The sequence below is a fragment of the Rathayibacter sp. PhB152 genome, from assembly GCF_003751395.1.
GTDB lineage: Bacteria > Actinomycetota > Actinomycetes > Actinomycetales > Microbacteriaceae > Rathayibacter > Rathayibacter festucae.
On record NZ_RJUT01000007.1, the window covers coordinates 111,465 to 224,400 of the forward strand.

Sequence of the window (112,936 nt, forward strand, 5' to 3'; positions counted from 1 at the left end):
CCAGCGCACGTGTCCGCAACATTTTAGAGGTGTGGATGGTCCGGGTGGGGTACTCCGCTCGCCTGGCCGGAAATGAGGTTTCTTACGCCACGTCGGTTGGGCGGTACTGTCGCCGGCCGGCCGCCTAACGTCCGCGGATGTATACGCGCCGACCATCCGTGCGGGTAGATGCCGTCTCCATCACAAAGCGGTCAGCGGAAACGGCGCGAGCCGAAAGCCTGTCAGCTCCCGGACTCTCTTTTCGTGCGAGACGGAAAGTCTTTTCTCCGCTCCTTGACCTGACCTACCCCAGCCAGATGTGTAACTCGCGAATACCAGCGTTCGTACCCCAAGATTGCTGAGGTGGAAGATTGAATGTAAGCCCCGAGAACCGTCCTGTCCTTCGAGTGCAAAGCGTAGGCAAGGAGAGGGAAGGCTTAACCGAAGTGTTCTGCCCGGCACCTCCACTTTCTAGCGAAGGTGCACCCCAGACTATCGCCAAATACGTCGCGGAAACTGACTCTGTCACGTCGACGATGCAGTCCGCAAACGTCCTCAGCGTCTGTTTTGAGCCCACAAATGCATGTCCCGGAAAATGCCCGTACTGCCTAATAGAGTCCCATGTCGACGAAGCCTCCCCTGACGATCTCGACCACGTTCTCGGACATCTATTGCGTGCGGGCGTTCGACGAATAGGTTTCGGGGGTGGAGAGCCTCTGCTTCGACCTGACCTGTTCGAGATGGGACGAAATCTTCGGAATCGCGATGTTGGTAGTCTCCTTCGAACTAGCGGTATGTTCCCGATTGACCCGAAGAATGCGGCGGATGCATTTGATTGGATCGACCTTTCCATGGACAGCTCAAATGCGGAGATCTTCAAGCGATGCCGCCCAGGAGTGCCCTTGGAGGTACTCCAGGCGAACATCCGGGACCTGATCACGTCTGGTGCGCGCGTTCGCGTCAGTATCCTTTTGACGAGCAGAAATGTCTCAAGTCTTTCCGAAACCGTTCGATGGCTTGCCGAGGAAGGCGTTTCGCAAGTTAGGGTGCAGCGACTAGTCCAGAGAGGTAAGGCCGTTCGGACCTGGTCCAAACTGAAACTAAGTACCCTCGACGAAGACGCGGCCGTGAACTTTGTCCTCAGCGAGGCAACCAATCGCGGAATTTATGCACGCGAGCTGATGAGTGTTGGGTCAACTACGCTCTGTATCGTCAAGGCAAATGGTGAGGTCTTCCGAGGTACGCCAACCGGAATAGAGAAAATGGCGAGTGTCTGTAACGGGGACTGGTTTACCGAGAGTTCCAATTCTATCGGAGAGGCGCAGCGAGCGACCTACATGGTCCAGCATGATGCGCACACCTACTGAGATGGACCGACTTCGCGAAGCGGCATCCGCAATACTCGGAACAGATCACCTCACGGTTGTATCGAAGCGATTTGCGGAACTGTATCTGTCCGATACCCATGTTCTGAAATTCGCAAAACTGGAGGGTTTGGTAGGACAAGGGCTGACCGGAGAGTTCAAGTACCTTCGAGCATTTGCCCCAGAGGTCGACGCGAAGTTCTATCCCGGATCGAGTGCTCAGGGACTCTGCTTACGAATGCGGCGCCTCTTACCGGAGTCCCAGCTCTCCCAACATCTGTACAGCTGCGAATGTCAAAGGGCCGACCTTCATCTTCGAGAAACGATGTGTGATCTAGTTGCTCTGCGAACACCAGTCGCTGAGCATCCAGCGCGGGAAGTACTCGATGCTCTCCAAAATAACGTCAAACGGCAGTCCAATCTCGACGAGTATTTGCCCGAATATCAGATCATTGTTCACGATTTGATCAAGGATGCAGAAGAAAATATCCGATTTCTCGCGAATGAACCTATTTTCGCCACCGGAGCTTCAATTGAGGTAGATCTCCATGGCAACTTGTTCAGCACTAATGTCTGGCGGGTTGATGACAAGTTTATCGCGCTAGATCCAACCTCTCGCAGCCTTCTCCCGAGCAGCTTGCGCTTAGTTGGCATCATCGTGGATTTCATACTGTTGCACCCTGTTCGGCTAAAAGTTGCCGCACTTCGTTCGGCGCTTGAGTTGCTGGCTCCAGAGGATGAACTGCTCTTCTTGATCAGTAAGCTTGCGTTGGTTGTCAAACTCCTGGTACGTATTCGGTTTGCAACCGCCGAAATTCTGTTAGCTGATACAGAAGGATGGAATCGAAGACTCGATACGAGGATCATCGCAACCGGTCGCGCCGGGATCTTATCCGTTCAGCGGTTGCTGGAAGAAAGTTGAAATGATTCGCTCCGATTGGCTGCGCCGGAGAGCAGCTGTCGCGCCTCTCCCCCTAAGCGAAGAACCGGCATTCGTCATGGGGCAGCTCCTGTTAGAAACTCTTGAGCAACGCCGATCGCAGCTCATTGGTCGTGCTACAGTCCTCACCGCGGCAGACAGCGCTTTAATCTTAGCTGTTTTTCAGTTCGTCCTCGGTCAATCTGCGACGACCCCGTGGATTTCAGTCGTCATCGGTATTACTAGTCTTCTCCTCAGCGCGATGGCGCTCATCCTAGGGCTTCGTCTTATCGGCGGTGTCACTCGTAGGACCAGAAAGAGTCCGAAATTCCGGCGTGATCAGTTGCTGTTTTTTGGCACCGTTACCAAACTTGATCAAGCTTCGCTCTCGCTTCGCCTAAAGGCGATGACTGCCGAAGGCGCAGTAGACGAGTTAAGTGCGCAGGCAATTTCTCTGACTCAGGTGTTACGCAATCGCTACGATGCGCTGAAGCGCTCTTTTTCTATGACGCTCTGGGCTGTTGTGCTATTGATTTTGGCGTACTTAGCATCGTATTATGAAGTTGTGAACGAAACAATAGCGCCTCTATTTGAGGTCTTAGTTAAAGGAGGCATCAAATGATCGTAACTACTTTGGGAACGGGTTCGATACTTACCGACCGCCTTAGCTCGTGTTTTATCGTCAATCGGGATCTAATGATTGATGTTCCTAACGGTAGCGTGAAGGCCGCGAGACGAGCCGGATTTGTCCCGATGGAAATTACGGCGTTGCTCGTTTCGCATTTTCACGCGGATCATTTTTTTGATATCGTGTTCCTGTTGCTCGAGCTTGGCTTGAGGAACGTCCGTGAAAATGATTTTATCATCGTAGGCCCTCCCGGAATTGAAGCGCGCACGGTGGAGTTGTTCGATCTCGCTTACCCTGAATCAAGAGAACGAGTTATGCAGAACTCGCGTGCGGTTTTTATCGAAGTGCTAGAAGGCGGCGAATCGATTTCGATCGGTGATTACGTGATCACACCCAGAATCGTGAAGCACACTGTTGAAACTGCGCTTGGATTCGAAGTATCGGACTCCACGACCAGTGTGGGATTTTCGGGAGACAGTGAACTCTGTCAGTCGATCAGAGATATTTGCAGCAACGTATCGACGGCTTTCTTCGATACTTCTTTTCTGACGGGGCGAAAGGGCCACATGGGCCTAAGTGATATCAAGGTGCTCATCGAACAACATCCGGGCCTTCGAGTCATTGCGACACACATGAGCGACGAGGTCTCGACGCTAACGGGGATGGTCATGCCGCAAATACCTTATGATGGGCAGGAGTTTACGATTAGCGCAGCGAATGGCTGAGTCGGACCGGGTCTTCGCATGGCTCGGGCTCGGCTCGGAGTTCAGATCTGTGCGTGTTGTTGGCGCCAAGAGTGATGTCCTTTTGAATTTTGACGAACTCGTTAGGCCATTCTGGACTGAGATTCGCAGTAACTCGTCCCTCATTCATCTAGCTCAAATTGAAGTTAGGCAGAGCGCTACAGTAACAAGTAGCATCGCTCGAACTGTGATTCGTGGACACGCTACCCTGTGGGTGCCAATTACTGCGGATCGAACCAGTGTTGCGCTCGCATTATTGTCATTTATACGGGCACTCGCGAAGGCCGACGCCGAGTCAAGAGTGGGTGGAGTCAATGTTCACGCCGGATGCGTCGCTCGGGGAGGAAGTGGACTCCTGTTGTCAGGGGAACGCGGTGCTGGAAAGACTACACTGATATTGCGGGCCATGAAAAGAGGACTGTCGTTCGTTTCCAATGATCAGACGATGCTGGTCAGAGACTCGTCAGGTTTGCGTGGATTTGGCTATCCTGCACTTGTCGCCGTAAGGGATAAGTCCGCACTCAAGGATTTTTCGAAGTTTAGCCCGGTCAGAAGTTTCATGTCAGTCGATGGGGATGCGGATGGTGTCCGTAGAGAGTTTTCGATAAGCGACATCTGCCGAAGATATAACGTCAATTGTGAAGTGTCGGCTACAATTTCGACTCTCGTGTTGTACGCGCAGGATGCCAATCTGGCACTCCCGCGTGTCGAGCAAGCCGATCCGCATCATTGGGTCAGCACATCCCGGCTTCCTCTTATTGAGACGTACGCGCCGTCTCTCGTGGAAGACGTGCGTCAAGTTTTGGGTCTTAAGGTGATAGAAGAACAAAGGTTTAGCTTGCCGCCCCACCTTAAGGTATTCAATGTGACGGCACCTATCGGTCAGATTGATGAAGTCGTGCAAATTCTCAAAGAATTGGTGTGAATACACCCTATCCTGCGCGTCTGGCGCTGAGAATTTCAGCCATATGAGAGTTTTGCCTTCACAAATAGGCTTTGATGCTTCATGATTACTCAATATATGGTCCAAAAACTTCTGATACGTATCTACCAGCTAAAGGTCGTGCTTTCTGCCATAGGCGTCACCTCGGCAGGAATTGGCCTCCTCCTGATTGTGAATTGGTTCGAAGGCAGTGACTCTGTTCCACGGGTGGTGAGCGTAATCTTGAGTGGTTTAGCGGATGCCTTCCTCGTTGCCGGGCTGATTGGCGTCGCTGTCGACTTCCTCACAAAGCGTGATAGAGATGCTCGCGACGATTCCCGGGTACGCCGCCTTCTTTCCGACTCTGCGCCGGCCTTTACCGACGCGGTCGTCCGCGGGTTCGCCTCGAGTCCTGACGATCTCCGTCGGGTGGCCACCCCTGCGCTCCTGGATGAGCTCGCTACGAACGCCCTCGGCCTCCGCCTTGGTGATTCGGCGTTTGCTCGTGAGATCTACGCTGACCTCCGTGACACCGTGGTTCGCGCTCGCGAGCGTTGGCACGACGTCGACGTGCGCATCAGGCTCTCCTCTTTTGAAGACGAGGGTGCCGGCGGTGTTCCTCGGTTCGCCGTTACCGTGACCTGGGAGTACTCGGTCATCCCCAGTAGCCCGGTTCAGCGCTTCGCTTGCACCTCGGATCGTGACGAGTTCCACGAGCTGGTCTCGGACATCCCCTCGACCTCGACTTGGTTCATGACACCGCGCCCCGGCTTCAATGCCAGCAGCCGCGACGCATTCGAGCTCCTGCAGTTCAGCGTCGACGGCGAGGAGAAAAAGATTCGCCGCAGCGCCCGTAAAACCGGCCAGACCTACTCTGTCGGGATCGGCGACGACGCGGTCCGTGATGGTCGCATGGTCAGGATCCGCCACGTCTACCGCACCATCACACCGCGAAGCGGTCACCGCCTCTACGTCGCGATCGCGCAACCGACCAAGGGCCTATCGCTCACCATGGACTACACCGACACGGACATCGCGCACTTGAGCGTCACAGACCTCGTCTCTGCAGCGCAGCGCCCGCACATCTCGCGGCTCCCTGAACAGACTGCAGCCCGGGAGATCTCGTTGGATGTCCCGGGCTGGCTGCTTCCGAAGGCGGAGGTCACTTTCGTGTGGGCCCTCGCCAGCGAAGTGTCTTCAGTAGACGCTGGAAGCGCATCCGCCGCCAGAGCCGCGTAGTCGGGTTCATCGCCCCAACGAAGTCGCCACCGCTCATTTCATCACCTCGCCTCGCGCTTCGAGGTCTGCCGTCTGGCCCGCCGTGGTCGTGATGCTACTCATAAGTATGTAGACCTTCAAGTAGCACCACACGAGGCTCGATGACATGGGAGGTGAGCTGCAGAAGGTCTTCGGACGCAACCTGCGCCGCCACCGCGAGTCCCTCGGTCTCAGCCAGGAAGCCTTCGCCGACGAGCTCGGCGTCCACCGCACCTACATGGGCGGCGTCGAACGAGGGGAGCGTAACCTCACGCTTCGCTCGATCGAGAAGATCGCCGGCTCGATCGGGCGTAACCGCGTTGAGATGCTCTCCGAGGTTCGCTAATCGCCAGCTTCGTACTGCACGCCGCCGGAGTGGGATCAGGACTGCGCAAAACTGATCAGCCGCGACGGCCCCTTTCTGTCCGGTGCAGCTAGAGATGCCGCAACACCGCGCCAAGCACCCAATGGAGCCGGGTGGCACTCTCGACGCTCTGATCTGAATAATTTGGTGACGCTCAGTACCTGGCCCGATGCTCACCCACATGTCGTCCTCACCCGCGTGCCGAGGACCACCTCAAGCTCAAGAGACTCACCGAACAGTGCGCCGTTCCAGCGGTGTCGAACGTCCGCACCAGCCGCGCGGCTGGCACACACTCAGCCGTGCTGAAGTGCCAGCGATCATCAAGACCCGTCGCTTCGTCGTGCGTGGCAGTGCACCAGCTGGCGCAGCACCTCGCATTCCAGATTGGCTGCTATGTCTGATCCTGCATGGCCCGGTCTCCCTATCATCGGTAGCTGTGGGACACGGACGTACCTGGAGACGGCGTAGCGGGGGAACCGAGCCAGGTGAAGCCACGGCGAACACACCGCCTGGGTACCTCGACGGCGGCGACCAGTCGGCGGGTGACCGTGTCCCTCTTCTGCGCCGGCTCCGAGTGCATCCTGAAGGCTTCCCGTCGTGCATCGATATGACCTTTGACATGGCCGTTCTGCGGTCGCCCTTCCGCGACGGATCTGCCAGCGTGCTGCGTTCTGTCGCGGAGTCGTCGAACCGCCCCGCGATCGACGGAGTTCCGCATGCTGGACCACGCCCATAGGGCCGCGACGAGGAGCCATGAACCTCGAGGGACAACAGGCACTCAGAACACCACGGGGCGAGGAAGTCCCACATGGTGACCGGCCTCTCAGCGCCAGGTCAAACTTGTACATCCTGGCGCGAATTGCGCTGGCCGGGTGCAGACCCGGGCGTGTCGGGAAGGGCAACTCCATATCTATGTAGTCGATGGCGCCTTCAGAGCCCGACGCTGGCGGCAATGCCTTCGTATCGCCACACAACGGGATGATGCGATGCGCCGTGGCTCCAGAACGGCCGCTCGATGATGTGTTCTATAACCCCTTTACCCTCAGGCAGACGTTGCGCTGCACGCGCAAGGACCAACACGATGTCATTGCTCAGTCGAACATCAATCACCCGGCGAACGCGGTCGAGCATGAGTCGATGGTGATCATGGATGGGGGCGCTCAGGAGAACCAGCTCGTCGACAATGGCGCCGCTGTTGACGGCACGAGCCACGACCTCGGCGCCGTAGCTATGGGCGAAGACGGTGCCCAACCCGGCTGCTCCTCCGATAGAGTCCGCCCACCGTTTGAACCGCTTGCCGCCCTTCTCACGCTGCTGGTCGCTATACGCCCCGGACCAGGCGAACTCCGTACCGCCGCCGTAAAGTGTGGGGCGAGAGCTGCCTTTGATGAAGGCGTGGAAGTCACCCTCGGGGTACCACCAGTCTCCCTTCCAGCCCCAGGTCCCATGGATCATGGTTGACGTGCGTTCCGCTGTCACGACGCCAGGCGGCCGAGGACCGACCGTCTCGAAACTGGCGTCGATGGAGGCCGACGGACGAAGGAAGGCTGCCGCGGCCAGCTCGCGGACGATCGGATCCGAAGATCGCCGGGCGAGCTCGACGCGCCATGCAGCAAAGGTGATGATTGCATATCGGAGATCATCAGTGCGCCCGAAACGTGCTGCGTCGGACAGCGAATCCCGGCCGGACTCCGCCCAGGACGAGCCCTCCCATTCGATTGTCTCCCCCTCAATGTCATCTTCTACTGGTGTGGGTCGCAGAAAGGCTAGATGGGCATCTCGCCAGGGAAAGTCGATGGACGGTCCGCGACGCATCATCCTGTTCCACGGCCGGTCGGACCGCACCCCGAGACCGCCGCGTGTACCGACGTGTGAGTTGAGGGTCGCTACCGACGCGGTCACGGACTCACGTTCGAGGGTGCTCACCACGCCATTCACAAGAAAACCCAGCCGAGCTCGCCCATCCGCGTACTCGTTCAAATCACGCCACGTACGCCGACGGTCCTCGTCCGGAGACGCCCCCTCCCTCAGCATCGCCGCCGCGTAATCGAGTTCGGACACCTGACGATCTTCTGCGTCAATTCGCAGGGCACGAAGCGGGAGGTCGGGGTCGAACCCAAAGCGTGCCATGATCTTTAAGGGAACAATTGGTCTGCTGACGTCCAGACCGACACCTGCGTCAAGCGTGCCGGCGATGGCGAATCTCGACGCGTTGGAGCCTTCGTACTCAGCGATTTCCTCCAGCGATTCCGTTCCGGAGTATGCAGTGAACGCTTCCAGTTCTTCGTCGGCCATGCGATGCCTGCCTTCTTCCGGGAGCGCGGGTGGCCCTGACCGTAGCAGGGTCAAAGACAGTGGGGTAGCGACCTACACGAAGAGCCACCACCGGTGCACAGGGCTCGTCAGGTCGTCGAGTGGTGACCCGCGCTGGTCGTCGAGTGTGGGACGCTGGAGCTCAGACGACGGGGCTGACGTGATGTTTACCCTGAGGAAGAGGTCCGCTGTCGACGCGGGGGCTTTCTGTCCGTGATCGGTACACGCGGGCACATATTGGGAAAAGACGTCGGGATGAGCGAGACTGGCCACATGGTCGACACAAAGCTCACGAAGTCCGCAGGGGAACATTGGGTCTGCTCGATGCTCAGCCGAATGAACTGGGCGGTAGCCCTCACGCGGGACGGCCTGGAGCGGACCGACATCCTTGCCGTTCAGACCTCCGGGGAACGCCGGGTGGCTGAGATTCAGGTCAAAACTGCCAACGACACTGGGTCGAAGACGAGCTGGCCTATCACGACCAAGTCGCAGTCGATCGCCCTAACGGACCGCGAGTGGTTCGTCTTCGTATGGCTGTCGGGGACGCGCATCGTGTCGCCGCGCGCCTTCATCGTTCCGCGAAATGTCGTTTCGGCTGCAGCCTGGATTCAGCACCAGGCGTGGCTCACCGACCCTTCGGCTTCAGCAGGCAAGCGCAACGCTCCGGTCGACCGGGCACGTATCACGATGCCCACCTGGGCCGGGTACGAAGATCGCTGGGATCTGCTGGACTCTTCCGCCGATGACGCACCCGTTCTCCTTCCTCCCGGCATGCGCGCCCAGGCGCTGCTCGACCGTGTTGGGCTTCCAGCCGGGCACCCCTGGGAAGTCGAGCTCCCGGACTGGTGAACGCGGTCGCTCGTCACTGATGAGCCGATCGTGATGCTGGCTGTGCTCGCTGAACTGCCTGCGCCGCGGCCAATTGTGTCCGGGCCCGTGGTTGGCGCACACTAGGGGAGTGGCAATCAAAGTGACCCTTGTTGACGACCTCGATGGACTGCTGGCACCAGATGGTTCGACCGTACGGTTCTCGATCGACGACGATGTCTATGAAATTGACCTGTCGCCGAAGAACCGCCAGAAGCTCCGAGCGGCGTTCCGTCCCTACATCGATGCCTCTCGGCGGGCGCGCTACAGAACCACTGGTTTACCGACCGTCGGGCCGAAGAAGTAGAGTCTGTCCGGTGTCGTAGTCAGTTGCACATTAGGTGCGGTAGGTTATGCCTGGCCTGAGATGATCGTTGAGCGCCTCTAGCATCGGCTTTAGGCAATAACGCAACACTCACCTCAGAGGATTTGATGGCCCAGAAAGTAACCCGTCGTCGACGACATCGATGGCACCCCGCTCGACGGTGATTGAGGGACTATCGAGCCGCAGCTCGAGCGCCTTATCGTACTGCTCCGCACGTCGAAGTACCTGGATCTCGTCGACGCGCGTCGAAAAGTACTTTTCCCGAACCCGGGAGAACCGGACATTCTTCCCCCGCTGGCGCTCAGCAGCAGCGATCTCCCGCCTGAACTCGTCGATTGAGAAGAGTGGCTCCTCAGGTGCGGCCGACAGATCGACCTCGACTGTCGTCTCGCGCCAGGTGGTCGACGTCGTCGACTCGCAGATGGTTTGGGGAGGTGGACGGGGGACGCGGCGCAGTGGAGTCGGGCTCGGAAGAAGTCGCCCCCTCAACGTCTGGCCTGTAGCCGCCGCCGAAAAGTGAGCGAAACGAGCCCATGCCAGCGTCTTCCCTGAGCTGCCGCGGGGCTACACGCGGGGCAGCACCAGCTGCCCGCTTGAGGTGGCCGCTGGCCCAACGCAAAACGACGCTGCCCGCCCCGGCCGAAGCCGGGGTGGGCAGCGCGCGGTTCAGTGATCCGGCCGCGGAAGCGGCGGGCCGCTCCGACGCGCCCGCGGGCGTGTGCAGACCGTTGCTTGAGTACCTCATCTTCATCGCGCCGGTCGCAGGAGGGACTCGAAGATGAAAGTTGGACGTATACGTTGCCTGCCGCTGCATCGAAGGAACCTACGGCGGGGAGAGTGGTCTACGGTGACGGCATGCACGAATCCCCTGATCCGCCGTCAACAGGGGAGTGGGCGCTGCTACTGCGCAAGCCTGCACGTCCGGTGGCTTCGCTTGATCGGATGTCTATTCCCGACCAGCCAGGTGTGTATCTGTGGCGCCACGACGACACCGCAGTGTATGTCGGTACTGCATCCAGCCTCCGCGCGAGGCTATGGGGCAAGCACCTCGGAGCAGGCCGCAGCCTGGCCGGATCGTCGCTGCGCCGGAACGTGGGCGAGCTGCTACTCGGCGTCCCGCCTGCGGTGACCAGTAGCCCAAACCGCGTGAAGGTGACCAGGCCGCAAGCTGAGGCGATTCGCTCCTGGCTTCTGAGCTGTGACTTGGCGTGGCAAGCCTGCGACACCGCGGCGCAGGCCAGGCTGCTCGAAACGCGGCTGAGAGACGCGTACCTACCGCTACTCAACCGTATATGACAGGGACCTCAAGATTGACTAAGACGCCTAGGAACAAAGATTACCAAATTCCCGAACCGACGCAGGAGGATCTTGAGCGCATCACGCTGCTTCTTCGTAAGATTGGCGGCGCCCATGTGGTCTGGGGAGCGCAACAGACGTTCGAAGTATGGGCCATCGAACAGCGCGCGCGGCTCGATCAGAAAATGTCTGCGCGGCTCACCGCTGCGTCCTGGGCGCTCGTGGGCGCGACGATTGGCCTTGTAATCTGCACCGCCGGACTGATCTGGGCCACACTGGCAGTACAACTGTAGGTCGTTGCGCTCATTCACTGTGTTTAGACGTCTCAAAATCAGGGCGAGCGCTTGCCCAATCTGGCAAGTGCCGACCGCGCGCTGCCAATCAATCTTACGCAGCTCGCTATCCGCCGCCGACACTTGAGTTTCTCGGCGGCGGAAAATTTCTCGAGCGCTGTGTATAAAGTGACTGTTGGCGCTAGATACCGGAATCTACCTTGATCGCCGGGTTGGAAAACGAACTTGCGGCGAGTCGCCACATGAGCCACCACGCATACATAGCCGCTGCCGAGAACTCGGTACTCGCTAAGAAGAGCCCGTGAGCGAACTCATTCCGCAAGTTCAGCCCAGCGGGCGAGCAGAAGAGTGCGCGGATGACGAAGGCGACGTCTTCCCCGAAGATCTCCGTCGACTCCGGCTTTTCCATAAGAGCGGACAACCCAACTTCTGTCTCGATACCGCCCTTCAGCACAATTGTAGCTACTCCTGCGTCTCTTAGATGGACGCGAACTAGGTGCTCAAGTTGCGGAGTGAGCAGCTGCGCCGCGGTCATGAAGTCGCCGTCGAAGCCGTAGAAGAGTGCTCGCCCGTACATTTGTGCGCGTTCGCCCGGGACAAGTCCTTTGGAGCGAGCCGTCTCAACGAAGTACGAACGACTCAAGCGATGCTCCGTGCTGAGGACCTGCCAGGCGGGCATCAGAAAGCGGCGCACGGTGCCGACGACCTGGCCGGTGAGATCGTCGACCATCCTTTGCCAGACTCCGCCAGGGATGCCAAACTGGTCGCCATCGGTATTCGCCACCTGTCTTCCGTCGTTAGTCAGACGTTCTCGTCTCACCCTTCCGAACGGGAACGCGTGGACCGCGGTCTCGGCCCGATCTCGTGCGAGGGTGAACGATGGCAGCGTTGCAACCTCTAGGAAGCGCTCAGCGGCTTCAGCATCGCTTCTACCCGTCATGGAGCGCATCGTGCGCTCATAGGCCTCAGAGACATCCACCTGGGTGACCCGGGACGTCATGAAGGACACCGTGGTTTGACGTGCCACTCGGATGCTGGCAGCGAGCTCGGCGCCGAGATTCTGCACGCCGCGAGACTCACGATACGCGCGCGAGAGTTGGCGAACGACGTCGTGAGCGAGCTGGAGCTCCGAAGCCGCCTTAATCGACGAATCCGCCCGTCCTTGCTGCAGCAGCGCCGCAGCGAGCCTCTGGCGACATAGCACTACCGACAATAGGTCGTCTGACGCCGCCTCTTCGTCGCCCGCCTGGTGGTGCCACTCCGCGGCCGCCTGGAAGAAGAACGAAGCACTGGCGTCGTCAGTTGCCTCGCCGGCGAGACTCCGAAGGTGTACTGCGATCGCGGCGGCCCAATGCTTCGCGAGCTTCTGCGCGCGCAGGAGATCTGCAAGCCACACCGTTCGAAGCTCGGGCTGCGGGGCGAGCAGTTTCTCGACGAGTCCAGCTTCGAGCAAGACGAGCTGGTCGTGGGTCGCTTTGCCGTGCATGCGCGCGAGTTTCAGCGCGCGCGACCAGACCTCAATCACGTCTGGCTCGACAGCGGTGTTTTCGAGCGCGTCCACAGCAAAATCGAGCGTTGCGCGGACGAGCGCCGATCTGTTGCTCCCGCCGGCGCGCTCGGCGAGGATGTCTCGCCCGATGAACTGTTTGACAAACGATGTGATAGCGCCGACGTTCTCCTGCAGCAGCCGCGCGTCCTCGTCGGTAAGCGAACCAGGAGTCAACATGACGCCGTCAGGACCGCGTCGGAGCGATCCGTAAGGTTCCGCTGAGCTAGCCGGCCGAAGGAAAAAGTCGTCGAGTAGCTCAATCACGTACGCGTTGGTGTTTGTCTCGCTGGGACACATGGCATTGACGCTACGGCTTTTTTCGTGTCTCGGTTCGACCGGCCTTGCATCGTTTCGGCGTGCACCGCGAACCTCTCTCGCTCGCTGGACTACCCATTCATGCGTGCGTCCGCTGCTCTATCCGGCGCGGCAGCTCTCCGGCGCCTTGATCCCTCGACGTGGGAGAGAGCGGATGATGTGAGTGTGGAAGCGTTCGCGATGCTCGTGCGCTCCGTCGTGGAGGTCGGGTCGATTCTCGAGGGACCGGTACGGGATCGGATGGCGTGATCTGGCGGCCCTGTCAGCCAGCGGACAGTGCGGTTCACGCGACGTCGTCTCGCGCCTTGCGGCGTCCTGAATTGAGGTCCTCGAACGTCCCGTCGAGTGATCTGTCCCCGTGGGCACGAGGGTCGCCCGCGCGCACCAGAGCCCGGCGAACCTTAGTCTTTCGTGGGCCCTGCCTGGAATTGCAGGTTGAACGCGTAAATCTGCAGGATCCCGGCGTCAGGAATTTCGAAGGGGTCTGATTGAAATGACCCTCCGCACAGTCATTATCGGCGGGTGCCGTCTTGATTCTCGCCTGCGTCGGTAGCCGGGTCGCCGGCTGTTCGATCTTGCAAGCATCCGTGCCAGAGTGTGCCTTGGCCCGCCTCGGGTTGCGCGGACCACATGAGGCGTTCAGGTCGGACAGCTTTCTAACCGGGGAGGAAAGTTGTTCAGACCTCCAAGCTCGGCGCCACGACGTCCACGGCTGCACACACACTTCTCGCCACGAACGGACGAAACCCACGCCACAGGAAGCGAGACGACAGCTCGTGTCACGGCGTCAACCCTGCAATATTTCGACGAGGTCGGAGGTGCTGCTGAGCAAGATCGTATTGAACCGCTTGTCGATTTTTCCTTGGCGAAGGCGGTGAATCCACTGTTTCTCCGTCACGAGCACGTCACAGTAGACGGCGGCGACTGGGAGAGCAAGAAGGTCATTGAAATCGTTCGGCTCCCATTTTTGTTCGTCTTGCCGGAGCTTGGAGGAGCGCATTACGTTCGTGACGTACCTCGTTGGAAGGTCGTCCATAAAGGACACAAGTTCGCTTGGCAGATGGGTCGCTGGGAGGTCTTTCCAGGTTAAGTCAATTCGAGCCAGTGCTTCGATAACCGCAGGACGAATATCTCCGAGATCGGAGGCACGAACGGCTAGCTCCAGTAAGTCTCCGGTAAGACCTTGATGCCGAAGGTCGGCTCGAATCGAATTCTCGTGGTCGACATAGCGTTGCCCAAGCTCCCGCTCCGCTGCTTCGGCCTCGCTGTCGTCGTCGAGCTTTGTGCGAAGCAGCCCTTCCTCGAACAGTCGCTCGTAGGTTCGCTTCGCGAACGCAACGGCGCCGGGTCGTTCGGATGCGCTGTCCTCGAGAAGCCGACTCAGGTCAAACTCGGGTGGCGAAAATGCACCTGCGGTGATGTGGGACAGACCGCGCCCAAAGACCGCCAGCTGCCTCGGAGGGGTCGGGTGGTCGAAACGACGGCGTAGCGCCGCGTCGATCTCGGCTGGGAGCACCTCATGGGCGCGGGCGATGGTGTCCTGCTGCGAGAGCTCAGCCATTACGCCGGCAACGTCGTTGCGCGAGCGATCATCGCGGCGTCTTCCGGTCTCCACGTAGCGGTACATGTCGAGCGGGAACGTCGCCCTGCCGGACGTGACCGCCGCGCGGGCCTCGGACAGTGCGTCTACGAACTGCACTCCGAGCCGGTGGCCCGTCGCCGCGCGAGCAAGATCGACCCACTTGTTCTGGTCAAGATAGATGCGCAACATAGGAGCTATTCTCGCGCGGCTTGAGTTTTTGTGACCTATGAGCTGTCGTTCGTTCTCAGAAAAGCATGCTCGATCTGCAGATCCGCGACGGCCCGCCCGCCTGCACGTGCCACGCCTGCCGCGCATCTTCGGAACGACGTCGAGCACAGAGCCGCAGCTCAGGAATGCCGAGGGAGGATGCGCGTTCAGTGCTTCGTCGCGGAGATTCCCCGCCTTGGCGAGACGGTCCATCAGCTTCGGGTGGCTCGCTCTCGCAGAGTTCCTAAGTCCGGTGAAAAACCTAGGAATATCGCAACCCTCTCCCCTAGCGCTTCTGCTTCCGCAAGGTCATGGCAGCCCACTCGGTGTACGCAGACGCCCGACCGTTTGGTTCGATCTCATCAGCTCGCTCCGTTGCGGCGATGCATTCGAGGAGCAGCTCGAACGCTGCGCCGTATCTGTTCCGCACGACTGAGTGCCTGGATCTCGTCGAAGGGCTCCGTGAATTGCTTTCCCCGAAATTCCGAAACCCGACAATGCTCAGCCGCTTGCGCTCCGCCGCCGCAACCTCCAGCTCTACTTCCACGATAGAGAGGAGCGGGTCCTCGGACGCGCCCGACAGATTGACTTCGAAAGTCGTCTCTCTCGCCCCGTGGTCGAGGTCGTCGTAACGCGGATGATGTGAGGCAACGGGGGAAGGGGCGACGGCAGCACGGAGTCGGGCTTGGAGGAAGCCTCGTTCGTGCCCTGTGGCTTGTCCCCGCCGCCGAAGAGTAGGCGAAACGAGCCCGTGCATGCGTCTCCCTTCAAAAGCCCCCATTGCCTAGCCCGCGTGTTGCAGACCTCCTCGTCTTTACGGCTGGGGCTACGCGGACTTCTAGAAAGAGAATTCACTCTTTGAGTAGTGTTACTACACTTTCTCGTAAAAACGTGGACCTTGTCTTACGGCGTGCAGGATAGCGAGCCACTTGAATATCTTCAACTTGGAATCCGACCAAACGAGAGAGATGTGCGATGAGCAAATCGGAAGCGATCACATATGCTTGATCGGGCTTCCCGTGTAGCGAGTTGCCTACAACGATCGAAGCGCGACCGCCCGGCTTCAGTGCGCACGCAACTTTGGTCAACACCTTTAGCATGTCGTCGACGTAGCCTTTTACAACTTGCACTCTCCCGGACGTGTAGCGATCGTTCGGAACCGCATTGATGATCGGAGAAATCAGATAAGCGATATCGTCCGCGAACTCGAGTCCCTCGAAGTGATAGGCCTCTTCCCACTTCAAGCTACTGTGGCTCCTGAGTGAGCTGTGTCGCTGGTTTGTAAAACCGCGGGAATCCTCGTATAGCCCGAGAAGCCACGCCTCCATCTTATAGACTTCCGTATAATCAATGTTATTAGGATAAGGCGGTGAAAAGACCGACAAGTCGTAATACTCAGTTCTGGGTATCGCCGCCTCGCGCGAGTCTGCAAGAGTCGTGGACGAGATAAAGGCTTCAGCAGCGCTGCGAAGGTCCTCGGTCATCATCTGCGAGGTTTGCAAGAAAGTCGTGGTTGGTCGAACAGGCCTCTTTGCGGGGACGTGACGTAGTGCGCGGCCGTCTCTGCGTAAAGTACTCGCCGGCTCGACGCTTGAAGCAAGAGCAAGATCAAGGAGTAATCTGGCGGATGTCGAAGACGCGCCTTCCTTCACCTGGTTTACTGACGCTTGTAATGCTTGCAGTTCTCGTAGCATCGTTGTGGGAAAGTATTGAGCGTTTTGGAAAGTAGAGAGCCTCGGGATGGGCGCAAGCCCATCCTTCTCGGAGAGCGCTCGTTCCGCGACAGTTTCCGCCAAGCGGGCGGTTCCCTGAGGAGGGTCAATGAGCGCTGCAGTTTTCGCTGTTGTAACTAGATGCAGAAAAGGATTTACTTCGGCAGCGTAAACTTCCACGTGAGGGAGGGCGCCGCTTTGCGCCATCATGCCTGCCGAGACGGCAGTCGTGCCGCTGCCCGCGAACGGATCAAGTAGCCGCAAGCCGTCTCCCATAGGATAATCCGACTGATCTAGTAGTGTCTCGAGCAAGTCTCCCGAGTATGCCTCCTTCATCCTGAACCAGCGATGAATCCGTGTATTTGAGTTGTTGTCAGCGGTAACTAAGCGAGCCAGATGCGGTGCGGGCTTGACCTCAAACGCAAGTTCCAATTCACCATAAAAAGCATCGAGCTGGTCTAAAGAATCGGTGTTAATGGTGTTCCAATCGAAAATTCATGAGCAACAAGAAGACTTGCGGTCTCCGCAGGCCCTACCCGCGTGCGCTGTGTGGTACCCAGCTGAGCTAGCATACGCTAGCAACCGAAGCCTTTATATGAACTTTGCGCGCAAACCTAACTAGCAATACGGGAATGTCGATATTCTGTCGACGTAGCGTATATTTGCCAGCGATCCAGCATTACGCGTTGCTCGTCGGCCAAGTCGTTCGCTGCGCTCATGCAAGCGTCACTCGCATCAGCTTCAATGCGCATGTCAAAACACGCGAGCTGAGCCCATACCGCGCCCTCGTCCTCGCGGTACGTCGCGGCTTGAATAACCCCTTCTCGTACGTAACTGTCGTGCGCGGAGTACGCGTGACCCGTCGATCCGAACGAGCGTAGTACTTTGAGTTCGATGATCCCATATTGGGTGAGCGTTGAAGCCACGTTATCGAAGTAGCCGATTGCTACATCGTATCTGCCGGATGGCACTGGTTTCTCGTTGCCGACTCGATAGTTGAGGAACGCGCCAAGCAGAGCAACGCGTACTTGCGCATGGATGCGAGCCTCCGCGTCTCTGACAACACGATGGCGATCAGCATCTGCCCATAATCTCACGCCGGCCGATTGAACGGCGGGTGACATAAGTGCACTTTCGTGGAGTGCATCTATGACCTCCCTGACTGCTTCATAGGTGATTGGCTCGATAGATCGGATGGAGTATACGTCAACAGTGCCAGGCTGTTCAAGTCCGCTCATATAAAGGCGAAGTTGTCCGCCATCAGTCACCGGATCGTAGATGATTGCGGGATAAGCTCCGAGCCCAAGTTCACTAACCCATGAGAACAACTCGTCACCGTCGCGATTATGACTTTCAAAGTCTCCGAATGCTGCTGTCTCATTCGTTATCCAAAGCCGTCCGGTTAGAGGATCGTTGGCCTGGTCAAGCATGTGGACCCTGGTCGAAATGGGTAAAACCTGAAGAGGTGCTTCTGGAGCAAGTACCAAGACCCCGAGTGCATTTGGGTCCTGATGAGAATCTGGTCGAAGACGCCGTTTTGCCACTAACCGGGCGATGGATCTCGCAAACCGTAGCTCTCGGGGAACGTCTGCATCAGACCCAACGCCTTGATACTCAAGAACAGTCTGTTCGAGGGCGCCAATTGACCAGGGGTCGCCATCGCTGCTAGGCACTTCGCGTCGCCAGTCGGTGTAGGTGGCGCACGTACAGATGCGCCCGCTCAGACGCCTCGAGGCTGATTCCTCGGGCTGGGCTTGGAAATAGGCCCGCAGACCTAGACGACTTGTTGCCCCGGTCCTCATCGTAAAGATCTAGAACATTATTTGGACCAATTGCGGGGTTGGCGTAAGCGGCGTCGAAACCAAGAGCTCGATCGACGTCTTGCGGAGGAAGTGCAGAAATTGCTTGACAAACCTCGTGCACGACTAAAAACGCATTCCGCTCGTCGGGGAAATGCTCGACCATAGCTAGTATCGATCTAGCCCGTTCCTCGATTATTGAGTAACGGGCAAATACCTTCCAGTTGCCGGCATCGTCCAGATTGTAGGCTAGCGAGCTCGCTCGAACTAGACCTTCCGCCACGAGTAGATCGACGTCGCGTTGCAGGCGCGCGTCGTAGGGTGATCCGTAGAGCTTCAACAGTTCGGCGGTCAGCGGCTCCAGTCCCCAAACGGGAGACAGGGCATTTGTGAGGTACGCCACTTGATGAAGACGATTGGCATCGATCGGAGCGAGCCCCGACTTGTGGGCAGCTGTCAGAAGATACAACACGCGAGCCTGCCGAAGTCGAGAATCGCTCAGAGAGTTCTCATTCCGCGGTTTCATTTTGGCTCATTTCGTCGGTTAGCCTCTTATATGCTTCTGCATATTCAGTTCCTAGTTCTCGGACCGCAGGGGTTGGGCGGGCTACCTCAAGCATGTTGAGTGTTTTGTAGGTCCCTGCGCGGGTGTGTACACCCTTGACAATCTCCGGAACGAGCTTCCCGTCAGTTAAATTTGAAGCGATAATTACAGAGCTTTTGGAGCGAGTGGCAAAGTCGGCCAATACATCTGCTGCGCGCAAAGAGAATACCGAATCTAGTGAGGATTCTGGAGTATCGATGAGAATAGTTGCGCCGCTCGCGCTGCCTGCAACTTCAATCAGAGCCATTCTGAAGGCAAGGTCGATAAATTCTTTTTGGCTCTCGGAAACATCCCCTGTTCCTGAGCGTGTCGAGACCGATGGTGTGTCGTTACGACCAAGCTGAAGTTCGTAAGCCGGAAACTTGACTCGATAAGACGATTGCCCGATCTGCTCTTCACGAGGAGACCATGTTAGCTCACCTCGTCCTAATAGAAATAGCTTCGAGTAGTGGTCGAATCGGACTTTGATCTCTTCCGCCCGAGACAAAATCTGAACCGTCTTCATGGCGACAAAAGCTTCAAATTTGCTCGCGTCGTGCTGAAGTGCTGCGCGATTGGCCTCAAGCGCATTCCGCATCGAGTGCAGTTCGCTGCGTTGCTCGATGAATGCCTCGTGGTCGGATGGGAGCCGATTGCGAACGGTCGTGATCTGCTGTGCTCTTCGCGTTCGTCGCACCTCTAACTGCACAAGTTGGGAGCGGGCCTCGCCGATCTCGTCCGACAATTTGTTGACGCGGTCATCCAGATCGGCGATCGCATCGCGCTGACCCTGCAGGCTTTGCCAAGCGCGGGCAGATCTCTCGTGCCAGATTTCTACTGGGATTTCGGGGGCCTGAGGTTGCTGCACTCGGGTGGAATCACAAACGACGCATCGACCTGCTGCAAGCCGCGCATCAAGTTCTGTCTTGAAGGCGGGAACGTGCGATTCGCAGACTAAGCATGTCTCGTCGGCGAGTAGTTGGTCCCATATAAATAGAGCGCTGCTAGACGTGCTTGGGAACTGGGAAGAGAGTGCCGCAAGCTTCGCATGTTCATACCCGCGGCTCAAATGATCCAGTTCCTGCACGGCGGTTAGGCGTTCAAGATTTGCGCTCGCGCGCAGTTCGCTCAGGTCCGCGATTTGGTTGACTAGGTTCTCTTGGGCCGACGCATCACTCGCGTCCTCGTCAGTTAGGTCGGCTAGCGTTGAGCCTAAGTTGTTATACTCAGGACTGTCGGGAGGTATCAGGTTAGACAGCCGCTTCTCCTCCGAGTTAATTACGTTGCGCAAGTTCCTGAAGCGGCTATCGGATTCAAGGACTTCCCTCTCGAGTTCGGACCAGTCTTTGGCGTCCTCGGGAGATAAGAAGAGCGAGCGAAGCAGCTGTCGTTGTGCTGAACGGTCCCAAAATAGCACTTGCCGATCGTCCAGATAGAAAGATACGTATCTAAGGATTAGTATCCAGTCCGCGAACGTCGAGACGCCGCTCTCTCTTGTCAGCGATAGTTGCAAGAGAGATTCGTCGTTCGCGGGGGTAGTTTCTCCGGTCCATTCGATGATCGACAGATCGGATAGTTTGCGAGTCACACGAAAGATCTTCGTTCCGAGTGAGAAGTTCAAGGTTGCGGTCGCGGTTTTTGCGCCATCCGTCACGCGGGACGCGAACGACCTCAGCTCGGAGGGTCGCAATCGCTTGATCTCGAGGCGGGCGTTGCCCAGCTCACCTTCGGTCGTCGCCCCAGGGATGTCGACTGGGCCTGTCAGAAGCCTGAAGGCGATCGAGAGTAGGGTACTTTTTCCCAGGCCGTTGGTCCCAATAATGACGCTAAGGTCGACCTCGAAGTCAGCCTGAAGGCCTGGGGTCTCGGGCGTGCCTGGATACAAGCTGTAATTCGCTATGACGAGAGACCGCAGGACCGGAAAGTTGACCACGAGGATTGGCTCCTTTGCTGTGTGCTTGATGCGTGTAGCCGGTCGGTGTGCTTGCCTGCGTGTTGGGGGTTGGATGGCGTCGTGATCGTATCGCAGTGTCAGGGTCGTGGTGCCCCTCCATGATCGGCGCCGTGAGCAGACCGGCGGTGGTCGCGACGTGCTGCTCCGCGTCGCGGTAGCGAGCCAATACGCACCGCCGATCTCGGCCACGAGGCGGGCGAACCGAGACCACGGCAGGGAACGGTTCCTCCAGCACCGCAAGGAGCTCGATACAACCCACCCCTCGATGCGCGACGGAGTAGGGGCGTCAAGCTCATCGAGGATGCCTTCATCACAGCCTCCCGTGCTCACGGCGTCACGGACGAGCAGCGCGAGGAGATCGTTCGCCGACATCGCAGCCCAGCGCCGGCCTGCGCCTCGGTCTCGGAAGTGAAGCACCACTCGAAGCGCGGAGGGGGAGCATCCAGCAACGTGACGATCGTGCCCATCGCCCACCGCATCGATAAGGAGAAGTTTGTCCGTGCGGTGCTCGCCTACGTTCGCTGGAAGATGGAGCAGCCCGACGACGTGCGGGACGACAGCAAGGCCGCGGTCGCCTCTACTCCGATTCTCGAGTCCGCGCCAGGAGCCTCGCCTTCATCGTCTTCGGATCGACGCCGTACAGCGCACCAAGCTGGTTCAATGACCAGCCCTGCGTCTTCAGCTCTGCAGCGTCCGCCAGCTGCCGAGGTGTCAGCGTCACCTGACGCACCGGGACGCGCTGCTGCTTGAGTGCTGAACGGACCGCTTCGCGGCTGACGCCCCACGACGCGGCAAGCTGGCGGATGTTTCCGCCGGCCGCGTACTCAGCGGCCAGCTTGGTCTTCTGCTCGTCGGACAGCCGCACCTGGCGCTGACGCAGGGCCTGCATGCCCAGCGGGGGAGCGGCCTGGTCCGGCTCGTCACCCCTGTTGATCCCGGTCCTGGCAGCCACCAGCGCGCGCTCCCATCTTTTTTGATTAGTTGCAGATAGGTGCACCACTGCTCTTCTCTCCGCGAGTCGCGTCCGGTCGTCCGCCGGACCCCGTCCAGCGGCACGTCGGCTGCGTCCGCGGCGCTCCAGTGGCCACGCTCGACCCGGCACTGTGTGGCGGCATCAGGCGCCAGTGCGGCTTTGCTGAGGGAAGCTCGCCTACTGTCGTCTGCAGAGACAGCGGGTTCCTCGGTCAGTGGTGCGCCGTCCGCCGTCGGCGGAGGTGCGGATGCGCTGGAGGGGGCGCGGCGGGAGTCGGCCGGTCTGCGGTGGGCGTCTCGCGTGGCTGCGCTCGCCGATCGTCCCGCTCGCGCTCCTCGCGTTCGGGGTCTACTCGGTCTACTCGATCTCCCGGGCCGACCAGCTGCTCACGGCGGGGTACGACCTCGGCATCTTCGACCAGGCGGTGCGGGCGTACTCGCAGTTCCGTCCGCCGCTCGCGCCGCTGAAAGGCGATGGCTTCAACCTGCTCGGTGACCACTTCCATCCGATCCTCGTCGTCCTCGCTCCGCTGTACTGGATCTGGGACGATTCGCGGGTGCTGCTCGTGGCGCAGGCCGCGCTGATCGCCAGTTCCTCCGTCTTCGTCTGGCGGGTTGCGCGCCGGCGCGTGGGAGTGGGGGCGAGCTGCCTGCTGGCCGTCGGGTATCTCCTCGGCCGGCCGCTGCAGTCGTTGGCCGACTTCGACTTCCACGAGGTCGCGTTCGCGGTGCCGATCCTCGCCTGGGCGGTCGACGCCTTCGACATCAGGAGTGATCGACAGCTCGTCGGGGCGTCGGCGGTCCTCCTCCTGATCCGGGAGGACATGGGGGCGGTGGTGCTGATCCTCGGCCTGCTGCGAGTGGCGAGGAGACCCAGGATCGTCGGGGTGCTGCTGGCGTGTTCGGGGGCAGCGGCGTTCGCGGTCGTCGTCGGGGTGGTGATCCCCTCGATCGGCGGACGCGGGTACGCCTACTGGGACTACGGAGCGCTCGGAGCCGACGGGGGCGAGGTGGTCCGGACGATGCTCGGGCGGCCGTGGATCGCGATCGGGCTCTTCTTCACGCCGATCGTGAAGACGATGACGCTTCTGGGGCTGCTCTCACCCCTCCTCCTGCTTCCGCTGCTCTCGCCGGTGTCGCTGCTCGCGCTGCCGCTCCTCGCCGAGCGGTTCCTGTCCGACCGGCCCGCGCTCTGGACGAGCGGGTTCCACTACGACTCGCCCGTCTGGGTCGTGCTGGTCCTGGGCGCGATTGACGGGGGAGGACGGCTCCTGCGGCGTCTTCCGTCCTCGACGGGGAGAGCTCTAGTGGCTCTGCTCGTCGGCGCTGTCGTCTGCGCCGTGCCGGTGATCGCGACGATCGTGTGCCACGACGAGGAGGCCTTCCCGCTGGCGCGGATGGTCACCGGCGAGGCGTGGACGCGGACGCCGCATCGGGGAGATCAGGTCGCTGCGGTCGAGAGGGTGCCGGCGAGCACGTGCGTCGCGGCCGACGACCGGCTCGTGCCGCTGCTGACGCGGAGCAACCGGGTGTCGCTGCCCGGTGTTCTCCGGCGGGCTCCGGACTTCCTTCTCCTGGACCTGACTCAGGAGGATGCGGGGTCGGTGGGCGGACTGGACCTGCGGACGACCACGATCCGCGACGACGCGCTGGCGGACGGGTATCGCGTCGTCGCGAGGTTCGGAGAGGTCGAAGTCCTCGAGTCGCCCGAGTACCGGGGGCCGTCCGTCGAGTGCGCACGGTGACCGGGTCGGCTCGGCGAGCGGCCACCGCCGACATGTCACCAACACCGTGCAGAAGTGGAAGCGCGGCGACTGAATCATATTCCTTAGAAAGACTTCGCGCAGCCTTTGACGGTCGCGATCGAGACTCTCGGCCCAATGCGGGTTGGCGGGCTAAGCGCGATTCTTGGTGCACGGCAATAGAGACTTGCTTGCCTGTGTGGTACCCGCGCGGAGACACTCGATTATGCGAGCGTATCCACTGTTCGCCGGAAAGTCCCGCGGTAACTTGGCTCATCACCTTCACCCCCCAAACGCGGTCCAACGCCGGGTTGGACATTTCTTGAATCCAAGCGCCATGGTGAGAGCCTTCACACAAAAGGGGGAAACACCTTGAAATCTTTGAGAATCAAGTTCGCGGCGGTGGGGGCGGCCGTCGCTCTCTTCGCGGGGCTGATGGTGGTCGGTGCGCCGGCCGCCCAAGCCGCGAACTACTCCGCGACGCTTCCGTCGGGCGGTGTCATGCTGGGAGGGGACACGATCACGTCATCGACGGGGCGGTTCGTCTTCTCGATGCAGTCCGACGGCAACGCCGTCCTCCGCACCCGCGGCAACCTGCAGCAGCTGTGGACGTCCAACACCGGAGGCAACCCCGGCGCGAAGCTGACGGTTCAGACTGACGGGCACGTCGTGATCCAGTCGACATCGAACGCGGTGCTGTGGAAGAGCGGCAACTACGGGACGGCCAGCCGCGGTCTGACCCTGCAGGATGACGGCAACCTGGTGGAATACGTCGCCGGCGGCAATGAGGTCATCTGGGCGACGATGACGTCCCTGCAGAAGCTCGCACGCGGTGAAGAACTGCGCTCCGGTGAGCTGATCCGCTCCGAGAACGGTGCATATACCCTTCAGATGCAGGCCGACGGCAACCTCGTCCTCCGCAACGGCAACGACATCCGCTTCAACAGCGGTACCCAGGGCAACCCTGGTGCTTTCGCGACCTTCCAGGCGGACGGGAATTTCGTCATCCAGCCCAGCCGAGGAGCTCCGGCCATCTGGAACACCGGCCTCCACGACACCGTGTGGACCGGAGTGACCAACGACGGCTACCTGAAGAAGACGAACGCCGCGGGCGCCAGTCTCTGGCAGCGCCCGAATGCGACCATCCCGACGCCGGTCGACCAATGGCAGTACCCGGTCACACCGTTGACCTGCATGACGTCCTACTTCGGTCAGACGAACGACACCACCGCCCACGCGAGCGGGCACAAGGGCATCGACCTTTCCACCGGAGGATCGAGCGCGCAGCGGCAGTACGCGGTCAGCGGGGGAACCGTCATCGAGAGCCGTCAAACCCTCGGCGACACCTACGGCTACTTCGTCAGGATCAACCACGGCAACGGTGTCGTGTCGCTTCTCGGACATCTCCGCTCCCCGTCGGCCCTCACGGTCGGCCAGGTCGTGCAGAAGGGTGACTTCGTCGGGATCTCTGGCAGGACCGGCACGGCCACTGGAGACCACGTCCACCTCGGCATCTACATCAACGGCGCCCCGAACGACCCGGTCGCCTTCCTCAGCGCGAAGGGACTGCCGGCCCCGTCACGCTGCTGACCTCGCGTAGCGAGCGAAGAGCCCCGACCCAGCCTGGTCGGGCTCTTCGTGTTTCAAGCAATCGCCTGAGGTCACGCTTCTCAGCGCATCACTGGGCGTGGCGGCGCCGGCAGCAACGAGAGAGTTCGAGTGCCTCCAGGGGCGCCTCAGCTCTGCAGCCCACGGCCGGCGTCCGATCGTCCTCGTGATCATCGACGACTCCAGGGTTCGGTGACTTTTGCGTCGAAGACGGCTGGAGAGGTGATCCCGGTGATGAGGGTCGAGTGCCAGCGACGTGGTCGCAGCTGCGGCCTGGCAGAGCTCAGCGCAGTGCCTCGCCGTGGAACTCGGCGCGGTACTCCGAGGGGCTGGTGCCGTTGATGGCGCGGAACTGGCGGGAGAAGTAGAAGGCGTCGGAGTAGCCGACGGTGCGGGCGATGTCGGCGATCGAGGCGTCGGTGGTGATCAGGAGCTCGCGGGCGCGGGCGCTGCGCAGGCGCTTGACGTACTCGACGGCGCTCATGCCGGCGGCCTTCTTGAAGAGGGCGGAGAAGTGCGAGGTGCTCATGCCGGCGAGGGTGGCGAGCTCGGTGATGCTGGTGGGGGAGTCGAGGTGCTCGCGGAGGTGGTCCTGGGCCATGCGGATCCGGTCGCCCGACTCGAGGGTGCCGCGGGTGCGGTCGGAGGCGAGCTGGGCGAGGAGGTTCCAGGCGGCGCCGCTCGCGGCGTAGAGGCTCGAATCGGTCTCGTCGCGCTCGAGGGCGGCGACGGCGTGCTCGATCAGTGTCTTCGCCGAGAAGGCGTCGCGCGCGGTGACGACGGGGGACGTCCGCTCGTGGACGACGGCGGAGATCAGGGCGGCGGCATCGGCGCCGGCGACGTGCAGCCACCAGATCGTCCACGGGTCGGCGAAGTCGGCCCAGTAGCGGTGCGGGGTGCCCGCGGCGATGACGGCGACCTCGCCGGGGTCCACCCGAGCGGTCGAGTCGGCGATCGAGACCCAGCCCCGGCCGGCGGTGCAGAGGATCACGACGGCCTCCCGCGTGCCCTCGGGGCGGCTGCGGCCGTGAGCGGCGGCATGCGGGAAGTGTCCAGCATCGGTCACGAGCAGGCGCTCGGTGATCGGGGCCGCGAGCGCCTCGGCCACCCGCGGTTTCGGGAGGACATGCAGGCGCTGGCCGAGGAAGCCGTCGGGGATCAGCATGCCGACGAGTGTAGGTCAGGGCAGAGGATCGTCCAGCTTTTGGCGTGCAACGTTTCATTGGTCGGCGCTCCGCGCGTGCCTAGGCTTTCGGCATGCTCACTGCGGAGTACCCCTCGTCCCCCTACCAGCCGGTACCGCTCGCGGATCACCTCCCCGAGCGCCTCACCATCACCCTCTGGGACTTCTCCTGGTACGTGCGCACCGGACCGGGCGAGCCCTTCGAGGACCTCGACGCGGCCTTCGCCGGTGCCGTCGAACGGGGGTACAACACCATCCGGATCTGCGCGATGCCGTTCCTCCTGTTCGGGTCCGGGCTCGACACCCGGGAGCTCCGGCTCGGGCCGCTCGGCGGCTCCTACGCGCAACGGGTGCGCTGGTACGACGTCGCCGAGCCGACCGTGATCGACGCCCGCGCCCACCTCCTCGCGCTGTTCGCGGCGGCGAAGCGGCACGGGGTGTTCGTCATCGTCTCGTCCTGGGAGTACCAGCAGTCGTCCTCCTTCGCGCTCGAGCGCGACTGGTTCGACGCGCTGATGGCGGTGCCGCCGGAGGACCGCGCCGAGCGGCTCGCGGAGGCGCACGCGGCGCTCGTCGGCTTCCTCGCGGAGCACGACCTCGACGACCGGATCGCCTTCGTCGAGCTGCACAACGAGGTGCAGGCGGGGCACCTCACCGAGGGGCTCGACTACGACCGCGCGGACCTCGACGCGGCGACGCTCGCCCTCACCCCGCGCCTCACCCGTGGCATCGACCGCTTCCACGAGCTGACCGACGGCGTCCCGTGCTCCGTCAACTACGCGCATGTACCGGTCGGCGGGATGCGCGGGATCCCGTGGAACTCGGACGTGCTCGTCCTGCACCCCTACATCTACGGCGTGCTGAACGAGTTCATCGCCGCCTTCGCGCTGCGCAGCCCGATCGAGGAGTTCGAGCAGGAGCTCGCCGCCGAGGCCTTCCTGCTCGAGGGCGCCCCGCCCATCGCCGAGTGGACGCTCCCCGTCGGGGACCAGTGGAAGCTGACCGCGACGATCGTCGGCAAGGGCGAGATCTACGCGCACGACTGGGGCGACGCCGAGCGGATCGATCGCTGGCTGTACGAGCGCTACGGCGCGCACCACCTCGAGATGCGCTCGACGCTGAGGATCTGGATCGCCGTCGCCGCCGACCACGCCGCCCTTCGCGGGGTGCCGCTCGTCTTCGGCGAGGGCTGGGTCGGCTACACACCGCTCGAGGGCCGCTTCGAGGAGGGGCCGATCGGCGCCGAGTACTGCCGGCTCGCGATGCGCGAGTCGCGGCGGGTCGGCGCCCGGGGATCGATCGTCTGCTCGAACGGCGCTCCCCAGCACCCGATGTGGGACGACGTCGCCCTGCAGCGCGAGTGCAACGAGATCTTCGCCGCGCCCGCGTAGGCGGACCGGCGACGGCACGACCAGCACGACAAGCACGACGGCACGACAGAAGGACCGGCACCACAGCACAGCACGGCCCCCGGCATCACGGAGTCAAGGAGGACACCATGACCAACGAACAGCGATTCCCGAACCTCACCCGACGAGGCTTCCTCTACGGCGCGACCGCGCTCGGCAGCACCGCGCTCCTCACCGGCTGCATGGGCGGCGGTGGGGGCGGCGGCGGCGCGGGCGGCGGCGGGATCGTCCTGCAGTCCTCCCTCTCCGACCCGGCCCCGAAGGCGGCCCTCGAGGCGCTCGTGAAGAGCTACTCGAGCGGCTCCGTCACCCTCAACACGGTGGCGATCGAGCAGTTCCGTGCGCAGCTCTCCACCTATCTCACCTCGGGCAATCCGCCGGACGTGCTCACCTGGTACGCCGGCTCCGTCGCCCGCGACTACGCCGCGCAGGACCTGTTGCTCGACCTCTCCGACCTCTGGACCGGCGACGGCGCCGCGGCCGGCTACTCCGCCGCGCTCAAGGACCTCTCGACCGACGCGAGCGGCAAGCAGATCTTCCTGCCGACGAACTACTACTGGTGGGGCGTCTTCTACCGCAAGTCGGCCTTCGAGGAGTGGGGCGTGGAGGTGCCCACCACCTGGGACGAGTTCATGGCCCTCTGCGAGACGTTGCAGGGCCAGGGGATCGTGCCGCTCTCCAACGGCATCGGCTCCACGCCGTGGATGGCGTCCGGCTGGTTCGACATCCTCAACCTCCGCGTGAACGGCGCGGATTACCACAAGGAGCTCCTGGCCGGGAAGTCGTCGTTTGACTCGACCGAGGTGAAGAACGTCATGAAGTACTACGCCGACATCGTGCCGTTCATGGATCCGAACGCCCCCTCCTACGCCTGGCAGGACGCGGTCACGCCGCTGGTGCAGAAGAAGAACGCGATGTACCTCGTCGGCGCGTTCATCAGCCAGAACATGCCGGAGGGCGAGGGCGACGACCTCGATTTCTTCTCCGTCCCGGTGATCGACGCGAGCATCCCGACCGCGGAGGAGGCGCCGACCGACGGCTACTTCGCCAGCGCGAAGACCAAGGACGCGGACGCCACCAAGGCGTTCCTCTCCTACCTCGCCGGGGCCGAGAGCCAGTCCGCCTACATCGAGGCCTCGCAGTCGTCGAACCTGCCGACCTCGCCCGACGTCGACACCTCGGTGTTCTCGCCGCTGGTGCAGAAGGGCGTCGCGCTGCTGGCCGGCACCGAGCAGATCACCCAGTTCTTCAACCGCGACTCCTCCGACGACCTGCAGACCACGGCCGATGCGGCGCTCACCAAGTTCATCGCCCAGCCCGGTGAGGTCGACAGCATTCTGAAGGAGTGGCAGACGGCGGCCGACAAGGTCTTCAACCCGTGACCGGGACGACCAGGGCGGCCGCCGTGGAGCGGCCGCCCGCCCCTTCGCCGGAGACGCAGCCGGAGCCGCCGGCCCGCCCGCTGGTCCGCTCGGGGAAGGGGCGCCGGATCACCCGGGTGCCCGCGGTGGTCTGGCTCTTCCTGCTCGTCCCGCTCGCGGTCGAGCTGGCCTGGGTCTTCTGGCCGGCGATCAACTCCTTCTACCTCTCGCTCACCCGGTGGAACGGGATCGGCGAGCCGGAGTTCATCGGCCTGGAGAACTTCACCGACCTCGGCTCCGACCCGATCTTCGCGACCGCGCTGGTCAACAACGTCATCTGGGTGGTCGGCTTCGGCGGGCTCTCCGTGGCGATCGGGCTGGCGCTCGCCGTCGCGCTGAACAAGCCGCGGCGCGGGGTCGGGATCTACCGCAGCGCGATCTACCTGCCGATGGTCTTCTCGCTCGCGGTGACCGGCCTGTTCTGGCGGGTGATCTACCAGCCGGACGGCGTGGTCAACAGCTTCCTCGGCGGGATCGGCCTGGGCGACCTCGAGCGGCAGTGGCTCGCGGACCCGACGCTCGCGCTCTACGCCGTGCTGGTCGCCGCGGTCTGGCGGCAGTGCGGCTACATCATGGTGCTCTACCTGGCCGGGCTGAAGGGTGTGGACCCGAGCCTCGAGGAGGCCGCCCAGGTCGACGGCGCCTCGCGGGCGCAGCGCTTCTGGCGGATCGTGATGCCGCAGCTGAAGGGCGTGAACGGCGTCGTCTTCGCGGTCACCGTGATCGACTCGCTGCGCACCTTCGACATCGTCTGGGCGATGACCCGCGGCGGTCCGTACAACTCGACGCAGCTGCTCTCGACCTACATGTTCCAGGAGAGCTTCACCGTCCTGAATCTCGGCTACGGCTCGGCGATCGCGGTCGTCATCTTCCTGCTCGCGATCGTCTTCATCATCAGCTATCTCGTGCGCGCCACGAAGGAGGAGGACTGAGATGGCCGTCATCGCTCCGGTCGCGCCCGGTCTCGCCGCGCCGACCCTCCCGCGCCGCCGGGTGAAGGGCTCGTGGATCTTCCACGCGATCATGGCGCCGGTCGCGCTGCTCTGGGTGCTGCCGATGCTGTTCGTGCTCTTCGTGGCCGTCCGCAGCTTCGACGACATCACCGGCAACGGGCTCGGCGCCCTGCCGGCGAGCTTCAGCTTCGACGGCTTCGTCACGGTGTTCACGGCCGGGCTGGTCGGCGAGGCGCTGGTGAACAGCCTGATCGTCACGGTGTTCACCGTGTTCCTGTCGCTGCTGCTCGCCTCCTGGGCGGCGTTCGCACTCAGCCGCTTCCACATCCCGTTCCGCCGGGGGATCCTGCTGCTGATGCTGGCCGGCAACCTGCTGCCCCCGCAGATCCTGCTGATCCCGGTCTCGCGGATCACCGAGAGCCTGGGCATCTACGACACGCTCTTCGCGCTGATCGTGGTGCAGGTCGGTTTCGGGCTCGGCTTCTACACCTTCGTGCTGCACGGCTTCATGCGGTCGATTCCGGCCGAGATCTTCGAGGCGGCGCAGGTCGACGGCGCGGGGGTGCTCCGCACCTACTGGCGGATCCTGCTGCCGCTGTGCCGGCCGTCGCTCGCGGCGCTCGGCGCTCTGGCGACGACCTGGATCTGGAACGACCTGATCTGGGCGGTCACCGTGCTGCGGACCGAGACGAACTTCCCGATCACGGCGGCGCTGCTGAACATCCAGGGCGGCTACGTGAGCCAGTGGAACGTGGTCGCCTCGGGCGCCGTGGTCGCGGCGATCCCGACCGCGATCGTGTTCTTCGCGTTCCAGAAGCAGTTCGTCTCGGGGCTGATGGTGGGCTCGAGCAAGTAGGGGATCCACGAGGAGAGGGCCGGCTGTTCGCAGCCGGCCCTCCTTCGTGCGCGTGGCCCGCCCTCAGCCGCGGTGGAAGAGCAGCAGCGCGGGCAGGCTCGTGGCGAAGTAGTCGGTGGAGCCGTCCTCGAGCGTCGCCTGCGGGGCGTCGAAGCGGGGACGTGCCTCGCCGAGCGTCGACGGCGGCGTCGCCGGCTCGAGGCCGAGCGCGGCGCGGGCGGCGTCCCAGGCCGCGAGGGTGCGACCCTCGCCGCCCTCCCACGGCTGGAAGCGGCGCGACTCGAGGAGCGACAGCGCCTCCTGCGCGCGGCCCGCCGCGATCAGCAGACCTGCGTACTCGACGGTCAGGTCGTCGCGGGAGAGCGTGAGCTCGTGCTCGTCCTCGAGGCGCTCCAGGCGGTCGGCGGCGGAGTGGCCGAGGCGGTCGGCGAGCTGATCGAGCTCGTAGAGCAGGCGGGCGTCGCGCGGGGCGAGCTCGCGGGCGCGGAGGTAGTGCGCCCAGGCGGCGTCGTCGTCGGCCTCGTCGTTGTAGGCGGTGAGGCCCGCGTTGCGGTGGGTCACGGCGTCGGCGCCGCCGTCCGCGATCGCGCGGCGCCAGTGCTCGGCGGCCTCGGCGCGCCGGCCGGCGTCGTAGAGGAGCATGCCGAGCAGCGACCGCGCGGTGCTGTCGGCGGGGTCCGCCGCGACTGCGGCGGTCAGCGCGTCGTGCGCGTCGAGGCCGGCGGGGAAGGCGCGGATGAGATCGAGCGCGCGGGTGTCGACGGTCTCGCCGAGCCGGGCCAGGAGGTACGCGGCGATCGGCGCGGCGTTGCCCGCTCCCGAGGTGCCGGCGTTCCCGTCGGCGACGGCGCGGAGCAGTCGGCGGGCCTCGCCGGTCTCGCCGAACGAGGCGAAGTCGAGCGCGACGTCGATGCTCTCGTGCGCGTCGGCGGGGTCGATGCCGGTGAGGGTGCGGGCGAGCTGGTCGAGCGGATCCAGGCGCAGGGTCTCGTGGAGGGACCGCTCGGCCTCGTCGACGCGGCCGAGCGCGCGGAGGCAGACCGCGCGCAGGGCACGGGCGCGGAGGTCGTCGGTGTCGAGGCGCAGCGAGGTGGCGAGGTCCTCCAGGGCCGCGGCGTGGTCGCCGGCGGCAGCGGAGAGTCTCGCGCTCTCGAACAGGGCGGCGTGCGCCCACTTCCCGTCCCAGGCGGCCTTGCCGAACGCGGCGGCGGCCTCGGTCGTGCGGCCGAGGCGGCGCAGGATCAGCCCGCGCAGGTAGAAGGCCTCGGTGTCGGCGGGGTTGCCGTTGCGGGCGGTGAAGCGGCGGACCGCGGCGTCGGCGTTGGCGAGGGCATCGGCGTACTCGCCGCGGCGGTAGGCGTGGTCGGCGAGGGCGAGGTGCACGCGGGCGTCGCTGGGATCGCGGCGCAGCGCCTCCTCCCAGTAGGGCAGCGGCGAGCGGGTGGGGTGCCGGTACTGCGCGAGGTGGACGCCGACGAGGTACAGCTCGTCGACCGACGCGGTCTCGGCGGGCGGCAGCGGCTCCGTCGCGATCTCGGGCTCGGTGTCGTCGAACTCGGCGGGCACCTCGTAGTCGAGAAGGGTCGAGCCGTGCGAGACGACCGTGATGCGCAGACCCTCCGGGCCGGTGCGGGTGGTCGGCAGATCGGCTAGCAACGGCTGCCCGGGCTCGAGGTCGACGGTCCACTCATGCAGGACGGTGCCGTCGACGTGCAGCATCACAGTCGCGGCGGGGAACCGGCGGGTCGTCGCGACGCCGACGCGGAGGCTCCCGGCCTCGACGTCGAGGTGCACGGCCGCGTCGCGGGTCGCCTGGTGCGCCACTCCGATGCCGCTGATCGGGTACCAGTACTGCGAGAAAGTCTTGGTCTCGCCGGGCATCAGCCAGGAGAAGTCGGGCTGGTTGTCGGTGTAGACGCCCGCCATCAGCTCGACGTAGGGGCCGTCGGCGTCGGTGAGCTGCGCGTCCCAGGCGTGCCCGAACGGGGCGTCACCCCAGGTCCACTGCTTCTTGCCGGGGGCGAAGCGGCGGTCGGCCCAGTGCACGAAGCCCGCTCCGGCGCGGTGGTCGTAGCCGCCGAAGAAGGAGTCGTCGGTGCGGACGACCATGTAGGAGGTGGGGACCGGGATGTTGCGGTACCAGTCGATCCGGTCGGCGGGCGGGCCGTCCTGCGTCGATCCGGCGCCGTGCTCGGCCGCGAGGGCCGGGTAGTCGACGCCGTAGTAGGGGCGGTCGGCCGCCGGGAAGGCGGTGATCGCGCGGCGCGCGTGGTCGGCGACGTAGCGGACGTCGCGCGGGAAGAACGACTGGTAGTCGTCGTGCACCCGCGCCGCGACGTTCGCCCACCAGAGGAAGGTGTGCCGCTCGCTGGTGCGGTTGTGCAGGCGCACGTCGAGCTCGACGAGGCTCGAGCCGGGGCGCAGGCGCACGCCGTGCAGGCCCTTCATCCGGCTGAACGGGTCGTGGTCGCTGCACCAGACGACGACCGAGCCGTCCTCGGCGCGCTCGAGGCTCCAGGCGGTGGGCAGGTAGGTGCCGGGGCGGTGGTGCTGCGGCCAGTTGAACTCGACGCCGCCGCTGATCCACGGACCCGCGAGGCCGACCAGCGCCGGCTTGATGACGGTGTTGCGGTAGAAGAAGTCGTAGCCGGTGGTCTTGTCGTAGCCGGAGTAGATCCGGCCGCCGAGCTCGGGCAGGACGACGACCTGGACGAACTCGTTCTCGAGGACGACGACGCGCCACTCCTGGTCGACGGCCTCGGAGGCGATCCGATCGATGAACGGCAGCGGGTACACCCGCCCGCTCGAGCCCTGGTAGACGCGGCGGTCGAGGAACATCGGCAGCTGCACCGGCTCCTCGGGGGTGTACGTCGGGAGGGTGATCGTCGTCTCCCAGACGGCCGCCGCGCCCTGCGCGAGGAGGTCGGCCGCCGCCGGCGGGGGCGCGATGAGCTGCGAGGCTTCTGCGATGACTGCCATGGGACGAGGGTAGAGAGCGCGGCGAGGGCGGAGGAATGGGCGATCGGCCGGGTCCCCTGGACGATTCGCGGGCGACGCCTCTTCTCGGTGGCTGCTCCACCGCGTGTTGTGCGCGCGGGCCTGAACGAACCTGCTCAGTCGGAGTCGATGCCCCAGCGGAAATCGGCGCGCTCGCCCGGCTCCAGCCAGCGGAGCCCCTCGCCCGAGTTCAGGGCGTCGGGCGGGGCGGTCATCGGCTCGATCGCGATCGCGGGCGGGCGCCGGTCGCGATCGATGTAGAGCTGTAGGACGGTGAAGGACGCGTCGGCCCAGAGCGCGGTGCGGCCGTGGCCCGGGGCGCTGAGCTCGGCGCGGACCGTGCCGTCGGGGTCGCGATCGAGAGCGGTGAAGCTCGCGTGCCAGGGTGCGTCGCGCTCCGGGACGCCGGCGCGGAGATCGAAGGGCGTGCCCGCGACCGGGCGGCGCTCGCCGGTGGGCAGGTGGCGCTCGTCGAGGACGAGGCGCTCGCGGGCGGGGAGGCGGATCGTCGGCTCCGGCGCCTCGCCGGCGCGGAGATAGGGGTGGACGCCGAGCGCGACCGGGGCGCTCCTGCTCGACTCGTTGACGAGGACGTGCCGGGCGTCGATCCCGGCAGGGCGCAGCCGGTAGCGGACGCTGGTGGCGAGGGTGAAGGGGTAGCCGGGCGGGGAGTCGAGGCGGGCGTGCAGGACGACGCTGTCGGAGGTGCGCTCGCCGACGCGGTAGAGGGTCGTCGCGAGGAGGCCGTGGTTGGCCGAGTGCGTCGCCGGGTCGGTGATCGCGAGCTGCTGGACGGCGCCGTCGAGGAGCCAGCGGCCGTCGCGGACCCTGTTCGGCCAGGGGGCGAGCACCGCGCCCGCGGCGCCGGGCGGCTGGTCGCCCGCGTAGGGCTCGACGAGGGCGCGGCCGCGGACCTCGAGGGTCCGGATGCTCGCGGCGACGGGGTTGATCGAGGCGCGGACGGAGCCGTCGGAGCTGACGAGCTCGATGTCGGGCATTCAGACGGCTCCGATCGGGTGCTCGAGAGAGCTCGCGGAGGGCATGCTCGCGAGTGTACGGGCGGCTCGCTCGGCGGGGTGGATCCCGGTGCGCCGAGCGCCTGCGTCTTTCGAAGGTCTGGGACGGGCCTTCCGGTCGGCTCGGTGCGGAGAACCTCCGTCACGCGCACGATCTCGCGCCAGAACAGTGGGATCGCTTGTCCGCATCACCCGCCTTCGACTTCAATACGTGTATGGCGTTCACGACGGAGATGGACCCTTCACAGACGGAGTCACCGACATGAAGAGATCGACGAAAGCACTGGCGACCGGCGGTCTCGTGGCCGCGCTGATTTTCGGAGCGACCGGTACCGCGTATGCCGGAACGAAGAACATCGCCTTCAACGAGACTCTTCCCCGCTTCCAGATCGCCGGGTGGACGAACAGCCAGACCAAAGAGGTGTCGAATCTCGCCGGCCATGTGAACGTCGGAACCGTCGGTGACGACTACTCCGTCGACGTCGAACTGTGTCAGAGCCTTCTTCTCGTCTGCACTGACAAGGTGCGGGGTCTCCGCGATCGAGACGACGCGAACCTGCCCAACGGTTTTCCCGCGGGCGCCGAGGTCAGGCTGCAACTGCATGTCGGAAGCTACAACTTCGTGCAGGTCCAGGTTCAGGGAGCCTGGCGCAGCAACTAGCACCCGGCATGCGAGAGCTGCCGACTCGTCTCAACAGGATTCGGCGCGGCGCGGAGCGGAAGGAATCATCAGTGACGTCTCGGGGAGGGCGATCCGCTCGCAGTCTGCTCGGGCAGGTACAGCGAGAGCTCGTCAGACGGCGATGGCACGTCACGCTGTGCGTCGCAGGAAGCGTGGTGCTGGCGGTGATCGTCCAGAGGATCTTCGCCGACGCGCGCTCCGTCTTCCGTGACGACGGTGATGTTCTGAGTTCACTTCTCGGCTCGCCGATGACGGTCGTCTTTCCGTTGCTCGTCACCCTTGTGGGTTCGCTGCCGTTGGCGAGAGACGTCGCGAGGAGAGGTGTCGTCAACGAACGGCAGCGACTGTCCTACGCCACCCTCATCTCGAGCAAATTCGTCGCTGCGGGGCTTCTGTCCTCGGTCGTCTTCTTCCTCTACGGTCTCGCAGCGACCCTCATCGCCTCAGTCGCCTGGCCCCTCCTCGGACACCCAGGGGTCGATGCTTCGGTGTATTCGAACGTCACTCCGTTCGAGCAGCGCACGACTTTCGCCGATCTCAGCGGGGGGAGCGTTCTGGTCTTCGGGCTGCTGATGTCGCTCTGGTTCGCTTTCGCGGCGGCGGTCTACTCGGTGCTCACGTCGGCGAGTCTGGTCCTCGTCCCGAACAGGGCCGTCGCCCTGCTCCTGCCCTTCGCGCTGTATCTCGGGATGACCGTCGTCCTCTCCGTTCTCCATCGGCCGGCCCTGACGCCGATGTTCTCCGTCTTCCCCGCGGGTCTCCAGCAGTCCCCGTGGCCGATCGCAGCGTCGCCGACGATCCTCACCGCACTCGGGGCGGCCGCGCTCTGGGTGTTCATCCTGCGGCGGCCGAGCGAGAGCAGGCACCTCCTGTGACGGCGCAGAGACTCACCGCACTGGTCTTCCTCGGTCTCACAGGGTCGTACGCCCTCTACGCGCGCTTCTTCGAGGAGACGGCGACCGGCCGGTCGCCGGGTGTCTGGGACCTGCTCCTGACGGTGGCCGCCGATCCCTACTACCTCGGATTCGTCGTCGTTCCGCTGTGGCTGGTCCTGGCGGCGCTGCGGGCGACACGGACCGCCTCGCCCGGAGCGCTGCTCCGCCACGGTTCGCTCCTCCGAGCCTGGGGCGGGACTCTCACGGGCCTGGCGGCGCTGTACGCGAAGGCGGCGGCGGCTGCCCTCGCCGTCTGCCTCGTCTGCGGTGCGGGTCTGCAGCCGACGTCGTTCGCGCCTCCGGAGAGCGTCGCCGCCGTCTTCCGAGCGCACGGCCTCGCTCCGGTCGCGGCCCTGATCGTGCAGGTCGGCCTCCTCGGAGCGTCGCTCTGCGCGACGGCCGCTGTCGTGGTGTCCGTCCGCCTGCTCTCCGGCAGGGCCGCCGCTGCCTGGGCGTCGGTCGGCGGGCTCTTCCTCTGGGTCGTCCTCTCGGTGCTCGCTGTCGTTCCGCCGAGTGTGCCCCTCAGCGCGGCCGCCTTCTTCGACGTGGCGGTCGGACTGGAGAGGACGTCCCTTCTCGGGACGACATTGAGGCCGATGATCGTCCTCCTCGGCGTCGGACTGGTGGTGCGGCTCGCCGCGCGGGCCTCGAGCCGCGCTGACCGGGTCGCCGTCTCCGCTCTCCTGGCCGTCTCGGCGCTGCTCGTCCTCTTCTCCTTCCTTCAGGCGTCCGCCGGCCGGGACCTCCTCGAGGTCGCCGGTCTCCTGGTGCCGAGTCCGCTCGGATCGATCGCGGAGTCGATGCAGTACCTGCTCGTCTTCCTCCCGTTCCTCCTGGCCGGCATGATCGGCCGGGGGTCGCCGACACCTCAGCGCGAGCTTCACGAGCTCATCAGAGTCGGGAGCCGGGCGGCCCGGTTGCGGCGCGAGGTCGTCCGGAGCTCGGCCGGTTCGTTCGGGGCGTGGACGGTCGCGGCTCTGCTCGTGCTCGCCGGCGTCCTCTGCGCGGCCCGGGGACTCGTCCCGCCCTCGCAGGAGTGGATCGCGGTGGCGGGTGCCGTCGCCGCGGGTGGAGTGTGCGCGGCCCTGTACGGCAGCGTCGGGGTCGTCCTGCGCTGCTCGCTCTCGAGTGTTCAGCCGAGGTTCGTCGCCGTGTGCCTCTTCGCCGTCGCCGTCGTCCTGTCCCGCTCGATCTCCCCTCACAACCCGTTCCTCCTCGGCGGACTCGCCGACGACGGCCTGGGCGATGACCGGATCCCTCTGCGGATCGCCGTCCTCGTGGCGTCCCTGCTCGCCCTGTTGCCGCTGGGAAGCGTCGGCTTCCTCGCCCGCACTGCACGAAGAAAGGTCGTGGTCCGGTGGATGTGATCACCCTCGCCGAGGTCGGCAAGAGCTTCGGCCGCAAGGAGATCCTCCGGGACGTTTCCCTCCGGATCGAGGAGGGGCGGACCTACGGCCTCGTCGGACCGAACGGCGCCGGCAAATCGGTGCTGCTGCTCCTGATGTGCGGACTGCTGCGACCCTCGAGCGGCACCGTGGCGATCGATCCGGCCTACCTCTCCCGGGGTCGGGACTACCCCGATCGATTCGGCGTCTCGATCAACGGCCCGGGCTACCTGGCCGGCAGGAGCGCTCGCCAGAACCTCGCCGACCTCGCCGCCATCCGCAAGCAGGTGGGCGAGGACCGCATCGACGAGGTCCTCGAGCAGGTCGGTCTCTCGCCGACCTCGCCGCTGAAGGCGCGGAACTTCTCGCTGGGCATGCTGCAGAAGCTCTCGCTCGCGCAGGCGCTGCTCGAGCACCCCGCGGTCCTCCTGCTCGACGAGCCGTTCAACGCGCTCGACGCGGAATCGGTCGAGCGCCTGCGGGAGATCCTCGTCGCCGAGAAGGCGAAGGGCACGACCATCGTGTTCACCAGTCATCGCGACAGCGACATCGAGATGCTCAGCGATGAGGTGCTGAGGGTCGAGGGCGGCCGCGTGACGGACGGGTGACGACCGTCTGATCGTCACGCAGCTCGGTCGGCGCGTCCTTCCGGCGCGGGCCTCCGGATCCGGCCGGCTAGGACCGCAGAATCGCCTCGAGCTCGGCGACGACGAGGTCGGGCCGGGAGAGGAAGGGATGGTGGCCGGTCGGCAGGTCGATCGAGCGGGTGGCGCGCTCGGCGTGGACGCGCTGGAGGCCGACCGAGGTGCTGCGGTCCTCGGTGCAGACCAGGTACGTGGAGTCGACGCCCTGCCAGCCGGCCGCGGTGGTCGGGGTGGTGAAGGCGGCGATCGACTGGGTGGTGACCCGCTCCCAGGCGGCGCGCCGGGTGCTCTCGTCGGCGTCCTGGAGGAAGCGGCGGCCGAACGAGCCGGCGTCGTAGCCGGCCACGCCCAGCGTGCCGTCGTCGCCGGGGGCGATCGAGACGGGGTCCGTCTCTCCGGCCATGATGTCGCCCTGCGCCGAGCCGATGTCGGGGAGGTAGGAGGAGACGTACAGGAGGTGGGCGACGGCGGCGTGCGCGCCGGCCTCGGCGATGACGGTGCCGCCGTAGGAGTGGCCGACGACGATCGCCTCGTCGTCCTCGATGTCGTCGAGTGCCGTGCGCAGGGCGGCGGCGTCCTCGACCAGGCCGGCGCCGGCGCGGTCCGCCGCCGACTCGCCGCAGGAGGGCAGGGCGACGGCGCTGCTCGCGACACCGGTGCGCTCGAGGAGCAGCTCGGCGGTGCGGTGCCACCACCAGTCGCCGTCGCGGACCAGGGCGCCGTGCACGAAGAGCAGTTCCATGGCAGGAGTCTGCCCGCGATCCTCCGGCGGCGCCTCCCCGGAGGACCCGAGTCCGCTGACAGCGGAGCGCGCGGGCGATCCCCGGGTCGGAGCGGCCGTTCTCGGCTTCCGGAGGGCGTTCCACCGGGCTTCGCTCAGGAGGGCCCGCCACTATCGAACCTGTTACCCGACGGAAGGTCCCCTGTGAGCACTCTCAAGCGCATCCTCAGCATGGCGTCGAAGGCGCTCGACTCGAAGAGCTCGTCGAGCTCCTCCTCGCGCCCCTCGTCCTCGACCGGTGGCGGCACGGACTGGCGCGACATGGTCCGCTCGGCGGCGAACGCGGTGACGGGCGACTCCCGCGCCGCATCCTCGAGCACGGCCGCACCGAACCCCTCGGCGCCCCGCACGCCCACCCCCGCCTACGGCTCGCCGCACCCCTCGGCCCGCCCGCAGGACGCCCGGCCCGCCGCCGTCGCGCCGGAGGACCGCGCGGCGATCGCGCGCTACGACTACCTCCTCCGCACCGCCGACCCCGAGCAGCTGGAGCAGGTGCACCGCGACGCGTTCGCCAAGCTGACCCCGGCGCAGCGCGCCCAGGTCGAGGGGCGCCTGCGCGACGAGCTGCCCGCGAACGAGCAGCCGCGCTCCTCCGCCCCGGACGACCTCGCCCGGGCGGCGACCCGCGGCGAGGCGCACAACCCCGGGTTCCTGAAGAAGATGTTCTCCAAGCCGGGCACGAAGGGCGCCCTGGCCGGTGCCGGAGTGGGCGCGGTCGCCGGCGTCGGCCTGGGAGCCGCGGGCGGACTGCTCGCGGCGGTCGCGGGCGGCGCGGTGCTCAGCAGCGTCGCCGGTCCGCTGCTCGCGCAGGCGGCCGGCATGGGCGTGGACTTCGAGAACCTGGCCGGCGGGCTCGGCGAGTTCGGTGATCTGGGCGAGTTCGGCGACATCACCGGCGGCGCGGGCGAGTTCGTCTCCGGCGCCGGCGAGCACGTGTCGGGGCTCGGCGAGCAGGTCTCGGACTTCGGCTCGAACTTCGAGATGCCCGATCTCGGCGGGCTCGGGAACCTCTTCGACCGCTGAGTCAGCGGGTGCGGCGCCGCACGAGGAGTGCGAGCGCCGTGCCCACCACTCCCAGCAGCGCGAGCGCGGCGCCGGTGATCGCGACGGCGGTGGTCGACCAGTCCGGCGCGGAGTCGACGTCGGTGCCGTCGAGCAGCTCCCAGCGGCAGGTGCCGCCGAGCGGCCACCAGGACCAGGAGCCGGCGACGAGCGAGCCCTCCTCGGCGGGGACGCGGCCGACGCCGTTGAGGCAGACGTCGTCGAAGCCCTGCGCGGCGAGGGTCGAGTACTGCAGGGCGACGAGGCCGAGGAGGGCGAGGCCGACGACGAGGGCGCTGAGTGCGGCCAGCAGAGCGACGCGGCGCGGGGTGAGGAAGCGGCGTCTCGCGGGGGCGGGGGTCGGCGCGCTCATCCGTCGATGGTGTCACGCGGCGGCTGGGAGGTGCCGGCCGCGCGTTCTGCAGGTGATCCCGGGGCGGGAGCGCGTCCCGCCGCGTGGCGGGCTCCGGAGCGCTCCGATCGCCTGCAGATCGGGCCGGCGGTCACCGGGCGGAGGTGGTGGCGGCGGGTGGCAAGGGAGGAGGGGGCTCAGAACCGGTGGCCCGCGAGCCGGAGGGTGAGGGCGAGCAGCAGCGCCGCCGCCGCCAGGCCGACCGCGAGGAGGAAGATCCGCGGGTCGTAGCCGGTGACCGCGAGGGGCAGCAGGGCGCCGAGGACGGTGCCGATCTGCACCACTGCCATGTAGGCGCTCGCGCCCGCGCCGGGTCCACCGCCGCTGGTCCGCTCGAGCAGGAGCAGGCCGATGGACTGGTAGCCGGCAGCGGTGACCGCGTAGACCGCCTGCGAGACGAGCAGCGCGGGGTAGGACTGGTCGCCCGCCAGGATCGAGAACGCCAGAACCCCGGCCAGTGCGACGACGGCGAGCGTGAGCACGCTGCCGCGGGACGAGCTGAGCCGGGTCAGCGCGGGCAGCGCGGCGAGCTCGAGGACCGCGGAGGCGAGCAGCACCGGCGGGACGTGGGCGGCGGGGACGCCGGAGGAGACGGCGAAGAGCGGCAGGTAGATCGCGCGGAGCGTGTCGACCGACTTCAGCAGCGCGACCAGCGCGAGGGCCGCGACGAAGACGAGGACGAGGCGCGGGCGGGCCGAGGCGGAGGCGACGCGGGCGTCCGGCTCCGCCGCGGGTGTCGACGGGCAGCCGGTCGCGCAGAGGGCCGTCAGCACGGCCGCGGCGACCGCGGCGAGCAGGGGATCGAGACCCGCCTGCGCGAGCAGGGCGTAGAGGATCAGGCCGAGGATGTACCCGGAGATGAGCACCGCGCGCAGCCGGGCGATCGACGACTCCTGAGCCGCACCGCCGCCCCGAGCGGCGACGCGGCCGAAGAGCTGGGGCACGAGGGTGCTGACGAACAGCATCAGCGCGCCGCCCAGATAGAGCACGACGACGTGGCCGCCGCTGGCGCGCACGAGCAGGAGTCCGGCCGGGACCGCGAGCGAGGTCGCGAGCAGGGCGGACCGCGGGTAGCCGGCCCGGCGGATCCGGGGCACGAGGAGGGTGTTGTAGCTGATCGCGATCGCGGCGTTCACGACGAAGAAGACCGCGATCTGCACCTTGCTGAGTCCGGCGGCGTTCAGGGCGACGGGCACGCCCACGGCGGTGATGCCGCCGAAGACCGCGTTGCCGAGCAGTGCGCCGGCGAGGGGCCGGGGGAGCCGGGGCGCTGCGGCCGCCGTCGTCGGGAGGGCGTCGCTCGTCACTCGCACTCCTCCGGGCGCGCCCGGATCCACTCGACGCGGCGGAACCGGGGTCCGCAGCCGTGATCGGGGATCCTCCGGTCGGCGGATGCCGACCCTCGGCTCGGGAGGAGACGCTAGCCGCGACCGCACCTTGCTCGGAGTCCGCTGGCGCGGGGTACGCGGTCACCGCGTGTCTCGGGGCGCACCGCCGCGGCGCCGGGCACGTCGGAACGGCGACTGCGAGGATCCTCAGGGGTTCGGCGACGTACCCTCGGACGCATGGGGTTTCTGTTCTCGCTGCTGACCGTCGTGCTGATGGTGCTGGCGCTCGTGGATGTCGTGCGTCAGCCGGACAACGTGGTCCGCAATCTGCCCAAGATCGTGTGGATCCTGCTGATCGTCTTCATCCCGCTGATCGGCGTGACGATCTGGTTCCTGCTCGGGCACGACTGGAAGAAGGGCGAGGGCGCGTCCTTCGTGCCGGGTGGGCGCACCCGCCGGCCCCGTCGCTCGAAGACGCCGCCGCCGCCGACCATGGTGGTGCGGCCGCCGACGAAGAGCACCGAGGAGCAGCTCGCCGACCTCGAGCGCGAGGAGGCGCACTACGCGCGGCTCGCCGAGGAGCAGCGCCGGCTCCGCGAGGGCGAGCGGCCGCAGGACGCCTGAGGCGTCGAGCGGCCGCGTCCCGCGCTAGCCCGCGGCTCCGAAGTTCGACGCCGACCACTGCACCGAGGCGATCTTCGCCTGGCCCGCGATGCTGGGGTGGAAGTAGTCGGTGGTGCCGATCAGCGCCTTGGTGACGGGAGTCGCGGTGAGCGCGCCCCCGTCGTAGTCGCAGAGGGTCCCGGCGGCGGTGCACGCCTGCTGCAGGGCGGTGTTGTACTGCGTCGTCCGGGTCTTCGCGGCGGTGGCGGAGGCCGAGGCGGCGGTGGTGCTGAGGCGACCGCCGGTCGCGCTGACGCCGCGGGTGGTGCGGCAGAGGTTGCCGGAGGACCAGATCACCGAGCCGAAGCCGCCCTTGACGACGGCCCACTCGGCGGCCACGTTCGGCATCGAGGAGAGGACGATCTTCGCGGCGGGCCAGGTGCTGCGGATCTTCGTGATCGCGGCGCTCGCTCCGGTGCTGAAGGCGGCGGCCGTGGTCATCGTGTAGCCGTCGGCGGCGACCGGGTTCTTCGCGGAGCAGAGGTCGTTGCCGCCGATGAGGAGGGTGACGACGTCGGGGCGGACGCCGGCGGCGACGGCGGCGTCGATCCGGGCGGGGACGCCGGCGATCAGGTCGCCGGTCTGCGCGAAGTTCGCGGTGGTGACCGTGGTGCCCGGGTTGGCGGTGCGCAGGCGGCTGGCGAAGGAGTTGACGGTCGCGTTCGTGCCGGTGGACCAGTTGTTGCGCGGGCAGTCCGCGAACTGGCCGCAGGTGCCGTAGGCCTGGGTGATCGAGTCGCCGAGGCTGAGCACGGACAGGGTCGGGGTCGCGGCGGAGGCGGCGCCCGCGGGCACCACCGCCGCGGCCAGGGCGAGCACGGCGCCGACGGCGAGCGCGCGCACGCGGCGGCTCCCGGTGCGGCGCGGGCGGAGGGAGGTGGGGAGGCGCATGAGGGGAACCGCTCTCGGTCGGGGGACGGCGGTGGGGGCCGCCGATCCTGACGTTAGGCCTGCGCGGTCACCGGCGGTCGTGCGCGCGTGGCCCCAGAACGGGGCCCGCCGAGCCCTGACCTGTCAGGCGGGCCGATCGCCGATCAGCCGCACCCGGCTGAGCGCCCAGACGAGCGCACCGGAGAGGACGAACGCGACCGCGACGATCAGCACCGCGATCGCGACCGCGCCGTAGCCGTTCGCGGGGTCGAGGAACGGGTACGGGACCCAGCCGTCGGTCGCGCCGCGGACGAGGACGACCACCAGCCAGACGATCGGATAGACGGTGACGACCCAGAGGCGGCGCCAGGGCAGGGCCGGCCGGTCGGCGACGAGCAGCCAGTCGAGCAGTCCGTAGATCGGGAAGACCACGTGCAGCACCGTGTTGGCCCAGGGCAGCGTGACGCCGCCGGCCGTGCCGATGAGCAGGGTGTTGTAGACGATGCCGACGACGAGGATCCAGCTCGTCGCCGCTCCTCGAACGAGCGTCAGCAGCGGTCCCTGCGGTCGGCCGGCGAGGGTCACCGCCGCGGTGATCAGGAGCACGATCGCCAGGAGGATGTTGCCCTGGATCGTGAAGTAGCCGAAGAAGTTGACGGGCACGATCGGCGTCCGCGAGGCGGTGTCGAGGGCGGTGCCGACGACGGCCGCGAGGACCAGCAGGGCGACGGCGAGGCGCAGGAGGGCGACCGGGATCCGGATCGCGCGCGTCCCGAGGGCGGGGGAGGGCGGCGTCATCGCACGAGCGTAGCGAGCGCGGGGCCGGGGCGCGCCCGGCGGGTAGCCTGATCCGATGCTCACGATCGGTGTCGACCTGGCCGCGGAGCCGGTGCGGACGGCGGTCGCCGCGCTGGAGTGGGGCGGCGGCCGGGCGGTCGTCCGCTCGCTGGTGCTCGGTGCCTCCGACGACGACATCGTCGAGGCCTCGCGGGAGGCGACGACGATCGGCATCGACTGCGCGTTCGGCTGGCCTCTGGAGTTCGCCGCGTTCGTCTCGGCGCACACCCGCCGGGAGGTTTCGCCGCGGACACTCGCCGGGCGGGACTGGCGACGGCGGCTCGCGTACCGGGAGACCGACCGCGCCGCGCGCGAGGTGACGGGGCGCTGGCCGCTGAGCGTGTCGACCGATCGGCTCGGCATGACGGCGATGCGCTGCGCGGAGCTGCTGGACGCCTTCGCGGCGGCGGGCGAGGACGTCGACCGCTCCGGGGGCGGTCGGCTGGTCGAGGCGTACCCCGCGGCGGCGCTCCGGCTCTGGGGAGTCGACACCACCGGCTACAAGACGCGACCCGAGGCGGTGGCGCTCGCCGTCGAGGCGCTGCGCCGGGCGGCGCCGTGGCTCGTGCTGCCGGCCGACGCGGCGGCGCTGATGGCGCGCTCGGACGACGCCTTCGACGCGGTGATCGCGGCACTGAACGCCCGCGCCCACGCTGTCGGGCGGACGGTGCCGGTGCCGGACGAGCTCCAGGGGGCCGCGCAGGCCGAGGGCTGGATCGCCCTGCCGACGTGCCGGTTGGACGAGCTCGCCGGCTGAGGCGTCAGGCGGACAGCTTGTGGTCGGCGGCCGAGGCGAGCGCCTCGGCGGCGCGCTCGGCCTCCTCGACGGTGGCGAAGGGGCCGGTGAAGGCCCCGGTCAGGACGGCTCGTCCGGGTTCGATCTCGAGTCGGAAGCGGGGCAGCTCCGCCCCGGGAACGACGACGATCCGGACTCCGTTGCGACTCCATCGTGCGGGCTGAAGAATGGGGATCTGGGTCATTGGTGCTCTTTCGCGTGCATCGTGCTCGGAAGGCTTCCGCCTCGACCGTGCGTCCTCACGCTAGGTCCGCGGGTGTCCTTCCCGAACGGGGTTGACCTCCCAGGTGCGCGGGGGTAGTCATCGACGGGACACCGTGTCCTGCCTCTCGGCGGCGAGGGCGGACTCGAGCTCGGCGTCGAGGGAGGAGTCCTCCTCCGGCCCGCCGCGACGGGGGAGCGGGGCGGTGAGACCGCGCCGCACGCGGAATCGGTGGCCGAGCACGATCCCCAGGAACGCGACCAGGAAGACGGCGAGTCCGGTCCCGGCGATCGGGATCGCGACCGTGCCGAGTGCGCCCGGGACGGCGTCGCCCTCGTCGGTGACGGTGAGGGTGACGCGGATCGACTCCGGAACGCCCTGCGCGTCCTGCTCCCGCACGATCCGGTCGAGGAGCGCCGTCGTCGCGGCGCGGGAGAGCTCGACGGCGCGGGCGGGATCGAACGAGGTGCCGATCACCGAGAGGAAGGGCAGGGTGAAGCGGCCGCCGTTCGACTCGTCGCCGCGCGGCTGGGTGGTGCGGCGGACAGCGCCGACGCCGTCGCCCTCCTCGAGCGGACCGGCCTGCTCGGCGACGGCGGCGCGCACCTCCTCGCCGCTGGCGAGGTAGGCGTAGATCACCGCGGTGTTGCTGAGGTCGCTGAACTGGTCGTCCTCGACGCCCGGGATGCGCTCGACCCCGGGGATCTGCGCCGCGTAGGGGTTCTTCGGGCCGCCGCCGAGCAGCACGGTCACGGCGGCGCTGTGCTCGCGGTCGCCGCGGAGGGTGAGCCCCTCGTCGGTGACGGTGAAGTGCACGGCGGTCGCGACGATCACCGCGAGGACGGCGCTCGCGATGACGAGGAGCTTGCAGCGCCAGAGGACGAGGAGGTAGGTCGGCATTTCCACTGCTTCAGGGTGACCGGCGGGACCTTTCGCCAGCCTGAACAGCCTCGGTGTCCTGCGCTCAGCGGGGAGCCGGCAGGCGGATCTCGAGCCGTGCGCCGCCGAGCGGGGAGTCGAGCAGGCGCGCGGTGCCGCCGCCCGCGCGCGCCGCCTCGGCGACGATCGCGAGGCCGAGACCTGAGCCGCCGGTGTCGCGGGCGCGGGCGTCGTCGCGGCGCTCGAAGCGGAGGAAGACCCGCTCGCGGTCCTCGGCCGGCACGCCCGGGCCGTCGTCGTCGACGCGCAGGACCGCGGTGCCGTCCTCCTCGCGCACAGTGAAGGCGACGACGCCCGCCGCGTGCCGCCGGGCGTTCTCGGCGGCGTTGCGCACGGCGCTGTGCAGCAGCGGCTCGTGCCCGTGCACCTGAGCGGGTCCGACGTCCTCGGTGCGCACGTCGACGCCCAGCGCGCGGAGCCGCGCGGCCTCGGCGAGCACGAGGTCGTCGAGGTCGACGTCCTGCTCGGCTCCCTCGTCGCGCTCGTCCACGCGGGCCAGCAGCAGGAGGCTCGCGACGAGGTGCTGCATCCGCTCGCCCTCGACCTCGACGACGCGGGCGAGGTCGGCGAGCGGGACCGCCTCCGGATGCCGCAGGGCGACCTGGGCGTGCTGCCGGACGGCGGCGACCGGGGAGCGCAGCTCGTGCGAGGCGTTCGAGACGAACCGGCGCTGGGCGGCCTGCGAGCGCTCGAGGCGGTCGAGCAGGCCGTTCATCGTGCGGGCCAGGCGGGCGAGCTCGTCGCGACCGGGCGGCTCCTGCACGCGGCGCTGGAGATCGGCGGCCTCGATCGCCTCGACGTCGGCGCGGATCCGCTCGACCGGCCGGAGCGAGCGGCCGACGACGAACCAGACCAGCGCTCCGACCACCGCCGTGACGAGTGGGACGGCGACCGCGAGAAGCCGGACGGCCGAGCCCGCGGCGTCGTCGGCCCCGGCCAGGGTGCGCGCGACGACGACGGTCTCACCCGGGTCGCCGCCGAGCTGGAGACTCTCGGAGCCGACGACGAAGCGGGTGCCGTCGATCGAGGTGATCTGCGGCTCGTCGGAGACCGGCAGCGGCACGGCGTAGACGAAGTCGTCGTCCGCGACCGCGACGACCGATCCCTCCCGCTGCAGCTGGATGACGACCTCGTCGGTGTTGAACGGCGGCAGCCGCCCGGCGCTCTCGGTGTCGGTGGCGATCTGGCGGGCCTGCTGGTTCGCGGTGAACGCCTCGGCGTCGACGAGCGACTGCTCCAGCAGGGCGGTGAAGGCGACGGAGCCGGCGACCAGCACCGCGAGGATCGCGGCGGAGACCAGGGCGGTCAGCCGCACGCGGATGCTCCAGGGCGGGCGCCGGGACATCGGTCCTCAGCCCTCGACGAGCCGGTAGCCGGCGCCGCGCAGCGTGGTGATCGACTCCGTGCCGAACGGGCGGTCGAGCTTGGCGCGCAGCCGCGCCACGTAGACCTCGACGATGTTGAGGTCGCCGTCGAACGCGTCGTCCCAGACGCCCTCGAGGATCTCGCGCTTGGCGACCACCCGGTCGCGGTGGCGGGCGAGGAAGTCGACGACGGCGAACTCGCGCGAGGTCAGCCGGATCGCGACGTCTCCCCGGTGCACCTCGCGCAGCGCCGGGTCGATCAGCAGGTCCCCGAAGCGGTGGACCACCGGCCGCTCCGGCCGTCCGCGGCGCACCAGCGCCCGCAGCCGCGCCACCAGGACGGAGTACTCCAGCGGCTTCACCACGTAGTCGTCGGCGCCGGCGTCGAGGCCCTCGATCTGATCGCGGTCGCCGTCCTTCGCGGTCAGCATCAGCACCGGGGTCCAGTCGCCCTCGTCGCGGAGGGTGCGGCAGAGAGCGGAGCCGCTGAGCCCGGGCATCATCAGGTCGAGGACGATCGCGTCGTAGACGGTCTCGCGGGCCCGCCACAGCCCGTCCACGCCGTCGTGCGCGACGTCGACCGAGAAGCCCTCGGCCTCGAGACCGCGGCGGACGCCGTCGGCGAAGACCGCCTCGTCGTCGACCACCAGAATCCGCATCCCGTCGAGTATCGCCGGTGCGACGCGACCGGCGCACGACGAGCGGGCGGTCAGTCCAGGCGGTCGAGGGTCGCGCTGATGGTGCGCAGGCACTCGATCAGGACGCCGATCTGCCGGGAGTCGAGGTCGGCGAGCACCTCGCCCTCGGCCGCGACGAGATGCCGCATCGCGTCGTCGACCCGCTTCGTGCCGCGCGGGGTGAGCGAGACGATCTTGCTGCGCGAGTCGGCGGCGTTCTGCTCGCGGACGACGAGCCCGCGCGCGCCGAGCCGGTCGACGCGGCTGGCGAGGTTGCCGCTCGAGATGCCCAGGCGGGTGGAGAGGACGGACGGCGTCATCGTCCCGGCCGGGTTCTGGCGCAGCAGCGAGAGCAGCTCGAACTCCCACGGGGCGAGCTCGCCGGCCGCGAAGGAGAGGCGCCGCACCTCCTGCACCCGGGGGCTGAGCCGGCGCAGGCGGGAGAGGACGTCGAGCGGGGCGAAGTCGAGATCGGGCAGGGCGTCGGCCCACGCGTCGATCACCAGATCGACATCGTCGTCTTCACGCATCCCCCGATTATCGTCGGCCCCGGCGGTGCCGGGCGACGGCTGGCCGCGGCGGCGCGGGAGGCCTACCCTGCCCGCCGCGGCGCACGGGCCGCTAGCCTGGTCGGGTCGGAAGGACTCCCGTGCGCGCGCACCTCGAGCAGCTCCTCGCTCTGCTGAGCGGGACGTTCCTGCTGCTCGCGCTCGTGTCGAGTCCCGACGCCGCCGTCGTGCTGGTCGTCACCACCACCGCGGTCGCCGCTCTCGTCCTCGGGGCGCGTTACCTGGCCGTCGGCGCTCGCCGGCCCGTGCTGTCGATCGGGCGCCGCGCCCGGGAGCACCGGCTCGGCCTCGCCGCGCAGCCCTCGCCGCAGCACCCGCGCACCGCGGGTCGCGTGCGCTCGCGGGCGCCGGGCCTGCCGGGACTGGTCGCGTAGCCCGGAGCTCTGCCTCGGGGGGCGCGACCGTTCGCGATCGCGCTCACCTCCCGACGACAGGACTCCTGTGAACCTCTACGACTTCCCGCCCATCGCGGCGGCGCTCGACGCCGCCTCCCACTTCGTCACCGGCCTCGCCTCGGCCCTCGAGCCCCTCGCGGGCGGCGCCTCGGCCGCCGCCGCGATCGTGCTGGTGACCCTCCTCGTCCGCACGCTGCTGATCCCGGTCGGGATCTCGCAGGGCCGGGCAGAGATCACCCGCCGCCGCCTCGCCCCAATGCTGCGCGAGCTGCAGCGCAAGCACGCGAAGAATCCGGAGGCGCTGCAGCGCGCCACCATGAAGCTCTACGCCGACGAGAAGGCCTCGCCGCTCGCCGGCTGCCTCCCGGTGCTGCTGCAGGCGCCCGTGGTCTCGCTGCTCTACGGGCTGTTCGTGCACCCGGACATCGCCGGGCACGGCAACGCGCTGCTCGACGCGCGACTGCTGGACGTGCCGCTCGGGCGCTCGTTCGTCACGGCACTCGGCGGCGGCGAGCCCGCGCAGCTCGGTGTCTTCGCGGTGCTCCTCGGCGTGATCGCGCTCGTCTCGTGGCTGGCGCGCCGGGTCGCGCTGCGCCAGGCGGCGCTCACCCCGGTGCCGGACGGGACACCCGCGGCCGTCGCGCAGCTGACCGGGGTGCTCAGCTGGATGCCGTTCCTGACGGTGGTGTTCGCGGCGTTCGTGCCGCTCGCGGCGACGCTCTACCTCACGGTCACGACGACGTGGACGCTCTGCGAGCGCGTGATCGTGCGGCGGGTGCTGGCGGGCGGGGCGCGGGCGTGAGGCGGCGCCCCGCCCGCCGGCGCGCTCACCAGCCCGTCGTCAGCACCTCGTCGAGCTGGTCGGCGAAGAAGTCGGCGCTCTCGACGGTGAAGCAGAGCGGCGGCTTGATCTTGAGCACGCACTGGCGGTCGGAGGTGGGCTGCACGATGACGCCGCGCTCACGGAGGCGCTCGCAGATCGCGCGCGTCTCCGCGGTCGCCGGCTCGAGCGTCTCCCGATCGCGGACCAGCTCGAGGCCCAGGTACAGCCCGCCGCCGTGCACGGCGCCGATCAGCGGGTGGCGCTCGGCGAGCTCCTCGAGCCGGCGGCGGAGGTGCGCGCCGCTGGTCCGCGCGTTCTCCTGCAGCCGCTCATCCGCGAGCACGTCCAGCACCGTCGTCCCGACGACGGAGCTGACCGGGCTGCCGCCCGCCGAGGAGAAGAACGAGCCCTGCGAGCGGTAGCGGTCGGCGATCTCGCGGGTCGTCACGACCGCGCCCAGCGGGTGGCCGTTGCCCATCGCCTTCGCGACGGCGACGACGTCGGGCACCACGTCCTGCTGCTCGAAGCCCCAGAACCAGTCGCCGAGGCGGCCGTAGCCGACCTGCACCTCGTCGGCGATGCACAGCCCGCCGTGGGCGCGGACGGCCGGGTAGACGGCGGCGAGGTAGCCGTCGGGCAGCGGGATGCCGCCGGCGTTGCCGTAGAAGGTCTCGGCGATGAAGCCGCCCGGGGGAGTGCCGGCCGCGACCAGCTCCTCGATCCGGGCGACCGCCTCCGGCGCGTAGCGGTGCGCCTCGGCACCGCGGTGCGTGCCGCGGTAGCTGTTCGGGGCGTCGAGGGTGTGCACCCAGGGCGGCCGGGTCGCGAGCGCGTCGGGGTTGTCGGCGACGGAGGTGGAGACCGCATCGGACAGGCCCGACCAGCCGTGATACGCCTCCCGCACCGCCAGCACGTCGTCGCGGCCCGACCAGGCGCGGGCGATCCGCAGCGCCAGGTCGGCCGCCTCCGTGCCGCTGTTGACGAGCAGCACGGTGTCGAGCCCGTCCGGCAGCAGTGCCGCCAGCCGCTCGCAGAACTCGCCGATCGCGGGGTAGGAGAAGCGCGAGTTGGTGTTGAGCAGCCGCCACTGCCGCGCGACCCGCTCGACGAGCAGCGGGTGGGCGTGGCCGATCGAGGTGACGTTGTTGAGCACGTCGAGGTGCACGCGGCCGGAGTCGTCGACGAGGTGCTCGCGCCAGCCGCGCAGCATCGTGGGCGGGGACTCGAAGTAGTGCTCCTGCGCCTCGGCCAGGTGCGCGAGCCGCCGGTCGAGCACCTCGGGGTCCGGCTGCGGCGCCGGCAGGGCGCGTCCCAGGAGCAGCGGGGTCGGGTCGAGGAGGACGTCGAGCCAGGCGTCGGCCCAGTGCGCGTTCGCGAAGGGCGGGAGGTCGACGGTGTCGAGCGCGCGCGGTGCGGCGTGGGCGCGCAGGAGTCCGCGGGCCGTGCCGACCGGATCACCCGCCTCCACCCGGGTGCCGGGGGCGGGAGCGTCGTCGACCCCGTCGAGCCGCAGACGGACCCCGTCGGCGAGCAGGGTGACTCCGCCGGGGACGCCGCCGCCCACCTCCGCGTCGAACGGCGCGGCCAGGGGTGTCTCCGCGGCGAGGTGGACCTCGGTGACTAGAGCGGTCGTCTCGGGCTCCTGCGCGGTGTGCGGGCGGCCGCGGGTCAGACGGCGCTCGCCGTAGCGCAGCACCGCGGCCCCGGCGCCGCCGGCGAGCGCGGCGCGGGCGAGGGCGGGCTCGGCGTCGTCGTCCAGCCAGCGGCCGGCGTCGAGCGCCGGGCTCTCGGGCGAGAGGTCGACGACGACGGCGTCGACGGCGTCGAGAACGGGGACCGCGGGGGAGAGTGCGGCCGGTGCGCTCGGCCGGCGAAGGGCCCGCCGGACCAGCGCCTGCAGCACCGGCAGCGGCGCGGCGGTCGCCCGGTCGAGGATCAGCCGCTCGTGCTCGAGGTTCTCGCGGGCGTAGTCGTTGCCGGGGTCGCCGGCCAGGACGTCGTGGGCGCTGACGACGAGGACCGCCGCCCGGAGCACGACGAGCGGCCACAGCGCCTCGACCTCGGCGCCGGCGAGCGGGCGCACGGCGTCGTACGCGGTGGCGGCGCGGAGCACGGTGGCCGCGTCGGCGTCCGCGTGGTGCAGGAGCGAGGACAGCGTGATCGCGAGTTCGCCGACCGCCCAGCCCGCGCCGAGGTCGCCGAAGTCGATGACGCCGTCGGGGAGGACGCCCGCGTCGACCACGACGTTGTCGTCGGTGAGGTCGCCGTGCACGAGCTGCACCGGGAGCGCGGCGGCGAGCGGATCGACGACCGCCAGCGCCGCGTCGACGGCCGCCCGGATCGCCCGCGCGGAGCGCCGCGGCACCCGGCCGATCAGCGCGTCGACGACCTCGCCCGCCCGCCGCAGGTCCCACTGGTCGGTCTCCGCGAGGCCGTCGAGCGGCTGCTCGGCGAGCGCGACGTCGACCCGGGCGGCGAGGTCGCCCATCGCCCGGACGACGGCGGAGGAGAGGTAGCCGGAGCCGGAGAGGGTCCGGCCGGGGACGAAATCGAGGACCCGGGCCGCGGCGGTCGTGCCGCCGAGGTCGATCTCGTGGAGGGTGCGGCCCTCGCGGTCGGGGCGCACGCGCGGGAGCCGGACGCCCTCGAGGTTCTCGGCGAGCCGCGCGACGGCCGCCGTCTGCGCCTCGATCCGCCCTCTCGGCGTCGCGGGATTCGCGATCTTGAGCAGCAGCCGCTCGTCGCCGGTGTCGACGAGGACGTTGCGGTCCTGATTGCTGCCCAGCTCCCGCAGCGCGCCGTGCAGCCCGTAGCGCTCCCGCAGCAGGGCGGCCGCGACCTCGTGGTCGAGCGCGGGCGGGGGCGGCGGAGCGGCGTCGGACGGCATGGCGGGGGTCCTGTCGAGCGGGGATCGGGTGGCTCCATGATCGCGCGTCGGAGAGCGCGGCGGGCGCACCCTCGATGGTCCGTCACTGAGGGGGCGTTACGCGTCCCGGAACGTCGATCGATCGTTTTCGGGATACCCTCGGGACAGAGCAGGAGGAGACGGCGATGACCAGCATCATCGGCTATGCGAGGACCGTGCGATCCGACGACGACGGTTCGAAGCAGGTCTCGGAATTGCAGGCGGCAGGCGCCGAGCAGGTCTTCATCGACCGCTCAGCCAGGAGCGGCCTCGCCGAGCGACTGCAGTGGCTGATCTGCGTCGAGAGCCTCCGCGCGGGCGACACCCTTCTCGTCCGCGGGCTCGACTGCCTCGGCGGCACGGAGCGACTCGTCCTCGAGATCGTCCAGGACCTGGAGGTGCGCGGTGCCGAGCTCAGAACGCTCTCCGAGCCGGTGATCGACACAGCGGCGCCGGGGGGCCGCGCGTCCTTCGCGATGGTCCGGGCGCTTGCTCGGGTCGGCACGAGCACGAGGAGCGAGGAGACGCGCCGCGGCCTCGATCGAGCCAGGGCAGCGGGCCGAGTCGGCGGGCGTCCCTCGGTCATGACGCCGCCGCGGCTCCGCGAAGCCAGGCGGATGAGGGCGTCGGGGAGCAGCGTGGTGCAGATCGCCGAGGCCCTCGGCGTCGGCAAGTCCTCGGTGGCCCGGGCGCTCGCGAAGGAGGCCCCCGCTCAGGAGCGGGTCTTCTACCGCGACGTGAAGCCGTACGAGCTGCCGCTGGCGCTCGATGATCTGGTCGGGCCATCAGCCGGAGTGATCGAGCTCCCTCACCACGTGCACTGGGGACCGGAGGTGACCGTCGATCTGCGCACGCCCGGAGGAGTTGCGAAGGCATACCAGGCTCTGCTCACCGAGGGCACCTCCGAGGATCAGGAGGCTCTTCTCGACCGGGGGCTTCTGGCGTCGCTGTGGAAGGAGCTGGACCTGCCCGACCGAGTGCGCCTGCTTTGGGAGACGCGATTCCCCGAACTGGCGGGTGCTTGAGGTGGAGAAGGCGAATCGGGAGCTTCAGCGTCTGGTCACCCGGCTGCTCCTCACGATGCTCGACGGCGCCTCCTTCGCGCTCGCCGGGTCGGGTGCTATCCGGGAGCACGGCATCACAGACCGCCCGACGGAGGACATCGACCTCTTCACGTCCAACACCGACACGCGCGCCTTCGGACAGGCCGTCGATCGAGTGCTCGACGGGCTTCGGGCAGCGAGCTTCATCGTCGCGGAGAGCCGCCGGTCCGCGCAGTTCGCCAGGCTGCACGTCGAGACCCCGAGCGGCGAGCGGATCGATGTCGACCTGGGGATGGATTGGCGTGAGGACGACCCCGTGCTGCTGCAGATCGGGCCGGTCCTCAGCGTCGACGACGCCGTCGGGAACAAGGTGAGTGCGCTCTACAGCCGCGCGGAGGCCCGCGACTTCCTGGACGTCGACGCGATCCGCTCCTCCGGCAGATCGACTGATGAACAGCTTCTGAGCGCCGCGCGCGAACGCGATCCCGGCTTCGAGCCGCTGATGTTCGCCCAGCAGCTCGACCGCGCAGAGAGACTCACTCCCGACCGGGTCCGCGAGTACGGAGTGAGCCCGGACGCTCTGAGCGCGCTGCAGTCGCGTTTCGCGATCTGGGCATTGCGGATAAGAGAGAACACCTCGTGAGGCCGGACCGCGCTCTCATCAGGGCAGGTCTGCAGGCTCGGCTTCTGGTGCTGGTGGATCTACTTGGAAGAGACACCCGCAGACATGCTGGTCGAGTAGCCCCGCAGGGGCGTATCGAGACCCACCACCGCATGCACGTCGGCCTCTTCCCCGCCCTGCGATGGCGCCGGAGGCGCCACCTCCGCTCGATGCGCCCGCTGCGCGGGCTACCCGATCAGCATGATGTCCGCACCGCATCCACCGCGTGTCAGCGTGGTCAGTGCGCGTAGGCCGACGGGTCGAAGCGGCCGAGCTCCTCGCGGAAGGCGAAGGCGAAGTCGGGCCAGAGCAGGGTGAGGCGGCGGGAGGCGGAGTCGACGTACCAGCTCTCGCAGCCGCCGTTCGTCCAGACGGTGTCGGCGCTGAGCGCGTCGAGGCGGGCGAGGGCGGCGGCCTCGGCCTCGGCGGTGACCTCCAGGAGGTCGACACCCGCGACGGTGCGGTGCTCCAGTGCGGCGAGGACGTAGTCGATCTGCGACTCGATCATGTGCACCGCGGAGTTGTGGCCGAGGCTCGCGTTCGGGCCGTTGATCACGAAGAGGTTCGGGAAGCCGTGCACGGCGGTCGACTCGTACGCCGACATCCCGTCGCCCCAGCGGTCGGCCAGCAGCTCGCCGCCGCGGCCGCGGATCCGGCGGGCGAACGGCGGGCGAGTCGCGTGGAAGCCGGTCGCGAAGACCAGCGCATCGACCTCGTGGGCGGCACCGTCGTCGCCGATCGCCGCCGAGCCCTCGATCCGGCGCAGGGGCGAGGGCACCACGCGCACGTGCGGCTGCGCGAGCGCGGGGTAGTAGTCGTCCGAGAGCAGCACCCGCTTGCAGCCGATCTCGTAGTCCGGCGTGAGGACCGCGCGCAGCTCCGGGTCGGCGACCTGCGCGGCGAGATGGCCGAGCGCCTCCGCCCGCAGCCGGTCGATGGCGTCGGGCACGCCGACGCGGCCGGCGAAGCCGAGCTCCGCGCGCCAGAACAGCTCGGAGCGCAGGCGCTCGACGGCGCCCGGCACGCGCGCGAGCGTGCGGCGCTCCTCCGGCGGGTACGCGCGGTTCCGACGCGGCACGACGTAGGGCGCCGAGCGCTGGAACAGCACGACCTCGGCCGCGCGCTCCGCGAGGTGCGGCACGATCTGCACGGCGGAGGCGCCGGAGCCGACGATCCCGACGCGAGCCCCGTCCAGGATGACGTCGTCGCGCCAGCGGGCGGAGTGGAAGGCCGGCCCCGCGAAGCGGTCCAGCCCCGGGACGTCGGGCAGGCGCGGTTCCGACAGCCGCCCGGCGCAGACCACGAGCACGGCCGCATCGAAGTCGCCGCGCGAGGTGCGCACCCGCCAGCGCTCGATGTCCTCGTCGAAGGTCATCTCGAGCACCTCGGTCCCGAGCTGCAGCTGCGGCGCGAGCCGCTCGCGCTCGACGACCCGCTCGAGGTAGGCCTGGATCTCCGCACCCGGCGCGTAGAACGCCGACCAGTCCGCCTCGGGCGCGAACGAGTACGAGTACAGGTGCGAGGGGATGTCGCAGGAGACGTTCGGATAGCGGTTGTCGCGCCAGGTGCCGCCGACGCGCTCGGCCCGCTCGAGCACCGCGAAGGAGACGCCGCCGCGGCGGGCGAGGCGCGCCGCCGCTCCGATGCCCGCGAATCCCGCGCCGACCACGACGACGTCGACCGAGGTCGCCATCAGACGATCGTCCGGGGGAGTGTCGACCCGGCCGGGTCCCGGTGCGGGTCGGCGACGAAGCGCTCGACGAGCGCGAGCAGTTCGGCCGGCCGCTCGGCCAGCACGCAGTGGCCGGCGTCGATCACGGCGTAGCGGGCGTCGTCGATCGCCCCGAGCAGCGCCTCCGCCCCCCCGACGCCGACGACGGCGTCCGCGGCGCAGCCGACGACCAGCGCGGGGACGCGCAGGCGGGCCGCGGCCTCGGTCGCGTCGGCGCGGGCGGCCGCGGCGAGGAGCGCGGCGGTCGCGGCGTCGGCGGCCAGGGGAGCAGCGCGCCCGGGTCCGAGGTCGGCGAGCGTGCGGACGCCGATCACGCGCGCCAGGTCCGCGAGGGCGTCGGGCAGCTCCGCCAGCGACTCCCACAGCCGGGCGACCGCGAGGAGGCGCTCGGTGGGCCGCAGCCAGCCGGCGGCCAGCACCAGGGCGCCCACGCGCGGGTCGGCTTCGGCGGCGGTGATCGCGGCCCAGGCGCCGAGGGAGACGCCGACGACCACCGCCCGCTCGGCGCCGAGCCGGTCGAGCGCGGCGGTGACGGCACGAGGCGCGTCGCGCAGCGGATCCCGCAGGTCGGCGAGCTCGACCGCCGCCACCCGGTGCCGGCGAGCGAGCATGGGCAGCAGCAGCGCCCCGTCGGCCCGGGCACCGCGCCCCGGCCCGGTCACGAGCAGGACGACGTCCGTCGCCGGCTCACCACCGCAGTGGAGGCGGACCGTGTCGTCGCCGACCGTCAGCGAAGATTCCCGGATCAGCGCCGCCTGCCGCTCGAGGTACGCCGACGACCGCGTCACGAGACGCGGCCGGCCTCGCGCACCGGGAGGCGCAGCCGGCGTGTCGCCGTGCTGCCGGGTGTCGGCACCACCATCGCGCGCTCGGGAGCGACGTGTCCGTAGTCGGTGGTGCGCTGGCGCCAGGGCCGGCCGATCTCGCCGGTGAGGCGCGCGACGGTCGCGATGTCGAGGGAGCGGTGCGCCTCGGCGCCCGCCTCCGGGCTCATCGCGCCGTCGAGCAGCAGGCCGCCGAGGTCGTCCGCGCCGCCGCGCAGCAGCTCCTGCGACAGCTGCAGCCCGAGCTTCGTCCAGGCCGTCTGCACGTGGTCGATCCGCCCGTGCAGCAGCAGCCGCGCCACGGCGTGCACCGCGCGCGTCTCGCGCCGGGTCGGCCCGCCGCGGGTCTGCGCGACGACCGCCGCCGGCGCCTCGGCGGGCACGAACGGCATCGCGATGAACTCGGTGAAGCCGCCCGTCTCGTCCTGGATCGCGGCCAGCGCACGGAGGTGGTCGATCTGCTGCTGCGGGGTCTCGACGTGCCCGTAGACCATGGTCGCGGTCGACTTGAGGCCGCCTCGGTGCGCGGTCGTCACCGACTCCCGCCACTCGGCGACGCTGGGGTCCGCGCCCTCGCTCAGGATCGCGCGCACCCGATCGTCGAGGATCCGCGCCGCGGTCCCCGGAACGGAGTCGACGCCCGCCTCGCGCAGCACGGCCAGCATCTCGGCGGAGGTCCGACCGGTGCTCGTCGCGGCGTCGAGGATCTCGCCCGGCCGGAACGCGTGCAGGTGCAGCGAGGGGTGCCGCGCGTGCAGGGTGCGCACGATCAGCAGGTGGTCCTCGCCCGGGGTCGCGAGCGGTCCCTGGAGGCACAGCTCGGTGGCGCCGAGCCCGACGGCCTCGTCGGCGAGCTGCTCCAGGGTCTCGACGGTGAGCCCGCCGGCGCCCCAGAGCGCGGTGTCGATGTTGCGGTTGGCCACCACGGTGACGGTGTCGCCCACGGCGGAGCGCCGGACGTCGTCGGCGAGGGCGGCCAGCGCGTCGAGGTCGTCGCCGTCGGCGGCGAGCAGGGCCCGGTAGTCGGCGTCGTCGAGGCCGGCCGGGTCGGCGCTCGCGCGCTCGAGCACGGCGGCGAGGGTCGGCGCGGCCGGACGCGGTGCGGGCGGCAGCTCCTCCTCGTACGCGCGGGGGACGATCGGCGCGGCCTCGTCGGCCAGCCACGACTCCCGGTCGGCGAGCGCGAGGACGTACGGCGCGACCCGCGGGTCGATCCAGGTCTCCGCGTCGCTCAGGTACCGCGGATGCGCGGTGAGGCGCTCGTGCAGCCGGTAGCCGGAGTCGGCGGTCAGCCGCGCGAGGTCGTCGATGTTCGGCCAGGGACGCTCCGGATTCACGTGGTCCGCGGTCAGCGGGCTGACCCCGCCCCAGTCGTCGATCCCGGCGCGGAGGAGGAGCCCGAGCTCCTGCTCGTCGGTGAGGTTCGGCGGCACCTGGATCGTCATGTCCGCGCCGAGGACGAGGCGCGCGACGGCGACGTTCGCGACGTACTCCTGCAGCTCGAGGTCGACCTCGTTCTGCATCGCGGTCCGCGGCTTGGCGCGGAAGTTCTGCACGATGCACTCCTGCACGTGGCCCCAGAGCGCATGCGAGTCGCGGATCGCGAACAGCGCGTCCGCCCGCTCCGCCGTGTTCTCGCCGATGCCCAGCAGCACACCCGTGGTGAACGGGATCCGGCTGCGCCCGGCGTCGTCGAGCACGCGGAGCCGCAGCGCCGGGTCCTTGTCGGGCGAGCCGTAGTGCACGCCGCCCTTCTCGGACCAGAGTCGCTCGGCCGTCGTCTCGAGCATCATCCCCATCGAGGGCGCGACCGGCCGCAGGCGCTGCAGCTCGGCCCAGGACATCACGCCGGGGTTCAGGTGCGTGACCATGCCGGTCTCGGTCATCACCAGCACCGCCATCGCGCGCACGTACTCGAGCGTCGAGGCGTAGCCGTGCTCGGCGAGCCACGCGCGGGCGACGGGCCAGCGGTCCTCCGGGCGGTCGCCGAGGGTGAACAGCGCCTCCTTGCAGCCGAGCGCGGCGCCGGCGCGGGCGACCTCGAGGATCTCCTCCGGCTCCATGAAGGTCGACTCGCGCTTCAGCGCCAGGCCGCCCGGCGTCTCGACGAACACGCAGTAGTGGCAGCGGTCGCGGCAGAGCTTGGTCAGCGGCACGAAGACCTTGCGGGAGTAGGTGATCACTCCCGGCCGGCCGCGACGGGCGAGCCCCTCGTCGCGCAGCCGCCCGGCCGCCAGCAGCACCGCGTCGAGGTCGTCGCCGCGCGCCTCCAGGAGCACCTCGGCGCTCTCGCGCGTGATCGGCTCGCCCTCGGCGAGGCGGGCGAGGAGGGTGGGCACGGTCATGCGGAGGCGGCTCTTCCGGAGGGGTCGGTCGGCGGGCGCCGACGGGTCGGGGCGCGGGAGGGTCGGACGGCCGGCGGCACGGCGCCGGCCGGTCGCGACGGAATCAGAGGGCGCGCAGGCGCGGCGCGAGGTCGCGCTCGAACGCGTCGAAGAAGCGCTGCTGGTCGTCGCCCGGCGCGTGGAACACGAGGTGGTTGAAGCCCGCATCGACGTAGGGCTTGATCTGGGCGACCGTCTCGTCCGGGTCCGAGCCGACGATCCAGCGCTTGGCGACCTGCTCGATCGGCAGCTCGTCGGCGGCGCGCTCCATGTCGACCGGGTCGGTCAGCGAGTGCTTCTGCTCGGGAGTGAGCGAGAGCGGTGCCCAGAAGCGGGTGTTCTCGAGCGCGAGCGCCGGGTCGGGGTCGTAGGAGAGCTTGATCTCGATCATCCGGTCGAGCGCGGCGGAGTCGCGTCCGCCCGCCGCGATGCCCTCCTCCACAGCGGGGAGCAGCTTCTCGGTGTAGAGCTCCATGCCCTTGCCCGAGGTGCAGATGAAGCCGTCGCCCGCGCGGCCGGCGTACTTGGCGACGACGGGTCCGCCCGCGGCGATGTAGACCGGGACGCCGTTCTCGGGCTTGTCGTAGATGGACGCCTCGTGGGTGGAGTAGTACTCGCCGTCGAAGGAGACGCGGTCCCCGGCCCAGAGGGCGCGCATGAGGCGCACGGCCTCGCGCAGCCGGGCGAAGCGCTCCTTGAAGTCGGGCCAGCTCTGCTCGCCCGCGCCCTGGTAGCCGGTGGCGACCTCGTTCAGCGCCTCGCCGGTACCCACGCCGAGCATGATGCGGTCTTGGTAGAGCACGCCGAGCGTGCCGAACGCCTGCGCGATGACGGCGGGGTTGTAGCGGTAGTGCGGCGTCATCACCGACGTGCCGAGCCGGATGGTCGAGGTGCGCTCGCCGGCCGCGGCGAGCCAGGCGAGCGAGAACGGCGCGTGGCCGCCGGTGTGGCGCCAGGGCTGGAAGTGGTCGGAGACCACCGCACTCTCGAAGCCGTGCCGCTCGGCGCCGACGGCCAGCTCCACGAGCTCGCGCGCCCCGAACTGCTCCGCCGATGCCTTGTACCCGAGCGTGATCGTCATAGTGCCGCCTTCGTCAGAGGGAGGGGACCGCTCCGGACACCGGGCGGTCCCTCCATTCTGCGCCCGCGCGGGCGGCGATCGGGACGCTCAGGCGGACGCGGCGGAGATGTTGACCATCCAGTGCACGCCGAACCGGTCCGTCAGCATCCCGAAGCGGTCGCCCCAGGGCGACGTGGTCAGCGGCTCCTGGACCGAGCCGCCGGCGGCGAGACCCTCCCAGTAGCCGCCGAGCTCGGCGTCGTCGTCGCCGAAGAGCGCGACGGTGATGCGCGCGCCCTCCTCGAACGTCATCGAGCCCGGAGTGTCGGACGCCATCAGGATCAGCCCGTTCGGCGTGACCAGCTGCGAGTGCATGATCAGGTCCTGCTCGGCCGGATCCTCGCTCGCGTGGAAGTCCGCGAAGGTGCTGGACTGCAGCTCCCCGCCGAAGACCGAGTGGTAGAACTCCATCGCCTCGCGAGCGTTGTCGCGGAAGCCGATGTAGGGGCTGAGACTCGTGGACATGACGGCGCCTTCCTGTCGAGGAGGGCCCAGTATCGACCCGCCGGCGACCCCGCTGCAACGGCCGCCCTCCTGCTGATCGCCCAGTCCGCGCAGCGGGCGTCCCCCTGCTGATCGAGTAGTCCGCGGAGCGGGCGTCCCCCTGCTGATCGAGTAGTCCGCGGAGCGGGCGTCCCCCTGCTGATCGAGTAGCCCGCGCAGCGGGCGACCACATGCTGATCGAGTAGCCCGCGCAGCGGGCGTATCGAGATCCACGCGTCCGGCAGGGGTGGATCTCGATACGCCGCCTGCGGCGGCTACTCGACCAGCATGAATGCCGCCACCTTCTGCTGATCGTCCCCACATGCTGACCGAGCAGCCCGCGGAGCGGGCGTATCGAGATCCACCGGCGTCAGAACCCGAGTCTGCAGACCCGCCCTGCTGAGGACGGCGGGTCTCGATACGCCCCCGCGGGCCACTCGACCAGCATGGAGGGCCGCCGCCGCGTCCTCTGCCTCATCACCGAGACGCGAAGCGGTTCAGCCGCCTCAACGACCGCCGCGGCGGCGCCGACACGACCGCACGCGGGAGGCATCGACGTAGAGAGCCAGTTCCGCTGCATCGACCTGACCGAAACCCGCGTCGTTCGCGACCAATCCGTTCGCGCCGACGTAGGCGGCAGTGGCGGCATGAGCGGCGTCGTAGGACGCCAAGCCGTAGGCGGTCATGGTCGTCAGGACGAGGTCGGCGACCTCGTCGAGCTCGACCCGAAGATGGGGCACCGTCGTCAGCAGGTCACCCCAGGCGTCGAAGAGCTCCTTGCAGAGCCGACCGGCACGACGGCGGACTCGGCCGTCGGCGCGAAGTCGAGGCCACGCCTTCGCTCCGTGCTGCTCCTTGACGGCGATCTTGAACGCGATCTCGGCCAGCTCCAGCTCCAGCAGCCGGTTGTAGAAGACCGTGGAGTTGTTCTCCACCAGATCCAGCATGAAGCCGAGACTCGCGGCATGAAGGGGCTCGGTGGTGACCAGGACGTTCACCACGAAGGACGTGTCCAGTGCGACTTCAGCGGGAAGAACGAGCGCGGGATCCTCGTACGAGTACACGTTGCGAGGGAGCGCCGGTCGACCCGCGGGCACCTACTCGGCCCTGCGGCCGCGAGCCGCTTCCGTCGCCGCGTTCCTGCCCTCGGAAACAGCGAGTCGCCCCGACGCCGCCGCTCGAGCGACGATGCGCCCGCTCGCAGCGGATGCGGCGGCGCGACGCTGGGACGACGTCCCAGACGGTCTCACGATGCGCGACGCCTTGGCGCTCTCGCTCAACCGGTGGGGGGACATGGCGAAATCGTACGCCAATGGCCTCGTCCGGCACCGAAGTGTTCAAGGACGCAGGGAGCGGTGTCGTGGGACGACGTGAGCCCGGGCCCGGCGGCCCCGCGCGTCCCCTACAACTCCGCGCGGGTCGGGGGGTTCGCGCCCGAGCGGGAGGTGGTGATGCCGGCGACGCGGGCGGCCCAGTGGCCGATCGCGCGCAGGGAGGGCTCGTCGAGGAGCAGGCCGTTCGGGGCGCCGAGACCCTGGCGGAACGCCTCGTCGAGGATCGCGCCCATCGCCGAGTCGCCCGCGCCGATGGTGTCGGCGACGACGATGCGGGCGGCCGGGACGGTGGCCCGGGCGACGGCGGAGGCGAGCAGCAGGCCCTCGCCGCCGCGGGTCACGACGGCGAGCCGGGCGCCCAGCTCCAGCAGGCGGGTCAGCACCTCGTCGAGCTGCATCGTCGGGTAGAGCCACTCCGCGTCCTCGTCGCTGAGCTTGACGATCTCGCAGGCCGCGGCGACGCGCTCGAAGCGGGACAGTGCGTCGTTGTGCTCGCCGACGAGGGCGGGGCGGATGTTCGCGTCGACGCTCGCGGTGACGCCGGCCGGCAGTGCCTCGAGCAGCTCGACGATCGCGGAGCCTCCCGGCTCGAGGTAGACCGCGATCGAGCCGGTGTGCACGTGGGTCGCGCTCGAGGGATCGGCGGCCGGCGGGTTCCAGGACAGATCGAAGTCGTACTCGGCGGAGCCGTCCTCCTGCAGGCGGGCCCGGGCGGTCGAGGTGCGCGCGGCGTCGCCGTGCAGCACGGTGACGCCGGAGGCACCCAGGTGCTCGGCGATGCGGCGGCCGCGCGCGTCGTCGGCGATGTCGGTGACGAGGGTCGCCTCGCGGCCGAGGCGGGCGAGGGTGAGCGCGACGTTCGCGGGCGAGCCGCCCACGTGCTCGGTGCTCTCGCCGTCGCGCTCGACGATGTCGATCAGGGCTTCGCCGATGACGAGGATGCGGGGCGCCGCGTTGTCGCGGACGTCGGTGGAGGACATCCCGCCATCATGCCGGTCCGCAGGCCGTCGTCGCGAGACCTCCCGCGCGCTCACACTCCGGCACGGACGTCGGCCAGCACCTCGTCGACGGTCGTCAGGGTGATCAGCGGCCCGAACAGCGCCATCGCGTCGAGCGCGCGGGCGTGGTCGGCCTCGGAGGCGCCCGCGCAGGCGTCGGTCACGATCCGGACCTGCACGCCGGCGTCGGCCGCGGCGAGCGCCGTCGCCAGCACGCAGCAGTCGGTCGAGACCCCGGTCAGCACCATCGAGCGGGAGTCGTCGAGCAGCGCCTCGAGCTCGGCGCCCCACTTGCCGAACGTCGGCGCGGTGATCGTGCGGTGCCCCTCGAAGCCGGGGACGAGCGCGTAGAGCGGATCCTCGTCCGGGACGAGCGCGAACGGCCAGTCCCGGTAGTAGGGGATCCAGGCGCCGCGGGGCTGGGGTGGGGCGACGAAGCGGGTGGTGACCACCCGCTCGCCGAAGTACGGGAGCAGCCGGGTCGTCCCCTCCGCCGCACGGTCGAACTCCTTCGACGCCCACGGCGAGGCCGCGTCGGCGAAGACGTGCTGCAGGTCGATCGCGACGAGCAGGCTCACGCGTCGGCCTCCTGGCGCCGCACTGCGGAGCGCGAGAGGACGAGCGTGCCGGCGAAGCCGATCACGAGGGCGACCAGCACGCCGAGGTTCGCCCCGGCCCATTCGCCGTCGCGCCCGCCGATCGGGCCGAGCAGGTAGCCCTCCCACTCGAAGCCGGGGGAGTAGTTGACGACGAGGCCCCAGCCGATCACGGCGCCGATCACCACGAGCAGCACCGGTGCGATCGAGACGCTGCCGTAGCGGCCGCGCGAGCTGTAGAGCGCCTCCTGGTCGTAGTCGCGGCGGCGGAGGATCAGGTCGGCCAGGAAGACGCCCAGCCAGCCCGCGATCGGCACGCCGAGGGTGATGAGGAAGCCCTGGAACGGGCCGAGGAAGTCGCCCGCGACGAAGACGACGTAGATCGCGCCGAGGACCATCAGCACGCCGTCGATGCCGGCGGCCACCGGCCGGGACACCTTGAGGCCGGTGCTGAGCAGCGCGAGACCCGAGGAGTAGATGTCCATCACCGCGCCGCCGATCAGCCCCAGCAGGGCGACCACGATGAAGGGGAGCAGGAACCAGGTCGGCAGGATGCTCGCGAGCGCGCCGATCGGGTCGGCCGCGATCGCGTCGGACAGCTCCGTCGAGGAGGCGGCGAGCAGCAGCCCGACGACCACGAGCACGACGGGCGCGACGGCACCGCCGATCGTGGTCCAGCCGATGACCCCGGCGGTGCCGGCGGTGCGCGGGAGGTAGCGCGAGTAGTCGGCCGCCGCATTCACCCAGCCCAGCCCGAAGCCGGTCATCATGAAGACGAGTCCGCCGATCACGGCTCCGGCCGAGCCCGAGGGCAGACTGCCGACGGCGGCGAGGTCGATGCGGTCGAGCACGAGCACGACGTAGACCACGGTCAGCACGGCGGTCGCGATCGTGATCGCGAGCTGGAGCCGCATGATCAGCCGGAAGCCGGCGATCCCGGCGATGACGATCAGCGCCGCGACGACGATCAGCGCGACGACCTTGGTCAGCACGCCGCCGTCCCAGCCGAACTCCTCGAAGACGGTCGCCGTCGCCAGCACGGCGAGCGAGGCGAGCACCGTCTCCCAGCCCACCGTGAGCAGCCAGGAGATCACCGCGATCAGGCGGTTGCCGTCGACGCCGAAGGAGGCGCGGCTGAGCACCATCGTCGGGGCCGAGCCGCGCTTGCCGGCGACCGCGACGAAGCCGCAGAAGAGGAAGGAGACGACGATCCCGATCACGGCGACCGCGGTCGCCTGCCAGAAGGACAGGCCGAAGCCGAGCAGGAACGAGCCGTAGCTCAGCCCCAGCACCGAGACGTTGGCCGCGAACCACGGCCAGAACAGGTCGCGGGGGCGACCGTGCCGCTCCGACTCCTGGATCGTGTCGAGACCGTTGAGCTCGATGCCGCCGGCGGGCCGGGTGGTCGGTTCGGGAGAGGTCATGACGTCCCTCGTTCTCGCGCGGAAGGCCCGGGCGAACGCCGGATCCTGTCGAATGTAGTGCAGGATCGGCGCCCGATCGCGGCGGGCCCGAAGACCGGTGGACGGCTCCGCGAGGTCCGCTCCTGGGGAGGAGACCCGCGGTCCCGCCCGCTCAGTCCTCCGCGCGCTCCAGCAGCCCTCGCAGCGTCTCGAGGTCCGCCGCGACCCGGTCGCAGTCCTCGTCCCACTGCTCGAGCGTCATCCCGTCGTACCGGCGGACGGTGAAGGCGACCTCCGCGCCGTCGCCGTTGGCGAGGATCCGGAGCGGGTTGTCGAAGACCCGGCCGCCCTCGGTGATCACCCGGTGATCCGCCACGCCGTAGGGGTTCCGCGGCGCGAAGACGATCTCGACCCGGCCCATCGGCGAGTCGGCGAACCAGTGGCCGTCCACCTCCTCGACGGAGGCCTGCGCCAGCCCCGCCGCCCAGAGTGACAGGTTCGAGGGATCGACGACGAAGGAGTACACCTCGTCCGCCGGCGCGTCGATCACGACGCCGACCGGGCGCGACTCGTACAGGACCATCTCAGTCTCCCTCCGCGGCGAAGCTCGCCACCAGCAGTGCCGCGAGCGCGGTCCGCTCGAGCATCCCCTCGATGCTCACCGATTCTCCGCGAGCGTGCGCGCCCTCGCCAGGGGCGCCGAGTCCGTCGAGCACGGGGATCCCGAGCGCGGCGATCAGATTGCCGTCGCTGGCGCCGCCCACCGCCGTCTCGGTCAGCGGCAGATCCATCGTCTTCGCCACCCGCTCGGCCCGGCGGTAGAGCGCGCCGACGGCGGCCGTCCGCTCGAAGACGGGCCGCTGCCACGAGCCGCGGACCTCGATCCGGATCCGCGGGTCCGACGCCTCGAGCGCGTTCATCTCGGCCTCCACCCGCGCCGCCTCGGCCGCGCCGCGGATCCGCACCTCGAGCTCGAGCCGCACCTTCGCGGTCGTGACGTTCACCCGGCTGCCGCCCTTGACCACGCCGATGTTGACGGTCGTCCCCGCCTCGGGCCGGGCGATGCCGAGCACGCGCGGGATCAGCGCGCCGAGCTCGTGGATCGCGCTCGCCCCCTTCTCCGGCTCGACGCCCGCGTGCGCCTCGACTCCGACGATGTCCACCACGAAGTTGCCGATGCCCTTGCGCGCGGTCTTCACCGCGGTGCCGATCGCCCCCTCGAAGACGAGCGCCGCCTCCGCCCCGCGGCTCTGGTGCTCGAGGAAGCTGCGCGAGGTGAGGCTGCCGACCTCCTCGTCGCCGTTCATCACCAGCCGCACGGCCGGGTGCGCGAGTCGGGCGTGCCGCAGCGCCAGCACCAGCCAGACCATCTGCACGAGGCCGACCTTCATGTCGTAGCTGCCCGGGCCGCTGAGGCGGTCGCCGTCGATCGCGAACGGCCAGCCGCGGGTGGTGCCCAGCGGCCAGACGGTGTCGTAGTGCCCCACCAGCGCCACGAACGGGCGGGACCCTCGCGGTCCGCGCCCCGGGGCGCTGCCCGGGAACGTCCAGCTCGACGCGCTCGGGCAGTCCTGCTCGCGGAGGTGCTCGAGCTCGCCCGCGTGCCCGAGCCGCTCGCCGACCCAGTGCACGAGGAACGCGTGCAGCTCGTCGAGCGCCTCGAGCGAGTCGCTCGGGCTCTCCATCATCACGAGGTGGCGGACGTCGTCGAGGATGCGCGCGCGATGGTCGCGGAGGAAGGTGCGGACACGGGCGGCGTCGGCGGCATCGGGGAAGGTCACCGCTCCGGAGTACCAGAGTGCGGCGCCCCGCGCGAACCGGGGCCGCGAGTGAACCGGACGACGCCCCTCTACGTTGAAGGAGGAGAGGTGGAGATGTCCGAGGATCAGGCCGAGATGCTGCGTGCCCTGCACGACGAGCACTCGGCGGCGCTGTGGCGGTTCGTCCTCCGGCTCACGGGCGACCGCCAGCTGGCGGAGGACGTGGTGCAGGAGGCGCTGCTGCGCGCCTGGAAGCACCCGGAGATCCTGGCCCAGGGCGAGGCCGCGGCCCGCTCCTGGCTCTACACCGTCGCCCGCAACATCGTCATCGACGACCGCCGCAGCGCCCGGCACAACCGCGAGTTCGGCACCGACGAGGTGCCCGAGCGCGCGCACGGTGACCGCACCGACCAGGTGCTGGACGCCTGGCTGCTCTCGGAGGCGCTGAGCACCCTCAGCCACGACCACCGCGCGGTGATCGTGCACGCCTACTACGGCGGGCGCACGGTCAGCGAGATCGCCGGGCTGCTGGGCATCGCGCCCGGCACCGTCAAATCGCGGATGCACTACGGCATGCGGGCGCTGAAGCTCGCCCTGCAGGAGAAAGGCGTGACCGAACCGTGAGCACCGAGCAGCAGAGCGACGACGCCTTCCGCGACGACGCCTTCCGCGACTGGGACGCGGCGTACCTCCTCGGCGCGCTCTCGCCCGCCGACCGCCGCGCCTACGAGCAGCACCTGCGGGGCTGCCCGGGCTGCCGCGAGGCACTGGGCGAGTTCGTCGCGATCCCCGGCCTGCTCGCGCATCTGCCGCAGGAGGAGGGGCTCGCGCTGCTCGAGACGGAGCAGCGCGTCGAGGAGTCCGCCCCGCCCGCCCTGCTCGCGCACCTCGCCCGCGCGACCGACGCGCTCCGCCGCCGCACCCGCTTCCGCATCGCCGGCCTCGTGCTCGCTGCAGCCGGGGTCTCCGCGGCCGCCGCGATCGCCCTCCCGCTCGTGGTCGGCGCCCCGCCCACGGTGGTCGAGAACACGGTGGCGCTCGCCGCGGCCCCCGGCGTCCCGGTCGAGGCGTCGGTCCGCTTCGTTCCGGAGGCGTGGGGCACCCGGATCGACATGGACTGCAGCTGGGAGGAGAGCGGCGCGGCGACCGGGGGCGCGGCGTCCGTCGGCTACGTGATGTACGTGACCGACACGGCCGGCTCCACGGAGCCGATCGGCTCGTGGACGAGCACGCCCGGCTCGACGGTGGAGCCGAGCCTCTCGACCGGTCTGCCGCTGGCCGAGATCGCCTCGGTCGAGGTGCGCCTGCAGGGCTCCGAGCAGGTCGTCCTCACCGGCAGCCCCTGACGCGGGCCTCGACCCGGCACCGGCAGCCCCTGACGCGGGGTCCGGCGCCGACCCCGATCTCCCAGGTGCGGAGCCCCGGGACTGAGTAGCTTCTCAGTCATGACGATCGCGACCCTCGCCCTCGCCCCTGCCACCGTGACGGCGGCCTCCTCCACCGACAGCATCGACGAGCTCTCCGGTCTCGTCGGCGTCGCCGCCCGCGTGATCGCGGCACTCGGCGAGGCCGGTGTCGGTCTGCTGACGCTGATCGAGACGGTCTTCCCGCCGATCCCGAGCGAGCTGGTGCTGCCGCTGGCGGGCTTCCTCGCCCAGCAGGGGCGGATGAACCTGGTGCTCGTCGTGATCACCGCGACCCTCGGCGCCTACCTCGGCGGCCTGATCCTGTACTGGCTCGGCTACCGCATCGGCACGGAGCGCTCGATCCGCCTGCTGTCCAAGCTGCCCCTGGTCGACCGCGAGGACTTCGAGAAGGCCGTCGGCTGGTTCCGCCGCCACGGCACCTGGGCGGTCCTCTTCGGCCGGCTCATCCCCGGCGTCCGGAGTCTGATCTCGCTGCCCGCGGGCGCCGAGCGGATGAACCTGCTGCTGTTCTCGAGTCTGACGATCCTCGGCTCCGGCGTCTGGAACGGCCTGCTGATCGGCCTCGGCGCAGCGCTCGGCACCCAGTACGAGCTGGTCGACCAGTACGCGGGCGTGCTCGACGCGATCATCTACGGCGCGATCGGCGTGGTCGTGCTGCTGCTCGTCGTCCGCAGCGTCCGCCGCCACCGCGCCGCCCGCGGCACCGGGGCGCGCCGCCGGCACTGACCGGGGTCGCCGCCGCCGCAGGGTAGCGGGCGCGCGAGCCGAGCGCGACCGCCCCCGTGTCCCGCTCGCCGCGGGGCGGAAGTGCCCTAGCGTTCGAGGGGTCAGCCCCCGACGAGAGGACCCTCATGCCCGAGAACACGGCCGAGAACGCCGCCGCCGCGACTCCGTCTCCCGCCCTCTCCCGCACCGCCGTCGAGCGCAGCTGGATCATCGGCGTCTCGCTGATCGCCATCGCCCTCGGCGTGATCGCGGTGCTGATCCCCGGCCCTACCCTGCTCACCGTCGCGATCGTCTTCGGCATCCACCTGATCGCCGCCGGCGTCTTCCGGCTCCTGCTGGCCTTCACCGCCACGCGCCTGCAGAACCGGGTTCGCTGGCTCGCGGGCCTGCTCGGCGCCCTGATCCTGGTCGCCGGCATCCTCTGCCTGTCGAACCCGTTCGAGTCGCTGAGCATCCTCGGCCTCGTGATCGGCCTGGGCTGGATCCTCGACGGCGTCTCGAGCATCACCAGCGGCCGCACCGTCGCCGGCCCGGTGTGGCTGCCGATCGCCGCGGGCATCGCCTCGGTGATCGCGGGCCTGCTCACCGTCATCATGCCGGTGCTGGCGCTGTCCGCCTTCGTCACCGTCGCGGCGATCCTGCTGATCGTCGTCGGCGTCTCGGGCCTGCTGCTGCTGCCGGGCCGCACGAAGACCGCGCCGGAGACCGCCGAGGCGCGCTAGACGTTCCAGATGCCGAGGAGCTGCACCGGGATCGCGTAGGCGAACCAGGACAGGGGCGCGAGGATCCAGTTCGCGAGGATCCGCCGCCGGCCGTCCGCGTGCGCGAGCACCACGGCGACCTCGGAGCGGGCGATCCGCGGGGAGTACAGCAGGGGCGCGTTCGCGACGATCGACAGCAGCGCCCCGATGATCACCGGCCCGCCGGCGAGGACGAAGAGCCCCGGCTCGGTCTGCAGCGCGAACGCCGTCGCGACGATCAGCCAGATCGCGAGCAGGGTGGCGGCGGTGGCCCGGGTCGCCCGCTGGGAGAGGCTGCGGCCGGAGGCGATCACCGGGTCGAGCGGCTCCGACCGGTCCGCCCGCACGGCGCGCACGGCCCGGAGGCGGAGCACGACGGCGACGATCAGCGCGAGGACGGCGTAGGGCAGTCCCGCCCGCGTCAGTGCGATCGGCAGCCACGGAACGCTCAGGGCGAGGACGCTCCCGAAGAGGCCGCCGAGCACCAGCATCCCGACCGGGACGACGACCACCAGGCTGAGCGGGAAGCGCGGGGGCCCGTCGGACGTCGTGCGGGATCCTGCGCGCTCCGGCTCCCCTGACGGTCGCTCACCGGTCGCCTGCGCGGCGCGCTCGTGATCTCCGTCGTCCCCGACATCCGTGCTCCCGGCCCCCATGCCGTCGACCCTAGCCCGGCCCTCGATCCGCGGCGGGTCCGTGGCAGCATGGCGCCGTGACCGCCGCCGATCCCGCCGCCGAGCCCGACTCCGCCGTCGAGCCCGACCTCGTCCCCGAGCTCCTCGTCGAGGACCTCGAGCGCAGCCTCGCCTTCTGGTGCGGCCCCTGCGGCTTCGCGGTCCGCTACGCGCGGCCGGAGGAGGGCTTCGCGTACCTCGTCCGCGGCGGCGCCCACGTCATGCTCGACCGGATCGGCAGCACCCGCGACTGGATCACCGCGCCGCTGGAGCGCCCGCTCGGCCGCGGCGCGAACCTCCAGATCCGCGTCGACGACGCGGACGCCGTCGCGGCGGCCCTCGACGCGGCAGGAGTGCCCCTGTTCACCCCTGCCGAGACCCGCTGGTACCGCGCGGGGGAGGAGGAGGCGGGCGTCCGCCAGGTCCTCGTCACCGATCCCGACGGCTACCTCCTGCGCTTCCAATCCTCGCTCGGGCGACGCCGCGCGACGTGAGTCGAACGGCGCGCGCCATCATGCCAGCGGAGGACGCCGGAGACGGCCATCGCCTGGTTCCATCGGTTCCATGTCCACTCCGTCCACCGGCACCCTCGCGCTGCCGGCCACCGACCCGGCCGCCGCCGCGCCTCCCGCCGCGTTCACCGACGACGACGAGGTCCTCCGCCCGGCCGATCTCGTCACCGCGCTGACCGGCGTCGCCCTCGGCTTCTTCGCCCTCTTCGTCCACGGCCTCACGCAGTGGTCGTACGTCGGGCCCACCGTCGAGCGGGCGGGCGTGCTCGGCTGGCTCGCGCCGGCGCTGGTCGGGCTGATCTGCGTCCTCACGGCCGTGACCTCGGTGGCGGTCCGCGCCGCCCGCCGGGAGAGCCGCCGCGGGCCGTCCGCGCCGACCGGAGCCGCCTCGTGACCGCCGCGCCCGCCGTCCCGTCCACCGCGACCCCCGCCGTCGCCCTCGCGCAGGAGCTGCTCCTGCGCACCGGCTGCGCCCGCCCGGGACTGCCGTGGGTCCGTGAGAGCGCAGCGGGATCGGCGGTCGACCTGGCGGTCCTCGAGCGCGGCGCGCACCTGCTCGACCTCTCCGAGGAGGCGGTCGCCCGGATCGCGCTGTCGCTCGCCACCGGCCGCCCGGTCGACCTGCGCGCGGCGTTCGGGCACCTGACCCGCGACCACGCCGAGGCCGTCATGATCGCCGTGGCCGTCGCCGGCGGGCACGACCGCGTCGAGAGCCGCGTCGTCGTCGCGGACGGCGAGCGCCGCGTCGAGAGCGTGCCCCCGCTCGGCGTCTGGCCCGATCGCGGAGCGCGACCCGGCGACGAGGGGCTCGCTCGCGCCGCGGCCTGACCGACCCGCACGACCCCCAGACGCGGGTGACGCCTCGGTCGTCCGGCCGATCCGAGTCGCTACGGCCTTTCGCAGATCCCCGGCTTAGGGTGTCCGTGTGCAACGTGTCGACGATTTCCCAGGAGCCGGACCGGTGGCGACCTCCCCCGAGTCCGGTGACCCGCGCGAGGCGTCCGCCCTCCAGCTCCCCTCCAACGCCACCACGCCCGTCCAGGTGACGAGCGGCGAGGCCGGCTACCAGGGCGGCAACGCGGCCGACCCGGTCTGGCAGTCCTGGCGGGAGGAGCTCGCCAAGGTCGGCGGCCCCTCGCCGCTCCTGCACTTCGTCGACTCCCCGCGCACCCGCATCGAGCTGTCCACCACGCACCCGGGCGGGCTGCCCCCGTTCATCTCGGGCAAGACGACCCTGCTCTCCTCCCTCATCCGCGACGAGCTGGCGCTGCGCACCGCGAAGAACGCCGCCGCCGCCATCACCGACAAGGGGATCGAGCTGCGCTCGGTCCGCGGCATCGAGGGCGTGCACCTCGCGATCGGCCTCGCCCAGTGGCGTGCCGGCGAGACGGAGTTCACCGCCCCCGTCCTCCTGCGCCCGCTCGCGATCCGCCGCTACGGCCGCGACTTCGAGCTCAAGCTCAAGGGCCAGCCCTACTTCAACCCGCAGCTCGCCCGCGCGCTCAAGCAGCAGTTCGGCATCACGATCGACCCCGAGCAGTTCGTCGAGCTCGCGGTGCAGAGCGGCGTCTTCAAGCCGCAGCCGGTCATCGACCAGCTGCGCGGACTCACCTCGCACCTGCCCTGGTTCGCCGTGCACCCGCGCCTGGTGGTGTCGAGCTTCGCCGACGTCGCCGGCGACATGCTCCGCGACGCCCGGATGCTGGAGCACCCCGTCCTGGACGCGGTCGCCGGCAACCCGGCCGCCAAGCGCGCGCTGCAGCAGTCGCAGAAGGTGGCGTCGATCATCCCGCAGGACGAGCGTCCGCCGGCGACCGACAACCTCCTCCTGGACGCCGACGCCGAGCAGGAGCAGGTCATCGCGAACATCGCGGCCGGCAACTCGCTCGTCGTGAAGACGCTGCCCGGCACCGGCGGCACGCAGACGATCGTCAACGCGATCGGCGCGCTCGCCGCGCAGCACAAGCGCGTCCTCGTGGTCGGCGCCCGCCGCTCGAGCCTCGACAGCATCCATCAGCGGCTGCTCTCCGCCGGCCTCGGCGGCATCGCCGTCAGCCCGCGCACGCTCCGCCGCGACCTGATCCAGTCGATCGGCCGCAACGAGAAGGCCGCGCGCCCCTCCGTCAGCGAGATCGACGACGCGCTGCTGCGCCTGCGCAAGGTGCTGCTCGACTACCGCGGCGCCCTCTCGCGCCGCGACCCCAGCTTCGGCGTCTCCGCGCTGCAGGCCCTCGAGGAGCTGGCGCGCCTCTCGCAGCTGCGCACGCCCCCGTCGACCGCCGCCCGCCTCGACCGCCGCGCCGTCACCGCCCTCGCGCACAGCCGGCCCGAGGCGACCCGGATGCTGATCGAGTCGGCCCGCCTCGGCGAGTTCCGCTACGGACCGGGCGACTCGCCCTGGTACGGCGCGCAGTTCGACTCCACCGCCGACGCGGAGGCCGCGCACGAGCTGGCCAAGCGCCTGCACCTGCGCGACCTGCCGCGCCTGCTCGACCGCGCCCAGGACGTCATCGCGCAGACGCGCATGCGCCCGTTCGAGTCGGTCGCCGAGCTCGGCATCTACCTGCGCCTGCTGCAGGACGTCCGCGAGACGCTCGACAAGTTCCAGCCGGCCGTCTTCGACCGCTCGATCCAGGACCTCATCGTCGCCACCTCGCCGCGCCGCGAGGCCGCCGAGATGTCCTCGACGAACCGCCGCCGCCTGAAGAAGCTCGCCCGCGAGTACATGCGGCCCGGCGCGCACGTGACCGACCTCAACGCGTCGCTGCGCCGCGTGCAGCAGCAGCGCACGCTCTGGCAGCGCTACGCCGTCGCGGGCACCGTCCCCGAGGTGCCGGTCGGCGTGGCCGACGTGCAGGTCGCCTTCCAGCAGGTGTCCGACCAGCTCGGCCGGCTCGACGAGCCGCTCGGCCGGCGCGGGAGCAGCACGCCGCTGGCGTCCCTCCCGCTCGCCGAGCTCGTCTCGATGGTCTCCGGGCTCGCCGAGGACAGCGAGGTGCTCGCCAACCTGCAGGAGCGCACGACGCTGCTCTCGACGCTGCGCGAGTGGGGCCTGGACCCGCTGCTGACCGACCTCTCGCGCCGCCACGTGCCGGCCGAGCTGGTCGCGATCGAGCTCGACCTCGCCTGGTGGCGCTCGGCGCTCGAGATCATGCTGACCGACGAGCGCGCCCTGCTCGGCGGCAACACCAGCGTGCTCGACCGCCTCGAGGCCGACTTCAAGCTCGTCGACGAGGCCCACGCCGCCTCCAGCGCCGAGCTGCTCGCCTGGAAGCTCTCGGAGACCTGGAAGATCGGGCTCGTCGACTGGCAGCTCGAGCGCGACGCCCTGCGCGCGCTGCTCCGCTCCGAGGCCTCGACCACGCCTCAGGAGCTGCAGAAGGCTGCGCCGCACCTCTCCCGCGTGCTCGCTCCGGCCTGGCTCGCCTCGCCCTACGAGGTGCACCGCATCGGCACCGAGACCACCTTCGACGCGGTCTTCCTCGTCGACGCCGGCGCCACGACCCTCGCCGAGAACGTCGGAGCGATCCGCCGCGCCAAGCAGGTCGTCGCGTTCGGCGACCCGGTGACGCAGACGCCGACGCCGTTCTCGCTCCGGGTCGACGAGACCGTCGAGTTCGGCAGCGCCGCCTCGCGCACCGACGTCGAGGCCCTGCACGCGCAGTCGGCACTGGCCCGCCTCGGCGAGCTGCTCAACACCGTCACGCTCACCCGCAGCTACCGCGCGGGCGGCGAGGACCTCGCCGAGCTGGTGAACCGCCGCTTCTACGGCGGCCGGATCGACTCGCTGCCGTGGGCCGGCTCGTTCCTCGGGCACGACTCGCTCCGCTTCCACTACATCGCCAGCGGACACGGCATGCCGGAGAACGACTCCGGAGCGGTCGAGTCCGTCGACGCCGAGGTCGCGAAGGTGGTCGAGCTGGTGCTCGAGCACGCGGTCATCCGCCCGCGCGAGTCGCTGATGGTGATCACCGCGAGCCCGCGGCACGCCGTCCGGGTGCAGCAGGCCGTGCTCACCGCGTTCGCCAAGCGCGCCGATCTCAACGACTTCATCCTCGGCGACCGGCCCGAGCCGTTCGCGGTGGTGACGCTCGAGCAGTCGGTCGCGCAGAGCCGCGACCGGGTCATCTTCTCGATCGGCTACGGCCGCACCCCGCACGGGCGCTTGCTCTCCAACTTCGGTGCGCTGGCAGAGCCGGGCGGAGAGCGCCTGCTCGCCGTCGGCATGACCCGCGCCCGCCGCTCGATGGACATCGTCTCCTGCTTCCGCCCCGGCGACATCGACGAGTCGCGGATGCGCTACGGCATGGTCGCGCTCGCCCAGGTGCTCCAGGAGGCGGAGGACCGCGTCCAGCCGAGCGACCGCGACGACTACTCCGAGCCGATGCTGGTCGACCTGGCCGCGCGTCTCGAGCGCCGCGGACTGCGCGTCAACATCGGGCACAAGGGCAAGCTCGCGCTGGTCGCGGCGCACGGCACCCGCGCCGTCGTCGTCGAGACCGACCGCGACGTCAGCACGCAGAGCCTCCGGGTCTCGCTGCGGCTGCGCCCGGAGCTGCTGCGCCGCCTCGGCTGGCACTACCTCCGCGTGCACAACTTCGAGCTGTTCGCCGATCCCGAGGCCGTGGCCGCGCGGGTCGCCGGGCTGATCGGCGCCCCGCAGGACGAGACGTCGACCGGTCCGATCGAGGTGCCGGTGGGCGCCGGCGCGCCGATCGTCGAGGACGCCGCCCCGGCGTCGAACGAGACGCAGCCGATCACGCCCCTGCCCGCCGACTGAGCGTGCCCGAGGACTCCCGGGCCGCCGCGCCCGCCGGCGCCGACCGACCGCTCCGGCGCTCGCGCGGCGGCCGGCGGGCGACCCTGCCCGCGAAGCCGGGCACCGACCCTTCGCCGCACGACGCCGTCGTCCCCGACCCCGAGGCGCCCGCCCTGCGCCCCGACACGGGCCCGAACGACGCCCGCCTCCGCCAGGACGTCCCCCCGCACTACTGACCCCTCTCGCGAGATGCCACTTGTGCACGCTTTTCACGGCGTGTCGCGCGCACAAGTGGCATCTCGCGGGCCGCGGACGACGGCGGCCCACCGTGCCGGAGCACGATGGGCCGTCGTCGTCGCGGTAGCGGGTCAGCCGCAGGTGCGGGCCGCGTAGGGGGCCTTGACCGTCGAGGTGACGGACTTGCCACCGACCGTGGCGGTCGCCGTCACCGTCGCCTCGCCGGCCGCGAGCTGGGTGGCCCGGACGGTGAAGGCGGCGGAGGCGTTCGAGCCCGCCTTGACGCCGGCGAAGGACTTCGTGCCCGCCGTCGAGGTGACCGTGACGTCCATCGGGACGGTGTCGCCGTTGGTCGCGACGACCGTCAGCACCACCTTGCCGGCGACGCAGCGGGTGGTCGCCGCGGCCGTCAGCTTCAGCGATGACTGGACGGTGACCGTGGCGGTCACCGGCATCCGCGAGTCGTCCTGCGCCACTCCCCGCACCGTGAAGGTGCCGGCGGCGGCGTAGGAGGCGGGGGCGACGGCGTCCCAGGTCACGGCGACGGTGCGCTTCGCGCCGTCCGCCGTCGTGAGCTCCGCGCTCGGCAGCACCGGAGCGACACCGGCGGCGGTCGAGACCGCGACCGGAGCGACCGAGGTGACGGCGATCGCCGGGGCGTAGGCCTCGAGCATCCGCTGGTACTCGGCGCGGGTCACCGGGATGACCGTGCCGTGGCGGGGCTTGCCGCCGTCGGAGTTCTGCGGCAGGTTCTCCCGCAGCTTCGCACCGAGCGGCTGCCAGGCGTCGGCGGCCAGGTCGTCGGTGCCGAACGGGATGTAGTGGTTCGGTCCCGCGTGGTAGTCCGGCTGGTCGATGAAGAGGAACCAGTCGAGGCCGTTCACGTCGCCCTCGTTCGCGGGGAAGACGTTCGGGCCCTCACCGCTGGTGAAGGTGCCGTTCGGCTCGCCGTTGGGCAGGCCGGAGGCGACGCGCTCCTTGACCAGGGTCCACTCGTCCGCGGGTCCGGAGGTGCCGGGCAGTGAGCCGCTGACCGTGGCGAGCAGGTCGGTGCTCTTCTCCTCGCGGAGCGTCATCGACGCCTCGTCCTTGGTGAAGCGGTAGTAGGTGTCGCCGTCCTTCGCGATGGTCGAGTCGATCGTGCCGCGGCCGGTGCCGCGCTTGACGTCGATCCACGGCTTCGCCTCCGAGAAGGTGACGAAGTCGTCGGTGGTCGCGTACATCATCTGGTTGTAGGTGACGGCGGTGCGGTCGGCCGCGTTCGTCGTCGGGTACATGTTCGAGGCCCAGAAGACGACGTAGGTGTCGAGCTCGTCGTCCCAGTACGCCTCGGGGGCCCAGGTGTTGCCGGCGAAGTCGGTCGAGACCTTCACGTGGCGCTGCGCCGACCAGTTCACCAGGTCGGTCGACTCCCAGACCTCGATGTACTTCGAGCCCGACTTCTGCGCGGTGTCGAAGCCGCCGGCCAGGCCGTCGATCTTCAGGTCCGTCGCGAGCATGAAGAACTTGTCGCCCTCGTGCGAGCGGAGGATAAACGGGTCGCGCAGGCCCTTGGTGCCCTGGTCGGAGGTGAAGACGGGCTGTCCGCCGTTCAGGGTGTTCCAGTCGAGGGCGTCGTTCCCCTTCGAGGCGGCGAGGCTGACGCGCTCGGCGCCGGCGCCCTCCCCGGTGAAGAAGGCCCAGACGTAGGCCTCGGTGTCGTCCGTGCCCGTGGGCAGCGGCTGGAGGCGGAGGGTGAAGTCGCGGGTGCGCGTCACCGATCCGCTGGTCGCGGTCGCGCGGACCGTCACATCGACGGCCGGGCTGCCCGCGGCGGGGCGCTCGACGACGATCGTGCGGCTGTCGGCGGTGCTGCCGTCGCGGATCGTCGCGGCGCTCGAGCCGACGACGCTCCAGGCGATGGCCGAGCCGAGGGCGCCGCGGGTCGGCACCGAGATGTTGGTGCGGACGTCGCCGGCCTGGGCGACGGTCACGGCGTCGAGGTCGCGCTGGACCTTGTCGGCGTCGGCGAGCTGCGCGGTGACGAGCACCGGGTAGTCGACGGTGCGCGTGTCGCTGCCGGAGGTGAAGGTGGCGGTGAGCGTCACGGCGGCGTCGGGGGAGCCGGCGGCCGGTCGCGTGACGACGGCGTTGCCTCCGGAGACGGCGATGGCGGCGCTGCTCGAGCGCCAGGTCACGGCGACGCCGGCGCTGCTGGTGGGCAGCGCGAAGTCGGCGGTCGCGGTCGTCGGGATGCTGACGGAGGCGACGGCGCGGTCGATCGCCTGCGACGAGTAGAGCGCGGTGACGGCGTCGGCGGTGAGCGCACTGTCGTAGACCGCGAAGTCGTCGACGAGGCCGTTCCAGCCGGCGTCATTGTAGGTCGAGCGGCCGAGGTAGCCGACCAGCGAGGCGCCGAAGGACGAGACGTTGCGGGTGATCGCGTTCTGGCCGATCCGGGTGCCGTTGACGTAGACCGAGAGGGTGCCGTTGGTGCCGTCGATGACCGTCGTGTAGAGCGAGTAGCCGGCGGGGGTGCGCAGGCCGGTCGTGGCGGCGTTCGTCGAGCCGGGCCCGACCTCGGTGCTCCACGGGGCGCCGGCGTTCGTCGCGTTCGTGACGACCGACTTGACGAAGCCGGCCGGGTTCGTCGGGTTGAGCAGGTAGTAGCCGGAGGAGAAGGACGCGCCGGCCGCGACCGGGGCGCCGAGGAACGCGGCCGCGGTGTTCGCGGGTCCGGTCCGGTTCGACAGCCAGGTGGAGACCGTGAGGTCCTTCTTGCCGACCAGGCCCGCCGTCGGGATGTCGACGTAGGGGGCCGCGGCGGCGGAGCCGCCCGGCAGGCTGAGCGCGCCCGCGGCGACGGTGGCGCCGCTGCCGCGCAGGGTGCCGTTGTAGCCGTTGCCGCTGGTGTCGGCGACGGTCGTGCCGGTCGGCGCGGTGTCGAAGCTGTAGTGGAGCAGCGGCTGGGCCGTCGCTCCGGAGGCGGAGACCGGGAGGGCGGCTCCGAGCAGCGCGGTGGCTGCGATCGTCGTGGTCGCCAGAGCGGTCCGCAACGTCGATCGTGATCGTCTCATGCAGGATTCCTCGTCGTCGAGAGGGCGACGAGGCCGCGGGCCCTCGGGGGTGAGGGTGCCGGTGCTCCGTCGCACGGGTGGTGAGGAACCACACACTAAAGGCTCGCGAGGGCGACACGCGAGCACTTTGTTACCGTTAACAAGAATTGACACGGCGGACGCCGCGGGAGTGCGCTCCGGGGACATCGCCGGACGCGGTGAGGGGGCGGCGACCTCGCGATCGCCGCCCCCTCCGCCGTCAACACTGGTCAGTCGACGTGCTTGCCGGAGTTCGCGGTGGTCGCGGTGCCGCCGTTGGCGAGCAGGTCGCGGATGTCGGCGAGGAGCTCGAGCTCGGTGGGCGCCTTGTCCTCGGCGGCCGGGGCGTCGTCCATCTTCTTCTTGAACGCGGCGTTCTTGAGGTGGTTGATCGGCAGGACGAACGCGAAGTAGAGCACGAACGCGACGATCACGAACTGGATCAGGGCGGAGAGGACGCTGCCCCAGGCGATGACCGACGCCTCCTGGCCGTTGCCCTCGGGGCGGATCGTCCAGACGAGCGTCTCGAGCGAGGAGGCGTCGAAGATGACGCCGATGATCGGGTTGAAGATCCCGGTGACGATGGCGTTGACGATGGTGGTGAACGCGGCGCCGATGACCACGGCGACCGCCAGGTCGATGACGTTGCCGCGGAGGATGAACTCTTTGAAGCCGTTGATCATGATCTGTTCCGTTTCTTCGGGCGGGCGGAGTGAGGTGCGCGGAGGCGGTGTCGCTCCCGGGGGAGCGGCGGCCCTAGGGGGACGAGGAGGAGCCCGACCCGGAGGACGAGGGCTTGGAGGAGGAGGAGCCCGAGGAGCCGGAGCCGGAGCCGGATGTCGAGGACGAGGAGCCGGAGCCGGAGGATCCCGACCCCGAGGAGCCCGACGACGAGCCGGAGCCGCCCGAGGACGATCCGCCGGAGCCCGAGCCGGTCGAGGCGGGAGTGGACGACCCGCCGCCCGACTCGCCCTTCGACTCCTTCGAGCCGGAGCCGGACCCGGACCCCGAAGCGCGCGAGTCGGTCCGGTAGAAGCCCGACCCGTTGAAGGTCACGCCGACCGCGCTGAAGACCTTGCGCAGCGCGCCCTGGCAGCTCGGGCACTCCGTGAGGGTGTCGTCGGTGAATTTCTGCTGGATGTCGAAGGCGTTGCCGCACTGGGTGCAGCGGTAGGAGTAGGTGGGCACTGGTGCTCCTGAGGCGGGTGGCGGCGGGGGAGTGGGGGAAGAGGGGAGCGGGTCAGCGCGGGATGTCGACGATGCCCGAGGGGGTGACGACGCCGTCGACCGCCTGGTCGTGCACCTCGCTGGGCACGTGCTCGACGAACTCGCTGTCGAAGACCACGGCGTAGACCGGCGGGCACTTCTCCATCGAGCCGAGCGTCTTGTCGAAGTAGCCGCGGCCCCAGCCCATCCGCATGCCCGAGCGGTCGACGGTGGCGGCGGGGACGATGATCAGGTCGACGTCGTTGATCGCGATCGGGCCGAGCAGCTGACCGACCGGCTCCGGCATGCCGAAGAGGCCCTGGGTCTCGGTGTGGCCGTCGCCGACTGCCCAGTCGAGCAGGCCGTCCTGGCGGGAGATGGGGAAGAGGACCCGGATCCCGCGACTCTCGGCCCAGCCGAGGAACGGGCGGGTGCTCGGCTCGTCCGGCGCCGAGAGGTAGCAGGCGATCGACCGTGCGCCGACCCGGGTCGCCAGCTCCTCGAGGTGCTCGGTGAGGTGCAGGGTGGCCTGCTCGCGGGCGGTCGCGGTCTGCGTGCGTCGGCGCTCACGGAGCTCGGCGCGCAGCGCCCGCTTCTCGTGGGTGATGTCGGCTGGCATGCGGCCCAGTCTAGATCCGGGGTGTCGGACGGCTTTCGCGGCCGGAACGGCGATCCTGAAGAGGGACGGATGACGATCGCGAGGAGTGCAGCATCGCGATCGTGAGGAGTCCTGCGGTGGCTCTGTCCACGAGCGGGGTACACGGCGGTCAAGCCCCTCTCCGGGCCGAAACGTGCCCGACCACGGCCGCCGCTAGTATGGCGCCCCATGGGCACTCGAATCCGCAAAGCCGTCATCCCCGCCGCCGGTCTCGGCACCCGCTTCCTGCCGGCGACCAAGGCCATCCCCAAGGAGATGCTGCCCGTCGTCGACAAGCCGGCGATCCAGTACGTGGTCGAGGAGGCCGCGGACGCCGGACTCCAGGACGTCCTCGTCATCATCGGGCGCAACAAGAACGCGCTCGCCAACCACTTCGACTCGGTCCCCGAGCTCGAGCAGAACCTCGCCAAGAAGCTGGACGACGCCAAGCTGGCGCACGTGCAGTACGCGAGCGACCTCGCCGACGTGCACTTCGTCCGCCAGGGTGAGCCGAAGGGCCTCGGCCACGCCGTCTCGCGCGCGCAGCGCCACGTCGGCGACGAGCCGTTCGCCGTCCTCCTCGGCGACGACCTGATCGACGCGCGCGACCCGCTCCTCACCCGCATGATCGACGTGGCGGAGCAGCGCGACACCACGGTCGTCGCCCTCCTCGAGGTCGACCCCGACCAGATCCACCTCTACGGCTGCGCCGCGGTCGAGGCCACCGACGAGGACGACGTGGTGCGCATCACCGGTCTGGTCGAGAAGCCCTCCAAGGAGGACGCGCCCTCGAACCTGGCGATCATCGGCCGCTACGTCCTCAAGCCCGACGTCTTCGGCGTGCTCGAGCACACCGCGCCCGGCAAGGGCGGCGAGATTCAGCTGACCGACGCCCTCGAGCGCATGGCGCAGGACCCGGCCGAGTTCGGCGGCGTCTACGGCGTCGTCTTCCGCGGCCGTCGCTACGACACCGGCGACAAGCTCGACTACATCAAGGCGATCGTGCAGCTCGCCTCCGACCGCGAGGACCTCGGCGTCGACCTCAAGCCCTGGCTGAAGGACTTCGTCGCGGGCCTCTGAGCGAGGAGCCCGCGGGGCGGGCGCCCGTCCTTGAACGGGGCCCGCTGCGCGGGCGCTGCGCTTCGGGCGGCACGCTTCGGGGCCCCCGCATGCTGATCGAGTAGCTCGCGCAGCGGGCGTATCGAGATCCACCGTCGCCAGCAGCCGTGTATGCAGACCCGGTGCACTGGTGGACGTGGGTCTCGATACGCGCCTGCGGCGCTACTCGACCAGCATGCAGGCGGCTCCGGTCCCGAACGCCCCTGCCGCGTTCCGGCGCTCCGGTCCACCCCCTTCGACCGCCGCGACCGCGCAGTAGGGTCAGCACATGCCGCTGCCGATACCGACGCTCACCGAGGGTCGTGTCACCATCCGCCCGATCCGGGTCCGGGACGCCCGCCCCCTCGAGCGCGAGCTGATCGCGAACCGCGCCTGGCTGCGGCAGTGGGAGGCGTCCGACCCCCGCGGCGGCGCGGCCTTCGACGTCCGGGCCAGCATCCGCTCGCTGCAGCAGAACGCGCGCGCCGGCGGCGGCGTGCCGTTCCTGATCGACTGGGACGGTGAGCTGGCCGGTCAGCTCAACATCTCCAACATCGGCTACGGCTCCCTCTCCTCCGGCTCGATCGGCTACTGGGTCTCCGAGCGCTACGCCGGCCGCGGCATCACCCCGGTCTCCGTCGCGCTCGCCACCGACCACGCCTTCTTCGACCTGGGCCTGCACCGGATCGAGATCTGCATCCGCCCCGAGAACCGGCCGAGCCTGCGCGTGGTCGAAAAGCTCGGCTTCCGCTACGAGGGCCTGCGCCGCCGGTTCATCCACATCAACGGCGACTGGCGTGACCACTTCTGCTTCGCCCTCGTGGCGGAGGAGGTGCCGCGCGGTGTCCTGCGCCGCTACCTCGACGGCTCCGTGCCGAGCGACGTCGGCCTGCCGACCGACGCCGACCAGCGCGCGTCCCGCCGATCCGGGCTCTCCGGACCGCCCGACGGCGCCGGTGTCCCCCCGACGGGGAGCCGATTGATCCGCGATCCGCACGGACACACCTACCCGTAATGACGGACGGGAGCGCCCCGTGCTCCTAGCGTTGGTCGCATGAGTAGCGACTGGCTGGGTGGGGGCGTCGTCTGGGCGCTCGCCGCCGTTCTGTGGGTCGCCTACCTCATCCCCGCGTGGATGCGCCGGCGGTCGTTCTACGCGACCGAGCGCAACGCGGTGAGGCTCCAGCAGACCCTGCGGATCCTCGCCGAGACCGCCGAGGTGCCCGAGCACGTGCGTGCGGAGGCGACGGCCCGCGAGGTCGCGCTGCAGCAGCGCACCCTCCGGGCGACCGAGACCAAACAACGAGCCGAAGAGAAGGCACAGGCGATGGAGCTGGCACAGGCGGAGAAGGCGGCGCGCGAAGCGCTGCGGCGGGCGTCCGCGAGCACGCGGCAGAGCACGCGGACGGCTCCTGGCGCGATGCGCTGGCGTCAGGGCGCGGCGCTGACGGTGCTGATCGGCCTCGTCGTCGCCCTCGTCGGGCTGGTCATGCTGCCGTTCGGCGGTGCGGGCGTCGTTCCGCTGGTCGGCGTACTGCTGCTGGCCGCGGGTCTGGGGACCCTGATCCTGCTCGCTCCGGGCCGGCAGCGCAGCGCCGCGCCCGCCGCGGTCTCGACCAGCACCGCCGAGGTGGCCCGCCGCCGCGCCGAGGTCTTCGAGGCCGAGCTCGCCGAGGAGGACGCCGCCCCCGAAGAGGAGGCCGCCGCCGCCGAGGAGACACGCTGGACGCCGCAGCCGCTGCCCAAGCCCCTCTACCTGTCCCGCGGCACCGTCGCGGCCAGCGCCATGGCCTCGATCGACGCCGTGGAGCGCCTCCGCGCCGCCGCCGCGGACGCCGAGATCGCCCAGCGCGCCGCTGCTGCGGCCCCCGAGGTTGCGCCGATCCGCTCGCCCCGCGCGACCGGCCCGGTCCCCGTCCCCGAGGCGCCCCGCCCGTCCTCCCGCTTCGCCTCGATGGGCGTCGTCGAGGGCGTCGACGCGATCGACCTCGACCAGGCCCTGCAGCGCCGCCGCGGAGCCTGACCGGTCCTCCGCCCCTCGGCCACGTGCTAATGTGGACGAGTTGTTCGGGCCGGTGACGGCTTGATAGGCACGGGTCCGTGGCGCAGTTGGTAGCGCGCTTCGTTCGCAATGAAGAGGTCAGGGGTTCGAATCCCCTCGGATCCACCACCACACGGAAGGCCCGCTCGAGAGAGCGGGCCTTCCGTCGTTTCGGGGGCGGGATCGCTCGAGCGGGCGGTTCTTGTGCATCTCGTCGCGCCGTGCCGGCTCGGGTTGCCGCGCCGAGCGCGCCTCGCGTCCGTGTTCCCACGCCCGCCGTCACTGCGTCCCGCGCCATCTGCTGAATGCGTCGACCAGACGCGTATGGTGCTCTTAGAACATCATTCGACGAACGGCGCCGACGGTGCTGGAAAGCAGGCAGAAAATGGTTCGACGCAGGACGACGGCGATGGTTGTGGGCGCCCTCGTGGCAGGAGGCATCCTCGCGGGCGGCGCGGTCAGCGCCTCCGCCGTGACGGAGCGTCCCTCCGAGGGCGGGGTCTGGGATCACGGAACCCGCTCCGGCGGCATCTACGGAAGCGGCGGTCAGGTCTACTCCGAGTACCAGCACAGTGGAAAGAGCCACAAGGCGACGGCCTGCGGTCACGGCGGCTGCGCGTACAGCGGTTGGCAGCCGTCCTCGACGCTCGCCGTAGCGCACTGGTCGCCTCTTCGAGCTTCGGGCAACACTGCTTACTACGACGTCCTCGAGTAGGTCGTCCGCCCCTCATGTCGAAGATGAAACGACTCGTCGTAGGAGGCGCAGTGCTGGCGCTCGGCCTGGCCGGATGCGTAGCCCACGGACGGTCAGCCGACGGGTCCGCTCCCGCCCGTGAGGTCCCCGCTTTCAGCGGTCCGTGGGCATCCGAGTTCGCCGCCTCCTACGGCCGGGCGACGGACGACTTCACCAGGTCCGTCATCGAGGACGGCGTGGTCTCGGAGCAGGAGCGCGCGGAGATGATCGACCGCTTCACCAGGTGCGTGGCGGACCTCGGCTACGGCATCGACGAGTACGCGCTCGACGGGTCGTTCCACCTGACGTTCGCTCCGGATACCGACGCCGACGCCGCCAACGAAGATGTGAAGGGCTGCTCCCGCAGCTCGGGCGAGACCGAGATCGGCGCCCTCTACAGCTGGACCCATCGCAACCCGGATCGAGCTGACGAGACCACGCTGATCGTCGAGTGCCTCGCCCGCTCCGGCGTCGTGCCCTCCTCCTACTCGAAGGGTGATTACGCGGACGACGCGTCGCGCGACGACTTCCCCTTCGTCGACGAGGCCGCGGGGCGGGAGTCGCTGCAGGGGTGCCGAATCGATCCCCTGGGACTCGGCTCGTGAGCCGTCTGCTCGCAGTCGGGGACCGGCCACTGCTCGCGATCCGTTCGTTCTTCGAGCATGGGTGAACGAGGGGGACCCGGCCTCGTCGTCCTCGCGGCCGTCGTCCTCGCCGGCGCCGCCGTCGCGATCACTCTGGCCGTGGCGGCGACGCCGGAGGTGCCGCCGTCTGTCGCGTTCCCGACCGCCGCTCCTGCGGAGTTCGAGCCGACGGCCCAGTCGACGGTCGATGCGCGGGCCGTGAAGATCGCGGTCGAGCAGGGCGCACGAGAGCAGCTGCAGGTGCGGCGCTCCGGCACGATCACGGCGCTGGATTGCGCACCCGGGGCCGCCATCGACTCCTGGGGGAGCGTGCTCGCGGTCGACGGCTCGCGGCTCCTCAGCATCGCGACGACGACACCGCTCTACCGGGACCTCCGCGTCGGCGACACCGGAGACGACGTCCTCGCGCTCCAGAACGAACTCCGCCGCTTGGGTCACGCGGTCCGGGCGGACGGCGTCCTCGGGCAGACGTCCGTGAAGCTCGTCGACACGCGGCTGCGCGAGCTGGGTGCGGCGACGGAGCCGGACGTCATCTCGAGGGAGAGCCTCGTCTGGCTGCCATCCCCGACGGCTCAGGTGGCCCGATGCTTCGTCGAGCTCGGCACCACGGTAGAGTCCGGCGCGGCGATCGCCCAGCTGGGGTCGCCGGTGACGGCGGCTTCGGTCGATCCCGTCCCCGGTGACCTCCTGCCCGGTGAGCGCGTCGTGCTCGTCGCGGAGCATCGGCTGGCCGTGGATGGTCTCGGGGCTATCAGTTCTGCGGAGGACCTCCACCTGGTGCGGTCGTCGGCGGCGTTCGAGCAGGCGGCGCGAGCCGTCGACTCCGGGGCGGGCGAAGGTGAGCGCGCCGCAGACAGCACCACCACGGTCGTGCTCGACGCGACCCTCGAACTGGCGGAGCCGATCGAGACCTGGGCTGTCCCTCCGGCCGCGATCTACGCCCTCGAGGGGCGCCACGGCTGCGTGCTGGCCGGAGGTGAGGCGGTCGCCGTCGAGGTCGTGGCATCCGAGCTCGGGAAGTCCTTCGTCCGCTTCGCCTCGCCCGAGCCGCCCGCGCGGATCAGCACCGCTCCGGAGAGGTCGGGAGGATGCTGAACGGTCGCGATCGGCAGTCCGGCGAGTCACTCGACTCCGGCGCGGTCTTCGTCGAGCTGGTGGCGGTGAGTCATTCGTTCGACGCCCGCGCACCGCTCTTCGCTCCGGTGAGCCGACTCCTCCTGCCGTCGCGGACCTATGCACTGACCGGTCCTTCCGGCTCGGGGAAGTCGACGCTGCTCGGGATTCTGGCGGGATCCCTCGTGCCCTCGCTCGGAACTGTCCGGACCTGCGGCATCGCGCGGACGGGCCGGGTGCTGCAGAACCCGCACGGCACGGCGAGGCGCTCGGCACTCGACCATGTCGTCCTCCCCTTCCTGGCGAGGGGCGAGCGGCGGTGGTCGGCCCAGGTCCACGCCGAGGCACTGCTCAGCACCTTCGGTCTGGCGGAGCGCGCCGCGACGCCGTTCGCGCGGCTCTCCGGCGGGGAGGCACAGCGGCTCATGCTCGCGCGGGCGGTCGCCTCCGCCCCCGACCTGCTGCTCGTCGACGAGCCGACCGCGCAGCTCGACTCGAGGAGTGCGGAGACCGTCATCGAGGTTCTCGGCCACGTCTCGAGCGGCGGGAGCATCGTCGTCGTGGCGACGCACGATCCACGCGCAGCGGCCGCCTGCGAGACGGCCATCGAGCTGGCGCCCTAGTGCGGCTCTCGTCCGTCCTCACCGAGGCGCTCCGCAGCACGGCCGCCCGCACGAGCAGGCCGATCCTCGCGCTGGTGTCGTTCGTCGTCGTCATCGGAGCGCTATGCCTCTACGACGCGATGACGGTGAGGTCGATCGTGTCCGAGTTCCGAGCGTTCCACTCCGCCGGCGCGACCATCAGCACGGTGACGTCGACGCACGGCATCTCCGGCAGGGCCTGCGAGAGGCTCGCCGGAGTGGCGGGGGCCGGAGCGGCCGGCGCGATGTCGGACGGCGGAGGGGTCGTCTTCGAGGCGCTGCCGTCCACGACGGTCCCGAGCCGGAACGTCACGCCCCACTTCGTCGACCTCCTGCCGCACCGGTTCGATCCCGCGATCGCCGGTCTACTCCTCTCCCGTGAGGTCGCGGTCTCGCTCGGCACCGACGTCGGGCGGTCGGTGGCGACGACGGCGGGTCCCGTCGCGGTCGCGGGGATCTTCGACTACCCCGACGACGGCCGCCTGCCCGGACTCGGCTGGTCGGTCCTCGTCGTCGTCCCGACAGAAGGGATGTTCGACGCCTGCTGGCTCGATGTCCCCTTCGTCCAGTCACCCACGGCGTCGTTCCTCCTCACCGCAGTCGCTCCGAGTCCGGCTGAGAAGCCGTCCGTGAGCCGGCTCAACTCCCGACTGGGCGAGCCCTACGACGTCGGCGAGGCCGTCCGCACCAGACCTTCCCTTCTCGCGGTGCCGACTGCCGCAGTGTTCGGAGTCGTGCTCGGAGCGGTACTCGTCCGCCTCCGTCGCCTCGAGCTGGCCTCGGCGCTCCACATCGGCGTCCGCCGATCGGCTTTGCTGGTGCAACTCCTGGCCGAGAACGCGCTCTGGCTGGCCGCTGCCTGGGCCGTGATCCCGGTCGGCGTGCTCGTTCTCGCTCTGCCCGAGAGCCCCGGCGATCGGGCGGCCCTGCTGCACGGCTGCCTTCGCCTGCTCGTCCTGGCCTCGGCGGCGACGGCCGCGGGCTGCGCGGCCGGGACGCTCCTCGTGCGGGAGAAGCTCCTGTTCCGCTACGCCGCGGAGCGCTGACAGCGCCGGGAGACTTCCCGTGCCTCTTCTAGACGTCAATGCAAGAGTTGTCGGCAGTTCGGTCGGGTCTGTCGCTCATTGATGAGACGCTACCGGACGCCGGATCCAATAGAGAGTGACGAAGAGTCAGACGACGATGAGTATCGCATCGATCGTCGCCTGGCCTGCTTGATTGCCGGACGCTGGTCGCAGGAAAGTCGTTCGCGGTCGTGGTCCACCGTGTGACCAGGGCAGCGTCTTACGCGACCGCTCCTCTCAAATACCGAGGCTACGCAGCCACTCCGCAAAGGACTGGGTGGGGCACGAGCTTCGACCGTGAGATCAGGACCCGCCACCGATACGAGTACGGCCGCCGAGTACGGCAGCTCCCGCTGCCACCGCTACGACACCGACCGCAGCGACCATGCTGAGGGCGTGAAGGACGAAGGCTTTGTGCTCGGAGTCTTTGAGTGCTTCGTCGTCGATCGCGGTCTTGAAGAGTTGCATCACCGCGAAACGGTCAGCTGAGCTGAGGTTCTCACGATCGAGTTCCCGAGACAGCATTGCGCGATAGTCGGCAAATGCCTTGTGAACCTTCTTCTGGCTCTTCCAGTTCGACTTGGCCGCTTCCGAAGCCTGGTCTCGAACGACGGAGAACGAGTCGAGAACAAGAGTTTTGAAGTCCGGGAACTGCTCGATGACCTTCAGTGCGAGTTCCTCGCTCATGTTAGGTAGCTCGGAGGCGAAATCAACGAACTTCTCCCTCGACAAGTTCCGCCACGAGTCGATACCGAGCCTTTGCTTGAGTTGCTCTTCGTTGTCGATGTCCATGGTCGGTCCTTCCGGCGCTGATGAAGACGAAGTTTCTGGGTGGCGACGAAGCCACCCTCTCAACTTACGCACTTCTGGTCACTCCTGGCCGGACAAGTGTGGCCGCGTCTAGTCGGTCCGCAAGCGGGTCGGCAGACCCTCGCGCCTCAGAGGGACTCTGGCTCCTTCGTCTCACCCGCAAACCGCCACAGAGAATACGCAAGTTCCGGGTGGCTCCTGCTCAGCGGGCCGCCGCGTCCGGGTCGCGCCAGTTCTCGACGGTCTGCAGGATCCAGAAGGTGGTGAAGAGAGCGAGCGCGACCGCCTCCACGATCAGCAGCCACTGCTCGCCGAGGAGCGCCGAGGCCCGGCCGGTCAGCAGGAGGACGATCGCGGCGGCGTCGACCGCGGTCAGGAGGACGGCGAGCGCGGAGTAGGCGAGCGAGTAGGCGCGGAGCGAGCCAGGTCCGCGGATGCCCTGAGAGCGCACCGCGTGGGCATGGATGCCGGCCACGGCGGCGATGAGCAGGAAGAAGAGCGCGGCGGCGGCGTAGTGGCCGAGGTCGGCGAAGGCCGGGGTGGTCGAGAACACGGCGAGGCCGGCGAGAAGCACGGCGGCACCGCCGGCGCGCAGCCAGGCGCCGCGGTCGAGCGCGCGGTCGACGGCGAGGAAGGCGAGCGAGGCGACCAGGGCCGCCGCGGCGACGACGAGGTAGGCGAGCATCCCGACGGCGATCGCGTCCTCCGTGCCGGGGGCGACGCAGCGCGCGACGCCCGCGGGGCAGCCGGTGCCCGTCAGCAGCTCCAGCTCGTCGGAGGGGACCGGCGCGGGCACCAGGGCGATGACGGGAGCCGTGAAGCCGGCGATCACGAGCAGCGTGCGGCGGACGCTGCGCCCGGCGAGGACCACCAGTCCGACGGCGACGGCGAAGAGGGAGCCGACGAAGACCGAGCGGACCGGCGTGTAGTACGCGGCGCTGATCGAGCGCAGCGGGCCGAGCGTGACCAGGTGCCACGTCACTCCGACGCCGAGGAACAGCACCGCGGCCACGAGCGACACCCGGACGTAGCGGTAGGTCCGCAGCGACGAGACGGTGCCGTCGGCCCGCAGTGCGTCGGGGGAGTGCACGGGGCTAGTCCGCGCGCAGGCCCGAGGAGGCGAGGGCGAAGTCGACGTCGATGCGGATCGCGACGCGGAGCGGGTTCTCGCGGGGCGTCCGGTAGCGCTGCGAGTAGAGCTCGACGGCGTACGCGACGGCCTCGGGCTCCTCCTCGATGGAGGCCGGGCCACCCAGGCTGAGCCAGCGGATGCCGTCGACCTGGCTGACGGTCGCGGTGCCGGCGCGGCGGACGTTCAGCACCTTCTGGCTCTCGCGCGAGGTGATGACGCGGACGACGCCGTCCTCGTAGGTGAAGCCGACGGCGACGACGTGAAGGCGCCCCTGCTGCCACGGGGTCGACAGGGTGGCCAGGTGCCGCTGGGTCACGAACTCGAGGCCGTCCGCGCTGAGGATGCTCATCCCGCGAGCGTAGCCGGGCGGGCTGACCCCTTCCGCGAGATGCCACTTGTGCACGCGACACGCCGCGAAAGGCGTGCGCAAGTGGCATCTCGCGAGAGCCCGCCTGGCGTCGGGATCTGCCAGGTGCGTAAGCTGGGTATTGCCAGGCCTTGCAATGCAAGGCATCATTGCGGGCATGGCGACCGATACCGAGAAGATCCTCGCGAACCTCCGGAAGGGGGTTCTCGAGTTCTGCGTCCTGGCGGCCATCGCCGGGGAGCCGAAGTACGGGCGCGAGCTCGCCCTCACCCTCAGCCGCGCAGGCCTGATCGCAGGCGAGGGCACGCTCTACCCGCTCCTCTCCCGCCTGCGCGACAGCGGACTGGTGTCGACCGAGCTCACCGACCCGAGTGAGGGACGCCAGCGGCGCTACTACTCGCTCGCCCCAGCGGGTCGGGCACGGCTCGACGATTTCCGCTCGGAATGGGCGCCGTTCCGCAGCACCGTTGACGACCTCCTGGAGACGAACCGATGACGACGACGCACACCACCGGGACCGCTCGGCGCGCTTACGACGCGCAGCTGCGACGCGAGCTCGCCGTCCTGCCGCGACGCTCGCAGCGGTGCCTCCTGCAGGACGCCGCCGAGCACGCGGCGGGGGCGGGAGACGAGGAGGGGTTCGTCGAGTCCTTCGGCGATCCCGCCGTCATCGCCCGCGCCGCGATCGAAGAGCACGACCTCGATGCCCGCCGTCCGCTCCGTCCGAGCCTGCTTCTGCAGTCGAAACTCCTGCAGCTGGTCGCCGCCGTCGTGGCAAGCCCGTTCGTCGCGATCGCGCTGATCGCGGTCCTCGTCGACGGCTCCTTGTTCGGCCTGCCGAGTGTTGCGCTGTGGGCGCTCGTCACGCTTCCGCCGCTGCTGGGCCGCTGGACGGCGTGGTGGCGGACCTCCGTCGTCTGCACGATCCTGCACGCCTGTTTCCTCGCCGTGGGCCTCGTCATCCTCGTCGGGGGGATGTCCGTGTCGGCGGCCGGAGTCGTCTTCCTGATGAGCGGCCCGCTTCTCGACGCTCACTGCCTCTCGCTCGCGCTGTCGGTCCTGGCCCTCCTCCGGGCACCGAGGGTCCTCCGCACCCGCTGACGTCGCACCCGCGCACGGCGCCTTCCGCGAGATGCCACTTGTGCGCGCGACACGCCGCGAAAGGCGTGCGCAAGTGGCATCTCGCGGGACGCGCGGGGGGTCGTCAGGCGCGGAGGAGGAGGGCCTCGCCCTGGCCGCCGCCGCCGCAGAGGGCGGCGACGCCGAGGCCGCCTCCGCGGCGGCGGAGGGCGAGGGCGAGGTGCAGGGCGAGGCGGGCGCCGGAGGCGCCGACGGGGTGGCCGAGGGCGATGGCGCCGCCGTCGAGGTTGACGGACTCGGGCGGCACGCCGAGGTCGTCGGCGGACTGCAGGACGACCGAGGCGAAGGCCTCGTTGATCTCGATCAGGTCGAGGTCGGCGACGGTGCCGCCGCGACGGGCGAGGGCGCGGAGGATCGCGGCGGACGGCTGCGAGTGCAGCGAGTTGTCGGGGCCGGCGACCTGGCCGTGCTCGGCGATCTCGGCGAGCCAGGGCAGGCCGCGCGAGAGGGCCCAGCCCTTGCTCGCGATGACGAGGGCGGCCGCGCCGTCGGTGATCGGGGAGGAGCTGCCGGCGGTGATGGTCCCCTCGGGGCTGAAGGCTGGGCGGAGGCCCGCGAGGATCTCGGCGGTGGTCTCGGGGCGGATGCCGTCGTCGTCGGACACCAGGAGGTCCGGGCCGCGGCGCTGCGGGACCTCGACCGGCACGATCTCCTCGGCGAGGACTCCGGAGTCGCGGGCCGCCGCCGCGCGCTGGTGCGAGAGGGCGGCGTAGGCGTCCTGGCGCTCCCGGCGGATCCCGCGCTCGGCGTTGCCGTCGTCGGTCACGCGGCCCATCATCCGGTCGTCGAAGGGGTCGAGGAGGCCGTCGTGCAGGAGCGCGTCCTCGAGGGGCCGCGCGCCGACGCCCAGGCCGGAGCGGGCGCCGAGCAGGAGATGCGGGGTGTTCGTCATCGACTCCTGGCCGCCGGCGACGACGACCGACGCCTCGCCGGTGCGGATCAGGCGGGCGGCGTCGATCACGGCGGTGAGGCCGGAGAGGCAGAGCTTGTTGATCGTGGTGGCGGGGACGTCCCAGCCGAGGCCGGCGCGGATCGCGGTCTGGCGGGCGGGGCCCTGGCCGGCACCGGCCTGGATGACCTGGCCGAGGATCACGGCGTCGATGTCGGAGGGGTGGGCTCCGGAGCGGGTGAGGGCCGCTCGGACGGCGGCGGCGCCGAGCTCCACCGCCGAGAGCGGGGCGAAGACGCCCTGGAAGCGGGCGAAGGGGGTGCGGGCGCCGCCGAGGATGACGGGGGTGGTGTCGTCGGTGGTCATGGGGGACTCCTTCGTCGGCGGGTGGATCTCGATACGCCCGCTGCGCGGGCTACTCGATCAGCATGCAGCAGCATCCTGGGGCGGGTCGCCCTGACGAAGACGACTGCACTCTTGCTGGTCGAGTAGCCCCGCAGGAGCGTATCGAGACCGGCCGTCACCAGGAGGGCGGGTCTGCGGACTCGCGTTCTGACGGTGGTGGATCTCGATACGCCCGCTGCGCGGGCTACTCGATCAGCATGGTGTGCGCGGGTCGCTCGATCAGCATGAGGTGCGCGGGGTGCTCGTGGTGGTTCAGGGGACGAGGAGGATCTTGCCGCGAGTGTGGCCGTCCTCGCTGAGGCGGTGGGCGTCGGCGACGTCGTCGAGGGCGAAACGCGGGCCGAGCTCGATCGAGAAGCGGCCGTCGGCGGCGAGCTGCGCGGCGCGGGGGATGCCCTCGCGGCGCAGCGCCTTCTCCTCGTCGGTCAGCGGGACGGGGCTGCCGCCCATCCAGGCGCGGATGCCCAACTCGGCCGCCCGCGCGCCGACGACGACGGTGCCGACGTGCTGCGGGTCGCTGACCAGGGCGAGGGAGGCGGCGAGCGCCTCGTCGGTGCCCGCCGCGTCGAGCACGCGGTCCACTCCGCCGGGAGCCGCCGCGCGCAGGCGCTCCTCGAGGCCGGGTCCATAGGCGACGGGCTCGGCGCCGAGCTCGCGCAGCCGCTCGTGGTTGGCCGGGCTCGCGGTAGCGATCACCCGGGCGCCGCGCTCCACCGCGAACTGCACCGCGGCCTGGCCGACGGCGCCCGCGCCCGCGTGCACGAGGAAGACCGAGCCCTCCGCCACACCGAGCGAGACGACCGCCTGGTAGGCCGTGCTGATCGGGACGCCGAGCGCGGCGGCCTCCTCGTAGCCGAGGCCCGCGGGCTTGCGGTCGAGGCTCTCGGGCGCGACGACGACGGACTCGCCGTAGGTCCCGACCGCGCTGCTCACGATCACCTCGTCGCCGACGCTCCAGCCGGAGACGCCCGCACCGACGGCGGAGACGACACCGGCGCCGTCCGAGCCGAGGCGGCGGGGGAAGGGCGGACCGGGGCGGATGCCGTAGCGCATCTTCCACTCGATCGGATTGACTCCGGCGGCGCGGATCGCGACGACGACACCGCCCTCGGGGGCCTCGGGCTCGGGCGCCTCGATGACCTCGAGCACTTCGGGGCCGCCGTTCTCGGTGTACTGCACGAATCGCGTCATGTCGTTCTCCTTCATCGGGCTGTGACCCATCGGGCTGTGACCCATCGAGCCGTGACCGGGCAGAGGGCGAGCCGGCCGGCTCAGCCCAGCAGCGTCTCGCGCACCTCGCGGCGCAGCACCTTGCCGATCAGCGAGGTCGGCAGCGCGTCGACCGTCACCACCCGCTTCGGCACCTTGTAGGCCGTCAGGTGCAATCGGCAGAAGTCGCGCAGCGCCTCGGCCTCGACGACCGTCCCGGCGCGCAGCACGACCGCGGCGGCGACGCTCTCGCCGCCCTCCACACGGGGCAGGCCGACCACCGCGGCGCGCACCACGTCCGGGTGCGACTCGAGCACGCCCTCCACCTCGGAGGGCGAGACGTTGAAGCCGCCGGTGATGATCAGCTCCTTCGCCCGGTCGACGATCGTGACGAAGCCGTCCGCCGAGACGGTGGCGATGTCGCCGGTGCGGAGCCAGCCGTCGGGGAGCAGCGTCGCCGCGGTGTCCTCGGGGCGCTTCCAGTAGCCCTGGAACACCTGCGGCCCCTGCAGCAGCAGCTCGCCGGACTCGCCGGGGCCGCGGTCGACGGAGGGGTCCGCCGGGTCGACCAGGCGGATCCGGGTGCTCGGGAACGGGACGCCGACGGTGCCGGGCCGGCGGCTCGGGCCGACCGGGTTGCCGAGCGCGACCGGCGAGCTCTCGGTCATCCCGTAGCCCTCGACGAGGAGTCCGCGGCTGGCGCGCTCCCAGCGGTCGACCGTCGCGACGGGCAGGCTCATGGCTCCCGAGATCGCGAAGCGGATGCCGCGCAGGCCGAGCTCACCGCGCTCGGAGGCGCGGGCCAGCGCGTCGTAGACCGGAGGTACGGCGGGCAGGAAGGTGGGCGGCGACTTCTTGGCGGCGGCCTTCACCAGGCCGACGTCGAAGGTGGGGAAGAGCACGACCTTGGCGCCGATGCTGATCGCGAAGGTGAGGCAGAGCGTGAGCCCGTAGGCGTGGAAGAGGGGGAGGACCGCGTAGAAGGTCTCGTCGCCCTCGCGGAGCCCGGGCACCCAGGCCTGGCCCTGCATCGCGTTCGCGCGGAGGTTGGCGTGCGAGAGGATCGCGCCCTTCGGCGTGCCGGTGGTGCCGCTCGTGTACTGGAGCAGCGCGGTGTCGGCGAGCGCCGGTCGCGGGTGCGAGCGGGCGATCCGGCGGCCGCCCAGGAGGCGGTCGAAGGGGATCAGCGAGCGGGTGCGCGGGCTCGTGGTGAGCTTGGCGCGCGCCTCCCGGGCCTTCGCCAGGGGCAGCCTCAGCGCGAGCCGCTTGCCGAGCGGGAAGGACGCGGTGAGGTCGACCGAGACGACGCGCTCGACGCCGAGGTCGGCGGGCAGCGCGGCGATGACGTCGGCCGTCTTGTTCCAGACCACCGCGACGCGGGCGCCGTGGTCCTCGAACTGCCGGCGCAGCTCGCGCGGGGTGTAGAGCGGGTTGTGCTCGACGACGATCGCGCCGAGCCGCAGCACCGCGTAGAACGCGATGACGTGCTCGGGGCAGTTGGGCAGCACCAGGGCGACGCGGTCGCCGGCGCGCACGCCGAGGCGGCGCAGCCCCTCCGCGGCCCGGGCGACCTTCTCGCCGAGCTCGGCGTAGCTCGTCTCAGCGCCGAAGAACTCGAGCGCGATGCCGCGCTTGTAGCGGGCCACCGAGTCCTCGAGCAGATCGACGAGCGTCTGCGTGGGCGGGTCGATCTCGGCCGGGACGCCCTCCGCGTAGGAGGTCAGCCACGGCTTCATCGCCAGGTTCGAGGTTCCGGAGGTCACGCTGCGAGTATCCGGCACCCGCCTCCGGGGATCCTCCGAGCACTCCGCAGGAGGTGACGTGGCACGGGCGCGCCGAGCAGACTGGCGGGATGACTGCAGCCATCGACCTCCTCCGCGACGCCTTCGACCGGGTGCACGGCACCGTGCACGCCGTTCTGGACGACAGCACCCATTTTCGGCTCGGCTTCCGCGCCGACGCGCAGGCCAACTCCGCCGCCTGGCTCGTCTGGCACCTGACCCGGGTGCAGGACGACCACCTCGCCCCGCTCGCCGACCGCGAGCAGATCTGGATCTCCGGCGGCTTCCACGAGCGCTCCGGCCTGCCGTTCGCGGCGGAGACGAACGGCTACGGGATGGAGCCGGCCGAGGTCGCGGCGCTCGCCGCGGTGCCGGCTGAGCTGCTCGCGGAGTACTACGACGCCGTGCACGAGCAGACGCTCGCCTACCTCGACACCCTCGAGGACGCCGACCTCGCCCGCGTGGTCGACGAGGACTGGGACCCGCCGGTGACCCTCGCGGTCCGGCTCGTCTCGGTGATCGACGACGACACCCAGCACGCGGGCCAGGCCGCGTTCTCGGCCGGCCTCGCGGAGCGCGCCGGGCTCTGAGCGACGCCGGCCGCCCCTACGGTGGGACGGTGCGGTGGGGGAGCAGGGCCCGAGGGGTCGGGGCGGAGTCGATCCCGGCGGGTCTCGTGCTCGTCGTCGCGACGCTGCTGACCCTGGTCGGCTCCTGGATCCCCTCCTACTGGAACGACGAGGCCGCGACCCTGCGCCTCGCGCGGCTGCCGCTGCCCGAGCTGCTCGCCTTCGCGCAGCAGAAGGACGCCGTGCACGTCGTCTACGCGCTGCTGATGCACGGCTGGATCGCGATCGCGGGGGAGTCGGAGCTGGCCGTGCGCGCGCCGTCCGCCCTCGCGGCGGGGGCGGGAGCGGCGGGCGTGCTGGTGCTCCTGCGCTCGCTGGGCCGGCCGCGGGCCGCGCTGCTCGCCGCGATCGTCTTCGGGCTGCTGCCCCGGACGTCGTTCAACGGGACGGAGGCGCGCTCCTCCGCGCTCGCGACCGCGCTGGTCGTCTGGGCGGCGGTGCTGGTGGTCCGAGCGGCGCGGGACGGCGGAGTGCTGCGCTGGGTCGCGTTCGTCGCGGTGGCGGGGCTCGCGAACGCCGTCTTCCTCTACTGCGTGCTCGTGCTGCCGGCCTTCGCGCTGCTCGCGGCGGCCGTCGGGCCTCGTCGTGGCAGGGCGTTCGGAGCCGGCGTGCTCGGCGCGGTGCTGTCGGTCGGCGTCGCGAGTCCGGTGATCCTCACGGCGGCGGGGCAGAGCGGGCAGATCGGCTGGCTCCGCTCGCAGCCGGTCAACGCCTACACAGTGGTCGTCGAGTCGTTCTTCGGCTCGGCGTGGTGGCTGGCGGCGCTCGCCGTGGGACTGCTGGCCGTCGCGGCAGTGCGGACGCGGGCCGTCCGATCCCCGCTCGTCCTCGTGCTGGCCGTCTGGCTGCTCCTGCCCGCGGCCGTCCTGCTCCTGGGCACCGCGCTGATCGAGCCGATGTTCACCCCGCGCTACCTCAGCCTCAGCTCGCCCGCGCTGGCGATGGCGCTGGGGCTGGCCCTCGCCTCCTGGCGGCCGGTGACGGCGGGCGTCCTCGTCGGTGCCCTCGCCGTCGCGGCGCTGCCGGCGCTCGTCCTGATGCGGACGGAGACCGGCAAGCCGGCCGGACAGGACCTCCGCGCCCTCGCGCAGACGATCCAGGCCGGCGCGCGCCCGGGCGACGCGTTCCTCCTCGGCGACAGCGGGACCGTGTCGCTGCGGCCGCGGATCGCCCTCGCCGCCTACCCCTCGGCCTTCGCCGGGCTCGACGACGTCGCCCTCCAGCGCTCGTACGCCACGACGGGCACCTACTCCGACGTCCTGCTCGAGGACGCGGCGCTGCATGCCGCCCTCGCGGGCGAGCAGCGCGTCTGGACCGCGGCTCCCGCCTCCGACCCGGCGGCCTTCGACTGGCTCGCGGCGGAGGGCTTCGAGGCCGGCCCCGCCTCGACCGTGCCGACCGCGACGATCACCCTCTGGGAGCGGCGCTGACGCGTCCCCTCCGCGCCGAGCCGTTACCCTGGACCCCGGCACCGTCGCTGCGCGGCGGGGCTCGCGGTGCGAAGACCGCGCCACCGGAAGGACCTGCTCACGTGACGCTGCCCACCACCTCCACCCCCTCCGCCGAGGCCGGCCCGAAGCGCAAGGGGCGCGACGTCGCCCCCGAGATCGCCCGCTCCTGGCTGCTCGTCAACGCGACCCGCACCGACACCTTCGACGCCGCGCACGCCTCGCGTGCCGACCAGGTCGTCCTCGACATCGAGGACGCGGTCGACCCGAAGGCCAAGCCCGAGGCCCGCGCCGACGTCGCCGCCTGGCTCAGTGGCGAGAAGCGCGCCTGGGTGCGCATCAACGACCACTCCACCCCGTTCTGGTCGGACGACGTCGACGCGCTGAAGGGCCTGCCCGGCCTGGCCGGCGTCATGCTCGCCAAGACCGAGGCCGGCGAGCACGTCACGGAGACCTTCGACCGCCTCGGCGGCGCGACCCCGGTGCTCGCGCTGGTCGAGTCGGCCCTCGGCATCGAGGAGGCGGTCTCGATCGCCCGCGCCCGCGGCACCTTCCGCCTCGCCTTCGGCAGCGGCGACTACCGCCGCGACACCGGCACCAGCGCCGACGACCTGGCGATGGCGTACCCGCGCTCGCGCCTCGTCGTCGCCTCCCGCATCGGCGACCTGCCCGGCCCGATCGACGGCCCGACCGTCTCCAACAGCCACCCGGTGCTGCGCGAGCAGTCCGCGCTCACCGTCTCGCTCGGCCTCACCGGCAAGCTCTGCCTCGACACCGAGCAGCTCGCGGTCATCAACGAGGTCATCAGCCCGACCCCGTCCGACGTGGCCTGGGCGCGCGACTTCCTCGACGACTTCGAGGCCCGCGGCCGCGTCATCCGCGACGGCAGCGACCTGCCCCGCCTGGGCCGGGCGAAGAAGATCGACAAGCTCGCGACCGCCTTCGGCGTGAATCCGCTCTGACCCTGCCGGCCCGCGACGGGGCACACTGGGGATCGACGAGGAGGCCGGCATGGGTGCAGTCAGCACGTTCCTGTGGTTCGACGACCAGGCGAGGGAGGCGGCCGAGTTCTACACCGAGCTCGTGCCGAACTCGCGGATCCTGAGCACGGAGGTGCTGCCCGAGGGCTCGCCCTCGCCGGGCACCGTCACCGTCGTGACCTTCGAGCTCGACGGGCAGCTCTTCCGGGCGATGAACGCCGGCCCGCGCTTCCCGTTCACGGAGGCGGTCTCGATCGAGGTCTCGGTCGAGGACCAGGCCGAGGTCGACCGGCTCTGGGACGCGCTGATCGCCGACGGCGGCGAGGAGAGCCGCTGCGGCTGGCTCCGCGACCGGTGGGGGCTCTCCTGGCAGATCGTGCCGACCGCGCTCGCGACCGTGCTCGGCGGCTCCGACGCGGAGGGCGCGGCGCGGGCGCTGCAGGCGATGCTCGGGATGACGAAGCTCGACGTCGCCGCCCTCGAAGCGGCCTATGCCGGCGAGTGAGCGGGGGCGCCCGCGGCGCTCCTCCGCCTCCCTGCGCGCGGCGTACCTGCGCGACTACCGCTACGCCTACGGCTCGCGGTTCACGCACCTGCGCGAGGGCTGGGACGTCTCGCGCTACGCCTCGGGCGACGGCGCGCCCGTCCTGCTGATCCCCGGGATCTACGAGACCTGGCAGTTCCTGCGGCCGATCGCCGACCGGCTGCACGCGGCCGGGCATCCGATCCACGTGCTGCCCGCGCTCGGCTACAACACCCGGCCGATCGTCGCGTCCGCCGCCCTCGGGCAGGAGTACCTGCGCGAGCACGACCTGCGCGGGGTCGTCGTCGTCGCGCACAGCAAGGGCGGCCTGATCGGCAAGCACATGATGGTCGTCGACGACCGCGACGAGGGCCGGATCGACCGGATGATCGCGGTCTCGACGCCGTTCAACGGCTCACCGCTCGCTCGCATCGCGCCGGCCCGGGCGCTGCGCGAGTTCGGCCCGCACCGGCCCGTGATCCGGACGCTGCTGGCCGAGCGCGACGCCGACCGCCGCATCGTCTCGATCTACGGGATGCGCGACCAGTACATCCCGGGCGGCAGCCGGCTCGCCGGCGCGCGCGAGAACATCGCGGTGTCGGTGGTCGGGCACTTCGTGCTGCTGTCGCACCCGCGGGTGCTGGCGCTCATCGCGGCGCGGGTGGAGCCGGAGGGCGAGCCTCCGGAGATGGGCGACGACACTCCGGAGACGACGGTCGTCGCTCCGGAGTGACGGACGGCCGGGTCAGGACCAGGGCGTGAGCAGCACCAGCGGGATCTGCCGGTCGGTCTTGGTCTGGTACTCCGCGTAGTCGGGCCAGGCCGCGACCGCCCGCTCCCACCAGGCGGCGCGCTCGTCGCCCTCGAGGACGCTCGCGGTGTAGTCCTTCTTCACCGGGCCGTCCTGCAGCTCGACGTGCGGCTCCTTGACCATGTTCAGGTACCAGACCGGGTGCTCGGGCGCGCCGCCCTTCGAGGCGACGACGACGTAGGAGCCGTCGTGCTCGACGCGCATCAGCGCGGTCTTGCGCAGCTTGCCGCTGCGGGCGCCGACCGTGGTCAGGACGATGATCGGCTTGCCGCGGAGGAGGTTGCCCTCCGCGCCGCCGGTGGCCTCGTAGAGCTCCGCCTGCTCGCGGGCCCAGGCGGACGTGCTCGGTTCGTATTCTCCGGTGAGGGGCATGAGTCGATCGTATTGCGCGCAGAACATCAGCTGAGAAGGTCCTTCATCGGCGATGAGCGACGAACTCGGCTCGCAGCTGATGTTCTGCGCCGCAGCCGCACCGTCCGGGCTCCGGGTGTGCACGAGGATGGAGCGGTGCAGCCAGCAGACCAGCTCGACCGAGCCCGCATCGCGCTCCTCGGCGACGACCTCTCCCGTGCCCGCTACCGCGTCGACGCCGTCCGCGAGCTGTGGGGCGAGGCCGCGGGCGAGGCGCTGCACCGCGGCGACCGGGTCCCGGCGCGGCGGGCGCTCGAGCGCAGCGGCGATCACGGTCCGCTGGCCACGCTGGCCCGGCTGTTCCTCCTCGCCGACCCCGTCCCGACCGAGCAGGCGGAGGCGGCGTTCCCGTCGCTCGGCCTCGACGGCGCCCTGGAGCTGGAGCTCGTGCGCTCCGAGGCCGGAGCGGTGGTTACCGCCGCGCTCGACCTGCGGCCCTACGACCTCGTCGACCTGCACGGCGCCGCCTCCTGGTGGATCGCCTCCGATCTCGGCGAGCTCGCGCTCGGCCGGCCGCTCGACGAGGACCACGTGCTCGGCGTCGGCGGCGCGAGCCTCACCCTCGCCGGGCTGATGATCCAGCGGCCGGTCGGCAGCCTGCTCGACCTCGGCACCGGCTGCGGGATCCAGGCGCTGCACGCCTCCCGGCACGCCGCCCGCGTGGTCGCGACCGACGTCTCGCACCGCGCGCTCGCCATCGCCGCCTTCAACGCGGCGCTGAACGGCATCGACTCGATCGAGTTCCGGCACGGCAGCCTCTACGAGCCGGTGGCGGGAGAGCGGTTCGACCAGATCGTCACCAACCCGCCGTTCGTGATCACGCCGCGGACCGCGGGCGTCCCCGCCTACGAGTACCGCGACGGCGGCCTCGAGGGCGACGAGATCGTCCGCCGCGTGATCGTCGGCGCCGCCGAGCACCTGGTGCCGGGCGGTGTCGCGCAGCTGCTCGGCAACTGGGAGTACCGGGCCGAGGCGGACGCCTTCGACCGGGTCCGCGCGTGGCTGGCCGACGGCCGCAGCCCGCTCGAGCAGGCGCTCGAACCCGGGCACGCCGGACTCGCCGCGTGGATGGACGGGACCGCCTCGCCGCTCGACGTCTGGATCGTGGAGCGCGAGCAGCAGGATCCGGCGATCTACGCCGAGACCTGGATCCGCGACGGCGGGACCACCCGCGGCGCGGAGTCCGACGCGCTCGTCGACGCCTGGCTCGAGGACTTCGAGCGGCGCGGCGTGACCGGCGTCGGCTTCGGCTACGTGACCCTGCGGCTCCCCGCGTCGCCCCGGGCGCCGATCCGGCGTCTCGAGCGGCTCGATGCGGCGTTCGCGACCGCGGGGCTGGGCGGGCACCTCGCGCACTGCCTCGACGCGCTCGACGCGCTGTCGGTGCTCGACGACGCCGACCTCGCGCGGCAGGCGCTCGTCGTCGCCGGCGACGTGACCGAGGAGCGGCACTACTGGCCGGGCAACGACGACCCGACCGTGCTCCGGCTGCGGCAGGGCGGCGGCTTCGCCCGGGTGGAGGAGGCCGATACGGCTCTGGCCGCGGTCGTCGGGGCCTGCGACGGCGAGCTGTCGGTGGCCGCGATCACGGCCGCGGTGGCCTCGCTCCTGCAGGTGGAGGAGGCCGCCGTGCTCGACTCCGTGCTGCCGCGGGTGCGCGAGCTCGTCGCGACCGGGATGCTGCGGCTGCCCTGAGCGCGGCGCGTCGGGTCAGAACAGCGTGGCGGGGGCGTCCTCGGTGTCGACGGCGGGGGTCACGGCGGGAGCCGCTCCCGGCCAGCCCGGGCCGGCGTCGACGGCCGTGCGGCGCTGGTAGGCGGTGGCGGCGGCGCGGGCGCGCACGTCCGCGGCCTCGTTCATCCGGTGATTGGCGTGTCCCTTCACCCACTCGAAGGTGACGGCGCGGCCCTGCAGCTCCTCGTCGAGCGCCTTGATGATCTCGACGTTCATCACCGGCTTGCCGTCGGCCTTCCGCCAGCCCTTCCGCTTCCAGCCCGGCAGCCACTCGGTGCAGGCCTTGATGGCGTACTGGCTGTCGCAGAGGATGTGCACGGGCTCGCTCTCCTGCGCGGTGGCGCGGAGCAGCTCGAGGACCGCGGTGAGCTCGCCGATGTTGTTGGTGCCGTGCGACCAGCCGCCGGCCGCCCAGCGCTCGTCGTCGACGTACCAGGCCCAGCCCGCGGGGCCGGGGTTGCCCAGCGCTGATCCGTCTGCGGCGGCGATGATGCTCACGTGCGGTCCTCCTCGGAATCGGTGCGCCCTCGCGAGCGCCCTTCGAGGGTAGTCGCCCGCGCCGACGCCGGTCGCCGGGCGCAACCCGGTACCCGGTGTCGGGGGCCGCTGGCAGGGTGGAGGGATGACCAGCATCCCCACCCTCACCCTCAACGACGGCACGAGCATCCCGCAGCTCGGGTTCGGCGTCTTCCAGGTCGACCCCGCCGAGACGGAGCGCATCGTCTCCGAGGCGCTCGAGGCCGGCTACCGGCACATCGACACCGCCGCGATCTACGGCAACGAGGAGGGCGTCGGGCGGGCGCTCGCCTCCTCCGGGATCGCGCGCGACGAGCTGTACGTGACCACGAAGCTGTGGAACGACGACCAGGGCCGCGACACGGCGGCCGGAGCGCTCGACGCCAGCCTCGAGAAGCTCGGCCTCGACGCCGTCGACCTCTACCTCATCCACTGGCCCAAGCCCAAGCAGGACCGCTACGTCGAGAGCTGGGAGGCGATGCAGGAGCTGCGGGCCGCCGGCCGCACCCGCTCGATCGGCGTCTCGAACTTCCTCGTGCCGCACCTGGAGCGGCTGCTCGCCGCGGCCGAGGTCGTCCCCGCGGTCAACCAGATCGAGCTGCACCCGTACCACCAGCAGCCGACGGTGACCGCGTTCGGCGCGCAGCACGGCATCGCGACGGAGGCGTGGGGGCCGCTCGGGCAGAACAAGTACCCGCTGCTCGAGCTGCCGGTGATCACCGGCGCGGCCGAGGCGCACGGGGTCACGCCTGCGCAGGTCGTGCTGCGCTGGCACCTCGACCGCGGGCACATCGTCTTCCCGAAGTCCTCGACGAAGGCGCGAATCGTGGAGAACATCGACGTCTTCGGCTTCGAGCTGACGTCCGACGAGCGCGACGCGATCACCGCGCTCGAGCGCGCCGGCCGCGTCGGCGGCGACCCGAACGAGGTCTGACGCGGGGGTCTCCTGGGAAGGATTCCCTCGTACGGAGGGGAATCCATGCTGATCGAGTAGCCCGCGCAGCGGGCGTATCGAGATCCCCCACCGTCGGAACGCGAGTCTGCAGACCCGCCCTGCTGAGGATTGTGGGTCTCGATACGCCCCTGCGGGGCTACTCGACCAGCATGATTCCCCGCCGTTCGCGCGGCTGTTCGACCAGCATGGTCCGCCCCGCGAGGCGGCTGTTCCATGCTGATCGAGTAGCCCCGGAGGGGCGTATCGAGATCCACCGTTCTGCAGACGTGGGTCTCGATACGCCGCTGGCGCGGCTACTCGACCAGCATGGATCGAACTGTTACGAGGCGCGGCGGGCGATGGTGACGCGGGTCGCGTAGGGCATGGCGAAGCGGTCGCCGGGCAGCGCGTCGACGACCTCGCCGACGGCGGCGAGGACCGCGGCGCGCTCCTCCTCGGGCATCGCGATGACGTAGCTGCGCGAGGCGAACATGTCGAGCAGCGCCGGCCGGTCGAGCTCGTACGCCCACTCGAACTGCGCGAAGGCGACGCGCTCCAGCGCGGAGCCGAGCGGCGGCTGCACCGTCTCGAAGCGCTCGGCGGCCGAGGAGCCGGCGACCTCGCCGAGGCGCCGCACCCACGGCACGGACTCGTCGCGGATGTTCCAGACCAGCGCGAGCACGCCGCCCGGGACCAGCGCCCGCGCGACCTCGGCGCTCGCGCGCTCGGGGTCGACCCAGTGCCAGGACTGCGCCGCGGTGACCAGCTCGACGGACGCGTCCGGCAGCGGGATCTCCTCGGCGGTCCCCGCCAGCGCCCGGACAAACGGCAGCTGCGCGGTCAGCCGCTCGAGCATCGCCGCGTCCGGCTCCACGGCCGTCACGTCGAGACCGCGCGCCACCAGCGAGGCGGTGAACTTCCCGGTGCCGGCCCCGAGGTCCGCGGCGCGCACCCGGTCGGAGGCGTCCGCGCCGGCCGCCCGCGCGCGCTCGGGCACGAAGGCGCCGGCCACGCGGGCGGGCGCGTGCCCGACGAGCCAGTCCACCGCGTCGTCCGGGTAGCCCGGGCGGCCGCGATCGTAGGCGTCGACGGCGGAGCCGAACGAGCGGCCGAGCTCGGCGGGAGAGGCGAAGGGAGTCGCGTCGGAGGGCGTCATGCTCCCGACGCTACGCCCCGGCGCCCGCCCCGGAGCTACGCGTCCGGAGCCGTCGCCCCCAGGGTCCGTGCGAGGACGTCCACCGCGTAGCCGTAGCCCGCGATGCCGGCGCCGACGATCACGGCGACAGCGATGTCCGACAGGTAGGAGTGCCGCCGGAACTCCTCGCGCCGGTGCACATTGCTCACGTGCACCTCCACCAGCGGCAGCTCGGTGGCGAGGACGGCGTCGCGGATCGCGATCGAGGTGTGGGTGTAGGCGCCGACGTTGAGCAGCAGGCCGGCGGCCGTGCCGCGCGCCGCGTGCAGGCGGTCGATGATCGCGCCCTCCGAGTTGCTCTGGAAGAACTCGATCTCGAGGCCGAGCCGCTCCGCCGCGCGGGCAGCGAGCGCCTCCGCATCCGCGAGCGTGTCGGAGCCGTAGACCGCGGGCTCGCGGGTGCCGAGGAGGTTCAGGTTCGGGCCGTTCACGACGAGGATCTTCACGCTCCGACCCTAGCGACCCGGGAGTGCCGACCGGTCAGGCGAGCGTCGCCGCGAGGCCGACCGGCAGCGCCGGCAGCTCGGCGCGCAGCCGGATCAGCTCCCGCGCGTGCTCGTCCAGGCGGCGGTCCTCGTCGCTCCGCGGCTCGAGCGCCGGCACAGCCTCGGCCGCCCCGTCGTCGCCGCGCACCACGAAGACGCTCATGCACTGCGTCGTCAGCTCGAGCTCGCCGGTCCGCGGGTCGCCGGAGCGCACGTGGATCGCGAGGTGCATCGAGCGCGGCCCGGTGTGGATCAGCCGCGCCTCCACCTCGACGAGGTGCCCGATTCGCACCGGCCGGTAGAAGTGGATGCCGCCGGAGTAGACGGCGACCGCGTCGCGGCCGCTCCAGCCCTGCGCGACGGCGTTCGCGGCCTCGTCGATCCAGCGCATCACGATGCCGCCGTGCGCGTTGCCGCCCCAGTTGACGTCTCCGGGCGCGGCGAGGAAGCGGAAGACGATCCGCGGGCCGGTCCCCGCCTCCGTGTACTCCTGCGCGCGCATCACCTCGTGCAGTGCGCGCCGGCCGTCGATGCGGGCGGCGGCGCCCTCGGCCAGGGCGAGGTCCTCGATCGTGCGGGGGCTCCACTCCGGCACCGGGCGCGGGCGCTTCTCCTCGTCGACGGCGACGAAGATCAGGAGGCAGTGCGTCGCCTCCTCGTAGCGCCCGGTGCGCGGGTCGGCCTGGGCGACGCGCACCAGCACGTGCATGCTCGTGCGGCCGGTGTGGATGACCTGCGCGGTCGCCTCGATCAGATTGCCGACGGCGATCGGCCGGGTGAAGTGCACGTTGCCGACGTAGGCGGTGACGCAGTAGCCGCCGCTCCAGCCGACGGCGCAGGCGTAGCCGGCCTTGTCGATCCACTCGAGCACGCGGCCGGCCTGGGCGCTGCGGCCGTCGGCGGTCGCGTCCTGCGGCGCGGCGAGGAAGCGGAGGGTGATGCGGTCGTCCATGGTGCCCGTCTGGTCGTGCGGAGGAGGGGGCCCTCCATGCTGGTCGAGTAGCCGCGTCAGCGGCGTATCGAGACCCACCTGCCAGGAGACAGTGGATCTCGATACGCCCCTGCGGGGCTACTCGATCAGCATGAAGGCGGCGGCGCGGTCGCTGCCGCGCGGGGGGAGTGGACCCGCGGAGGGGGATGCGAAGAAGGGGATGGTTCCCCTCCGCGGGCCACAGGGGGCGCCGGCGCGCGGCCGGCGGGATCGGGGTCAGGCCGCGTGCGCGGCCGGCAGCTCCTCGGCGAGCAGCCGCAGCCGCAGCGCCCGGAGCTCGGCGGCCAGCTCGGGCGGCAGGCGGTCGCCGAAGCGGGCGAAGAACGCCTCCGTCAGCGCGCACTCGTCGAGCCACGCCTCCACCGGGACGGAGAACAGCTCCTCCTTCGCGGCGGCCGAGAGGTTCAGCCCGTGCGTGTCGATCGACAGCGGCAGGTCGCCGATCGCGCTGGGCCGCGACTGGGCGAGCCCCTCGATCCGCCGGACGAGCCATTGCAGGACCCGGGCGTTGTCGCCGAAGCCGGGCCAGAGGAAGGAGCCGTCGGCGCCCTTGCGGAACCAGTTGACCTGGAAGATCGCGGGCGCCTTCTCGCCGAGGTCCGCGCCGACCGCGAGCCAGTGCGCGAAGTAGTCGGCCATGTTGTAGCCGCAGAAGGGCAGCATCGCGAACGGGTCGCGCCGCAGCTCGCCGACCGTCCCCTCCGCGGCGGCCGTCTTCTCGGAGGCGATGGTCGCGCCGAGGAAGACGCCGTGCTGCCACGAGGTGGCCTGGGTGACGAGCGGCACGTTGCTCGCCCGACGCCCGCCGAAGACGATCGCGTCCAGCGGCACACCCTCGAAGGCGTCCCACTCCCGCGAGAGGGTCGGGCACTGCTGGGCCGGCGCGGTGAAGCGCGCGTTCGGATGCGCGGCCGGGGTCTCGGAGGCGGGCGTCCACGGCTCGCCGCGCCAGTCGGTCAGCCGCTCGGGCACCTCGTCGGTGAGGCCCTCCCACCAGACGTCGCCGTCCTCGCGGAGTGCGACGTTGGTGAAGATCGTGTTGCCCCAGAGGGTGTGCACGGCGTTGGGGTTGCTGCTCTGCCCGGTGCCGGGCGCGACGCCGAAGAACCCGGTCTCGGGGTTCATCGCCCAGAGTCGGCCGTCCTCGCCCTTCTTCATCCAGGTGATGTCGTCGCCGAGTGTCTCGACGCGCCAGCCGGGGATGGTCGGCTGCAGCATCGCGAGGTTCGTCTTGCCGCAGGCGCTCGGGAAGGCGGCGGCCACGTGGTAGCTGCGGCCCTCGGGCGAGACGATCCGGATCAGGAGCATGTGCTCCGCGAGCCAGCCCTCCTCGCGGCCCATCGCCGAGGCGATCCGCAGCGCGAAGCACTTCTTGGCCAGCAGGGCGTTGCCGCCGTAGCCGGAGCCGAACGACCAGATCTCGCGCGTCTCGGGGAACTGCGTGATGTACTTCGTCGAATTGCAGGGCCAGGCGACGTCGTCGCGGGTCGCGCCGTCGACGTCGCGGAGCGGGAAGCCGACCGAGTGCACACCGCGGACGAAGGCGGTCTCCTCGGTGAAGGCGGCGAGCGGCTCGGCGCCGACACGGGCCATGATCCGCATGTTGAGCACGGCGTAGGCGGAGTCGGTCAGCTGCACGCCGAGCTGCGAGAGCGGGCCGCCGACCGGGCCCATCGAGAACGGGACGACGTACAGCGTCCGGCCGCGCATCGAGCCCGCGAAGAAGGGCGCGAGCTCGGCCTTCATCGCGGAGGGCTCGCGCCAGTTGTTCGTGGGGCCGGCGTCGGACTCGTTCGTCGTGCAGAGGAAGGTGCGGTCCTCGACGCGGGCGACATCGTCGGGGTCCGTGCGGGCGAGGAACGAGCCGGGCCGCCACTCCGGGTTCAGGGCGATCAGCTTCCCCTCGTCCACCATCCGGGCGGTGAGGCGGTACCACTCGGCGGGGGAGCCGTCGCACCACTCGATGGCGTCGGGCTGGAGGATCGCGGCCGTCTCGCGCACCCAGCGGCGCAGGGCTAGCGGGGCGGGCGGCACGACCGGCGCGGCGACCGGGGTCGGCGCGGTCATGGTGGTCGTCTCGAGGAGGAGGGTGTTGCTGTAGATGCTCATGCTGGCTCCGCTTTCAGTGCAGTCGTCGTCGACGGGGTGGGGAGTCGGTCCTCGTGGCGGTCGTGATCCGACGGTGCGAGGGGCGCTCTCTGGCGCCTGAAGCCAGGATGGAGGAGGATCGAGGGGTATTTGCGAGGCCTTAACCGTCAAGAACCGCGGTTTTTGCGCCTTCGTCATAACCGACCGCTGGAGCTCGCCGTGACCGACACCACCGCCCCCGCCGCCGGCCCCTCGGCCGGGACCGATGCCGCCCTGCTCGGGCAGCGCATCCGGCACTTCCGGACCCGCCGCGGGCTGACCCTCGGGCAGCTCGCCGAGCGCGTGGGCGTCTCGGGCAGCCAGCTCTCCCTGATCGAGACCGGGCGCCGCGAGCCGCGGCTCTCGCTGATGCAGGCGCTCGCCACGGCGCTGGGCGTCGAGCTCGCCGCGCTGCTCTCCAACGAGCCGCCGAGTGAGCGCGCCGCCCTCGAGATCGAGCTGGCGCGGGTGCAGAAAGGATCGCTCTACCGCTCGCTCGGGCTGCCGGAGTTCAAGGTCAACAAGAGCCTGACCACGCCCGTCCTCGAGGCGTTCCTCGGCGTCTACCGCGAGCTGGCCCGCCGCAAGAGCGAGGCCAGCGCGACACCGGAGGAGGCGCGGCGCGCCAACACGGCGCAGCGGCTCCAGCTGCGCGAGCGCAACGCCTACCTGCCCGAGATCGAGGCGGTCGCCGGCGAGATGCTCCGCACGGTCGGGCACCGCGGGGGCGCGCTGACGCACAGCTCCGTCTCGAAGATGGCGCGGCACCTCGGCTTCGAGATCATCCACGTCGGCGATCTGCCGCACTCGGCGCGCTCGGTGATCGACCTCGCGAACGGGCGGATCTACCTGCCGCCCGCCTCGATCCCCGGCGGCCACGGGCTCCGGGCGCTCGCGCTGCAGGCGATGGCGCACCGGCTGCTCGGCCACGAGCGCCCGGTCACCTACGCCGACTTCCTCCGGCAGCGGCTCGAGATCAACTACTTCGCGGCGGCCTGCCTGATGCCGCTGGAGCCGGCCGTGGCGTTCCTGGAGGAGGCGAAGCGCGACCGGGACATCTCGGTCGAGGACTTCCGCGACGGCTTCGGCGTCACGCACGAGGCGGCGGCGCTGCGCTTCACCAACCTGCTGACCTCGCACCTCGACATCCGGATGCACTTCCTCCGCGTGCTCGGCGACGGCTCGATCCAGAAGGCGTACGAGAACGACGGCCTGCCGCTGCCGACCGACGTCACCGGCGCGGTCGAGGGGCAGATGGTCTGCCGGTACTGGTCGGCGCGCTCGGCGTTCAGCCGCACCAACCGCACGACGGAGTACTACCAGTACGTGGACACGCCGGCCGGGACCTTCTGGTCGGCCTCGCAGACCGGCACCACCGCGACGGAGGAGTTCTCGATCACCGTCGGCGTCCCCTTCGCCGAGGCGCGCTTCTTCCGCGGCCGCGACACCGACCGCCGCGAGCAGTCCCGCTGCCCCGACGAGTCCTGCTGCCGCCGCGCCCCCGCCGAGCTCGCCCAGCGCTGGGACGGCAACGCCTGGCCCAGCGCCCGCCTGCACGCGCACGTCCTCGCCCCGCTGCCCTCCGGCACCTTCCCCGGCATCGACGACGCCGAGGTCTACGCCTTCCTCGACACCCACGCCCGCGAGTCCTGACCCTCCTCCCCAGCCCTGCCGCCCTCCGCGAGATGCCACTTATGAGGTGATTGCTCGGCGTGTCGTGCTCATAAGTGGCATCTCGCGGGAGGGGGCTGTGGACAACGCGCGCGGGGGAGCGCGGGGTGCGGCAGGGTCCTCGCATGCAGGACGACACAGAGACAGGGATCGTGAACGCGTCGACGAGCGAGCTGGCGCGGCACCGGCTTGTGGCGGAGTACCCGGTCGCCGTGTTCCGCGGGGCACGCGCGGCGGTCGCGCCGATGAGCTACGGGGAGAGGATCACCGCGTTCGCCGCGGTGATGCGGCCGGGCGAGTTCTTCTCGCACGTCACCGCCGCTCATCTGCTCCGGCTGCCCGACCGGCGGGCGACGGAGACCACTCCGCTGCACGTCGCGGTCACGCCGCCGATGCGCGCCGCCCGTCGGGTCGGCGTGAAGTCGCACCATCTCTGGGACGAGGCGGTGACCGTCGTCGACGCGGGCCATCCGGTGACGGATCCCGCCTCGACCTTCTGCCATCTCGCCGACTCGCGGTCGCTCGACGAGCTGGTCGTCCTCGGGGATGCTCTCGTGCGGCCCGACGAGGAGCTCGGTCGCCGCGGCCTCCGCGTCGATCTCGAGATACTCGCGGCTAGGGCGGCACGGTATCGCGGGCGGGGCGGCCGGCGCGCTCGGGAGGCGGTCGGGTTCGTGGGGGGTCGGCTCCGAGTCGCCGAAGGAGACGCTGCTCCGGCTGCTGTTGGTCCGCGCGGGGCTGCCTGAGCCTGAGCTCAACGTCGAGCTGTACGACGCGGACGGTGTCTTCGTCGCGCGGGTGGATCTGCTCTATCGAAAACAGTGGGTCGTCGTCGAATACGACGGCGATCAGCACCGGACGGACACGCGGCAGTACGAGCGGGACATCGCGCGCAGCGAGGCGATCCAGGCGCTCGGTTACCGCCACATCCGCGTGCGCCTCTCCGGCCTCGTCGACCGCCCCGAGGCGACGGCCGCCCGCGTCCGCCGCGCCCTCGGCCTCTGACCCTCGCCGCGGCATGCCACTTATGACGCGATTCTGCGGCGTGTCGTGCTCATAAGTGGCATCTCGCGGAGAGGGGGAGGAGGGGGAGGGGGGTCAGCCGGAGATCAGGGCGCGGGCCGTGCCCTCGTCGAGGATGAGGTCGGTGAGGAGGCCGGCGGCGAGGGCGCCGCGCAGGCCCGGGAGCTTCGAGGCGCCCGAGACGACGCAGATGCGGCGGGAGGCGCGGCGCACGGTGGAGAGGTCCGGACCGCTTGCACGTTCGTTCATGGGGATGTCGTCCCAGGTGCCGTCGGCCCGGTAGAACACGGTGGCGACGTCGCCGACCACGCCGGACGCGCTGAGCGAGGTGAAGTCGCTCGGCTCCAGGTAGCCGCCGATGTAGACCTTCGAGGGCACCGCCGCGAACGGCGAGCCGAGGCCGAAGAGCGCGACGTCCATCCGCTGCTGCAGCTCCAGCACCCGCTTGGTCGAGCGCTCGCGCCAGACCGCCTTCTTGGTCATCGGGTCGTCGAAGAACGCCGGCACCGGGAACTGCTGCACCTTCGCGGCGTAGGCGTCGCCGAAGCGGCGCAGGATCTCGCTCGAGTAGTTGATGCCGGTGGTCTCGGTGTTGCCCGCGCCGTTGAGCTGCACGATCTGAGTGTTGTGCGTCTCCTTCGCGATCAGGTGCCGGCTCATCGCGCTCATCGTCGAGCCCCAGGCG

Annotated in this window: 107 protein-coding genes and 1 tRNA gene (1 of these 108 running past the window's edge); 58 read left to right on the forward strand and 50 right to left on the reverse strand. The window is 69.9% G+C overall.

All coding sequences use genetic code 11. From position 1 onward, the window contains the following. The first annotated feature begins 515 nt into the window (after positions 1-515). From EDF36_RS22000 to EDF36_RS16465, 7 genes are all read left to right on the forward strand, one after another. Positions 516-1,346 carry a radical SAM protein gene (locus EDF36_RS22000; RefSeq protein ID WP_123733809.1) on the forward strand — a complete coding sequence of 277 codons (831 nt, stop codon included), beginning with the start codon at positions 516-518 and terminating at the stop codon, positions 1,344-1,346. Continuing rightward, positions 1,327-2,265, forward strand: coding sequence for a hypothetical protein (locus EDF36_RS20965; RefSeq protein ID WP_148060072.1), 939 nt, complete (start codon positions 1,327-1,329; stop codon positions 2,263-2,265). Before EDF36_RS22000 ends, EDF36_RS20965 begins: the two co-directional genes overlap by 20 nt. 1 nt (position 2,266) lies before the next feature. After that, on the forward strand, positions 2,267-2,884 hold the full coding sequence (locus EDF36_RS20970) for a Pycsar system effector family protein (protein ID WP_148060073.1): 618 nt from the start codon (positions 2,267-2,269) through the stop codon (positions 2,882-2,884). Continuing rightward, complete coding sequence (locus EDF36_RS16455; RefSeq protein ID WP_123733810.1) at positions 2,881-3,615, forward strand: MBL fold metallo-hydrolase; 735 nt, start codon at positions 2,881-2,883, stop codon at positions 3,613-3,615. The genes EDF36_RS20970 and EDF36_RS16455 overlap by 4 nt, the downstream gene beginning before the upstream one ends. Before the next feature lie 424 nt (positions 3,616-4,039). Then, entirely contained in the window at positions 4,040-4,558 is a 519-nt protein-coding gene (locus EDF36_RS20975; RefSeq protein WP_148060074.1) for a hypothetical protein, read from the forward strand. A gap of 81 nt (positions 4,559-4,639) precedes the next feature. Next, on the forward strand, positions 4,640-5,794 hold the full coding sequence (locus tag EDF36_RS16460; protein ID WP_148060075.1) for a hypothetical protein: 1,155 nt from the start codon (positions 4,640-4,642) through the stop codon (positions 5,792-5,794). A 145-nt stretch (positions 5,795-5,939) separates the two neighbouring features. Beyond that, on the forward strand, positions 5,940-6,158 hold the full coding sequence (locus EDF36_RS16465; RefSeq protein WP_123733812.1) for a helix-turn-helix domain-containing protein: 219 nt from the start codon (positions 5,940-5,942) through the stop codon (positions 6,156-6,158). 948 nt (positions 6,159-7,106) lie between these two features. Here the strand turns inward: EDF36_RS16465 and EDF36_RS20980 are convergent. After that, the gene (locus EDF36_RS20980; protein ID WP_148060076.1) at positions 7,107-8,471 is read right to left on the reverse strand and encodes a hypothetical protein; all 1,365 of its coding nucleotides are present in this window, start codon (positions 8,469-8,471) and stop codon (positions 7,107-7,109) included. A gap of 291 nt (positions 8,472-8,762) precedes the next feature. On the opposite strand from EDF36_RS20980, the gene EDF36_RS16475 reads away from it, so the two are divergent. The 4 genes from EDF36_RS16475 (at position 8,763) to EDF36_RS20985 (ending at position 11,270) form a co-directional block, all read left to right on the forward strand. Then, entirely contained in the window at positions 8,763-9,338 is a 576-nt protein-coding gene (locus EDF36_RS16475) for a hypothetical protein (protein ID WP_123733916.1), read from the forward strand. A 109-nt stretch (positions 9,339-9,447) separates the two neighbouring features. Continuing rightward, positions 9,448-9,663, forward strand: coding sequence for a histone-like nucleoid-structuring protein Lsr2 (locus tag EDF36_RS16480; protein WP_185020521.1), 216 nt, complete (start codon positions 9,448-9,450; stop codon positions 9,661-9,663). Positions 9,664-10,623: 960 nt separating this feature from the next. Next, positions 10,624-10,977 (forward strand): GIY-YIG nuclease family protein, encoded by a 354-nt coding sequence (locus EDF36_RS22005; protein WP_397459912.1) that lies wholly within the window; start codon positions 10,624-10,626, stop codon positions 10,975-10,977. Then, entirely contained in the window at positions 10,974-11,270 is a 297-nt protein-coding gene (locus EDF36_RS20985; protein WP_148060077.1) for a hypothetical protein, read from the forward strand. The genes EDF36_RS22005 and EDF36_RS20985 overlap by 4 nt, the downstream gene beginning before the upstream one ends. Before the next feature lie 181 nt (positions 11,271-11,451). Here the strand turns inward: EDF36_RS20985 and EDF36_RS16485 are convergent, their stop codons facing one another. The 6 genes from EDF36_RS16485 to EDF36_RS16495 form a co-directional block, all read right to left on the reverse strand. Continuing rightward, a complete protein-coding gene (locus EDF36_RS16485) occupies positions 11,452-13,116 on the reverse strand; it encodes a DUF4209 domain-containing protein (RefSeq protein WP_123733815.1) in 1,665 nt (554 codons plus the stop codon). Positions 13,117-13,921: 805 nt separating this feature from the next. After that, a complete protein-coding gene (locus tag EDF36_RS16490; protein ID WP_123733816.1) occupies positions 13,922-14,905 on the reverse strand; it encodes a hypothetical protein in 984 nt (327 codons plus the stop codon). 869 nt (positions 14,906-15,774) lie between these two features. Continuing rightward, on the reverse strand, positions 15,775-16,911 hold the full coding sequence (locus EDF36_RS20990; protein WP_148060078.1) for a hypothetical protein: 1,137 nt from the start codon (positions 16,909-16,911) through the stop codon (positions 15,775-15,777). 338 nt (positions 16,912-17,249) lie between these two features. Then, positions 17,250-18,065, reverse strand: a complete 816-nt coding sequence (locus EDF36_RS20995) for a hypothetical protein (protein ID WP_148060079.1) — start codon at positions 18,063-18,065, stop codon at positions 17,250-17,252. An 878-nt stretch (positions 18,066-18,943) separates the two neighbouring features. Next, entirely contained in the window at positions 18,944-20,950 is a 2,007-nt protein-coding gene (locus tag EDF36_RS21000; protein WP_148060080.1) for a hypothetical protein, read from the reverse strand. 598 nt (positions 20,951-21,548) lie between these two features. Beyond that, complete coding sequence (locus EDF36_RS16495; protein ID WP_123733817.1) at positions 21,549-21,923, reverse strand: hypothetical protein; 375 nt, start codon at positions 21,921-21,923, stop codon at positions 21,549-21,551. 268 nt (positions 21,924-22,191) lie between these two features. On the opposite strand from EDF36_RS16495, the gene EDF36_RS16500 reads away from it, so the two are divergent. Together EDF36_RS16500 and EDF36_RS16505 are read left to right on the forward strand one after the other, a co-directional pair. Continuing rightward, positions 22,192-23,688, forward strand: coding sequence for a DUF2079 domain-containing protein (locus EDF36_RS16500; RefSeq protein WP_123733818.1), 1,497 nt, complete (start codon positions 22,192-22,194; stop codon positions 23,686-23,688). A 369-nt stretch (positions 23,689-24,057) separates the two neighbouring features. Beyond that, a complete protein-coding gene (locus EDF36_RS16505) occupies positions 24,058-25,275 on the forward strand; it encodes a peptidoglycan DD-metalloendopeptidase family protein (protein WP_221181680.1) in 1,218 nt (405 codons plus the stop codon). A gap of 301 nt (positions 25,276-25,576) precedes the next feature. Here EDF36_RS16505 and EDF36_RS16510 read toward each other — a convergent pair whose 3' ends face one another. Beyond that, positions 25,577-26,458 carry an AraC family transcriptional regulator gene (locus EDF36_RS16510; protein WP_260300753.1) on the reverse strand — a complete coding sequence of 294 codons (882 nt, stop codon included), beginning with the start codon at positions 26,456-26,458 and terminating at the stop codon, positions 25,577-25,579. A 92-nt stretch (positions 26,459-26,550) separates the two neighbouring features. Between EDF36_RS16510 and EDF36_RS16515 the strand changes: the two genes are divergently transcribed. The 4 genes from EDF36_RS16515 (at position 26,551) to EDF36_RS16530 (ending at position 31,115) form a co-directional block, all read left to right on the forward strand. Continuing rightward, entirely contained in the window at positions 26,551-27,867 is a 1,317-nt protein-coding gene (locus EDF36_RS16515) for a cellulase-like family protein (RefSeq protein ID WP_123733820.1), read from the forward strand. A 107-nt stretch (positions 27,868-27,974) separates the two neighbouring features. After that, complete coding sequence (locus tag EDF36_RS16520) at positions 27,975-29,267, forward strand: ABC transporter substrate-binding protein (protein WP_123733821.1); 1,293 nt, start codon at positions 27,975-27,977, stop codon at positions 29,265-29,267. Next, positions 29,264-30,238 carry a carbohydrate ABC transporter permease gene (locus EDF36_RS16525; protein ID WP_260300754.1) on the forward strand — a complete coding sequence of 325 codons (975 nt, stop codon included), beginning with the start codon at positions 29,264-29,266 and terminating at the stop codon, positions 30,236-30,238. Before EDF36_RS16520 ends, EDF36_RS16525 begins: the two co-directional genes overlap by 4 nt. Position 30,239: 1 nt before the next feature. After that, a complete protein-coding gene (locus tag EDF36_RS16530; RefSeq protein ID WP_185019943.1) occupies positions 30,240-31,115 on the forward strand; it encodes a carbohydrate ABC transporter permease in 876 nt (291 codons plus the stop codon). Between the two features lie 63 nt (positions 31,116-31,178). Here the strand turns inward: EDF36_RS16530 and EDF36_RS16535 are convergent, their stop codons facing one another. Then, on the reverse strand, positions 31,179-34,094 hold the full coding sequence (locus EDF36_RS16535; protein ID WP_123733822.1) for a DUF5107 domain-containing protein: 2,916 nt from the start codon (positions 34,092-34,094) through the stop codon (positions 31,179-31,181). A 134-nt stretch (positions 34,095-34,228) separates the two neighbouring features. Next, on the reverse strand, positions 34,229-35,110 hold the full coding sequence (locus EDF36_RS16540; RefSeq protein ID WP_123733823.1) for an aldose 1-epimerase family protein: 882 nt from the start codon (positions 35,108-35,110) through the stop codon (positions 34,229-34,231). Between the two features lie 280 nt (positions 35,111-35,390). On the opposite strand from EDF36_RS16540, the gene EDF36_RS16545 reads away from it, so the two are divergent. From EDF36_RS16545 to EDF36_RS16560, 4 genes are all read left to right on the forward strand, one after another. After that, on the forward strand, positions 35,391-35,789 hold the full coding sequence (locus EDF36_RS16545; protein ID WP_123733824.1) for a hypothetical protein: 399 nt from the start codon (positions 35,391-35,393) through the stop codon (positions 35,787-35,789). Between the two features lie 176 nt (positions 35,790-35,965). After that, positions 35,966-36,685 carry a hypothetical protein gene (locus EDF36_RS16550; RefSeq protein ID WP_123702406.1) on the forward strand — a complete coding sequence of 240 codons (720 nt, stop codon included), beginning with the start codon at positions 35,966-35,968 and terminating at the stop codon, positions 36,683-36,685. Then, complete coding sequence (locus EDF36_RS16555; RefSeq protein WP_123733825.1) at positions 36,682-38,112, forward strand: hypothetical protein; 1,431 nt, start codon at positions 36,682-36,684, stop codon at positions 38,110-38,112. Before EDF36_RS16550 ends, EDF36_RS16555 begins: the two co-directional genes overlap by 4 nt. Further along, complete coding sequence (locus EDF36_RS16560; protein WP_123733826.1) at positions 38,103-38,738, forward strand: ATP-binding cassette domain-containing protein; 636 nt, start codon at positions 38,103-38,105, stop codon at positions 38,736-38,738. Before EDF36_RS16555 ends, EDF36_RS16560 begins: the two co-directional genes overlap by 10 nt. Before the next feature lie 67 nt (positions 38,739-38,805). Here EDF36_RS16560 and EDF36_RS16565 read toward each other — a convergent pair whose 3' ends face one another. Then, positions 38,806-39,516, reverse strand: coding sequence for an alpha/beta hydrolase (locus EDF36_RS16565; protein WP_123733827.1), 711 nt, complete (start codon positions 39,514-39,516; stop codon positions 38,806-38,808). Between the two features lie 183 nt (positions 39,517-39,699). Here EDF36_RS16565 and EDF36_RS16570 point away from each other — a divergent pair, with 183 nt between their 5' ends. Further along, positions 39,700-40,578 (forward strand): cation-transporting ATPase, encoded by an 879-nt coding sequence (locus EDF36_RS16570; protein ID WP_123733828.1) that lies wholly within the window; start codon positions 39,700-39,702, stop codon positions 40,576-40,578. A 1-nt stretch (position 40,579) separates the two neighbouring features. On the opposite strand, the gene EDF36_RS16575 is transcribed toward EDF36_RS16570, so the two are convergent. After that, positions 40,580-40,969: a hypothetical protein gene (locus tag EDF36_RS16575; protein WP_123733829.1), complete on the reverse strand. Its 390-nt coding sequence runs from the start codon at positions 40,967-40,969 to the stop codon at positions 40,580-40,582. 176 nt (positions 40,970-41,145) lie between these two features. Next, the gene (locus EDF36_RS16580; protein WP_123733830.1) at positions 41,146-42,315 is read right to left on the reverse strand and encodes a hypothetical protein; all 1,170 of its coding nucleotides are present in this window, start codon (positions 42,313-42,315) and stop codon (positions 41,146-41,148) included. Between the two features lie 258 nt (positions 42,316-42,573). On the opposite strand from EDF36_RS16580, the gene EDF36_RS16585 reads away from it, so the two are divergent. Then, positions 42,574-42,960, forward strand: coding sequence for a PLD nuclease N-terminal domain-containing protein (locus EDF36_RS16585; protein WP_123445203.1), 387 nt, complete (start codon positions 42,574-42,576; stop codon positions 42,958-42,960). Positions 42,961-42,984: 24 nt separating this feature from the next. Here EDF36_RS16585 and EDF36_RS16590 read toward each other — a convergent pair whose 3' ends face one another. Together EDF36_RS16590 and EDF36_RS16595 are read right to left on the reverse strand one after the other, a co-directional pair. Next, positions 42,985-43,890 (reverse strand): GDSL-type esterase/lipase family protein, encoded by a 906-nt coding sequence (locus EDF36_RS16590; protein WP_123733831.1) that lies wholly within the window; start codon positions 43,888-43,890, stop codon positions 42,985-42,987. A gap of 123 nt (positions 43,891-44,013) precedes the next feature. Next, positions 44,014-44,667, reverse strand: coding sequence for a Pr6Pr family membrane protein (locus tag EDF36_RS16595; RefSeq protein ID WP_123733832.1), 654 nt, complete (start codon positions 44,665-44,667; stop codon positions 44,014-44,016). Positions 44,668-44,722: 55 nt separating this feature from the next. Here EDF36_RS16595 and EDF36_RS16600 point away from each other — a divergent pair, with 55 nt between their 5' ends. After that, positions 44,723-45,463 carry a DUF429 domain-containing protein gene (locus EDF36_RS16600; protein WP_123733833.1) on the forward strand — a complete coding sequence of 247 codons (741 nt, stop codon included), beginning with the start codon at positions 44,723-44,725 and terminating at the stop codon, positions 45,461-45,463. Between the two features lie 4 nt (positions 45,464-45,467). Here EDF36_RS16600 and EDF36_RS16605 read toward each other — a convergent pair whose 3' ends face one another. The 5 genes from EDF36_RS16605 to EDF36_RS16625 form a co-directional block, all read right to left on the reverse strand. Beyond that, positions 45,468-45,686 carry a hypothetical protein gene (locus EDF36_RS16605; RefSeq protein ID WP_123733834.1) on the reverse strand — a complete coding sequence of 73 codons (219 nt, stop codon included), beginning with the start codon at positions 45,684-45,686 and terminating at the stop codon, positions 45,468-45,470. A 117-nt stretch (positions 45,687-45,803) separates the two neighbouring features. Further along, the gene (locus tag EDF36_RS16610; RefSeq protein WP_123733835.1) at positions 45,804-46,604 is read right to left on the reverse strand and encodes a hypothetical protein; all 801 of its coding nucleotides are present in this window, start codon (positions 46,602-46,604) and stop codon (positions 45,804-45,806) included. Between the two features lie 64 nt (positions 46,605-46,668). After that, positions 46,669-47,988, reverse strand: coding sequence for a HAMP domain-containing sensor histidine kinase (locus EDF36_RS16615; protein WP_123733836.1), 1,320 nt, complete (start codon positions 47,986-47,988; stop codon positions 46,669-46,671). 6 nt (positions 47,989-47,994) lie between these two features. Then, positions 47,995-48,666: a response regulator transcription factor gene (locus tag EDF36_RS16620; RefSeq protein ID WP_123733837.1), complete on the reverse strand. Its 672-nt coding sequence runs from the start codon at positions 48,664-48,666 to the stop codon at positions 47,995-47,997. A gap of 50 nt (positions 48,667-48,716) precedes the next feature. Then, positions 48,717-49,214 (reverse strand): MarR family winged helix-turn-helix transcriptional regulator, encoded by a 498-nt coding sequence (locus EDF36_RS16625; RefSeq protein ID WP_123445211.1) that lies wholly within the window; start codon positions 49,212-49,214, stop codon positions 48,717-48,719. Between the two features lie 119 nt (positions 49,215-49,333). On the opposite strand from EDF36_RS16625, the gene EDF36_RS16630 reads away from it, so the two are divergent. Both EDF36_RS16630 and EDF36_RS16635 read left to right on the forward strand, forming a co-directional pair. Continuing rightward, on the forward strand, positions 49,334-49,627 hold the full coding sequence (locus EDF36_RS16630) for a hypothetical protein (protein WP_123733838.1): 294 nt from the start codon (positions 49,334-49,336) through the stop codon (positions 49,625-49,627). A 67-nt stretch (positions 49,628-49,694) separates the two neighbouring features. Further along, on the forward strand, positions 49,695-50,450 hold the full coding sequence (locus tag EDF36_RS16635) for a membrane protein insertase YidC (RefSeq protein WP_123733839.1): 756 nt from the start codon (positions 49,695-49,697) through the stop codon (positions 50,448-50,450). Between the two features lie 25 nt (positions 50,451-50,475). On the opposite strand, the gene EDF36_RS16640 is transcribed toward EDF36_RS16635, so the two are convergent. Beyond that, the gene (locus EDF36_RS16640) at positions 50,476-53,358 is read right to left on the reverse strand and encodes an aminotransferase (RefSeq protein ID WP_123733840.1); all 2,883 of its coding nucleotides are present in this window, start codon (positions 53,356-53,358) and stop codon (positions 50,476-50,478) included. Between the two features lie 164 nt (positions 53,359-53,522). Between EDF36_RS16640 and EDF36_RS21880 the strand changes: the two genes are divergently transcribed. Together EDF36_RS21880 and EDF36_RS16650 are read left to right on the forward strand one after the other, a co-directional pair. Further along, a complete protein-coding gene (locus EDF36_RS21880) occupies positions 53,523-54,401 on the forward strand; it encodes a recombinase family protein (RefSeq protein WP_123733841.1) in 879 nt (292 codons plus the stop codon). A 1-nt stretch (position 54,402) separates the two neighbouring features. Next, entirely contained in the window at positions 54,403-55,062 is a 660-nt protein-coding gene (locus EDF36_RS16650) for a nucleotidyl transferase AbiEii/AbiGii toxin family protein (RefSeq protein WP_260300755.1), read from the forward strand. A 256-nt stretch (positions 55,063-55,318) separates the two neighbouring features. Here EDF36_RS16650 and EDF36_RS16655 read toward each other — a convergent pair whose 3' ends face one another. The 11 genes from EDF36_RS16655 to EDF36_RS16705 all read right to left on the reverse strand — a co-directional run bounded on the left by EDF36_RS16655 (position 55,319) and on the right by EDF36_RS16705 (position 67,735). Beyond that, on the reverse strand, positions 55,319-56,773 hold the full coding sequence (locus EDF36_RS16655) for an NAD(P)/FAD-dependent oxidoreductase (RefSeq protein WP_123733842.1): 1,455 nt from the start codon (positions 56,771-56,773) through the stop codon (positions 55,319-55,321). Further along, positions 56,773-57,600 (reverse strand): alpha/beta fold hydrolase, encoded by an 828-nt coding sequence (locus EDF36_RS16660; RefSeq protein WP_123733843.1) that lies wholly within the window; start codon positions 57,598-57,600, stop codon positions 56,773-56,775. Before EDF36_RS16660 ends, EDF36_RS16655 begins: the two co-directional genes overlap by 1 nt. Beyond that, positions 57,597-59,981, reverse strand: coding sequence for a 7,8-didemethyl-8-hydroxy-5-deazariboflavin synthase CofG (gene cofG, locus EDF36_RS16665; RefSeq protein ID WP_185020522.1), 2,385 nt, complete (start codon positions 59,979-59,981; stop codon positions 57,597-57,599). Before cofG ends, EDF36_RS16660 begins: the two co-directional genes overlap by 4 nt. A 103-nt stretch (positions 59,982-60,084) precedes the next feature. Beyond that, positions 60,085-61,101, reverse strand: coding sequence for a glucose-6-phosphate dehydrogenase (coenzyme-F420) (fgd, locus tag EDF36_RS16670; protein ID WP_123733844.1), 1,017 nt, complete (start codon positions 61,099-61,101; stop codon positions 60,085-60,087). 87 nt (positions 61,102-61,188) lie between these two features. Continuing rightward, entirely contained in the window at positions 61,189-61,605 is a 417-nt protein-coding gene (locus EDF36_RS16675; RefSeq protein ID WP_123733845.1) for a VOC family protein, read from the reverse strand. Positions 61,606-62,129: 524 nt separating this feature from the next. Then, positions 62,130-62,720 carry a PIN domain-containing protein gene (locus EDF36_RS16680; RefSeq protein ID WP_123733846.1) on the reverse strand — a complete coding sequence of 197 codons (591 nt, stop codon included), beginning with the start codon at positions 62,718-62,720 and terminating at the stop codon, positions 62,130-62,132. 305 nt (positions 62,721-63,025) lie between these two features. Continuing rightward, positions 63,026-63,937 carry a carbohydrate kinase gene (locus tag EDF36_RS16685; protein WP_123733847.1) on the reverse strand — a complete coding sequence of 304 codons (912 nt, stop codon included), beginning with the start codon at positions 63,935-63,937 and terminating at the stop codon, positions 63,026-63,028. Between the two features lie 50 nt (positions 63,938-63,987). Continuing rightward, positions 63,988-64,533: a cysteine hydrolase family protein gene (locus tag EDF36_RS16690; RefSeq protein ID WP_260300757.1), complete on the reverse strand. Its 546-nt coding sequence runs from the start codon at positions 64,531-64,533 to the stop codon at positions 63,988-63,990. Continuing rightward, complete coding sequence (locus tag EDF36_RS16695) at positions 64,530-65,975, reverse strand: cytosine permease (protein WP_123733849.1); 1,446 nt, start codon at positions 65,973-65,975, stop codon at positions 64,530-64,532. The genes EDF36_RS16690 and EDF36_RS16695 overlap by 4 nt, the downstream gene beginning before the upstream one ends. A 151-nt stretch (positions 65,976-66,126) precedes the next feature. Continuing rightward, positions 66,127-66,537 (reverse strand): SRPBCC family protein, encoded by a 411-nt coding sequence (locus EDF36_RS16700; RefSeq protein WP_123445222.1) that lies wholly within the window; start codon positions 66,535-66,537, stop codon positions 66,127-66,129. 1 nt (position 66,538) lies between these two features. Continuing rightward, a complete protein-coding gene (locus EDF36_RS16705; RefSeq protein WP_221181681.1) occupies positions 66,539-67,735 on the reverse strand; it encodes a M20/M25/M40 family metallo-hydrolase in 1,197 nt (398 codons plus the stop codon). A gap of 93 nt (positions 67,736-67,828) precedes the next feature. On the opposite strand from EDF36_RS16705, the gene EDF36_RS16710 reads away from it, so the two are divergent. The 4 genes from EDF36_RS16710 (at position 67,829) to EDF36_RS16725 (ending at position 70,589) form a co-directional block, all read left to right on the forward strand. Beyond that, a complete protein-coding gene (locus EDF36_RS16710; RefSeq protein WP_123733921.1) occupies positions 67,829-68,338 on the forward strand; it encodes a sigma-70 family RNA polymerase sigma factor in 510 nt (169 codons plus the stop codon). Continuing rightward, positions 68,335-69,060 carry an anti-sigma factor gene (locus EDF36_RS16715; protein WP_123702458.1) on the forward strand — a complete coding sequence of 242 codons (726 nt, stop codon included), beginning with the start codon at positions 68,335-68,337 and terminating at the stop codon, positions 69,058-69,060. Before EDF36_RS16710 ends, EDF36_RS16715 begins: the two co-directional genes overlap by 4 nt. 99 nt (positions 69,061-69,159) lie before the next feature. Beyond that, positions 69,160-69,867 carry a DedA family protein gene (locus EDF36_RS16720; RefSeq protein WP_123733850.1) on the forward strand — a complete coding sequence of 236 codons (708 nt, stop codon included), beginning with the start codon at positions 69,160-69,162 and terminating at the stop codon, positions 69,865-69,867. 125 nt (positions 69,868-69,992) lie between these two features. After that, positions 69,993-70,589: an HdeD family acid-resistance protein gene (locus EDF36_RS16725; RefSeq protein ID WP_123733851.1), complete on the forward strand. Its 597-nt coding sequence runs from the start codon at positions 69,993-69,995 to the stop codon at positions 70,587-70,589. Here the strand turns inward: EDF36_RS16725 and EDF36_RS16730 are convergent. Beyond that, positions 70,586-71,263, reverse strand: coding sequence for a hypothetical protein (locus EDF36_RS16730; RefSeq protein WP_123733852.1), 678 nt, complete (start codon positions 71,261-71,263; stop codon positions 70,586-70,588). The genes EDF36_RS16725 and EDF36_RS16730 overlap by 4 nt on opposite strands. Before the next feature lie 56 nt (positions 71,264-71,319). Between EDF36_RS16730 and EDF36_RS16735 the strand changes: the two genes are divergently transcribed. The 5 genes from EDF36_RS16735 (at position 71,320) to EDF36_RS16755 (ending at position 76,788) form a co-directional block, all read left to right on the forward strand. After that, a complete protein-coding gene (locus EDF36_RS16735; RefSeq protein WP_123733853.1) occupies positions 71,320-71,775 on the forward strand; it encodes a VOC family protein in 456 nt (151 codons plus the stop codon). A gap of 70 nt (positions 71,776-71,845) precedes the next feature. Further along, a complete protein-coding gene (locus tag EDF36_RS16740; RefSeq protein WP_123733854.1) occupies positions 71,846-72,187 on the forward strand; it encodes a hypothetical protein in 342 nt (113 codons plus the stop codon). Further along, positions 72,184-72,621: a hypothetical protein gene (locus EDF36_RS16745; RefSeq protein WP_123733855.1), complete on the forward strand. Its 438-nt coding sequence runs from the start codon at positions 72,184-72,186 to the stop codon at positions 72,619-72,621. The genes EDF36_RS16740 and EDF36_RS16745 overlap by 4 nt, the downstream gene beginning before the upstream one ends. 133 nt (positions 72,622-72,754) lie before the next feature. Beyond that, positions 72,755-76,573, forward strand: a complete 3,819-nt coding sequence (locus tag EDF36_RS16750; RefSeq protein WP_372487843.1) for an ATP-binding protein — start codon at positions 72,755-72,757, stop codon at positions 76,571-76,573. 2 nt (positions 76,574-76,575) lie between these two features. After that, positions 76,576-76,788, forward strand: a complete 213-nt coding sequence (locus EDF36_RS16755; protein ID WP_123733856.1) for a hypothetical protein — start codon at positions 76,576-76,578, stop codon at positions 76,786-76,788. 132 nt (positions 76,789-76,920) lie between these two features. Here EDF36_RS16755 and EDF36_RS16760 read toward each other — a convergent pair whose 3' ends face one another. From EDF36_RS16760 to EDF36_RS16775, 4 genes are all read right to left on the reverse strand, one after another. Beyond that, positions 76,921-79,845, reverse strand: coding sequence for an immunoglobulin-like domain-containing protein (locus tag EDF36_RS16760; RefSeq protein WP_185020524.1), 2,925 nt, complete (start codon positions 79,843-79,845; stop codon positions 76,921-76,923). A gap of 248 nt (positions 79,846-80,093) precedes the next feature. Beyond that, positions 80,094-80,546 (reverse strand): large conductance mechanosensitive channel protein MscL, encoded by a 453-nt coding sequence (gene mscL, locus EDF36_RS16765; RefSeq protein WP_185020085.1) that lies wholly within the window; start codon positions 80,544-80,546, stop codon positions 80,094-80,096. A 73-nt stretch (positions 80,547-80,619) separates the two neighbouring features. Further along, positions 80,620-81,051, reverse strand: coding sequence for an FmdB family zinc ribbon protein (locus EDF36_RS16770; protein WP_123733858.1), 432 nt, complete (start codon positions 81,049-81,051; stop codon positions 80,620-80,622). A 52-nt stretch (positions 81,052-81,103) separates the two neighbouring features. Then, entirely contained in the window at positions 81,104-81,688 is a 585-nt protein-coding gene (locus tag EDF36_RS16775; RefSeq protein WP_123445234.1) for a 5-formyltetrahydrofolate cyclo-ligase, read from the reverse strand. Positions 81,689-81,895: 207 nt separating this feature from the next. Between EDF36_RS16775 and galU the strand changes: the two genes are divergently transcribed. From galU to EDF36_RS16820, 9 genes are all read left to right on the forward strand, one after another. Then, a complete protein-coding gene (gene galU / locus EDF36_RS16780) occupies positions 81,896-82,786 on the forward strand; it encodes a UTP--glucose-1-phosphate uridylyltransferase GalU (RefSeq protein WP_123702478.1) in 891 nt (296 codons plus the stop codon). Between the two features lie 307 nt (positions 82,787-83,093). After that, positions 83,094-83,819 carry a GNAT family N-acetyltransferase gene (locus EDF36_RS16785; RefSeq protein WP_123733859.1) on the forward strand — a complete coding sequence of 242 codons (726 nt, stop codon included), beginning with the start codon at positions 83,094-83,096 and terminating at the stop codon, positions 83,817-83,819. A gap of 39 nt (positions 83,820-83,858) precedes the next feature. Next, complete coding sequence (locus EDF36_RS16790) at positions 83,859-84,827, forward strand: hypothetical protein (RefSeq protein ID WP_123733860.1); 969 nt, start codon at positions 83,859-83,861, stop codon at positions 84,825-84,827. A 71-nt stretch (positions 84,828-84,898) separates the two neighbouring features. After that, positions 84,899-84,974, forward strand: a tRNA-Ala gene (locus tag EDF36_RS16795). A 256-nt stretch (positions 84,975-85,230) separates the two neighbouring features. Further along, the gene (locus EDF36_RS16800) at positions 85,231-85,560 is read left to right on the forward strand and encodes a lactococcin 972 family bacteriocin (RefSeq protein ID WP_148060082.1); all 330 of its coding nucleotides are present in this window, start codon (positions 85,231-85,233) and stop codon (positions 85,558-85,560) included. Between the two features lie 23 nt (positions 85,561-85,583). Beyond that, positions 85,584-86,183, forward strand: coding sequence for a hypothetical protein (locus tag EDF36_RS16805; RefSeq protein ID WP_148060083.1), 600 nt, complete (start codon positions 85,584-85,586; stop codon positions 86,181-86,183). Positions 86,184-86,240: 57 nt separating this feature from the next. Next, a complete protein-coding gene (locus EDF36_RS16810) occupies positions 86,241-87,317 on the forward strand; it encodes a peptidoglycan-binding protein (protein ID WP_123733863.1) in 1,077 nt (358 codons plus the stop codon). Next, positions 87,311-87,958 carry an ATP-binding cassette domain-containing protein gene (locus tag EDF36_RS16815; RefSeq protein WP_123733864.1) on the forward strand — a complete coding sequence of 216 codons (648 nt, stop codon included), beginning with the start codon at positions 87,311-87,313 and terminating at the stop codon, positions 87,956-87,958. Before EDF36_RS16810 ends, EDF36_RS16815 begins: the two co-directional genes overlap by 7 nt. Next, the gene (locus EDF36_RS16820) at positions 87,958-89,022 is read left to right on the forward strand and encodes a hypothetical protein (RefSeq protein ID WP_123733865.1); all 1,065 of its coding nucleotides are present in this window, start codon (positions 87,958-87,960) and stop codon (positions 89,020-89,022) included. The genes EDF36_RS16815 and EDF36_RS16820 overlap by 1 nt, the downstream gene beginning before the upstream one ends. A 321-nt stretch (positions 89,023-89,343) precedes the next feature. On the opposite strand, the gene EDF36_RS16825 is transcribed toward EDF36_RS16820, so the two are convergent. The 3 genes from EDF36_RS16825 to EDF36_RS16835 all read right to left on the reverse strand — a co-directional run bounded on the left by EDF36_RS16825 (position 89,344) and on the right by EDF36_RS16835 (position 91,331). Next, positions 89,344-89,832 carry a hypothetical protein gene (locus EDF36_RS16825; protein WP_123733866.1) on the reverse strand — a complete coding sequence of 163 codons (489 nt, stop codon included), beginning with the start codon at positions 89,830-89,832 and terminating at the stop codon, positions 89,344-89,346. Between the two features lie 220 nt (positions 89,833-90,052). Continuing rightward, positions 90,053-90,940 carry a hypothetical protein gene (locus EDF36_RS16830; RefSeq protein WP_123733867.1) on the reverse strand — a complete coding sequence of 296 codons (888 nt, stop codon included), beginning with the start codon at positions 90,938-90,940 and terminating at the stop codon, positions 90,053-90,055. Between the two features lie 4 nt (positions 90,941-90,944). Further along, positions 90,945-91,331 (reverse strand): pyridoxamine 5'-phosphate oxidase family protein, encoded by a 387-nt coding sequence (locus tag EDF36_RS16835; protein WP_123733868.1) that lies wholly within the window; start codon positions 91,329-91,331, stop codon positions 90,945-90,947. Between the two features lie 175 nt (positions 91,332-91,506). Here EDF36_RS16835 and EDF36_RS16840 point away from each other — a divergent pair, with 175 nt between their 5' ends. Together EDF36_RS16840 and EDF36_RS16845 are read left to right on the forward strand one after the other, a co-directional pair. Further along, entirely contained in the window at positions 91,507-91,845 is a 339-nt protein-coding gene (locus EDF36_RS16840) for a PadR family transcriptional regulator (RefSeq protein WP_123702495.1), read from the forward strand. Continuing rightward, positions 91,842-92,450, forward strand: a complete 609-nt coding sequence (locus tag EDF36_RS16845; RefSeq protein WP_123733869.1) for a hypothetical protein — start codon at positions 91,842-91,844, stop codon at positions 92,448-92,450. The genes EDF36_RS16840 and EDF36_RS16845 overlap by 4 nt, the downstream gene beginning before the upstream one ends. Positions 92,451-92,553: 103 nt before the next feature. On the opposite strand, the gene EDF36_RS16850 is transcribed toward EDF36_RS16845, so the two are convergent. The 3 genes from EDF36_RS16850 to EDF36_RS16860 form a co-directional block, all read right to left on the reverse strand. Continuing rightward, complete coding sequence (locus tag EDF36_RS16850) at positions 92,554-93,744, reverse strand: acetyl-CoA C-acyltransferase (protein ID WP_123733870.1); 1,191 nt, start codon at positions 93,742-93,744, stop codon at positions 92,554-92,556. 291 nt (positions 93,745-94,035) lie between these two features. Beyond that, positions 94,036-94,974, reverse strand: a complete 939-nt coding sequence (locus EDF36_RS16855; protein ID WP_123733922.1) for an NADP-dependent oxidoreductase — start codon at positions 94,972-94,974, stop codon at positions 94,036-94,038. Between the two features lie 80 nt (positions 94,975-95,054). Further along, positions 95,055-96,755 carry a long-chain-fatty-acid--CoA ligase gene (locus EDF36_RS16860; RefSeq protein ID WP_260300759.1) on the reverse strand — a complete coding sequence of 567 codons (1,701 nt, stop codon included), beginning with the start codon at positions 96,753-96,755 and terminating at the stop codon, positions 95,055-95,057. A gap of 89 nt (positions 96,756-96,844) precedes the next feature. On the opposite strand from EDF36_RS16860, the gene EDF36_RS16865 reads away from it, so the two are divergent. The 5 genes from EDF36_RS16865 (at position 96,845) to EDF36_RS16885 (ending at position 101,086) form a co-directional block, all read left to right on the forward strand. Beyond that, positions 96,845-97,363: a mycothiol transferase gene (locus tag EDF36_RS16865; RefSeq protein WP_123733871.1), complete on the forward strand. Its 519-nt coding sequence runs from the start codon at positions 96,845-96,847 to the stop codon at positions 97,361-97,363. A 29-nt stretch (positions 97,364-97,392) separates the two neighbouring features. Beyond that, on the forward strand, positions 97,393-98,832 hold the full coding sequence (locus tag EDF36_RS16870) for a glycosyltransferase family 39 protein (RefSeq protein ID WP_148060084.1): 1,440 nt from the start codon (positions 97,393-97,395) through the stop codon (positions 98,830-98,832). Between the two features lie 101 nt (positions 98,833-98,933). Then, positions 98,934-99,812 carry a CoA ester lyase gene (locus EDF36_RS16875; RefSeq protein WP_243839804.1) on the forward strand — a complete coding sequence of 293 codons (879 nt, stop codon included), beginning with the start codon at positions 98,934-98,936 and terminating at the stop codon, positions 99,810-99,812. A gap of 49 nt (positions 99,813-99,861) precedes the next feature. Then, positions 99,862-100,335, forward strand: coding sequence for a VOC family protein (locus EDF36_RS16880; RefSeq protein WP_123733873.1), 474 nt, complete (start codon positions 99,862-99,864; stop codon positions 100,333-100,335). Further along, positions 100,322-101,086: a triacylglycerol lipase gene (locus EDF36_RS16885; protein ID WP_123733874.1), complete on the forward strand. Its 765-nt coding sequence runs from the start codon at positions 100,322-100,324 to the stop codon at positions 101,084-101,086. The genes EDF36_RS16880 and EDF36_RS16885 overlap by 14 nt, the downstream gene beginning before the upstream one ends. A 12-nt stretch (positions 101,087-101,098) precedes the next feature. Here the strand turns inward: EDF36_RS16885 and EDF36_RS16890 are convergent, their stop codons facing one another. After that, entirely contained in the window at positions 101,099-101,536 is a 438-nt protein-coding gene (locus EDF36_RS16890) for a nitroreductase family deazaflavin-dependent oxidoreductase (RefSeq protein WP_123445252.1), read from the reverse strand. A 135-nt stretch (positions 101,537-101,671) separates the two neighbouring features. Between EDF36_RS16890 and EDF36_RS16895 the strand changes: the two genes are divergently transcribed. Then, positions 101,672-103,270 (forward strand): methyltransferase, encoded by a 1,599-nt coding sequence (locus tag EDF36_RS16895; protein WP_123733875.1) that lies wholly within the window; start codon positions 101,672-101,674, stop codon positions 103,268-103,270. 15 nt (positions 103,271-103,285) lie between these two features. On the opposite strand, the gene EDF36_RS16900 is transcribed toward EDF36_RS16895, so the two are convergent. Then, positions 103,286-103,807 carry a ribonuclease H gene (locus EDF36_RS16900; protein WP_123445254.1) on the reverse strand — a complete coding sequence of 174 codons (522 nt, stop codon included), beginning with the start codon at positions 103,805-103,807 and terminating at the stop codon, positions 103,286-103,288. Between the two features lie 124 nt (positions 103,808-103,931). On the opposite strand from EDF36_RS16900, the gene EDF36_RS16905 reads away from it, so the two are divergent. Further along, positions 103,932-104,759 (forward strand): aldo/keto reductase, encoded by an 828-nt coding sequence (locus EDF36_RS16905; protein ID WP_123702512.1) that lies wholly within the window; start codon positions 103,932-103,934, stop codon positions 104,757-104,759. A gap of 340 nt (positions 104,760-105,099) precedes the next feature. Here the strand turns inward: EDF36_RS16905 and EDF36_RS16910 are convergent, their stop codons facing one another. The 4 genes from EDF36_RS16910 to EDF36_RS16925 all read right to left on the reverse strand — a co-directional run bounded on the left by EDF36_RS16910 (position 105,100) and on the right by EDF36_RS16925 (position 109,497). Continuing rightward, positions 105,100-105,915, reverse strand: a complete 816-nt coding sequence (locus EDF36_RS16910; RefSeq protein ID WP_123733876.1) for a class I SAM-dependent methyltransferase — start codon at positions 105,913-105,915, stop codon at positions 105,100-105,102. Between the two features lie 35 nt (positions 105,916-105,950). Further along, entirely contained in the window at positions 105,951-106,400 is a 450-nt protein-coding gene (aroQ, locus tag EDF36_RS16915; protein ID WP_123733877.1) for a type II 3-dehydroquinate dehydratase, read from the reverse strand. 34 nt (positions 106,401-106,434) lie between these two features. Next, positions 106,435-107,391 carry an acyl-CoA thioesterase gene (locus EDF36_RS16920; RefSeq protein WP_123733878.1) on the reverse strand — a complete coding sequence of 319 codons (957 nt, stop codon included), beginning with the start codon at positions 107,389-107,391 and terminating at the stop codon, positions 106,435-106,437. Between the two features lie 255 nt (positions 107,392-107,646). Further along, on the reverse strand, positions 107,647-109,497 hold the full coding sequence (locus EDF36_RS16925; RefSeq protein ID WP_123733925.1) for a phosphoenolpyruvate carboxykinase (GTP): 1,851 nt from the start codon (positions 109,495-109,497) through the stop codon (positions 107,647-107,649). Between the two features lie 240 nt (positions 109,498-109,737). On the opposite strand from EDF36_RS16925, the gene EDF36_RS16930 reads away from it, so the two are divergent. From EDF36_RS16930 to EDF36_RS21380, 3 genes are all read left to right on the forward strand, one after another. Continuing rightward, positions 109,738-111,210, forward strand: a complete 1,473-nt coding sequence (locus EDF36_RS16930) for a helix-turn-helix domain-containing protein (protein WP_123733879.1) — start codon at positions 109,738-109,740, stop codon at positions 111,208-111,210. 143 nt (positions 111,211-111,353) lie between these two features. Next, the gene (locus tag EDF36_RS21375; RefSeq protein WP_185020526.1) at positions 111,354-111,974 is read left to right on the forward strand and encodes a hypothetical protein; all 621 of its coding nucleotides are present in this window, start codon (positions 111,354-111,356) and stop codon (positions 111,972-111,974) included. Positions 111,975-112,026: 52 nt separating this feature from the next. Then, positions 112,027-112,233, forward strand: a complete 207-nt coding sequence (locus tag EDF36_RS21380) for a DUF559 domain-containing protein (protein WP_185020527.1) — start codon at positions 112,027-112,029, stop codon at positions 112,231-112,233. A 93-nt stretch (positions 112,234-112,326) separates the two neighbouring features. Here EDF36_RS21380 and EDF36_RS16940 read toward each other — a convergent pair whose 3' ends face one another. Beyond that, positions 112,327-112,936, reverse strand: partial view of a sugar-binding transcriptional regulator gene (locus EDF36_RS16940; RefSeq protein ID WP_123445261.1) — the 3' portion only. Its footprint extends 389 nt past the window's final position; the window shows 610 of its 999 coding nt (coding positions 390-999); the start codon falls outside the window, past its right edge — the gene reads right to left on this strand; its stop codon occupies positions 112,327-112,329.

Coding starts and splice junctions, on each gene's coding strand:
- EDF36_RS16625 (WP_123445211.1), bottom strand. CDS start 49,214: ATGCGTGAAGACGACGATGTCGATCTGGTGATCGACGCGTGGGCCGAC.
- EDF36_RS16475 (WP_123733916.1), top strand. CDS start 8,763: ATGGTCGACACAAAGCTCACGAAGTCCGCAGGGGAACATTGGGTCTGC.
- EDF36_RS16865 (WP_123733871.1), top strand. CDS start 96,845: ATGACTGCAGCCATCGACCTCCTCCGCGACGCCTTCGACCGGGTGCAC.
- EDF36_RS16620 (WP_123733837.1), bottom strand. CDS start 48,666: ATGCGGATTCTGGTGGTCGACGACGAGGCGGTCTTCGCCGACGGCGTC.
- EDF36_RS22000 (WP_123733809.1), top strand. CDS start 516: ATGCAGTCCGCAAACGTCCTCAGCGTCTGTTTTGAGCCCACAAATGCA.
- galU (WP_123702478.1), top strand. CDS start 81,896: ATGGGCACTCGAATCCGCAAAGCCGTCATCCCCGCCGCCGGTCTCGGC.
- EDF36_RS16695 (WP_123733849.1), bottom strand. CDS start 65,975: ATGACCTCTCCCGAACCGACCACCCGGCCCGCCGGCGGCATCGAGCTC.
- EDF36_RS16835 (WP_123733868.1), bottom strand. CDS start 91,331: ATGAGCATCCTCAGCGCGGACGGCCTCGAGTTCGTGACCCAGCGGCAC.
- EDF36_RS21375 (WP_185020526.1), top strand. CDS start 111,354: ATGCAGGACGACACAGAGACAGGGATCGTGAACGCGTCGACGAGCGAG.
- EDF36_RS16565 (WP_123733827.1), bottom strand. CDS start 39,516: ATGGAACTGCTCTTCGTGCACGGCGCCCTGGTCCGCGACGGCGACTGG.
- EDF36_RS16605 (WP_123733834.1), bottom strand. CDS start 45,686: ATGACCCAGATCCCCATTCTTCAGCCCGCACGATGGAGTCGCAACGGA.
- EDF36_RS16925 (WP_123733925.1), bottom strand. CDS start 109,497: ATGACCGCGCCGACCCCGGTCGCCGCGCCGGTCGTGCCGCCCGCCCCG.
- EDF36_RS16825 (WP_123733866.1), bottom strand. CDS start 89,832: ATGGACATCGACAACGAAGAGCAACTCAAGCAAAGGCTCGGTATCGAC.
- EDF36_RS16575 (WP_123733829.1), bottom strand. CDS start 40,969: ATGAGCGCGCCGACCCCCGCCCCCGCGAGACGCCGCTTCCTCACCCCG.
- EDF36_RS16490 (WP_123733816.1), bottom strand. CDS start 14,905: ATGTTGCGCATCTATCTTGACCAGAACAAGTGGGTCGATCTTGCTCGC.
- EDF36_RS21880 (WP_123733841.1), top strand. CDS start 53,523: ATGACCAGCATCATCGGCTATGCGAGGACCGTGCGATCCGACGACGAC.
- EDF36_RS16610 (WP_123733835.1), bottom strand. CDS start 46,604: ATGCCGACCTACCTCCTCGTCCTCTGGCGCTGCAAGCTCCTCGTCATC.
- EDF36_RS20965 (WP_148060072.1), top strand. CDS start 1,327: ATGATGCGCACACCTACTGAGATGGACCGACTTCGCGAAGCGGCATCC.
- EDF36_RS16535 (WP_123733822.1), bottom strand. CDS start 34,094: ATGGCAGTCATCGCAGAAGCCTCGCAGCTCATCGCGCCCCCGCCGGCG.
- EDF36_RS16855 (WP_123733922.1), bottom strand. CDS start 94,974: ATGACGCGATTCGTGCAGTACACCGAGAACGGCGGCCCCGAAGTGCTC.
- EDF36_RS16730 (WP_123733852.1), bottom strand. CDS start 71,263: ATGGGGGCCGGGAGCACGGATGTCGGGGACGACGGAGATCACGAGCGC.
- EDF36_RS16725 (WP_123733851.1), top strand. CDS start 69,993: ATGCCCGAGAACACGGCCGAGAACGCCGCCGCCGCGACTCCGTCTCCC.
- mscL (WP_185020085.1), bottom strand. CDS start 80,546: ATGATCAACGGCTTCAAAGAGTTCATCCTCCGCGGCAACGTCATCGAC.
- EDF36_RS16585 (WP_123445203.1), top strand. CDS start 42,574: ATGGGGTTTCTGTTCTCGCTGCTGACCGTCGTGCTGATGGTGCTGGCG.
- EDF36_RS16600 (WP_123733833.1), top strand. CDS start 44,723: ATGCTCACGATCGGTGTCGACCTGGCCGCGGAGCCGGTGCGGACGGCG.
- EDF36_RS16655 (WP_123733842.1), bottom strand. CDS start 56,773: ATGGCGACCTCGGTCGACGTCGTCGTGGTCGGCGCGGGATTCGCGGGC.
- EDF36_RS16905 (WP_123702512.1), top strand. CDS start 103,932: ATGACCAGCATCCCCACCCTCACCCTCAACGACGGCACGAGCATCCCG.
- EDF36_RS16845 (WP_123733869.1), top strand. CDS start 91,842: ATGACGACGACGCACACCACCGGGACCGCTCGGCGCGCTTACGACGCG.
- EDF36_RS16920 (WP_123733878.1), bottom strand. CDS start 107,391: ATGGACGACCGCATCACCCTCCGCTTCCTCGCCGCGCCGCAGGACGCG.
- EDF36_RS20995 (WP_148060079.1), bottom strand. CDS start 18,065: ATGCTTGACCAGGCCAACGATCCTCTAACCGGACGGCTTTGGATAACG.
- EDF36_RS16540 (WP_123733823.1), bottom strand. CDS start 35,110: ATGCCCGACATCGAGCTCGTCAGCTCCGACGGCTCCGTCCGCGCCTCG.
- EDF36_RS16885 (WP_123733874.1), top strand. CDS start 100,322: ATGCCGGCGAGTGAGCGGGGGCGCCCGCGGCGCTCCTCCGCCTCCCTG.
- EDF36_RS16850 (WP_123733870.1), bottom strand. CDS start 93,744: ATGACCACCGACGACACCACCCCCGTCATCCTCGGCGGCGCCCGCACC.
- EDF36_RS20975 (WP_148060074.1), top strand. CDS start 4,040: ATGAAAAGAGGACTGTCGTTCGTTTCCAATGATCAGACGATGCTGGTC.
- EDF36_RS16640 (WP_123733840.1), bottom strand. CDS start 53,358: ATGCCGTCCGACGCCGCTCCGCCGCCCCCGCCCGCGCTCGACCACGAG.
- EDF36_RS16910 (WP_123733876.1), bottom strand. CDS start 105,915: ATGACGCCCTCCGACGCGACTCCCTTCGCCTCTCCCGCCGAGCTCGGC.
- EDF36_RS20985 (WP_148060077.1), top strand. CDS start 10,974: ATGACAGGGACCTCAAGATTGACTAAGACGCCTAGGAACAAAGATTAC.
- EDF36_RS16530 (WP_185019943.1), top strand. CDS start 30,240: ATGGCCGTCATCGCTCCGGTCGCGCCCGGTCTCGCCGCGCCGACCCTC.
- EDF36_RS16790 (WP_123733860.1), top strand. CDS start 83,859: ATGAGTAGCGACTGGCTGGGTGGGGGCGTCGTCTGGGCGCTCGCCGCC.
- EDF36_RS16520 (WP_123733821.1), top strand. CDS start 27,975: ATGACCAACGAACAGCGATTCCCGAACCTCACCCGACGAGGCTTCCTC.
- EDF36_RS16465 (WP_123733812.1), top strand. CDS start 5,940: ATGGGAGGTGAGCTGCAGAAGGTCTTCGGACGCAACCTGCGCCGCCAC.
- EDF36_RS16455 (WP_123733810.1), top strand. CDS start 2,881: ATGATCGTAACTACTTTGGGAACGGGTTCGATACTTACCGACCGCCTT.
- EDF36_RS16595 (WP_123733832.1), bottom strand. CDS start 44,667: ATGACGCCGCCCTCCCCCGCCCTCGGGACGCGCGCGATCCGGATCCCG.
- EDF36_RS16890 (WP_123445252.1), bottom strand. CDS start 101,536: ATGCCCCTCACCGGAGAATACGAACCGAGCACGTCCGCCTGGGCCCGC.
- EDF36_RS22005 (WP_397459912.1), top strand. CDS start 10,624: ATGTCTATTCCCGACCAGCCAGGTGTGTATCTGTGGCGCCACGACGAC.
- EDF36_RS16545 (WP_123733824.1), top strand. CDS start 35,391: ATGAAGAGATCGACGAAAGCACTGGCGACCGGCGGTCTCGTGGCCGCG.
- EDF36_RS16685 (WP_123733847.1), bottom strand. CDS start 63,937: ATGTCCTCCACCGACGTCCGCGACAACGCGGCGCCCCGCATCCTCGTC.
- EDF36_RS16710 (WP_123733921.1), top strand. CDS start 67,829: ATGTCCGAGGATCAGGCCGAGATGCTGCGTGCCCTGCACGACGAGCAC.
- EDF36_RS16500 (WP_123733818.1), top strand. CDS start 22,192: ATGCGCTGGAGGGGGCGCGGCGGGAGTCGGCCGGTCTGCGGTGGGCGT.
- EDF36_RS16775 (WP_123445234.1), bottom strand. CDS start 81,688: ATGCCAGCCGACATCACCCACGAGAAGCGGGCGCTGCGCGCCGAGCTC.
- EDF36_RS16760 (WP_185020524.1), bottom strand. CDS start 79,845: ATGAGACGATCACGATCGACGTTGCGGACCGCTCTGGCGACCACGACG.
- EDF36_RS20980 (WP_148060076.1), bottom strand. CDS start 8,471: ATGGCCGACGAAGAACTGGAAGCGTTCACTGCATACTCCGGAACGGAA.
- EDF36_RS16785 (WP_123733859.1), top strand. CDS start 83,094: ATGCCGCTGCCGATACCGACGCTCACCGAGGGTCGTGTCACCATCCGC.
- EDF36_RS16805 (WP_148060083.1), top strand. CDS start 85,584: ATGAAACGACTCGTCGTAGGAGGCGCAGTGCTGGCGCTCGGCCTGGCC.
- EDF36_RS16485 (WP_123733815.1), bottom strand. CDS start 13,116: ATGTGTCCCAGCGAGACAAACACCAACGCGTACGTGATTGAGCTACTC.
- EDF36_RS16840 (WP_123702495.1), top strand. CDS start 91,507: ATGGCGACCGATACCGAGAAGATCCTCGCGAACCTCCGGAAGGGGGTT.
- EDF36_RS16815 (WP_123733864.1), top strand. CDS start 87,311: ATGCTGAACGGTCGCGATCGGCAGTCCGGCGAGTCACTCGACTCCGGC.
- EDF36_RS20970 (WP_148060073.1), top strand. CDS start 2,267: ATGATTCGCTCCGATTGGCTGCGCCGGAGAGCAGCTGTCGCGCCTCTC.
- cofG (WP_185020522.1), bottom strand. CDS start 59,981: ATGACCGTGCCCACCCTCCTCGCCCGCCTCGCCGAGGGCGAGCCGATC.
- EDF36_RS16740 (WP_123733854.1), top strand. CDS start 71,846: ATGTCCACTCCGTCCACCGGCACCCTCGCGCTGCCGGCCACCGACCCG.
- EDF36_RS16800 (WP_148060082.1), top strand. CDS start 85,231: ATGGTTCGACGCAGGACGACGGCGATGGTTGTGGGCGCCCTCGTGGCA.
- EDF36_RS16590 (WP_123733831.1), bottom strand. CDS start 43,890: ATGCGCCTCCCCACCTCCCTCCGCCCGCGCCGCACCGGGAGCCGCCGC.
- EDF36_RS16460 (WP_148060075.1), top strand. CDS start 4,640: ATGATTACTCAATATATGGTCCAAAAACTTCTGATACGTATCTACCAG.
- EDF36_RS16615 (WP_123733836.1), bottom strand. CDS start 47,988: ATGTCCCGGCGCCCGCCCTGGAGCATCCGCGTGCGGCTGACCGCCCTG.
- EDF36_RS16880 (WP_123733873.1), top strand. CDS start 99,862: ATGGGTGCAGTCAGCACGTTCCTGTGGTTCGACGACCAGGCGAGGGAG.
- fgd (WP_123733844.1), bottom strand. CDS start 61,101: ATGACGATCACGCTCGGGTACAAGGCATCGGCGGAGCAGTTCGGGGCG.
- EDF36_RS16675 (WP_123733845.1), bottom strand. CDS start 61,605: ATGTCCACGAGTCTCAGCCCCTACATCGGCTTCCGCGACAACGCTCGC.
- EDF36_RS16515 (WP_123733820.1), top strand. CDS start 26,551: ATGCTCACTGCGGAGTACCCCTCGTCCCCCTACCAGCCGGTACCGCTC.
- EDF36_RS16720 (WP_123733850.1), top strand. CDS start 69,160: ATGACGATCGCGACCCTCGCCCTCGCCCCTGCCACCGTGACGGCGGCC.
- EDF36_RS16700 (WP_123445222.1), bottom strand. CDS start 66,537: ATGGTCCTGTACGAGTCGCGCCCGGTCGGCGTCGTGATCGACGCGCCG.
- EDF36_RS20990 (WP_148060078.1), bottom strand. CDS start 16,911: ATGGGAGACGGCTTGCGGCTACTTGATCCGTTCGCGGGCAGCGGCACG.
- EDF36_RS16810 (WP_123733863.1), top strand. CDS start 86,241: ATGGGTGAACGAGGGGGACCCGGCCTCGTCGTCCTCGCGGCCGTCGTC.
- EDF36_RS16510 (WP_260300753.1), bottom strand. CDS start 26,458: ATGCTGATCCCCGACGGCTTCCTCGGCCAGCGCCTGCATGTCCTCCCG.